100 protein-coding genes and 1 tRNA gene are annotated in these 115,343 nt (G+C 66.6%); 43 read left to right on the top strand and 58 right to left on the bottom strand.

Annotation, left to right across the window (positions count from 1 at the left end; all coding sequences use genetic code 11):
• Positions 1-15: 15 nt before the first annotated feature.
• The 4 genes from IEX33_RS00505 to IEX33_RS00490 form a co-directional block, all read right to left on the bottom strand.
• The gene (locus IEX33_RS00505; RefSeq protein WP_229675228.1) at positions 16-1,467 is read right to left on the bottom strand and encodes a rhamnulokinase; all 1,452 of its coding nucleotides are present in this window, start codon (positions 1,465-1,467) and stop codon (positions 16-18) included.
• A 59-nt stretch (positions 1,468-1,526) separates the two neighbouring features.
• The gene (locus tag IEX33_RS00500) at positions 1,527-3,578 is read right to left on the bottom strand and encodes a bifunctional aldolase/short-chain dehydrogenase (RefSeq protein WP_377090591.1); all 2,052 of its coding nucleotides are present in this window, start codon (positions 3,576-3,578) and stop codon (positions 1,527-1,529) included.
• A gap of 2 nt (positions 3,579-3,580) precedes the next feature.
• Positions 3,581-4,747, bottom strand: coding sequence for an L-rhamnose isomerase (gene rhaI / locus IEX33_RS00495; protein WP_188726866.1), 1,167 nt, complete (start codon positions 4,745-4,747; stop codon positions 3,581-3,583).
• Positions 4,748-4,815: 68 nt separating this feature from the next.
• Complete coding sequence (locus IEX33_RS00490; protein ID WP_188726863.1) at positions 4,816-5,163, bottom strand: L-rhamnose mutarotase; 348 nt, start codon at positions 5,161-5,163, stop codon at positions 4,816-4,818.
• A gap of 149 nt (positions 5,164-5,312) precedes the next feature.
• Here IEX33_RS00490 and IEX33_RS00485 point away from each other — a divergent pair, with 149 nt between their 5' ends.
• Entirely contained in the window at positions 5,313-6,326 is a 1,014-nt protein-coding gene (locus IEX33_RS00485; RefSeq protein ID WP_188726861.1) for a LacI family DNA-binding transcriptional regulator, read from the top strand.
• Here IEX33_RS00485 and IEX33_RS00480 read toward each other — a convergent pair.
• Complete coding sequence (locus tag IEX33_RS00480; RefSeq protein WP_104184673.1) at positions 6,323-6,697, bottom strand: DUF7793 family protein; 375 nt, start codon at positions 6,695-6,697, stop codon at positions 6,323-6,325. The genes IEX33_RS00485 and IEX33_RS00480 overlap by 4 nt on opposite strands.
• A 174-nt stretch (positions 6,698-6,871) precedes the next feature.
• On the opposite strand from IEX33_RS00480, the gene IEX33_RS00475 reads away from it, so the two are divergent.
• The 5 genes from IEX33_RS00475 (at position 6,872) to IEX33_RS00455 (ending at position 11,108) form a co-directional block, all read left to right on the top strand.
• The gene (locus tag IEX33_RS00475) at positions 6,872-7,081 is read left to right on the top strand and encodes a hypothetical protein (RefSeq protein ID WP_188726859.1); all 210 of its coding nucleotides are present in this window, start codon (positions 6,872-6,874) and stop codon (positions 7,079-7,081) included.
• A 3-nt stretch (positions 7,082-7,084) separates the two neighbouring features.
• Complete coding sequence (locus tag IEX33_RS00470; RefSeq protein WP_188726857.1) at positions 7,085-7,921, top strand: aminoglycoside phosphotransferase family protein; 837 nt, start codon at positions 7,085-7,087, stop codon at positions 7,919-7,921.
• A gap of 22 nt (positions 7,922-7,943) precedes the next feature.
• On the top strand, positions 7,944-9,008 hold the full coding sequence (locus IEX33_RS00465; protein WP_188726856.1) for a spore photoproduct lyase family protein: 1,065 nt from the start codon (positions 7,944-7,946) through the stop codon (positions 9,006-9,008).
• A 53-nt stretch (positions 9,009-9,061) separates the two neighbouring features.
• On the top strand, positions 9,062-9,922 hold the full coding sequence (locus tag IEX33_RS00460) for a hypothetical protein (protein ID WP_188726854.1): 861 nt from the start codon (positions 9,062-9,064) through the stop codon (positions 9,920-9,922).
• Positions 9,923-10,085: 163 nt separating this feature from the next.
• Positions 10,086-11,108, top strand: coding sequence for a DUF808 domain-containing protein (locus IEX33_RS00455; RefSeq protein WP_188726852.1), 1,023 nt, complete (start codon positions 10,086-10,088; stop codon positions 11,106-11,108).
• A 4-nt stretch (positions 11,109-11,112) separates the two neighbouring features.
• On the opposite strand, the gene IEX33_RS00450 is transcribed toward IEX33_RS00455, so the two are convergent.
• The 6 genes from IEX33_RS00450 to IEX33_RS00425 form a co-directional block, all read right to left on the bottom strand.
• Positions 11,113-11,790: a DUF1961 family protein gene (locus IEX33_RS00450; RefSeq protein WP_188726850.1), complete on the bottom strand. Its 678-nt coding sequence runs from the start codon at positions 11,788-11,790 to the stop codon at positions 11,113-11,115.
• Positions 11,791-12,483, bottom strand: a complete 693-nt coding sequence (locus IEX33_RS00445) for a rhamnogalacturonan acetylesterase (RefSeq protein ID WP_188726848.1) — start codon at positions 12,481-12,483, stop codon at positions 11,791-11,793.
• A gap of 26 nt (positions 12,484-12,509) precedes the next feature.
• A complete protein-coding gene (locus IEX33_RS00440) occupies positions 12,510-13,382 on the bottom strand; it encodes a carbohydrate ABC transporter permease (RefSeq protein WP_066278800.1) in 873 nt (290 codons plus the stop codon).
• Positions 13,382-14,392 carry an ABC transporter permease gene (locus tag IEX33_RS00435; protein ID WP_229675157.1) on the bottom strand — a complete coding sequence of 337 codons (1,011 nt, stop codon included), beginning with the start codon at positions 14,390-14,392 and terminating at the stop codon, positions 13,382-13,384. Before IEX33_RS00435 ends, IEX33_RS00440 begins: the two co-directional genes overlap by 1 nt.
• An 89-nt stretch (positions 14,393-14,481) precedes the next feature.
• A complete protein-coding gene (locus tag IEX33_RS00430) occupies positions 14,482-16,011 on the bottom strand; it encodes an extracellular solute-binding protein (protein ID WP_188726846.1) in 1,530 nt (509 codons plus the stop codon).
• A 141-nt stretch (positions 16,012-16,152) separates the two neighbouring features.
• Positions 16,153-16,836 carry a YesL family protein gene (locus IEX33_RS00425; RefSeq protein WP_188726844.1) on the bottom strand — a complete coding sequence of 228 codons (684 nt, stop codon included), beginning with the start codon at positions 16,834-16,836 and terminating at the stop codon, positions 16,153-16,155.
• 242 nt (positions 16,837-17,078) lie between these two features.
• On the opposite strand from IEX33_RS00425, the gene IEX33_RS00420 reads away from it, so the two are divergent.
• Together IEX33_RS00420 and IEX33_RS00415 are read left to right on the top strand one after the other, a co-directional pair.
• A complete protein-coding gene (locus tag IEX33_RS00420) occupies positions 17,079-18,329 on the top strand; it encodes a Gfo/Idh/MocA family protein (RefSeq protein WP_188726842.1) in 1,251 nt (416 codons plus the stop codon).
• Entirely contained in the window at positions 18,302-21,703 is a 3,402-nt protein-coding gene (locus tag IEX33_RS00415; RefSeq protein ID WP_229675156.1) for a family 78 glycoside hydrolase catalytic domain, read from the top strand. Before IEX33_RS00420 ends, IEX33_RS00415 begins: the two co-directional genes overlap by 28 nt.
• A 10-nt stretch (positions 21,704-21,713) precedes the next feature.
• Here the strand turns inward: IEX33_RS00415 and IEX33_RS00410 are convergent, their stop codons facing one another.
• From IEX33_RS00410 to IEX33_RS00385, 6 genes are all read right to left on the bottom strand, one after another.
• Positions 21,714-23,003 carry an ABC transporter substrate-binding protein gene (locus tag IEX33_RS00410; RefSeq protein ID WP_188726840.1) on the bottom strand — a complete coding sequence of 430 codons (1,290 nt, stop codon included), beginning with the start codon at positions 23,001-23,003 and terminating at the stop codon, positions 21,714-21,716.
• A gap of 137 nt (positions 23,004-23,140) precedes the next feature.
• Positions 23,141-24,409 (bottom strand): MFS transporter, encoded by a 1,269-nt coding sequence (locus IEX33_RS00405; RefSeq protein WP_188726838.1) that lies wholly within the window; start codon positions 24,407-24,409, stop codon positions 23,141-23,143.
• 5 nt (positions 24,410-24,414) lie between these two features.
• Positions 24,415-25,044, bottom strand: coding sequence for a Poxvirus protein I5 (locus IEX33_RS00400; RefSeq protein WP_188726836.1), 630 nt, complete (start codon positions 25,042-25,044; stop codon positions 24,415-24,417).
• A 19-nt stretch (positions 25,045-25,063) separates the two neighbouring features.
• Positions 25,064-25,981 (bottom strand): carbohydrate ABC transporter permease, encoded by a 918-nt coding sequence (locus IEX33_RS00395; RefSeq protein ID WP_104184688.1) that lies wholly within the window; start codon positions 25,979-25,981, stop codon positions 25,064-25,066.
• Entirely contained in the window at positions 25,978-26,931 is a 954-nt protein-coding gene (locus IEX33_RS00390) for a carbohydrate ABC transporter permease (RefSeq protein ID WP_188726834.1), read from the bottom strand. The genes IEX33_RS00395 and IEX33_RS00390 overlap by 4 nt, the downstream gene beginning before the upstream one ends.
• Positions 26,932-26,978: 47 nt before the next feature.
• Positions 26,979-28,271, bottom strand: a complete 1,293-nt coding sequence (locus tag IEX33_RS00385) for an ABC transporter substrate-binding protein (protein WP_188726832.1) — start codon at positions 28,269-28,271, stop codon at positions 26,979-26,981.
• A gap of 175 nt (positions 28,272-28,446) precedes the next feature.
• Between IEX33_RS00385 and IEX33_RS00380 the strand changes: the two genes are divergently transcribed.
• Together IEX33_RS00380 and IEX33_RS00375 are read left to right on the top strand one after the other, a co-directional pair.
• On the top strand, positions 28,447-30,462 hold the full coding sequence (locus tag IEX33_RS00380; protein ID WP_188726830.1) for a beta-galactosidase: 2,016 nt from the start codon (positions 28,447-28,449) through the stop codon (positions 30,460-30,462).
• Positions 30,463-30,729: 267 nt separating this feature from the next.
• Positions 30,730-32,514, top strand: a complete 1,785-nt coding sequence (locus IEX33_RS00375; protein ID WP_377090602.1) for an HNH endonuclease — start codon at positions 30,730-30,732, stop codon at positions 32,512-32,514.
• Positions 32,515-32,672: 158 nt separating this feature from the next.
• On the opposite strand, the gene IEX33_RS00370 is transcribed toward IEX33_RS00375, so the two are convergent.
• The 3 genes from IEX33_RS00370 to IEX33_RS00360 form a co-directional block, all read right to left on the bottom strand.
• Positions 32,673-34,031 (bottom strand): ABC transporter substrate-binding protein, encoded by a 1,359-nt coding sequence (locus IEX33_RS00370; RefSeq protein ID WP_188726828.1) that lies wholly within the window; start codon positions 34,029-34,031, stop codon positions 32,673-32,675.
• A gap of 313 nt (positions 34,032-34,344) precedes the next feature.
• The gene (locus IEX33_RS00365; RefSeq protein ID WP_102975962.1) at positions 34,345-35,286 is read right to left on the bottom strand and encodes a carbohydrate ABC transporter permease; all 942 of its coding nucleotides are present in this window, start codon (positions 35,284-35,286) and stop codon (positions 34,345-34,347) included.
• Positions 35,276-36,220 (bottom strand): carbohydrate ABC transporter permease, encoded by a 945-nt coding sequence (locus IEX33_RS00360; RefSeq protein ID WP_188726826.1) that lies wholly within the window; start codon positions 36,218-36,220, stop codon positions 35,276-35,278. Before IEX33_RS00360 ends, IEX33_RS00365 begins: the two co-directional genes overlap by 11 nt.
• A 369-nt stretch (positions 36,221-36,589) precedes the next feature.
• On the opposite strand from IEX33_RS00360, the gene IEX33_RS00355 reads away from it, so the two are divergent.
• From IEX33_RS00355 to IEX33_RS00340, 4 genes are read left to right on the top strand one after another with little or no spacing between them, the layout of a single operon-like run.
• Positions 36,590-37,858: an ABC transporter substrate-binding protein gene (locus IEX33_RS00355; RefSeq protein WP_188726824.1), complete on the top strand. Its 1,269-nt coding sequence runs from the start codon at positions 36,590-36,592 to the stop codon at positions 37,856-37,858.
• 51 nt (positions 37,859-37,909) lie between these two features.
• Positions 37,910-39,079: an acetylxylan esterase gene (locus tag IEX33_RS00350; protein ID WP_188726822.1), complete on the top strand. Its 1,170-nt coding sequence runs from the start codon at positions 37,910-37,912 to the stop codon at positions 39,077-39,079.
• Positions 39,079-41,139: a DUF6807 family protein gene (locus IEX33_RS00345; RefSeq protein WP_188726820.1), complete on the top strand. Its 2,061-nt coding sequence runs from the start codon at positions 39,079-39,081 to the stop codon at positions 41,137-41,139. Before IEX33_RS00350 ends, IEX33_RS00345 begins: the two co-directional genes overlap by 1 nt.
• On the top strand, positions 41,136-42,254 hold the full coding sequence (locus tag IEX33_RS00340; RefSeq protein WP_188726818.1) for a M24 family metallopeptidase: 1,119 nt from the start codon (positions 41,136-41,138) through the stop codon (positions 42,252-42,254). Before IEX33_RS00345 ends, IEX33_RS00340 begins: the two co-directional genes overlap by 4 nt.
• A gap of 175 nt (positions 42,255-42,429) precedes the next feature.
• Here the strand turns inward: IEX33_RS00340 and IEX33_RS00335 are convergent, their stop codons facing one another.
• The 6 genes from IEX33_RS00335 to IEX33_RS00310 form a co-directional block, all read right to left on the bottom strand.
• The gene (locus IEX33_RS00335) at positions 42,430-42,756 is read right to left on the bottom strand and encodes a helix-turn-helix domain-containing protein (RefSeq protein ID WP_188726816.1); all 327 of its coding nucleotides are present in this window, start codon (positions 42,754-42,756) and stop codon (positions 42,430-42,432) included.
• Between the two features lie 302 nt (positions 42,757-43,058).
• On the bottom strand, positions 43,059-44,510 hold the full coding sequence (locus IEX33_RS00330) for an aldehyde dehydrogenase (NADP(+)) (RefSeq protein ID WP_188726815.1): 1,452 nt from the start codon (positions 44,508-44,510) through the stop codon (positions 43,059-43,061).
• Between the two features lie 67 nt (positions 44,511-44,577).
• Positions 44,578-45,681, bottom strand: a complete 1,104-nt coding sequence (locus IEX33_RS00325; RefSeq protein WP_188726813.1) for a mandelate racemase/muconate lactonizing enzyme family protein — start codon at positions 45,679-45,681, stop codon at positions 44,578-44,580.
• Positions 45,681-46,586, bottom strand: coding sequence for a 5-dehydro-4-deoxyglucarate dehydratase (locus IEX33_RS00320; RefSeq protein ID WP_188726812.1), 906 nt, complete (start codon positions 46,584-46,586; stop codon positions 45,681-45,683). Before IEX33_RS00320 ends, IEX33_RS00325 begins: the two co-directional genes overlap by 1 nt.
• Positions 46,583-47,548 (bottom strand): NAD-dependent epimerase/dehydratase family protein, encoded by a 966-nt coding sequence (locus tag IEX33_RS00315; protein WP_188726810.1) that lies wholly within the window; start codon positions 47,546-47,548, stop codon positions 46,583-46,585. Before IEX33_RS00315 ends, IEX33_RS00320 begins: the two co-directional genes overlap by 4 nt.
• A 32-nt stretch (positions 47,549-47,580) precedes the next feature.
• Complete coding sequence (locus IEX33_RS00310) at positions 47,581-49,038, bottom strand: Gfo/Idh/MocA family oxidoreductase (RefSeq protein WP_188726809.1); 1,458 nt, start codon at positions 49,036-49,038, stop codon at positions 47,581-47,583.
• A gap of 380 nt (positions 49,039-49,418) precedes the next feature.
• Between IEX33_RS00310 and IEX33_RS00305 the strand changes: the two genes are divergently transcribed.
• A complete protein-coding gene (locus IEX33_RS00305; protein ID WP_188726807.1) occupies positions 49,419-50,453 on the top strand; it encodes a LacI family DNA-binding transcriptional regulator in 1,035 nt (344 codons plus the stop codon).
• Between the two features lie 13 nt (positions 50,454-50,466).
• On the opposite strand, the gene IEX33_RS00300 is transcribed toward IEX33_RS00305, so the two are convergent.
• The gene (locus tag IEX33_RS00300; RefSeq protein WP_188726804.1) at positions 50,467-51,165 is read right to left on the bottom strand and encodes a FadR/GntR family transcriptional regulator; all 699 of its coding nucleotides are present in this window, start codon (positions 51,163-51,165) and stop codon (positions 50,467-50,469) included.
• A gap of 99 nt (positions 51,166-51,264) precedes the next feature.
• Here IEX33_RS00300 and IEX33_RS00295 point away from each other — a divergent pair, with 99 nt between their 5' ends.
• On the top strand, positions 51,265-52,605 hold the full coding sequence (locus IEX33_RS00295; protein WP_308421936.1) for an alpha-hydroxy acid oxidase: 1,341 nt from the start codon (positions 51,265-51,267) through the stop codon (positions 52,603-52,605).
• A gap of 60 nt (positions 52,606-52,665) precedes the next feature.
• Here the strand turns inward: IEX33_RS00295 and IEX33_RS00290 are convergent, their stop codons facing one another.
• Positions 52,666-53,268, bottom strand: a complete 603-nt coding sequence (locus IEX33_RS00290) for an ArsR/SmtB family transcription factor (RefSeq protein WP_188726802.1) — start codon at positions 53,266-53,268, stop codon at positions 52,666-52,668.
• Between the two features lie 153 nt (positions 53,269-53,421).
• On the opposite strand from IEX33_RS00290, the gene IEX33_RS00285 reads away from it, so the two are divergent.
• The gene (locus IEX33_RS00285) at positions 53,422-53,925 is read left to right on the top strand and encodes a hypothetical protein (protein ID WP_188726801.1); all 504 of its coding nucleotides are present in this window, start codon (positions 53,422-53,424) and stop codon (positions 53,923-53,925) included.
• 10 nt (positions 53,926-53,935) lie between these two features.
• Here the strand turns inward: IEX33_RS00285 and IEX33_RS00280 are convergent, their stop codons facing one another.
• Entirely contained in the window at positions 53,936-55,147 is a 1,212-nt protein-coding gene (locus tag IEX33_RS00280; protein ID WP_188726799.1) for an acetoin utilization protein AcuC, read from the bottom strand.
• Positions 55,148-55,251: 104 nt separating this feature from the next.
• Between IEX33_RS00280 and IEX33_RS00275 the strand changes: the two genes are divergently transcribed.
• Both IEX33_RS00275 and IEX33_RS00270 read left to right on the top strand, forming a co-directional pair.
• A complete protein-coding gene (locus IEX33_RS00275; RefSeq protein ID WP_188726797.1) occupies positions 55,252-56,685 on the top strand; it encodes a TrkH family potassium uptake protein in 1,434 nt (477 codons plus the stop codon).
• Entirely contained in the window at positions 56,678-57,364 is a 687-nt protein-coding gene (locus tag IEX33_RS00270; RefSeq protein WP_104184709.1) for a potassium channel family protein, read from the top strand. Before IEX33_RS00275 ends, IEX33_RS00270 begins: the two co-directional genes overlap by 8 nt.
• Positions 57,365-57,371: 7 nt before the next feature.
• Here IEX33_RS00270 and proC read toward each other — a convergent pair whose 3' ends face one another.
• The 5 genes from proC to IEX33_RS00245 all read right to left on the bottom strand — a co-directional run bounded on the left by proC (position 57,372) and on the right by IEX33_RS00245 (position 64,555).
• A complete protein-coding gene (proC, locus tag IEX33_RS00265) occupies positions 57,372-58,205 on the bottom strand; it encodes a pyrroline-5-carboxylate reductase (protein WP_188726795.1) in 834 nt (277 codons plus the stop codon).
• A gap of 273 nt (positions 58,206-58,478) precedes the next feature.
• Positions 58,479-59,468: a Ppx/GppA phosphatase family protein gene (locus tag IEX33_RS00260; protein ID WP_188726793.1), complete on the bottom strand. Its 990-nt coding sequence runs from the start codon at positions 59,466-59,468 to the stop codon at positions 58,479-58,481.
• Between the two features lie 7 nt (positions 59,469-59,475).
• Positions 59,476-59,895 (bottom strand): SseB family protein, encoded by a 420-nt coding sequence (locus IEX33_RS00255; protein ID WP_174177147.1) that lies wholly within the window; start codon positions 59,893-59,895, stop codon positions 59,476-59,478.
• Positions 59,896-60,030: 135 nt separating this feature from the next.
• Positions 60,031-62,757, bottom strand: a complete 2,727-nt coding sequence (gene topA / locus IEX33_RS00250; protein WP_188726791.1) for a type I DNA topoisomerase — start codon at positions 62,755-62,757, stop codon at positions 60,031-60,033.
• 136 nt (positions 62,758-62,893) lie between these two features.
• Positions 62,894-64,555 (bottom strand): DUF7059 domain-containing protein, encoded by a 1,662-nt coding sequence (locus IEX33_RS00245; RefSeq protein ID WP_188726789.1) that lies wholly within the window; start codon positions 64,553-64,555, stop codon positions 62,894-62,896.
• 63 nt (positions 64,556-64,618) lie between these two features.
• On the opposite strand from IEX33_RS00245, the gene IEX33_RS00240 reads away from it, so the two are divergent.
• Together IEX33_RS00240 and IEX33_RS00235 are read left to right on the top strand one after the other, a co-directional pair.
• Positions 64,619-65,095, top strand: a complete 477-nt coding sequence (locus IEX33_RS00240) for a hypothetical protein (RefSeq protein ID WP_188726788.1) — start codon at positions 64,619-64,621, stop codon at positions 65,093-65,095.
• A 50-nt stretch (positions 65,096-65,145) separates the two neighbouring features.
• Positions 65,146-65,730: a hypothetical protein gene (locus IEX33_RS00235; RefSeq protein WP_229675155.1), complete on the top strand. Its 585-nt coding sequence runs from the start codon at positions 65,146-65,148 to the stop codon at positions 65,728-65,730.
• Positions 65,731-65,745: 15 nt separating this feature from the next.
• Here the strand turns inward: IEX33_RS00235 and trhO are convergent, their stop codons facing one another.
• Positions 65,746-66,639: an oxygen-dependent tRNA uridine(34) hydroxylase TrhO gene (gene trhO, locus IEX33_RS00230; protein ID WP_188726785.1), complete on the bottom strand. Its 894-nt coding sequence runs from the start codon at positions 66,637-66,639 to the stop codon at positions 65,746-65,748.
• A gap of 166 nt (positions 66,640-66,805) precedes the next feature.
• Between trhO and IEX33_RS00225 the strand changes: the two genes are divergently transcribed.
• A complete protein-coding gene (locus tag IEX33_RS00225) occupies positions 66,806-67,498 on the top strand; it encodes a GNAT family N-acetyltransferase (protein ID WP_104184718.1) in 693 nt (230 codons plus the stop codon).
• Between the two features lie 65 nt (positions 67,499-67,563).
• Positions 67,564-69,939 carry a DEAD/DEAH box helicase gene (locus tag IEX33_RS00220; RefSeq protein ID WP_188726783.1) on the top strand — a complete coding sequence of 792 codons (2,376 nt, stop codon included), beginning with the start codon at positions 67,564-67,566 and terminating at the stop codon, positions 69,937-69,939.
• A gap of 10 nt (positions 69,940-69,949) precedes the next feature.
• Here the strand turns inward: IEX33_RS00220 and IEX33_RS00215 are convergent, their stop codons facing one another.
• The 7 genes from IEX33_RS00215 to ssd form a co-directional block, all read right to left on the bottom strand.
• Positions 69,950-70,384, bottom strand: a complete 435-nt coding sequence (locus IEX33_RS00215; RefSeq protein WP_188726782.1) for an Rv3654c family TadE-like protein — start codon at positions 70,382-70,384, stop codon at positions 69,950-69,952.
• On the bottom strand, positions 70,381-70,704 hold the full coding sequence (locus IEX33_RS19250) for a TadE family type IV pilus minor pilin (RefSeq protein WP_229675154.1): 324 nt from the start codon (positions 70,702-70,704) through the stop codon (positions 70,381-70,383). The genes IEX33_RS00215 and IEX33_RS19250 overlap by 4 nt, the downstream gene beginning before the upstream one ends.
• 179 nt (positions 70,705-70,883) lie before the next feature.
• On the bottom strand, positions 70,884-71,222 hold the full coding sequence (locus IEX33_RS00205) for a DUF4244 domain-containing protein (protein ID WP_188726779.1): 339 nt from the start codon (positions 71,220-71,222) through the stop codon (positions 70,884-70,886).
• A gap of 140 nt (positions 71,223-71,362) precedes the next feature.
• Positions 71,363-71,980, bottom strand: coding sequence for a type II secretion system F family protein (locus tag IEX33_RS00200; RefSeq protein ID WP_188726777.1), 618 nt, complete (start codon positions 71,978-71,980; stop codon positions 71,363-71,365).
• On the bottom strand, positions 71,977-72,750 hold the full coding sequence (locus tag IEX33_RS00195; RefSeq protein WP_188726775.1) for a hypothetical protein: 774 nt from the start codon (positions 72,748-72,750) through the stop codon (positions 71,977-71,979). Before IEX33_RS00195 ends, IEX33_RS00200 begins: the two co-directional genes overlap by 4 nt.
• A complete protein-coding gene (locus IEX33_RS00190) occupies positions 72,747-74,105 on the bottom strand; it encodes a TadA family conjugal transfer-associated ATPase (protein WP_188726773.1) in 1,359 nt (452 codons plus the stop codon). Before IEX33_RS00190 ends, IEX33_RS00195 begins: the two co-directional genes overlap by 4 nt.
• Positions 74,102-75,166 (bottom strand): septum site-determining protein Ssd, encoded by a 1,065-nt coding sequence (gene ssd / locus IEX33_RS00185; protein ID WP_229675226.1) that lies wholly within the window; start codon positions 75,164-75,166, stop codon positions 74,102-74,104. Before ssd ends, IEX33_RS00190 begins: the two co-directional genes overlap by 4 nt.
• Positions 75,167-75,444: 278 nt before the next feature.
• Between ssd and IEX33_RS00180 the strand changes: the two genes are divergently transcribed.
• Both IEX33_RS00180 and IEX33_RS00175 read left to right on the top strand, forming a co-directional pair.
• Positions 75,445-77,163 (top strand): bifunctional 3'-5' exonuclease/DNA polymerase, encoded by a 1,719-nt coding sequence (locus tag IEX33_RS00180; protein WP_188726771.1) that lies wholly within the window; start codon positions 75,445-75,447, stop codon positions 77,161-77,163.
• Positions 77,164-77,322: 159 nt separating this feature from the next.
• Positions 77,323-77,514, top strand: coding sequence for a YegP family protein (locus tag IEX33_RS00175; protein WP_188728075.1), 192 nt, complete (start codon positions 77,323-77,325; stop codon positions 77,512-77,514).
• 3 nt (positions 77,515-77,517) lie between these two features.
• Here IEX33_RS00175 and IEX33_RS00170 read toward each other — a convergent pair whose 3' ends face one another.
• The 3 genes from IEX33_RS00170 to IEX33_RS00160 form a co-directional block, all read right to left on the bottom strand.
• Complete coding sequence (locus tag IEX33_RS00170) at positions 77,518-78,195, bottom strand: NUDIX hydrolase (RefSeq protein WP_188726769.1); 678 nt, start codon at positions 78,193-78,195, stop codon at positions 77,518-77,520.
• The gene (gene nth, locus IEX33_RS00165) at positions 78,192-78,986 is read right to left on the bottom strand and encodes an endonuclease III (RefSeq protein ID WP_188728073.1); all 795 of its coding nucleotides are present in this window, start codon (positions 78,984-78,986) and stop codon (positions 78,192-78,194) included. The genes IEX33_RS00170 and nth overlap by 4 nt, the downstream gene beginning before the upstream one ends.
• Before the next feature lie 68 nt (positions 78,987-79,054).
• Positions 79,055-80,470: a hypothetical protein gene (locus tag IEX33_RS00160; protein ID WP_188726767.1), complete on the bottom strand. Its 1,416-nt coding sequence runs from the start codon at positions 80,468-80,470 to the stop codon at positions 79,055-79,057.
• A 408-nt stretch (positions 80,471-80,878) separates the two neighbouring features.
• Between IEX33_RS00160 and acs the strand changes: the two genes are divergently transcribed.
• Together acs and IEX33_RS00150 are read left to right on the top strand one after the other, a co-directional pair.
• Entirely contained in the window at positions 80,879-82,915 is a 2,037-nt protein-coding gene (gene acs, locus IEX33_RS00155) for an acetate--CoA ligase (RefSeq protein ID WP_188726766.1), read from the top strand.
• 252 nt (positions 82,916-83,167) lie between these two features.
• The gene (locus IEX33_RS00150; RefSeq protein WP_188726764.1) at positions 83,168-83,956 is read left to right on the top strand and encodes a DeoR/GlpR family DNA-binding transcription regulator; all 789 of its coding nucleotides are present in this window, start codon (positions 83,168-83,170) and stop codon (positions 83,954-83,956) included.
• 8 nt (positions 83,957-83,964) lie between these two features.
• Here the strand turns inward: IEX33_RS00150 and IEX33_RS00145 are convergent, their stop codons facing one another.
• Together IEX33_RS00145 and IEX33_RS00140 are read right to left on the bottom strand one after the other, a co-directional pair.
• Positions 83,965-84,984, bottom strand: a complete 1,020-nt coding sequence (locus IEX33_RS00145) for a LacI family DNA-binding transcriptional regulator (protein WP_188726761.1) — start codon at positions 84,982-84,984, stop codon at positions 83,965-83,967.
• A gap of 10 nt (positions 84,985-84,994) precedes the next feature.
• A complete protein-coding gene (locus IEX33_RS00140; RefSeq protein WP_188726759.1) occupies positions 84,995-86,200 on the bottom strand; it encodes a Gfo/Idh/MocA family protein in 1,206 nt (401 codons plus the stop codon).
• Positions 86,201-86,415: 215 nt separating this feature from the next.
• Between IEX33_RS00140 and IEX33_RS00135 the strand changes: the two genes are divergently transcribed.
• The 5 genes from IEX33_RS00135 (at position 86,416) to aroQ (ending at position 92,619) form a co-directional block, all read left to right on the top strand.
• The gene (locus IEX33_RS00135; protein ID WP_188726757.1) at positions 86,416-87,357 is read left to right on the top strand and encodes a carbohydrate ABC transporter permease; all 942 of its coding nucleotides are present in this window, start codon (positions 86,416-86,418) and stop codon (positions 87,355-87,357) included.
• Between the two features lie 10 nt (positions 87,358-87,367).
• Positions 87,368-88,294 carry a carbohydrate ABC transporter permease gene (locus tag IEX33_RS00130; protein WP_104184734.1) on the top strand — a complete coding sequence of 309 codons (927 nt, stop codon included), beginning with the start codon at positions 87,368-87,370 and terminating at the stop codon, positions 88,292-88,294.
• Positions 88,295-88,349: 55 nt separating this feature from the next.
• Positions 88,350-89,690, top strand: a complete 1,341-nt coding sequence (locus IEX33_RS00125) for an ABC transporter substrate-binding protein (protein ID WP_188726756.1) — start codon at positions 88,350-88,352, stop codon at positions 89,688-89,690.
• A gap of 176 nt (positions 89,691-89,866) precedes the next feature.
• Complete coding sequence (locus tag IEX33_RS00120; RefSeq protein ID WP_188726754.1) at positions 89,867-92,059, top strand: alpha-galactosidase; 2,193 nt, start codon at positions 89,867-89,869, stop codon at positions 92,057-92,059.
• A 98-nt stretch (positions 92,060-92,157) separates the two neighbouring features.
• Positions 92,158-92,619, top strand: a complete 462-nt coding sequence (gene aroQ / locus IEX33_RS00115; protein ID WP_188726752.1) for a type II 3-dehydroquinate dehydratase — start codon at positions 92,158-92,160, stop codon at positions 92,617-92,619.
• 3 nt (positions 92,620-92,622) lie between these two features.
• On the opposite strand, the gene IEX33_RS00110 is transcribed toward aroQ, so the two are convergent.
• The gene (locus IEX33_RS00110; protein ID WP_188726751.1) at positions 92,623-93,807 is read right to left on the bottom strand and encodes a MarP family serine protease; all 1,185 of its coding nucleotides are present in this window, start codon (positions 93,805-93,807) and stop codon (positions 92,623-92,625) included.
• Between the two features lie 263 nt (positions 93,808-94,070).
• Here IEX33_RS00110 and IEX33_RS00105 point away from each other — a divergent pair, with 263 nt between their 5' ends.
• Together IEX33_RS00105 and IEX33_RS00100 are read left to right on the top strand one after the other, a co-directional pair.
• Positions 94,071-94,748: a Crp/Fnr family transcriptional regulator gene (locus tag IEX33_RS00105; RefSeq protein ID WP_009359192.1), complete on the top strand. Its 678-nt coding sequence runs from the start codon at positions 94,071-94,073 to the stop codon at positions 94,746-94,748.
• 266 nt (positions 94,749-95,014) lie between these two features.
• On the top strand, positions 95,015-95,203 hold the full coding sequence (locus IEX33_RS00100) for a hypothetical protein (protein WP_188726741.1): 189 nt from the start codon (positions 95,015-95,017) through the stop codon (positions 95,201-95,203).
• Here the strand turns inward: IEX33_RS00100 and IEX33_RS00095 are convergent.
• Genes IEX33_RS00095 through IEX33_RS00085 form a run of 3 tightly spaced genes read right to left on the bottom strand, consistent with a single transcriptional unit; the run spans position 95,200 to position 96,817 of the window.
• The gene (locus tag IEX33_RS00095) at positions 95,200-96,111 is read right to left on the bottom strand and encodes an NUDIX hydrolase (RefSeq protein ID WP_188726739.1); all 912 of its coding nucleotides are present in this window, start codon (positions 96,109-96,111) and stop codon (positions 95,200-95,202) included. The genes IEX33_RS00100 and IEX33_RS00095 overlap by 4 nt on opposite strands.
• A 15-nt stretch (positions 96,112-96,126) precedes the next feature.
• The gene (locus IEX33_RS00090; protein WP_066278949.1) at positions 96,127-96,660 is read right to left on the bottom strand and encodes a RidA family protein; all 534 of its coding nucleotides are present in this window, start codon (positions 96,658-96,660) and stop codon (positions 96,127-96,129) included.
• Between the two features lies 1 nt (position 96,661).
• Positions 96,662-96,817 (bottom strand): DUF4177 domain-containing protein, encoded by a 156-nt coding sequence (locus IEX33_RS00085; protein ID WP_003797879.1) that lies wholly within the window; start codon positions 96,815-96,817, stop codon positions 96,662-96,664.
• A gap of 37 nt (positions 96,818-96,854) precedes the next feature.
• Between IEX33_RS00085 and IEX33_RS00080 the strand changes: the two genes are divergently transcribed.
• The 5 genes from IEX33_RS00080 (at position 96,855) to IEX33_RS00060 (ending at position 104,090) form a co-directional block, all read left to right on the top strand.
• Positions 96,855-99,194 carry a transglycosylase domain-containing protein gene (locus IEX33_RS00080; protein ID WP_188726737.1) on the top strand — a complete coding sequence of 780 codons (2,340 nt, stop codon included), beginning with the start codon at positions 96,855-96,857 and terminating at the stop codon, positions 99,192-99,194.
• Between the two features lie 6 nt (positions 99,195-99,200).
• Positions 99,201-100,148 (top strand): metallophosphoesterase, encoded by a 948-nt coding sequence (locus IEX33_RS00075; RefSeq protein WP_188726735.1) that lies wholly within the window; start codon positions 99,201-99,203, stop codon positions 100,146-100,148.
• 153 nt (positions 100,149-100,301) lie between these two features.
• Positions 100,302-102,122: an ABC transporter ATP-binding protein gene (locus tag IEX33_RS00070; RefSeq protein ID WP_188726733.1), complete on the top strand. Its 1,821-nt coding sequence runs from the start codon at positions 100,302-100,304 to the stop codon at positions 102,120-102,122.
• Complete coding sequence (locus IEX33_RS00065) at positions 102,119-103,945, top strand: ABC transporter ATP-binding protein (protein ID WP_188726731.1); 1,827 nt, start codon at positions 102,119-102,121, stop codon at positions 103,943-103,945. Before IEX33_RS00070 ends, IEX33_RS00065 begins: the two co-directional genes overlap by 4 nt.
• Before the next feature lie 68 nt (positions 103,946-104,013).
• Positions 104,014-104,090: transfer RNA gene (locus tag IEX33_RS00060), tRNA-Pro, on the top strand.
• A 104-nt stretch (positions 104,091-104,194) separates the two neighbouring features.
• Here IEX33_RS00060 and IEX33_RS00055 read toward each other — a convergent pair.
• Complete coding sequence (locus tag IEX33_RS00055; protein ID WP_104184746.1) at positions 104,195-104,410, bottom strand: hypothetical protein; 216 nt, start codon at positions 104,408-104,410, stop codon at positions 104,195-104,197.
• Positions 104,411-104,543: 133 nt separating this feature from the next.
• Between IEX33_RS00055 and IEX33_RS00050 the strand changes: the two genes are divergently transcribed.
• Entirely contained in the window at positions 104,544-105,809 is a 1,266-nt protein-coding gene (locus IEX33_RS00050) for a helix-turn-helix domain-containing protein (RefSeq protein WP_104184747.1), read from the top strand.
• Between the two features lie 36 nt (positions 105,810-105,845).
• On the opposite strand, the gene IEX33_RS00045 is transcribed toward IEX33_RS00050, so the two are convergent.
• Positions 105,846-106,784 (bottom strand): phosphoribosylaminoimidazolesuccinocarboxamide synthase, encoded by a 939-nt coding sequence (locus IEX33_RS00045; protein WP_188726729.1) that lies wholly within the window; start codon positions 106,782-106,784, stop codon positions 105,846-105,848.
• Position 106,785: 1 nt separating this feature from the next.
• Positions 106,786-108,102 carry a phosphoribosylamine--glycine ligase gene (gene purD, locus IEX33_RS00040; protein WP_188726726.1) on the bottom strand — a complete coding sequence of 439 codons (1,317 nt, stop codon included), beginning with the start codon at positions 108,100-108,102 and terminating at the stop codon, positions 106,786-106,788.
• A 111-nt stretch (positions 108,103-108,213) separates the two neighbouring features.
• On the opposite strand from purD, the gene IEX33_RS00035 reads away from it, so the two are divergent.
• Complete coding sequence (locus IEX33_RS00035) at positions 108,214-109,821, top strand: molybdopterin-dependent oxidoreductase (protein WP_188726725.1); 1,608 nt, start codon at positions 108,214-108,216, stop codon at positions 109,819-109,821.
• Positions 109,822-109,857: 36 nt separating this feature from the next.
• A complete protein-coding gene (locus tag IEX33_RS00030; RefSeq protein ID WP_104184751.1) occupies positions 109,858-110,874 on the top strand; it encodes an asparaginase in 1,017 nt (338 codons plus the stop codon).
• Between the two features lie 79 nt (positions 110,875-110,953).
• On the opposite strand, the gene IEX33_RS00025 is transcribed toward IEX33_RS00030, so the two are convergent.
• On the bottom strand, positions 110,954-111,325 hold the full coding sequence (locus IEX33_RS00025) for a VOC family protein (protein WP_188726722.1): 372 nt from the start codon (positions 111,323-111,325) through the stop codon (positions 110,954-110,956).
• A gap of 125 nt (positions 111,326-111,450) precedes the next feature.
• Between IEX33_RS00025 and IEX33_RS00020 the strand changes: the two genes are divergently transcribed.
• Complete coding sequence (locus IEX33_RS00020; RefSeq protein WP_188726721.1) at positions 111,451-111,828, top strand: sterol carrier family protein; 378 nt, start codon at positions 111,451-111,453, stop codon at positions 111,826-111,828.
• Positions 111,829-111,857: 29 nt separating this feature from the next.
• Here IEX33_RS00020 and IEX33_RS00015 read toward each other — a convergent pair whose 3' ends face one another.
• From IEX33_RS00015 to IEX33_RS00005, 3 genes are read right to left on the bottom strand one after another with little or no spacing between them, the layout of a single operon-like run.
• Positions 111,858-112,619, bottom strand: a complete 762-nt coding sequence (locus IEX33_RS00015; RefSeq protein WP_188726719.1) for an SDR family oxidoreductase — start codon at positions 112,617-112,619, stop codon at positions 111,858-111,860.
• Positions 112,620-112,642: 23 nt separating this feature from the next.
• The gene (locus IEX33_RS00010; protein WP_188726717.1) at positions 112,643-113,386 is read right to left on the bottom strand and encodes an aspartate/glutamate racemase family protein; all 744 of its coding nucleotides are present in this window, start codon (positions 113,384-113,386) and stop codon (positions 112,643-112,645) included.
• Between the two features lie 10 nt (positions 113,387-113,396).
• Positions 113,397-114,965, bottom strand: a complete 1,569-nt coding sequence (locus IEX33_RS00005; RefSeq protein WP_188726715.1) for an NCS1 family nucleobase:cation symporter-1 — start codon at positions 114,963-114,965, stop codon at positions 113,397-113,399.
• Positions 114,966-115,343: the final 378 nt, after the last annotated feature.

The raw sequence follows: 115,343 nt of genomic DNA, 5'->3' as shown, positions 1-115,343 counted from the left end.
CACACTGAACAGCAGCTACAGCCGCGAGAGTTCCGGGACGAACACCTGAAGGTTGTGGCTGCGCACCACCAGGGCACGGAGGTCGGCCAGCTCCCCGGAGACTGCCCCTGCGGCGCGCGCCTGGATCAGGATGTTGCCCAGCGCCGTCGCTTCGACGGGCCCGGCCACCACTTTCTTCCCGGTGACGTCCGCCGTGAGTTGGCAGAGCAGCCTGTTCTGGGAGCCGCCGCCAACTATGTGCACCACGTCCACGGTCCGGTCAGCCAGGCGTTCGACGTCCCGGAGGGTTCGGGCGTAGCCGGCGGCCAGGCTGTCCATGATGCAGCGGGTGATGGCGGCGGGGTGGTCCGGCAGCACCTCTCCGGTGCGCCGGACGGCGGCCCGGATGCGCCCGGGCATGTTGTCCGGGGCAATGAAGTAGGGATCGTCCGGATTAATCTGCGGCCCTCCCGGCGGCAGCGCGGCCGCCGCGGTGAGCAGCGCCGTCAGTTCCGGCCGGAACCCCTCCTGCGCCCAGGTCCGCTGGCATTCGCTGAGGAGCCAGAGCCCGCCCATGTTCCGCAGGTAGCGGATGGTGCCGTCCACGCCGCGTTCGTTGGTGAAGTTTGCTTCGCGGCTGGCTTCGGTGAGGACAGGATGCTTCAGTTCCAGTCCTACCAGCGACCAGGTGCCGGAGGAGATGTACGCGAAGTGTTCCCCGCCGTTGTCCGCTTTCGCCGGGACGGCCGCGACCGCCGAGGCGGTGTCGTGTGAGCCGACGGCCACCACCCGGGTGTCCTCCGGCAGGCCCACCTGCGCGGCGATCTCCGGCAGGAGGGTGCCCACGGCCTCGCCGGGCTGGATCAGCGGCGGGAACAGGTCCTTCCGCAGGCCCAGCGCGGTGAGGAACTCGGTGGCCCACTCCCCCGCCACGGCGTCGAACAGGCCCGTGGTGGAAGCGTTCGTGGCCTCGGTCCGGCGCTGCCCGGTGAGGAGGAACGCGATCAGGTCCGGGATCAGGAGTGCCTGCACCCCGTCCAGGTTCTTCTCGCTGGCAAGCTGGTAGATGGTGTTGAACTGCAGGAACTGCAGCCCCGTGGTCCCGTAAAGGCGCGCGGGGTCCAGTTTCCGGTGCACGGGTTCAACGGCGGTGCGGCTGCGGTCGTCGCGATAGCTGAAGGGCTGGGTAACCAGCTCCCCGGCTGTGTTGACCAGGCCGTAGTCCACGGCCCAGGTGTCGATGCCGATACTGGCCACCTGTTCCCCCTGCGCGGCGGCGACGGTGGCCGCTGCCGCCAGGCCCGTGAGCACCTCGGCGAAGAGGGCGTCGAAGTCCCAGCGGAGGCCGCCGTCGATCTCCACCACCCCGTTGGGGAAGCGGTGGACCACCTCCAGCTCCACGTTCCCGCCCGAGCTGACGCGGCCCAGGATCACGCGGCCGGAGGAGGCGCCAATGTCGACCGCGGCGAAAACGCTGCCGGCGAACATCTTGTGCCCGGGTACTGCCCCGGCGTGTGCCGGGGCAGTACCGTGCGCTGCTTCCGTGCTCATCGGAGGAAGGCTGCGGCCACTCCGGCGTCCACGGGGATGTGCAGGCCGGTGGTGTGGGACAGTTCGTTGCCGGTGAGCACGGCGGCGGCGTTGGCCACGTGCTCGGGCAGGACTTCGCGCTTGAGCAGGGTGCGCTGGGCGTAGTACTCACCCAGTTTTTCCTCGTCCACGCCGTACACGGCGGCGCGCTTGGCGCCCCAGCCGCCGGCGAAGATGCCGGAGCCGCGGACCACGCCGTCAGGGTTAATGCCGTTGACGCGGATGCCGTGCTCACCGAGTTCGGCGGCGAGCAGGCGGACCTGGTGTGCCTGGTCCGCCTTGGTGGCGGAGTAGGCGATGTTGTTGGGGCCGGCGAACACGGAGTTCTTGGAGGAGATGTAGATGATGTCCCCGCCCAGGCCCTGCGCAATCATCACCTTGGCCGCGGCCTTGGCCACCAGGAACGAGCCCTTGGCCATCACGTTGTGCTGCAGGTCCCAGTCCTTTTCGGTGGTTTCCAGCAGCGGCTTGGAGATGGACAGGCCGGCGTTGTTGACCACCAGGTCCACGCCGCCAAAGGCCAGCACAGCGGCGTCGATCGCGGCCGCCACCTGGGCCTCGTCCGTGACGTCCGCCTGCACGCCGACGGCAACGTCCGGTCCGCCGAGTTCCTCGGCGACCTTTTCGGCGTTCTCCAGGTTCAGGTCCGCGATGACCACGCAGGCGCCTTCCGCGGCGAGGCGGGTGGCAATGGCCTTGCCGATGCCCGAGGCCGCACCGGTCACCAGCGCGATGCGGGTGGCGTGGGACTTTGGCTTGGGCATCCGGGCCAGCTTGGCTTCCTCCAGCGCCCAGTACTCGATCCGGAACTTCTCGGACTCCTCGATGGGGGCGTAGGTGGAGACCGCCTCGGCGCCACGCATCACGTTGATGGCGTTTATGTAGAACTCACCGGCCACCCGGGCGGTCTGCTTGGTGGCTCCAAAGGAGAACATGCCCACGCCGGGCACCAGCACAATGGCCGGGTCCGCGCCGCGCAGCGCCGGGCTGTCCGCATCCGCATGGCGGCTGTAGTAGGCCTGGTAGTCCTCGCGGTAGTCCGCGTGCAGCTCGTGCAGCCGTGCAATCGAGTCCTCCACCGAGGCGTCGGCAGGCAGGTCCAGGATCAGCGGCTTGACCTTGGTGCGCAGGAAATGGTCCGGGCAGGAGGTGCCCAGCGCGCCCAGGCGCGGGTGCTCGGCGGCTTCCAGGAAGTCAAGGACGACGGCGTCATCGCTGAAGTGCCCCAGCTGCGGCTTGTCCGTGGAGGCCAGGCCGCGGATCACCGGTGCCAGGGCAGCGGCCTTGGCACGGCGCTCAGCTTCCGGCAGGGCGCCGTAGCCGGGCAGCTTCGGTCCGAACGGCTCGGCCTTGCCGTTGTCCCGGATGTACTTCTCGGCCTGGTCGATGATCCACAGTGAGTTCTGCTCGGCCTCTTCGGACGTGGCGCCCCAGGCGGTGATGCCGTGCCCGCCCAGGATGGTGCCGATGGCCTGCGGGTTGGCGTCCTTGATCGCGGCGATGTCCAGTCCCAGCTGGAAGCCGGGGCGGCGCCAGGGCACCCACACCACCTTGCTGCCGAAGATCTTTGTGGTCAGCGCCTCGCCGTCCACCGCCGTCGCAACGGCGATGCCCGAGTCCGGATGCAGGTGGTCCACGTGCGCCGCATCCACCAGGCCGTGCATGGCGGTGTCAATCGAGGGGGCAGCGCCGCCCTTGCCGTGCAGGCAGTAATCGAACGCAGCCACCATCTCGTCTTCACGCTCAACGCCGGGGTAGACATTCTTCAACGCGTTCAGCCGGTCCAGGCGCAGCACCGCGAGGTTCTGGGCCTTCAGCGTGCCCAGGTCCCCGCCGGAGCCCTTGACCCACAGCAGCTGGACGTCCTCGCCCGTCACCGGGTCCTTCTCGGTGCCCTTGGCAGAGGTGTTGCCGCCGGCAAAGTTGGTGTTCCGCTTGTCCGCACCCAGGCGGTTGGAACGGGAAATCAGGTCTTCAACAGTCTTATTGGCTGTGTTCTGCATCGTCATGCTTAGGCGCCCCATCCGGCTTGCTGGCCGCCCACGCGGTCCTCGTTGATCTTCTTCTGGTAGCCGCTGGCCTTGAATGCGGCCAGCGGGTCCGCGGGCAGGCCGCGGGATTCACGCCATTCGGCCAGGACCGGCCGGACGTCGGTGTAGAACGCATCGTTGAAAATGCCGTTCGCGGCCAGCACGTCACCGGCGCGCTGGGCCTCGGCCAGGGCAGCGGTGTCCACCAGCAGGGCCCGGGCCGTCATTTCCTGGACGTTCAGCACGGAGCGGATCTGGCCCGGGATCTTCTCCTCCAGGTTGTGGCACTGGTCAAGCATGAGCGCCACCCCCGAATCCTTGCCGAAGCCGCCGCCGCGGATCACCTCATGCATGATGCGGAACAACTGGAACGGGTCCGCCGCGCCCACAATCAGGTCATCGTCGGCATAAAAGCGGGAGTTGAAATCGAACGAGCCGAGCTTGCCCAGGCGCAGCAGCTGCATCACGATGAACTCGATGTTGGTGCCCGGCGCGTGGTGGCCGGTGTCCAGGCAAACAAACGCCTTCTCACCCAACGCGAGGGTTTGGGCGTAGGACGTGCCCCAGTCCGGAACATCGGTGTGGTAGAAAGCCGGCTCGAAGAACTTGTACTCAAGCACCAGCCGCTGCTCGTCCCCCAGCGCCGCGTAGATCTCCTGCAGGGACTCGGCCAGGCGGTCCTGGCGGCCCCTGATGTCATCCTGGCCCGGGTAGTTGGTTCCGTCAGCCAGCCAGATCTTCAGGTCCTTGGACCCCGTGGCGTGCATGATCTCAATGCACTCCAGGTGGTGGTCGATCGCCCGGCGCCGCACCGCCCCGTTGGACGAGGTCAGGGAGCCGAACTTGTACTCGTCATCCTGGAAGGTGTTGGAGTTGATCGTACCCAGGCCCACACCCAGGCCGGCCGCGTACTCCTTCAGGGCGGCGTAATCATCCACCTTGTCCCACGGGATGTGCAGCGCAACGGTAGGAGCCAGGCCAGTCAGTTCGTGGACCTTCGCCGCATCGGCAAGCTTCTCCTGCACGGTGCGCGGAGTGCCGGGCGTGCCGAACACCTTGAACCGCGTCCCCGAATTTCCATAGGCCCACGAAGGGACCTCGATGGCAAGCTCCTCGAGCCTGCCCAGCGCCGTTGCTACGTCATTCATGATGGTTCTTTCCGGTGTCGTGATGCTGTGGTCGGTGGTGTGGGCCCCGCTGCTGGAGCCGGTGTGCGTCAGTTTGCGGTGGACTCGGCCGCCGCCAGCTGGCTGTCAAGGTTGAAGACTTCGTCAAGGACCTGGAACCCTTCATCGGGAGCCTGCCCGGAGTCTTCAAAAAGCGTGGCCATTTCCGCCTGCCAGCGGGCGTTGACGTCCGTCAGTGCCATGCGTGCCCGGACGGCGTCAAAGTCGTCGCATTCCAGGTAGCCCACAAGGAGCCCGTCCCCGGAGAGGAACAAGGAGTAGTTGTTCCAGCCCGCGTCCTTGAGGGCGCGGAGCATGTCCGGCCACACGGCGGCATGCCGCCGGCGGTATTCGTCGAGCATGGCCGGCTGGACCGAGGAGCGGAAACACACCCTCATGTTTGGTTCTCCTGAAATCGCGGATCTTTGAATCGTTTCATTGTTACGATTCAAAGTACTCTTGAATCTGAGCAGGTGTCAAGCATTCCTGCCCGCGGTCCACAACCCGGGCTCAATGCGTGCCACAAAGAGCAGCAGCACGGAGAATCATGAATCGTTCAGCCAGTATCAAGGACGTCGCCAACCATGCCAGCGTGGCGGTGGGCACGGTGTCCAACGTGCTGAATTACCCGGACAGGGTTTCGCAGCGGACCAAGGACCGCGTGCTGAAGGCCATTGACGAGCTTGGCTTTGTCCGCAACGACGCCGCCCGCCAACTGCGCGCGGGCCACAGCCGCACCATCGGGCTCATCGTCCTGGACGTGGGTAACCCGTTCTTCACCGCCGTCGTGCGTGCGGCCGAGGACGCCGCCGCACTCCACGGCAGTGCTGTCCTGCTGGGAGACAGCGGCCACGACGCCGCCCGCGAGGCCAATTACATCGACCTCTTCCAGGAACAGCGTGTCCAGGGCCTGCTGATCTCGCCCGTGGGCGATGTGACCGAGCGGCTGGACCTCCTCCGCGAGCGCGGCGTGCCCACCGTCCTGGTGGACCGGCTGGCGGACGAGGCAAAGTTCAGTTCGGTGGCGGTGGACGACGACGCCGGCGGGTACCTGGCAGCGCGGCACCTGCTGGACACCGGCCGCCGTCGGCTCGCCTTTGTGGGCGGCCCCACCTCCATCCGGCAGGTTGCCGACCGCCTCCAGGGCGCCCGGCGTGCAGTCAAGGAGGAATCGGACGCCACGCTGGAGGTGCTGGAGTCCGAGGGGCAGACGGTCCTGGCCGGACGCAGCGTGGGCAACTCGCTGGTGGAGCGGGGCCGTGAAGGGCTGCCGGACGGCATCTTCTGCGCCAACGACCTCCTGGCTTTGGGCGTGATGCAGTCCCTGACCATGACCCACACGTTCCGCATCCCGGAGGACGTCGCGCTGATCGGCTACGACGACATCGACTTCGCTGTCTCAGCCGTGGTTCCGCTGTCCTCCATCCGGCAGCCCACGGAGGCATTGGGACGTACCGCCATCCAGCTGCTCGCCGAAGAGGTCGAATCCCGGAAGCCGACACACCGTTCGGTGGTGTTCACGCCGGAACTGGTGGTACGGCAGAGCACACAAGCCAACTAATTGCCGGCCTGAAGCCACTTCATCGACTCGGTCCGGGAGGTGAAGAAGCGCGTGGGACATGGCGGGATATGCACGCCAAGGAAGAAATTGGCGATGATCCGGTCCACCGGACTGGCACCCAGCAGCGCAATGCGGTCGGCGGCGCAGGGGATGGAAAACACGGAGCGGGCCGCCCGGGTGACGTCCTCGGTGGTGGCCATGTCCACCAGCATGGGATAGGTCTGGTCACCCGCTATCTCGTTGACAGCCGCCATGGCAGCCTGCGCGTCCTCGATCTCTATCCGGACCTTGGGTTCCCAGATCAGGTGGATGACGCCGTCGGAACGCAACTCCACCGTCCCCTTGCCGCCGTCGACAGTTAAAGGCTCCAAACCAGCTTCCCCTCCCTTGAACAAACCCGATGACCTGGGCAGACCCGCATGACCCTCCTATCATGCCGTAGCTTTTCCGCCCCCCTCCCGCAGACCCTCCGCAGGGCGTGGTCCCTGCGGCAACAGCTGGCACCGGCCCTTGTGGGCGGACGGCAGCAGAAGCAAGGATTGGCTATGGATGACCCGCGGCGCACCGCAAGAGACCTGCTGCAGCGGAAGGACCGCGGCCTGGTGGACCTCTGGATCCTGTACTGGAACCATGGCGGTCGCTGCCACCCCTTCGACTTTGATGCCTTTGTCCACGACGTGCTGCCGGTTGAGTGGTTCGACCTGGACGCCCTGGCGGTTGCTGTTGAGGAACTGGCGCTGGAAAGCATAGCCTGATGGATGCCCGCTTCAGTTACAGATGAGCAGAACCGAATTCTGAGGTCCTGGCTTGGCCCGTTCAGGGTGGTCAAGGACTACTCCTGGCCCCTGCAGGACACCTCCGTGCTCCATGTGTCCACGCCCGACGGCGGGAGCTTCATCGTCAAGGCCAGCACTACCAGCCACCACATCCGGCGGGAAATCGCCGCCCTCGCCCCGGGCTTGCCCGGCCTTCACGGCACAACGCCCGTGCTCAGGCAGGCTTCAGCAGAGGCGGGAATCCTTGTGACGGAATTCCTGCCCGGAACGCCGGTGGAGGGATCCGCTGACGAGTACCGCCCCGAGACGTACCGCCAGGCCGGAGCGGTCCTGGCACAGCTGCATCGCCCAGCCGGGACCTCGGCCGACTACACGAAGAAGATCGCCTACCAGACACAGCTGCTCATCAGCTCGGCTGAAGGACTGCTGGCCGCCGGCCTGCGCGCCCGGGCCGCTGGCGAACTGGCCGGCATCACACCGGCCCCCGTGGAGCTGGTGACCACCCACGGTGACTACCAGCCCAGGAACTGGCTGGTGGACGGGGGCAAAATCAAAGTCATCGACTTCGGGCGGGCCGACGCCCGACCCTGGGTCCATGACCTGGTCCGCCTCACCCACCAGCAGTTCCTGGGGCGCCCCGCCCTGGCGGAGGCCTTCTACAGCGGGTTGGGGAAGCACCCCAACAGCGCCGCAGCCGACGTGTGGCAGCTGGAAAACCTGAACCAGGCCCTGGGAACCGTGGTCTGGGCCCACAAAATCGGCGACGCCGCCTTTGAGCAGTCCGGCGTGGAGCGGCTGGAGCGGATACTGGCAGGCTAGGACCTCCTGCGAGGATGGAGCCATGGAATTCAACCGGCTGCTGCAGATCCGGCGCATCTACGCGCAACCCGCTGCCCTGGAACTGCCCCGGGGCAAGGACATCGTCGAACGCTGGCCGGACGCCGACGTCGTGCTTGTTGACAGCCACTGGAACATCCCCGAGCTGCACGGTGAAGAAACGAACGTGCCGCGCTGGTCCCGGATCAAGACGGAGGCACTGGTCCTGGGCGTCAAGAAGGCGCTGTCCGTCAAGCCGAACGGCCGGTCCGCGGACTTCATTGCACCTTCAACCGCGAACGGCTGCGCCATGGCATGCGCCTACTGCTACGTGCCCCGCCACAAGGGGTACAGCAATCCCGTGACCGTGTTCGCCAACATCCACCAGATCTCCGGGGCACTGGAGCGGCACGTGACGCGCCAGGGCATCAAGCTGGAACCAAACCAGTGCGACCCGGAACTCTGGGTCTACGACATCGGCGAGAACAGCGACTGCTCGGTCGATGCCCTGATCAGCGACAACGTGGAGGACCTCGTCACGCTCTTCCGCGACCTGCCCACCGCCAAGCTGTCCTTTGCCACCAAGTTCGTCAACCCGGCGATGCTCGGCTGGGACCACGGCGGACACACCCGGATCCGGTTCTCCCTCATGCCAGCGGCCCTGGCGAAGTCCATCGACGTCAGGACCTCCCCCGTGGCCGACCGGATGACCGCCATCAATGACTTCGTTGATGCCGGCTACGAGGTGCACGTGAACTTCTCCCCCGTCATCATCACGGACACGTGGCTCAGCGATTGGGAGGAACTGCTGCGCCAGCTGGACCGCACCCTCAGCTCGGCCGCAAAAGCCCAGCTCGCGGCGGAAGTCATCTTCCTGACCCACAACGAGCGGCTGCACGAGGTCAACCTCGGTTGGCATCCGCAGGCCGAGGACGTGCTGTGGCGCCCGGACCTCCAGGAGTCCAAGATCTCCTCCAACGGCTTCACCAACGTCCGCTACCGCGCGGGGACCAAGGCACGCTACGTGAACCAGCTGACGGCGCTGATTGAAAAAATCGCGCCGTACTGCCGCGTCCGCTACGCGTTCTGAGGCTAAGCGGCCCACCGGACAGCGGGAGGGGCCCGCGCTAGACTGATCCCATCATGACCGGCACCCGTCCCCGTCTCCTTGCCTGGCTCGTCGCCCTGGCGACCTGCCTCGGGGCCTGCGCGCCCGCCGTCGGCATCAACGAAGCGCCCGCCGGGCAAACGGTCCCGGCCTCCCCCGCACAGCCGGCCCCTACCTCCCCTGCACAGCCCCCCGCAAGCGGCATTGCACTCGCCCCCCAAGGGACCACCGCTCCGGTTCCCACCGCCACACCCCCACCCCCGCCGCCGGCTCCCGCACCACCCCCGGTCCCCCAGCCCTACGCGCTCAACCTCTACCAGGAGGGTGACTTCGTGCCGCAGTACACCTTTGACTGGTGCGTTGCGGCGAGCATCCAGATGGCGCACAACCTCATTGACGACACCGGTGGCGGCACCTGGGCCGATTCCGCCCAGCAGGGCGAACTGTGGGAGATGGCCCGGGCACGGTCCTCCAATTCCTTCAACGGCGCCAACCCCCTCGGCTGGGCGCAGGTGCTGACGGAAGTGGGCATGGGGCCGTACACAGTGGTCAGCATCGCCGATTACGGGTCTGCCCTCCAGACGGCGGCACGCGCCATCGCTGACACGGGCAGGCCAGTGGGGCTGGTCATGTGGAGCGGCCGCCATGCGTGGGTGATGAGCGGTTTCGAATCAATCGGCGACCCCGCCCAGTTCCCGGAGTTCTCGGTCACCGGCGTCCGCGTCCAGGATCCGCTCTACCCGCACGGCAGCGGACAGTGGGGCCCGTCGCCCGCGCCCAACAGCCTTCTTACCCCCGAACAGCTGGCCACGCAGTTCGTGGTCCGCGAGCCGCGGCGCTGGAGCAGCGAACTGCCGGCGGGGTACCTGCTGGTGCTCCCGGTCGCCGGGGCCTGACCGTCCGCGGGCGGGGACGACGCTCGACGGAACACTGGCCGCGCGCGGCGGAGCAGGGCGGGTACGGCTGCCCGCCACCGTATAATCGCAGCATGCCGATCACGCGCCTGCATTCAGGCAGCCACGCCCAGCCGTCCGAACGCGAACACCGCGGGAGCGGTCTGTGAGCGGCGGCCTCGTCGCCCTGCTGGACGACGTCGCAGCCCTGGCCCGCATCGCGGCCGCCTCGGTGGACGACGTCGCTGCCGGAGCGGCAAAGGCCGGGGCCAAGGCCGCCGGTGTTGTCATCGACGACGCCGCTGTCACCCCGCAGTACGTGTCCGGGGCGGACCCGTCCCGCGAGCTGCCGATGATCAAGCGGATTTTCTGGGGCTCGCTCCGGAACAAGCTGCTGATCATCCTGCCGGCCCTGCTGCTCGTCAGCGCCTTCCTCCCGTGGGCCATCCCGTTCATCCTCATGCTGGGCGGCACGTACCTGTGCTTCGAAGGTGCCGAAAAGGTCTGGCACAAGATCCGCCGGGACCACTCGGACGAAAAAGCGCCGGCGGTCGAGCGGGGACCTGAGGCGGAAGCCAAGGTGGTCAAGGGCGCCATCACCACCGACTTCATCCTGTCCTGCGAGATCATGGTCATCTCGATGAACGAGGTTGCCACGGAATCCATTTGGGCCCGGGCCGCCATCCTGGTGGTTGTAGCCCTCGCCATCACGGTGCTTGTGTACGGCGCCGTGGCTCTGATCGTGAAGATGGACGACATTGGCCTGCACCTGGCCGCCAAGGAGTCTGCGGGCTCGCAGCGCTTCGGCGAGCTGCTGGTCAAGGGGATGCCTGCCGTGCTGGCCGGAATCACCCTGATCGGGACAGTCGCCATGCTGTGGGTTGGCGGCCACATCATGCTCCAGGGGGCCTACGACCTCGGCTGGCACCTGCCGTATGACCTGGTCCACGCCCTCGAGGCGCCGGTCGCCGGAATCGCGGGTATTGGCGGCCTCCTGGCCTGGTTGGTGAACACCATCTGCTCAGCCGTCCTGGGACTCGCCTGGGGCCTCGCCGTGATGGCTGTCCTGCACCCGCTGCTGAAGGCCCTGCCGTTCGGCAAGGAGAAGGGCCAGCACGAGGAAGGTGACGTCCGCGCCGAACTCGCCGGCTACCGGCCGACGAAGCACACGTCGGATCCCGCTCCCTAGCGGACTAGAGCTCCTCCACCACCAGGTTCCGGTACGCCGCCCGGAGCGGGGCCATCTGCCGGAAGCCCAGGTATCCGCCGCCCAGCACGGCCGCGTCAGGGGACGGATCGTGCCACTCAAAAAGCGGCAGCCCGTTGATGGCGAAAGCCACCCGCGGCCCATCCTTCACCACCTCCATCCGGTAGAAGTCAACCGCGTCCCCGGCCGGCGGCAGCGGATCGGCACCCTGCGCCACCAGGTCGAACCCGGCGCTCTTCCGAAGGTTGCAGGTCCGGAAAGCCCGCTCCGACTCGTATTTGTGCCGGAAGTAGGAGACGTGCAGGGCATCCATGTCCCCGGAATGGTACTGCGGGTAGTACCCCGTCCGCGGCGCGAGTCCACTGGAAAAGAGGTCCCGGCCGCCGTGCCCCCGGGCAGCGAAGAAGAGCATGGCCAGGCCTGGCTCCTCGAGCGGCAGGAACTCCCAGCTGATCCGGATGCCGTCCGGGAACTGCACCGGGCACCAGAACGTCCAGTGCGCATGGTCCCCGAATTCCGCGTCGTCCAGCGAACCTGACAGTTCCAGGGCGCCTTGGTGGGCGCCCAGGCTCAGCGGCCCTTCCGCCACCCAGTCCGGCACGTCCGCCGGGGACGCGAGGGCGTTGCGGTACAGCACCTTCGCCTCTGGGCCGGGCGTGCCCACCTAGCCGCGTCCCGCCGTCGTACGCACCAGGCCGCCGGGCACCAGGCCCAGCTCCCGGAGCCGGGCGGCAACGTGCCCCGCCACCACTGCTGCTCCCTGCTGGGAGAAGTGGGTGTTGTCCGCCAGGCCGTCCGGCCAGTAGGCATGCGACCCCGGCTCGAAGTGGCAGAAGAGCGACGCCGATTCCTCCCGCCCCAGCTGCAGATACAGCCCGCGCGTCCACGCGTTCAGGTCAAGCACCGGAAGTCCCAGTTCCAGGGCGATCTCCCGCACCACCTCCGGATAGTCCTCCAGGCTCTGTTCCAGGACAGCAGCTTCCGACGACGGGCCGTCCAGGAAGTGCCGGCGCTCCACCGGGGTGCACAGTACGGGCAGCGCCCCCAGATTCTGCACCTCCCCCGCCATGGTGCGCAGGTTGGCGGCGTAGCCGGTCCGGGCCGCGAGGTGCTGCTTCTTCTGGTCGTTGTGGCCGAACTGGATCAGGACCAGGTCCCCCTCCCCGGCCTCCGCCAGCAGGCGGCCCCACAGCCCTTCCTCGCGGAAGGACTCCGTGCTGGCCCCGCCCTTGGCGAAGTTGAGCACGGCCGCCCAGGTATAGGAATGCGGGGCAAGCTGCGCTCCCCAGCCGCTCATGGGGTACTCGTGCGTGGGGCAGTTGGCCACCGTGGAATCTCCGGCGAGCAGGATTTTCATGCTGTGCTTTCTCTCGTGGTGCAGGCTCAGCCCTTGACGGAGCCGATGAGCATGCCTTTGGCGAAGTGCTTCTGCAGGAACGGGTAGAAGATGAGGATGGGCAGGGTGGCCACCACAATGACCGCGAACTTGATGCCCTGTTCGGGCGGGATGTAGTTCGGATCCACGTTGCCTGTGCCGAGCAGGTCCGATGACGCCGTGACCTGGCGCAGGTACATCTGGAGGGTCCACTTGGAGTTGTCGGAGAGGTAGAGCAGGGGCGACATGAAATCGTTCCAGATGCCCACGGCGTAGAACAGGGCGAAGGTGGCCAGCACGGGCTTGGACAGGGGCAGCAGGATCCGCCACAGGATACCGATCTCGGTGGCGCCGTCCATCTTGGCCGATTCCTCCAGCTCCTGCGGGAGTTCCTGGAAGAAGTTCTTGATGATGATCAGGCTGAACGGGTTGATGGCCGCCGGCAGGATCAGCGCCCAGTAGGAGTTCAGCAGGCCCAGGTCCTTGACCAGCAGGAAGGTGGGAATCATGCCCCCGGAAAACACCATGGCAAAGACCACCAGGGACAGGATGACCTGCCGTCCGCGGAGGGTCTTTTTGGCCAGCGGGTAGGCCATGGTCACGGTGAACGCGAGCTGGACCAGGGTGCCGACGGCGGTGACAAGGATGGTGGTCACCAGCGCCCTGGTGAACGCAGGGGTGGAGAAGATGTACTCGTAGGAGCCCAGCGTGAACTGTTCGGGCCAGACGAAGAACGCGCGCCGGGTGATTTCGGCCTCGTTGGCGAAGGACCCTGCGATCACGTAGATGAACGGCAGCAGCGTGATGATGCCGATCAGGGACAGGAACACGTAGTTCGCGGCGTCGAAGATCCGCCCGCCGGTGGTGTTGTGAATCTTCATTAGAACAGTCCGCTCTGGTTGAAGCGCTTGGCCAGGGCGTTGGTGCCGAAGATCAGCACGATGCCCACCAGGGATTTGAAGAGCCCCACCGCGGTGGAGTAGCTGTAGGCGCCCTGGGTGATGCCTACGAAGTACACGTAGGTGTCAAACACGTCAGCCACTGACCGGTTCAGGGCGTTGGTCATCAGGTAGATCTGTTCGAACCCGGTGTTGAGCATCTGCCCGATGGCCAGGATCAGCATCACGATGATGGTGGAACGGATGCCGGGCAGGGTGATGTGCCAGACCCTGCGGAACCGGCCGGCGCCGTCGATGATGGCGGCCTCGTACTGGTCCTGGTCCACGGTGGCCAGCGCGGCGAGGAAGATGATGGTGCCCCAGCCGGTGTTCTTCCAGATCTCCTGCAGCACGATCAGCGGCCGGAACCAGGCGGGGTCGGACAGGAAATCGATGTTGGTGCCCATCACGTTGTTCAGGAACAGGAACAACGGGCCGAAGTCCAGGGCGAACAGCAGGAAGCTCAGCGACGCCACGATGGTCCAGGACAGGAAGTGCGGAATGTAGACGAGCGTCTGGACCGTGCGCTTGAGGATGGAAAGCCGGACCTCGTTCAGCAGCAGCGCCAGGACAATGGTCAGTGGAAAGGCGATGCCCAGGTTCAGGAACGCGAGGATCAGGGTGTTGCCGAGCAGCCGCGGGAAGTCCGGGTTGGAGAAGAAGTCCTGGAAGTGCTGGGTTCCCACCCACGGGCTGCCGTTCACGCCCAGGAACGGGACGTAGTCCTTGAACGCGATGGACACCCCGTACATCGGGGCATAGCGGAACACCGCGAAGTACACCACCCCCGGCACCAGCAGCAGGTAGAGCCACTTGTAGTGCGCAAAATGGACGGAGAATTTTCCCCGCGGGACTTTTGGCGGCTTGCGCGGCTTGGAGCTCTTGCCCGCATCCGTCCCGGGGCCCTGGCCATGGCCGATGTTCGAGGCCAGTGCGTCTGTCAGCTGTGACATTCAGGGCCTCCTTTCTGGAAGTGGTGGTGGGTCCTGAACCGGCGGGCTCCACAGCAAACGTGCGGAGCCCGCTGGTGCGGGCGGGACTGTTACTTGTTGTCCTGCCAGAGCTGGTTGATCTCTTCCGTGACCTTGTCGCCGCCGCTGGTGTTCCACAGCTTGATGGCGTCCTTCAGCCCCTGCTCGTCAATCTGGCCGGCAAGGTACTTGATCCTGGCGTCCGCCACGATGTTGTCCAGCTGGGCACCCTTGGAGACGTAGGTCGCGGACACGTACGGGGCGGCCGGGTTGTAGACGGCGCTCTTGAGGTCCTCTGCCATCACTGCCGTGCGCTTGTCGAAGACCTGCTGCTCGTATTCCGTGGGCTGCTTGACCGGGTAGAAAGTGTTGCCGCCAACGTTCATTCCAAGTTGGGCGTAGCTCTTGATGTCCGTGGAGACGGCCTTTGACTCCTCAGTCTCGGGCTTGATGCTGGCGGCCTTGCCGTCCTCCACGGTGAAGTTCACGCCCTCGATCCCGTTGTTGAGCAGGATGGCCACGTCCTTGCCGTTCATGGTGTTCAGGACTTCCAGCACCTTGGCCAGCTCGGCCTCGGTGCGGACGCTGGCCTTCGGCACGGCGAGGAAGCCGGAGTAGCCGTCGGTGGGGTGGGCGTGCAGTTCGCCGTCGGGGCCTTCGAGGTTGCCCACGAAGCCCACCTTGTTCTCGTAGTTGTTGGGATCTGCCTGCTTGAACAGGTTGACCAGGACGCTGACGCGGGAGTCGACGTCCACGATGATGCCGCCCTTGCCGTTGAAGAACGGCTCGTTCCACTTAGTGCCGTCAAAGGTGGCGAAGTCCGGGTTGATGAGCTTTTCGTCCACCATCTTTTTGACGAACCGGTTGGCCTCGAGGAACTCTTCCGTTTCGAAGCTGGGGATCAGTTTCCCGTCCTTCTCGGTCCAGCGGTTTCCGGCGCCGTACCATTCCTCGATGAGGTCGTAGGGGCTGTTGCTGCCCAGCGCGCCCCACTTGGGGATGGTGATGCCCCAGGTGTCGTCCTGACCGTTGCCGTCGGGGTCCTGCTCGGTGAAGGCCTTGGCCACCGTGTACAGGTCCTCGGTGGTTTTGGGCGCCTCGAGGCCCAGCTTGTCCAGCCAGTCCTGGCGGAACATCACGGCGGCGCGCATAGGGGCGCGGCCGCGGAACACGCCGTACACCTTGCCGTTGATGCTGGCGTTCTGCTGGATGTCCGGGAAGGTGGTCTTCAGGTTCGGGTAGTCATCGAGTTTGTCCGTCAGGTCCCAGAACGCTCCGGCCTCCGCGTTCTTGACGAAGCCTGGGGTCTTGCCCTGGATCACCATGATGTGCGGGATCTCGGAGGAGGCAAGCGTGATGTTGGTCTTGTCCTCGTAGGACGCGTTGGGGGTCCACGTAATGTTGATGTCCTTGCCGGTGAGCTCTTCCAGCTTCTTCTGGACGGCGCCGTCCGCGCTGGGCGGCTGGGCCTCGAGGAACGGCGCCATGATGGACACCGTGCTGAGGTCCGCTGCCGGGGCTTCGCCGCCGCTGCAGGCAGTAAGGGAGATGGCCGTGGCCGTTACGACGGCCGCCGCCAGGGAGAGTTTTCTGCGCATCATGGTTTTCCTTTTCCACTTCTTCGGGGTTTTGTTTGGTCAAAATTGTTGATGGGGTCTCGTTGATACGTTTCAAGCAGAGATAGCAAGCAAAGAGGGCCGACGGCGCCTCCCGGGCAAGGGTGCCGCGCAGCCTTCCGGGCGTCAGGCCACGGAGGCCGACGGGAGGGAGCCCTTCCCCGCGGGTATGTCCGCTCCGGCCGCCGGATTCCCGGCCACGGATTCATCATTGGCGGTAAAGAACCGGTCGCACAGCCAGCCGGTCACATACAGCCAGGCCCCGATACTGAAGAACGGGATCAGGCCCGGGACGCTGGTGCTGGCATAGAACGCGGCAGCGGAAATGAACAGCAGGATGACCGTTCCGGCGAGGTGCCGGAACGCGAAGCGGGAAGACGTCAGCAGGTACTGCCCCACGGGAAGCTCGTACCTCGCATACAGGGGGAAGAGGTAACAGGTCGCCCCGGCCAGGAAGATGGCCGCCACAAAAATGCCCGCCGCCATCAGCTGCGAAAACAGGTCCCCCGACGCTGAAAAGTAGTTCCAGTTCATGGACAGCGCAACTGCCGCCGCCATCACCGGCAGGGCGAGCACGTTGGCCCGGCCGAAGTTCCGTAAGTAATTCGCGCCGAAGCTGCGGAGCAGCGGTGCCGCGTCACCCCGTGCGCGCTTCCGCACGGCGATCTGGGCGGCCGCAGTGGCAGGGCCTGCGCCGAGGACGCCCAGGCCAAGCAGCGTAAAGAGGATCCACAGCAGGTTCAGGCAGGCGATCCACAGGAGGGTGTCAAAGAACGAGTAGGCCCGGGCACTGAACGATCCAGACAGCATGGCGCAGCTCCCTTCATTTCTCCATCGTTGCAGAGGCGAAGGCGAAAGTGTTCCGCGTCACGCCGGTAATCGGTTTCTCGAAAATCTAGACGCACGCAGGCAGCAAGGTCAAGCGAAATTTTGAATCGTTACATAGCTGGACTCCGGCGACGCTCATGACGCACACTGAGGGGTGGAAAGCGCTTGCTGGAGTTCGCGTGCGCCCACACAACGGTGCCCTGTTGGGGCGGAAATGGAGAATCATGGCAACGCCCACCGGCACCCAGAGCCCAGACGCGCCCGCCTGGGCAGCGGCAGCAACGGCTGGCCGCGGTGCTGCCTCCGGAACCTCAGGCCGGAAGGCCGCCCGCGTGGCTTTGGTCGGCGTGCACGGCTTCGGCACCCACCACCTCCGCAACCTTGAACACCTTCAGGCGGCAGGCGCCGTCGAGCTCGTTGCCGTGGCTGATCCGCAGCCGCCGGCAGACGGCTCCGTTCCGGCCTCGGCCCGGGTATACCCGGGACTCGACGAACTGCTGTCCGCAACCACCGCCCTGGACCTGGTCATCGTGGCAACCCCCATCCAGACCCACGCCCCGCTGGCGCTCACTGCTTTGCGCACCGATGCGGACCTGTACCTGGAGAAGCCCCCGGTGGCGTCCCTGGCCGATTTCAACCGGCTCTGCGATGCCGCGGCGGCGTCCGGCAGGAGCGTGCAGATAGGTTTCCAGAGCCTCGGCTCCCACGCCCTGCAGGAAATCGAAAACCTGGTGGCAGCCGGCACCCTCGGCACGCTCCAGGGCATTTCCGCCACGGGCCGCTGGGTCCGGGACCGGGCCTACTACAAGCGCTCCCGGTGGGCTGGAAAGCGCAGCATCAACGGCGTGGACGTGGTGGATGGCGTGGCCACCAATCCCCTGGCCCATGCAGTGGCAACAGCACTGAGGATTGCGGGGGCACGGACCACGGCCGACGTTGCATCGGTGGAGACCGAACTGTACCGCGCCAACGACATCGAGTCGGATGACACCTCGGTGATCCGCATCCGGACAGCCTCGGGCCTGCCCATCATTTGTGCACTGACCATCTGCGCTTCCGAATCCGTGGAACCCTACGTCACGCTGCAGGGCTCCGCCGGGACTGCCGTGTTCCACTACACGGAGGACCGCCTCACCGTCACCACGGCGTCGGGCACCACCGAGGAGACGTACGGACGCGAGGACCTCACCGAGAACCTGCTGTCCCACCGCAATTCCGGATCCCCGCTGATCAGCCCCCTCCCGGACAGCGGTGCCTTCATGCTGGTCCTGGAAGCGGTCCGGGCCGCTCCGCTGCCCGCGCTCATCGGCGATGCCCACGTCAGGTGGGAGGGCGACGGGGACGCAGCGCACGCCGTCGTGATTGATATTGAGGCGGCCCTGGAACGCGCTGGCCGCGAGCACGCCACGTTCAGTGAGCTGGGCCTGCCGTGGGCAACATCGGCCCCTTGCGCCTTCAGCGTGCCGGCTTCCTGATGCGCCCGCAGCCTGCAACAACCCCGGCACCTTCCACGACGCAGGCCTCGGTGCGGGGGCAGCTGCACGCCGTGAACCTGCTGACGGAGGGCATCGCCGAGTGCCTTACCGCATCACCCCGGCCCACGTTCAGCTGGCAGCTGGCCCAGCCGGACGGCTCCGATCCGGCGCGGGCCCTGCAGACCGGCTACGAGGTCACGGTGGAGGACTCGCAGGGGCTCAAGTTCTGGAGCTCCGGTCCGGTCCCCTCCCCCGCGCAGCGCGGGGTCCACTATGACGGGCCTGCGCTCGACGACGACTCGGACTACGCGTGGCGGGTTCGGGTCCGCGACGCCGCAGGAATGCCCGGGGAATGGTCTACTCCGAAGATGTTCAGCACAGGCCTCCCGGACGCGTCCTGGCAGGCCGACTGGATCCGGCGCGCCCCCGGCGGCCGCGCGCCCCTGGAAATCCTCAACAACGCCCTCCGCGTGGCGGGCTCACCCCACCTGCCGGTTCCCTGCCCGCCTGCCCGCAGCATCCGCATCGAAGCCCGCGTCCGCCCGGTCATGGGGTGGGCCGGACTTATCCTTCGCAGCAGCGGCCCCGGCACCGGCCTGCTGCTGGAACTCAACACGGCCGGGGACGTGGTCCTCCGCCACGCCCCCGTGTGGGAGATTCCCGCCCCGGCCGTCCCCGAAACCGAGGAGCTGGCCAGGGCCCGGGCGGACCGGAACGTGGAGGTCTACCAGGCGCGGCTGCCCGGCAAGGACCTGGTGTCCGGCTCCTGGCAGGACCTCGTGGTCACCGACGATGGCCACACCATCACCGTTGCGCTGGACGGCGTGGACCTGCTGGAGGTGCAGGAGCCCGCCGCTCACGGGTTCACAGGGAAGCCGGCCCTGCACCAGGGCCCCCGGAGCCAGGCCGAGTATGCGTCGCTGCGCATCACCAGCGCCGGCCAGGATAGTGCCGGCGGCGTGCTGCTGGACCACCGCTTCGACGCCAGCGGGGATCACGCCCGCGCCTGCCTGGCGCAGTGGGCCGCTACCACGGCGCACCGCCAGCCGGACGAATGGACCGTGTTCCGGACAACCCTGCAGCTCACCGGCACCGTGCGCCGGGCGCGGCTGTTCATGGCGGCCCACCACCACGCGCAGATCTCCCTGGCCGGTGTCCCCTGCCTGGCAACAACCTCTTTCGGCTATCCGGGCGAAGGCTATTACGACGCCGCGGACGTCACCGGACTGCTCGCGGCCCAGCCACCGGGCGCAGCCGTTCCCCTAACGGCAGTACTGCACTGGTACGGCCCGGGCCAGGGGCGTGCCGCCGGGCTCCCCGGCCTGTTGGTGCGCATCAGCGTGCAGTACACGGACGGCCGCCGGGAAGCCTTCTGTTCCGGGCCGGAGTGGTCAGCCGGCGAGGCGCCGTACCGGCAGTCCGGCTACCGCAATGACGAGGGCGACCCCGTGGAACATCTGGACGGGCAGGCCGCACGGGCCCTGGCAGCCGCACCGTCCTCCCCGTCCCCTTCTTCCCCGGACCTGCCGCCGGCCATCAGCTGCGGCCGCCACCCTTCAACGGTGTCCCCCGGGCTGCACCCGCGCCGGACCTTCCTGGCCGGCGGGTTTGTTGCTCCCGCGGCTTTCCTGACGGCCGACGACGGCACCATGGTGGCGGACTTCGGCCAGGTTCTTCCCGGGCGCCCGGAGGTGGACTTCCTGGACGGAGTTCCCGGCCGCACCGTGATGATCCGGGCCGGCTACGCCCTCCGGCCCGACGGACGGGTGGACGCGGGAAAGACCGCAAGCCAGAACACGGACATGTCCTTCCCCTATACCCAGGCGGCCGGGCCCCAGCAGTTCAGCGCCACGGTGCACCTGGGTTTCCGCTACCTTGAGCTTCCCGGCGTGGAGGCCGCCGAGGTATCCCGCGTCGGGGCCGTGCTGGTCCACGGGCACCACCCGGCTGAGGGAAGTTTCAGCAGCTCGGATCCCATGCCGGACCGCGTTTTTACGCTGCTGCGCGACTCGGCCCTGTACGGCGTCCAAGAACAGTTCGTGGATACACCCACCCGAGAGAAGGGCCAGTTCCTGGCGGACGCGGTGAACATTTCGTATGCCACCATGGCCCTCTTCGGGGAGCATGCCTATACGGCGCAGGCGCTGCGGGAGTTCGCCTGGTCCGCCGCCCGCTATTGGTCCGAGGGGCAGGACCGCGGCCGCTACAACGCCGTGTACCCCAACGGCGACGGCAAGCGCGACATTCCTGATTTTTCCCTCATGATCCCTGAGTGGGCCGAGGAGTACCACCTGCGCACGGGGGACCTTGGCCTGGTCCGGGAACTGCTGCCGCACCTGCGCAACACCGCCGACTACGCGTTGCGGTACGTTCCGGCGGAAGGGCCGACGGCGGGACTGGTCACCCGGCTGGGCGGCGGCTCCGGCCCCTACCTTCACGGCATCGTGGACTGGCCCGAACCCGGGCGGTTCGGTTACGACATGGAGTGCGCCGCTAAGACCACCGTCAACGCCCAGGCCTACTCTGCGCTGGTGTCCACGGCCCGGCTCTGCAGCGTGGCAGGCGAGCATGATGCCGCTGTCCGTTACGCCTCCTCCGCCCGCCGGCTGGCTGACGCATTCCGCACCCGCCTGCGGGTGGACGGGGTGATGGTGGACGGCCTGCACGCCGATGGCACACCCAGCGCGCACGCCTCCCAGCATGCCGCGTCCTTCCCGCTCTCCCTGGGCATCACCGCTCCGGAGTTCGCCTCCGCCGATGCGCTGCGGATCGCCTCGATGGGGATGAAGCAGGGGCCGCTGACAGTCCACCGGCTGGTCCGCGGGCTGCTCTCCCAGGGCATGACGGACGCGGTGCTGGATCTCCTGACGGACAGGGACCAGCCCGGCTGGGCCAACCTGCTGGAGCGCGGCGCCACCTTCACCTGGGAAGCCTGGGACCTGGTGGAAGGAACGGACTACAGCCAGTCCCACGCCTGGTCCGCGTCAGTGGTCAAGGAGATCCTGGACCACCTGCTCGGCGTCCGGTTCAGCTCCCCCGGAGGCTCCGAGCTGCTGATCGAGCCTCCGCTGTGCCGGCTAAATCACGCCAGCGGCACGGTGCCCGTGAACAACGGCTATGTGGAAGCGGGCTGGACCCGGGACGGCGGACAGATGCGGCTGGAATGCAAGGTCCCTGCCGGGACGGTGGCCGTTGTCCGGCTGCCAGCCGGCAAGTACACAGTCGCTTCCGGGGGTACGCACCCGACGGCGGATGCCGCCGTCGTGCCTTTCGCTGCGGACGGCGGGGCCGCCGCCGGGACAGGACCGGCCGCACACGCCACGCGGGATTTCAGGGTGCACGCCGGGACGTGGAGCTTCACGCCCCGGGCGTAGCCACCACTGGTCAGAGAAGGGCGCTCTTTGCCTCTTCCATGGCCTTCTTTGCCGCGTCCTGCGGCGACAGGCGGCTGAAGTGGACCTCCAGCGAGTAGCGGCCCAGGACCTCCACCACGGCGGCGGACCCGGCGGGCGGCACCGGCACGGCCTCTCCGAGTTCGTCCGAGATTTCATCGATGAACTCTGCCGTCTTGGCGTCAGCAGGGCTCAGCTTGGCGGCTATGGCCTCCCGGATGTCCGAGTTGGCCGGGATGCCGCGGTCCGCCAGGCCGATCTCGCCGGCCACGGGGTTGTTGGTGACGAAGTCGATGAACTTTTGCGCTTCCACCGGGTGCTTTGTCCGGGAGCTGGCGGACCAGAACATGGACGACTTGTAGAACTGCCGGGCTTCGGACGCCTTGCCCTCCAGGCTCGGCGGGCGCCGGATCTCGAGGTCCTGCCCGGAGGCTTTGCTCAGGGCGCCCAGCTGGTTGGACCAGTACATGTTCATGGCAAACCTGTTGGTGGACAAGCCCTGCTGGTCAATGGAAGCGCTGGCGTCCTCGGTGATCACCGACGCCGGGGGCACTGCCTTGGAGTCGCGCATCTTCGCCTGGTACCCGTACCACTCGGCCAGGGCCGCCTCATCGAATCCCAGCTCCCCGTCCGGGGTGAACAGCGACTTGCCGTGCTGCCGGAACCACAGGTTGGCCGCGGCATCGCTGTTTACCTGGCCCGTCCCGTAGACGCCGTCCGGGCTGGCTGCCGTGATGGCCGCTGCGGTGTCGTTGAGGTCCTCCCAGGTCCAGGCCTCATCGTCAGGGAGGGCCACTCCGCTGGCCGAAACCAGCGAGGGGTTGGCCAGGACAACCATCGCGTTCACGCCACTGGTCACGGCGTACTGCTTGCCGTCCACCTTGCCGGAGTCCGCCACGGGCTGGTCGAACTTTGACAGGTCCACGTCCTTGAGCTCGAGCAGGGCGCCGCGCTCGGAATACTCACCCAGGTAGGCCGCGTCCATCTGGATGATGTCCGGGGCATCCTGCGAGGCCACCTGGGTGGCCAGCTTGTCCCAGTAGCCGGACCAGTCGCCGTACTCCCCTTCGACGTTGATGTTGGGATTCTCGGCTTCGAAGGCTTCAATCAGCTGTTCCGTCATCTTGTGCCGGGTATCCGAGCCCCACCAGCTGAACCGCAGGGTCACCGGCCCGTCCTGCTCGGCTTCCGGCGAGCTGCCACAGCCGGTGAGGACGAGCGAGAGGGCCGCCGCCGCGGCGGCGGCTTTGGGCAGCAGGGATTTCTGGGCGCGAAACATCATTGTTTGTCCTTTGGCGCGGGTTGCTGGGACCTGAAAGAAACCGGTTTCCCACAGCCTAGGTGTGAGCTGGCGCACGCGTCAAGGCTTCGGAGCACCCCCTTGCCGGGAAGCAGATATGCCCTTGGGATGGCCAGCTGTCAGGACTGGATGGCAACCGCCCTGCGCCCTTGCCGCCACAGCAACAGCCCAATAACAAGGGCGGAAAGCATGCCCAGCCCGCCGGTGGCCACCAGTCCGGTACGCACTCCGAACTGCTCCGTGAGCCAGCCCGCCAGGAGGCCTCCCAGTGCGTGCCCGCCCAGCAGGAGGGGAAGGTAGAGGGCCATCACGCGGCCGCGGATCTCCGGGCCGGCTTCGAGCTGGACGGCGGTGGCCGCGTTGGTGAGGAAGAGGAGGGTCATGAGCCCCACCACCACCAGCATCACCATGAACAGGGTAAGGGTGGGCATCAGGGCCGCCACCAGCTGGGACAGGCCGAAGAGCCCTGCAGTGGCCACAATGCCTTTCCGGCCCAGACTCCGCAGCCTGGCGGCCAGCAGTGCACCGGCCAGGGCCCCGATGGCGCTGACTGTGTTGAACAGGCCGAAGCCTTCGACGCCGTTGTGCCACACCCGTTCGGCGAAGGCGGCCAGCACCACAGGGCCGTTCATGCCGAACATTCCCAGGAGCCCGGCCAAGGCGATAATCAACAGCAGGGACGGCCGTTCCCGGACGTACCGGAACCCGGCCAGGAGCTGCCCGCGCCCCCGCGCCGCCCGGGTGCTGGAATGCAGCTCGGCAGGGCGGATGGCGGCGATGAGGCAGAGGACCAGCAGGCACAGCACGGAGTTCGCCGCGAACGCAGCAGCCGATCCTGCCTGGGCGATGACCACACCGCCCACGGCGGGACCCGCCATGGCTCCCAGCTGGCCGATGGCGTTGTTGAGGCCGATGGCCGGCCGGAGGTTGGCGTCGCCCACCACCTCGTTGACGAAGACCTGGCTGGCTGGCTGGTTGATGGCCGACGTGACGCCCAGCGCCACACAGCTGGCGTATACGGCCCAGACGGTAATGGTCCCGCTCGCCGCCCACGCCGCGAGGCCAAGGGCCAGGAGGGCGATAACGGCCTGGCACCACAGCATGATCCGGCGCTTGGGAAACATGTCCACCAGCAGCCCGCTCAGGGGTCCCACCACCAGCATCGGGAGGAACTGCAGGGCAACGGCCACCCCCACCGCGGCGGGGCTGCCGGTCAGCTGCAGCACGAGCCAGTCCTGCGCGAGCCGCTGCATCCACACGCCCACGCTGCCGGTGAACACCAGTGCCAGGAAGAGGCGGTAGTTGCGCTGCGTCAGGGGCTGGTACCAGGCCGGCTGGTTTGTACCGGCGCGGAGGGACTGCTTGGAACGCTGGCGGTTGAAGAGCACGTGCGTCAGGCGCGGGTGGAACGCAGTTTGACGGCCGCAGCCGCCAGGATCAGGGTGCCGGGAACCACGACGAAGAGGGCGGCCAGCATCCAGACGAACACCACGGTTCCAAAGAGCGCGGCAGCGAGCAGGAGGGACCCGCTCCAGTCCTTGAGGGACAGCGCCTGGCCGGCCTCGAGCGCTGAGCGCCAGGCGGCGCGGGCATCCGCGTGGGCGTCGGCGGCATCGGACCACGCTGCGGTGGTGCGCAGGAGCAGGATTGCCCCGGCGGCCGCGAGGATCAGGGTGGCCGGCAGGACCACTTCCCGGCCCGGGAGCTGCCCCACCCAAGCGAGCAAAAGGTTAAGGACAATCACGACGGCGGCTGCCGCCGTCGTGATTCCAAGCTTCCAGCTGCCTGGCAAGGCAGCCTTGAAGGTGCCCCAGAGGCCGCGGACGGAATCGTCCCTGCCCGAGAGGTGGCGCTCCAGATGGGCGATCCCCGCCGCATATGCGGCGGGGATCGTCACCAGCGGAAGGGACAGCACCAGCACCAGCACCCCTGCCAGCAGGGTCTCGGAGAACAGCGCGAAGCGGTTGACCGGGACGGGTTCGTGGTGGTTGGGGGCGGGTGTGGTGCTGTCCATGACGCTCATTTTCTGTCTCGTTTTTCCGTTAGCCCTTGAGGCCCTGGGTGGAGACGCCTTCAACGATGTACCGCTGGAACACCAGGAAGAAGATCAGCACCGGCAGCAGGGCCAGGACGGACATGGCGATCATGGCGCCGTAGTCCGAGGACTGGGTCTGGTCCACGAAGAGCCGCAGGGCCAGCGGCAAAGGGTACTTGTCCGGGGTGTTCAGGTAGAGCAGCGGGCCCAGGAAGTCGTTCCAGCTCCAGATGAAGGAGAAGATCGACGTCGAAATCAGGGCCGGCTTCATCAGCGGCAGCATGATGGAGGTGAAGATCCGGACGTGGCCGGCGCCGTCGATGCGTGCTGCTTCGTCCAGTTCGGCCGGGAGGTTGCGCATGAACTGGACCATGAGGAACACGAAGAACGCGTCGGCGGCGAGGAACTTGCCGATCAGCAGCGGCACGTAGGTGTCCACCAGGCCCAGCTGCTGGAACACGATGTACTGCGGAATGATCACCACATGGAAGGGCAGGAGCAGGGTTGCGATCATCATGCCGAAGAAGATGCTGCGGCCCGGGAACTTGATCCTGGCGAACGCGTACGCTGACACGGACGCCGAGAGGATGGTTCCCACCACGGCGCCGATGGCCAGGATGAGTGAGTTGGTGAAGAACTGCAGGGTGGACACCCCGCCGATGCCGTCCATGGCCGTGACAAAGTTGTCAAAGCTGAAGTTGTTGGACCAGAGCGAGGTGTTGGAGCCGCCAATTTCGGAGTTGGGTTTGAAGGCCGAGGCGATCATCCACAGGCCCGGGTACAGGACCACCGCCGTGAGGGCGAGGGCCACCAGGTGGAAGACGGTGCTCTTGGCGCGCTTGGTCCCGGCCGACTCAGACTTGGGGTTGTAGTGCGCCAGTTCTGCGTCCGGGAGGGACTGGGTGGGGGTTGCCGTGCTTGTCATTTTGCATCACCGCTGTAGTGGACCCAGGACTTGGACGTGCGGAAGAAGATCAGGGTGATGATGCCCACGACGATCACCAGGAGCCAGGCCATGGCCGAGGCGTAGCCCATCCGGAAGTCGCTGAAGCCCCGCAGGTACAGGTAAAGGGTGTAGAAAAGGGTGGATCCGGCAGGGCCGCCTTCACCGTTGGAGATGATGTACGCCGAGGCGAAGATCTGGAACGCGTGGATCGTTTCCATCAGCAGGTTGAAGAAGATCACCGGGGAGAGCATGGGCCAGGTGATGTTGAAGAACTTCCGGATCGGGCCGGCGCCGTCCATGGACGCCGCTTCGTACAGGTCCGCCGGGATTTGCTTCAGGCCGGCGAGGAAGATCACCATCGGGGCGCCGAACTGCCACACGGTCAGCAGGATGAACATGGGCATGGTCATGGCCGGGTTGCCCACCCAGCCGCCCAGGTTGATCCCAAAGAAGGACAGGCCCTGGTCCACCGGGCCGGCATCGCCGAACATGGCTTTCCAGACGATCGCGATGGAGACTGACGCGCCGATCAGGGACGGGGCGTAGAACGCGGAGCGGTAGAAGCCCTGGCCTCGGCGCTTGCTGTTCAGCAGCATGGCCACTGCCAGTGCGGCCGCGAGCTTGAGTGGTGTACCGAAGACCACGTAGGAGACCGTTACGCCCACCGACTGCAGGAAGCGTTCGTCCTGGAAGAGGGTGGTGTAGTTGTCCAGGCCGATCCACTTGGGCGGCTCGAACAGGTTGTAGTTGGTGAAGGAGAGGTAGAGCGAGGAAATCATGGGCCCAACAGTGAGGGCGATGAATCCCAGCAGCCAGGGCAGCAGGAAGGTGTAGCCGGCGCGGGCATCCGCCCCCCGCTGCCGCGACTTGCGCGGCAGCGAGGGGGCGGACGACGACGAGCGCCTGCTCAGTGTTGGGCTTTGAGTCACGAGTTCATTCCGTCAGTCATGAACGCTTTAGCAGGCAAGGAGCCTGATCAGGCGTTCTGCTTGATGAGGTCTTCGGCTTCCTTGAACCATGCGTCGGCGGCGCCGTCGACAGTCAGCTTGCCGTAGTTGAGGTCCGAGGCAACACGCTTGAAGGACGCCTCGAGCGTGCCGAAGCCCACAATGGGCGGCTCCGGGGCGTCCTTGAGGTACTGCTCGATGGACTTCTCGTAATCGACCACGAGCTTGTCCGTACCTTCGAAGGTGGTCCCGTCGCGCTGGGTCTTGGACGCCGGAACACCGCGGGAGGTCTTGAAGATCTGGCCTACCTCGGGGTCGTTGACCATGAAGTCGATGAACCGGGCGGCAGCGTCTTTGTACTTGGTCTTGGCGCTGGCCACCATCAGCATGGAGGGCTTCAGGAACAGGCCCAGGTTGTCCGGGTCATCCGAGGGGACCGGCGCAAGCTTGAGTTCCGTGGCGCCGCTGTCCGCAAGGTAGCCGGCCATGAAGTTGTCCCAGGTGACCTCGGTGGCGGTGACGTTGGAGCCGAACGGGGACTTGGGGGCGAGCTGGGTGACGCGCTCTTCGGAAACGATGGCCGGGGTGCCGCGCAGTGCAGCAGTCTGGTTCCACCACTTCTTCATATCGTCCTTGGTGAAGCCGAGCTTGCCGTCCTCGGTGAAGGCCTCGATATTGTTCTGCCGCAGCCAGATGTTGAACATCCACCAGACACCGGTGTAATCCGTGCCGCCAAAGATTTCACCGTTGCTCTTGGCGCCCACCTCGGCCAGGAAGTCGTTGAATTCCTTGTAGGTCCACGTTCCGTCAGGCTCCGCGATGCCCAGGGACGCCAGCTTGGCGGGGTCGTAGTACACGGCGAAGGCGTTGGTGCTGGTGGGGATGCCGTAGGTCTTGCCACGGATCTGGCCCGAGGGCAGGAGGGACTTCTCGAACGCGTCCGTGTTGATGTTCACGGTGCCCAGGTCCAGGAGCTGGTTACGCTGGCCGTAATCGCGCAGGTAGGACAGGTCCCACTGCATCACGTCCGGCAGCCCGCCGCCGGCGGCCTCGGTGGCGCGCTTCTGCCAGTAGCCGGCGAAGTCGGTGAAGTTGCCGTTGACCTTGATGTCCGGGTTCTTCTCCTCGAACAGCGCGATCGCCTTGCGGGTGCGCTCGGCGCGGTCGTCGTTACCCCACCAGGTGTAGTTGATGGTAACCGGGTTCTCCGCGGAGCCCGTCTCTCCAGCGCTGGTGCTGGATCCCGTTCCACACGCAGCCAAAGCTGCGGCAGATGCGGTGCCGACGGCCACGGTGGTGAGGAAATGCCTTCTGTTGATCATGGGAGCCTCCTTGCTCAGTGTGTGCAATCCCCGATCTCACCTACAACGAAAGTAGTGAGCTGGCTTACACGGCTTCTGAAACGATACAATATCCTCAATCCAGAAAATGGGCAAGCGTTTTCCAAGCGGCTGGTTTTCACCGCGCATCCATCCACCCCGCAGACAAAGGAGTCCCATGACCAACCAGGCAACCCCAGGTACGGCCAGCGTTTGGAACAACATCGAGGGCATCGGTTTCGGTGGCGACTACAACCCGGAGCAGTGGCCGGTCAGCGTGAGGATGGAGGACCTGGAGCTGATGCAGGAAGCCGGCGTAAACTTCCTCAGCGTCGGTATCTTCTCGTGGGCACTGCTGGAGCCTGCTGAGGGCCAGTACGATTTCGGCTGGCTCGACGACGTCATGGACAACCTGCACGGCATCGGCGTCAAGGTGGCACTGGCCACCGCCACCGCCGCTCCCCCGGCGTGGCTGGTGCGGAAGCATCCGGAAATCTTGCCGGTCACGGCTGACGGAACCACGCTGGGACCGGGGTCACGGCGGCACTACACCCCGTCGTCGGCCGTTTACCGGAAGTACGCCGCCGGCATCACACGGGTGCTCGCGGAACGGTACAGGGACCACCCCGCCCTGGCGCTGTGGCACGTGGACAACGAACTGGGCTGCCACGTTTCGGAGTTCTACGGCGAGGAAGACGCCGCCGCGTTCCGCCTGTGGCTCGAGCGGCGGTACGGAACCATCGATGCGCTCAACGCCGCCTGGGGCACAGCCTTCTGGTCGCAGCACTACGGCTCCTTTGAGGAGATCGTTCCTCCCGGCGTCGCACCCTCCACGCTGAACCCCGGCCAGCAGCTGGACTTCCAGCGCTTCAACTCCTGGGCGCTGATGGACTACTACCGCAGCCTGGTTGCCGTCCTCCGGGAAGTCACCCCCGCAGTCCCCTGCACCACCAACCTGATGGCTTCCAGCGCCACCAAGTCCATGGACTACTTCAGCTGGGCCAAGGACCTGGACGTCATTGCCAACGACCACTACCTGGTGGCCGCAGATCCTGAACGGCATATCGAACTCGCGTTCAGCGCGGACCTCACCCGGGGCATCGCGGGAGGTGACCCGTGGATCCTGATGGAGCATTCGACGTCGGCCGTTAACTGGCAGCCGCGCAACCAGCCCAAGATGCCCGGCGAAATGCTGCGGAACTCGCTGGCGCATGTGGCACGCGGAGCGGACGCGGTGATGTTCTTCCAGTGGCGGCAGAGCTTTGCGGGCTCGGAGAAGTTCCACTCGGCCATGGTTCCGCACGGCGGCCGGGACACTCGCGTATGGCGCGAGGTGGTGGACCTGGGAGCTGCACTCCAGCTGCTGGCACCGGTCCGCGGTTCGCGGGTCGAGTCGCGCGCGGCCATCGTGTTCGACTACGAGGCCTGGTGGGCCAGCGAAATCGATTCCAAACCGAGCATCGACGTGCGGTACCTGGACCTGCTGCGGGCCTTCCACCGGTCACTGTTCCTGCGGGGCGTCTCCGTGGACATGGTGCATCCGTCGGCGTCGCTGGACGGCTACGATCTTGTCCTCGTGTGCACGCTGTACTCCGTGACTGATGAGGCTGCCGCCAACATTGCCGCTGCCGCTTCCGGCGGGGCCACCGTCCTTGTCAGCTACTTCAGCGGGATTACTGATGAGAAGGACCACGTGCGGCTGGGCGGCTACCCGGGGGCATTCCGCGAACTCCTGGGCGTAAGCGTTGAGGAATTCCACCCGCTGCTGGCCGGATCGCAGCTGAAGCTGAGCGACGGCACGGTGTCCTCCATCTGGAGCGAGCACGTGCACCTTGCCGGCGCGGAGGCACTCCAGACGTTCACCGGGTACCCGCTGGAGGGCGTTCCCTCCCTGACCCGGCGGGCAGTGGGAACCGGCGCCGCGTGGTACCTGGGCACGTTCCCCGACCGTGACGGCATCGAGTCCCTGGTGGACCGGCTGCTGGCGGAATCAGAGGTCTCCCCCGTTGCCGGGGCCGACGCGGGAGTGGAACTGACCCGCCGGCGCTCGGCCGACGGCGGCAGCTTCCTGTTTGCCATCAACCACACCCGGGCCGCGGCAGCAGTGCGGGCATCCGGCACGGATGTGCTCTCCGGCGAACGGTTCACCGGCACCGTGGAGGCCGGCGGCGTTGCGGTGATCGCGGAGGACTGAGTCTCCGGTTCGGGGGCGACGCACGATGGTGCGACGCCCCCACGCCCCCGACCACCCCGCCCGGGATGCACCCGGGATGCGCCCTTTACCACGCGGGTCTAGACGACGGCGGTACCTCCCTCGGCCTCCGACTCGCCCCTTTTCCTTGCCTAGCGGCGAGGGCAAAGGCGCGCCGTTCCCGACTTTCCTGAGCCGCCAGGCTGAGCCTTTTCCACATACAGTTCTTGGCAGCCGGCTGATGTCAGACCCTGCTGGAAGACTTTGTTTATGGAAGCGGTTCAGGGGCTGGGAGGGGCACTGCCACCAGCGCAGGTTGCGGGAATCCCCGCTGCGCCTGCGGCCGCCACGCGCCTTGTCTCCGCGGTGCCGCCGTTTCCTGGTGTCCTGTCCGTGGCTGACGTCTCGCGCTCCCTGTCTTCGGTTCCGGTTGCGGCTGACGGCCCCGGGATGATTGACCAGCTGCGGGAGCTTGAGGACCTGAAATCGCTGGCGGCTGCGAAACAGGCCCGGATCGCTGTGGCTTTTGATCTCTCCCAGCGGCGGGAGCAGGCCGCCGCCGGTGTCCCGGCCAGGGAGCAGGGCGCCGGTGTTGCCGCGCAGGTCGCGTTGGCACGCCGGGAGTCCCCGGCCCGCGGCGGCCGGCTCCTGGGCCTGGCCAAAGCCCTCACCACCGAGATGCCCCACACCCTGGCCGCCCTGGAGTCCGGGGAGCTGAACGAATGGCGCGCCACCCTCATCGTGAAGGAAACAGCGTGCCTGTCCGCCGAAGACCGGTGCGCGGTGGACGAGGAACTCGCCGCCGACACCGGCACCCTGGCCGGGGCCGGTTCCCTGGCAGGGGCCGGGGACCGGGCCATCATTGCCGCGGTCCGGGCTGCCGCGTACCGGCGCGACCCGCACTCGGTGGCCAAACGCGCCAGTCATGCGGTGAACGACCGGACCGTGACGCTTCGCCCGGCGCCGGACACCATGGCCCGCCTGACCGCCCTGCTGCAGGTCGCGCAGGGCGTCGCCGTGTACGCCGCCCTCACCCGCCACGCCGACACCGCCCGGGCAAACGGTGATGAACGCTCCAGGGGCGCGGCCATGGCCGATGAACTGGTGCAGCTCATCACTGGCGCCCGGGCCGGGATCAGCAGCATCGAAGTCCAGCTGGTCATGACCGACCGCACCCTCTTCCAAGGCGACAGCGAACCCGCACGGCTCGCAGGCTACGGCATCGTCCCCGCCCACTGGGCACGGCAAACAATCCTCGGGCAGCCAGAACGCCCGGGCGCGGGACCAGCGGACAGCGCCATGACAGCAGCGGCGAGAGGGACAGCAGCGGCCGGGAAGACGGCGGCAGGCCTAGCCGGTGGTGCGGTGGCTGAGGGAGCAAGAGCGGACAGCGCCGGTGCTCCTGAGACGGACGTCAGGGCTGGCAGCGACATTGATGTTTGGCTCCGCCGGGTCTTCACAGCCCCCGGCACCGGCGAACTCCTCGCGATTGATTCGAAAGCCCGGCTCTTCCCTTCCGGGCTCCGCCGGTTCCTCCAGGTCCGCGACGACACCTGCCGCACCCCCTACTGCGACGCGCCCATCCGCCACCACGACCACATCATCCCCTGGCACCAGGACGGGCCCACCGCCAGCACCAACGGCCAAGGCCTCTGCGAAGCCTGCAACCACACCAAGGAAACACCCGGATTCTCAGCCACACCGGTCCCTGGACCACGACACACGGTGGAACTGAAAACCCCCACCGGCCACACCTACCACTCCACCGCGCCTCCGCTACCCGGCACACCGCTGACGAGCCAGGGGCTGGCCGGGATGCACCCTTCGGGCCCACCAGCCGGTACTGCAAGTACCTCCGCCACGGGCACAGCACTCAACATGGCTCTGCTGACCAGCGCGGGCCCGTCCCGCGGCGACCCCGAACCCACCACGCGAGGAACGGCAGGGTGTCCCAGCCCAAAGAAGCACGGCGTCCAGATCCTCGGCCGCGTTGTTCCGTACCGACCCCTGGCTGTACAGCGCCGGCCCAAGGCCGTACCGGCTGCACCGCCGTAGTCATGCCGCCGCAGATTTAACCCCCACAGCCTTAAACAGCTCCGTCCCGGAAGGAACCCGAGGTTCCTTCCGGGACGGAGCTGCCACCCGCCGTCGGACGCTGGGAGTGGAGGAGGCGTCCACCCAAGCTGTCCGGAGCCGTGTTGGCGGTGTGAGGACTAACCGCTGATTGCCGACTTCATCTCGTCGTGGGCCTTCTTGCCTGCTTCGTCCGTGGAGAGCCGCTCGAAGAGAACCTCGGAGGTGTACCGCTTGATGATTTCCTGGATTGCGCCGGCGCCCTTCGGCGGCGGAGCGGGTGCCTCGCCGAGTTCATCCTTGATCTGGTCGATGAACTTGACCACCTTGACGTCGGCCGGGGTCAGCTTGGACTCGATGGCCGCGCGGACCTCTGAGTTCGGGTAGACACCGCGGTCTGCCAGGAGGGCCTCGCCTGCCTTGACGTTGTTGGCCAGGAAGTCGATGAACTTGGCGGTCTCCTCGGGGTGCTTTGTGCGTGAGGAGGCGGACCAGAACTGCGAAGCCTTGTACCAAAGCCCTGCATCAGCGGAGGACCCGGTCTTCGTTGGGAACCGCAGGATCTCGAGATCGCTGCCGGAAGCCTTTTCCAAAGCCGGTGCCTGGTTGGACCACCAGAAGGCCATCGCATTCTTGCCGGTGGCGAGTCCGCTCTGGTCCAGGGGGGCAGCCTCGGCTTCAATCACCTCGGAGGCCGTGGGAACTGCCTTGTTCTCGCTGAGCTGCTTCAGGAACGCCCACCATTCGGAAATGTCACTGGGCTCGAAACCCAGCTTGCCGTCGGAGGTGTACAGCGACTTGCCGTTCTGGCGGAGCCAGACACCCAGGGATGCCTCGTCCGTGCCGTAGGCGGCGGCACCATAAGTGCCCTGCGGGGACTTGGCCGTGATCTCGGAAGCGATCTTCTCGAAGTCCTCCCAGGTCCACGTGGAGTCGTCCGGCATCGCAACACCTGCGGCCTCGAACACCGCGGGGTTGGCCAGGATGGTGGCCGCGTTAATACCGGCCGCGATGCCGGTCAGGCCGTCCTCGCCCTTGCCCGCGTTCAGCGCCGCCTCATCAAGCTTGGAGGTGTCGATCTCGTACTTGGACAGGTCAAGCAGGGCGCCGCGGCTGGAATATTCGGTAATGTACTTTTCGTCCATCTGGATGATGTCCGGGGCGTCGTTGGCGGCAACCTGGGTGGCCAGCTTGTCCCAGTAGCCGCTCCAGTCGCCGAACTCCGGCTTGATCTTGATGTCCGGGTTTTCAGCCTCGAACTGCTTGATGGCTTCCTGGGTCAGCTGGGCACGCTTGTCGCCGCCCCACCAGGAGAACCGCAGCTCAACGGGGCCATCGGCGTTCTGCGGGGAGGATCCTCCGCCGCAGGCACTGAGGGCCATCACGACGGCGGCGGCCGCCGCGACCACGCCCGTCTTGCGGATGCGGCGTGCTGCGCCGGGGGAACGCGACTCTGCCGGTTGCCGGGCAGCAGACGCAGGGCGGGAAAAAAGCTGCACTGGTAACTCCGATCTTCTTTGATCTAGGTGCTGGGGACTAACGCACTGTGGAACAGGGACGAAACGCGAAAGCGCTTTCTAGGTGTAATAGTACAAGTAGGTGACTTGTACTACAAGATGTTTGACCAATAGTTCTGGCGGGCAAATTCCTGCGGAAAACATTACAGCCCGGCGCGGTCATGGACGGCACGTTCCGGCGCGGCACAGTCTTCAAGCAGCAGGCCTCTGGACGGCCGAACGGCCCGCCACAAGGACGGGCCGTTCGGTTGGTGCAGGCCTGCTGGCCGGCAGCGCATGAGTGCAGGAGCTGGATCTACTTGATGCCGGTGGTCGCGATTCCCTTGATGAGGAAGCGCTGGCCGAAGAGGAACACCAGGAAGACCGGCAGGAGCGAGACGATGGACATCGCGAACAGCGATCCCCAGCTCGTGGCTGACTGCGAGTCGACGAAGGCCCTCAGCGCCACCGGAACGGTGAACATGTCCGGGTCCGTCAGGTAGATCAGGGCGCCGAAGAAGTCGTTCCAGGTCCAGATGAACGTGAAGATGGTGGTGGTGGCCAGTGCCGGCACCATCAGCGGCAGGATGACCCGCAGGAAGATGCGCGGGTGGCCTGCACCATCGATCCTCGCAGCCTCATCGAGCTCCCGCGGAATACCGCGGATGAACTGCACCATCAGGAAGACGAAGAACGCTTCGGTGGCCAGCAGCTTGGGCACGATCAGCGGCCAGAAGGTGTTAACCCAGCCGATCTGCGAGAACAGGATGTACTGCGGAACGATCACCACGTGGAACGGCAGCATGATGGTCAGCAGCATGATGCCGAACAGCAGCTTCTTGGCAGTGAACTGCAGCCGCGCAAAGGCGTAGGCCGCCATGGAGCAGGAGATCAGGTTGCCCAGGATGGAGCCGATGACCACAATCGCCGAGTTGATCATGTAATGGCCGAAGGGGTGGGTCAGGGCGGACCAGCCGGAGGTGTAGTTGCTCATCTCCAGGCTGTTGAGCCAGAGCCCCGGTTCGCGGAAGATCAGCTCGTTGGGGCGAAGCGATGAAACAACCATCCAGAGCAGCGGGTAGATCATCAGTCCGCCGGCAAGGATGAGGATGCCGTGCTTCATCAGGGATTTTCCGCGCTGGGCCCGGCTGAACGCCAGGGTGCCGCGGGACTCGCGGGGCTTGCGGTGGTTCGTAGGCTTGCCGGCGCCTCCGGACTTCTTGTCCGGGGTGGGCAGCGTCTCCAGCTTAGTCGTCATAGAAAACCCAATACTTAGAAGCGATGAAGTTGATGGCGGTGAATACGCCGATGATCACCAGCAGGACCCATGCCATGGCTGACGCGTAGCCCATGTCGAACTGACCGAAGCCCTTTTGGTAGAGGTACAGCGTGAAGAACATCGTGGAGTCCGAGGGGCCGCCGTTGCCGCCCGAGACGATGAACGCCTGGGTGAACGACTGGAAGGATCCGATGATCTGCAGGACCAGGTTGAAGAAGATGATCGGGCTCAGCATCGGCAGGGTGATCCGCCAGAACTGCTGGAGGGTGGTGGCCCCGTCAACCCGCGCTGCCTCGTAATACATGTGCGGGATCTGCCGGAGGCCGGCCAGGAAGATGATCATGGGGGCGCCGAAGGTCCAGACGTGGAGCAGGATGATGGAGCCGAGCGCCGTGCTGGGGTCTGAAATCCATCCCGGACCCTGGATGCCGAACATCGCCAGGACCTGGTTCACCAGGCCCGTGGCGCCGAAGATCTGCTTCCAGAGGATGGCGACTGCCACCGATCCGCCCAGGAGGGACGGCAGGTAGAACACCGAGCGGTAGAACGGCAGGCCGCGCAGGCCCTTGTCCAGGACCAGGGCGATCAGGAGCGCTACGGCAAGCTGGAGCGGCACACCGACGAACACGTAGGTAAAGGTCACGCCGAGCGAGTTGTGCAGGCGTGCATCATCGAGCATCCGGGTAAAGTTCTCCAGCCCTACCCATTCCGGCGGCTGGAGCAGGTTGTAGTCCGTGAAGGACAGGTACAGGGACATGATCATGGGGCCGAAGGTGATGGCGACGAGGCCCACCAGCCACGGCAGCAGGAAGATATACGCTGCCTTGTTGTCCCGGCCGTTGGCCTTCTTCTCTGCGGCGGTGGCTTTGCCCTTCCGCCGGGTGATGGAGCTGAGTTCGCTGATGGCGCTCACTGTTGCCGTCCCGTTCGTGTCATCAGGCCCGCTGCTGCCGGCATTCCAGCCGGGCGCAGCGCCCTGGGTATGTGCTTAGCGGCCATGTGGTCTCCTTTGGTCATCGTGGCCTCCACGTTTTTGGTATCGCCTGGGCGATAGGTGCGCTCCCGGGGCCGAGGGGGTGGCCGCCGGAGTCCCGGCGGGTTCCCACCGTTGCGGGAGGTGCGGATTGAAAAAGCGGCTCCGTACCAAAGTAAACGGTTTCTTGACTCCTGTATAGCCCTTTGTTAGTTTTTGAGAAAACGCTTTCTGTTATACAGGTCACTACGAATAGAACCACAACATATAAGGGGCAGGACAATGCGGTTACGTCTCAGGAAATCAGTCATGGGGGTTGCGGGTGCAACAGCTGCCCTCGCCATGGTACTAACGGGTTGCGGCAGCAACGCAGAGGCCGGGAAAGTCGGGACGGTCGAGGATCCCGTCACCATCCGTTTCGCCTGGTGGGGCAACGATTCCCGTGCCAAAACCACCCTAGAGGTCATCAAGGACTTCGAGGCCGCGAACCCCACCATCAAGGTGCAGGGCGAGAACACCGAGTTCAGCTCCTACTGGGACAAGATGGCCACCCAGATCGCCGGCGGGACCACCCCGGACGTCTTCGCCATGAGCGGCGCCTACCCCAGCGAATACGCCAGCCGGGGCGTGCTGCTGGACCTGGACGAGGTCAAGGACCAGATCGACACCTCCAAGTTCGCCGAAGGCACGGTGGACCTGGGCAAGATTGATGGCAAGCAGTACACCCTCACCGCAGGCGTGAACTCCATGTCCATGGTGATCGACCCCAAGGTCTTCGAGGCAGCGGGCGTTGAGCTGCCGGACGACGAAACCTGGACCTGGGACGATTACGCGCAGATCGCCGCTGACATCACCAAGAACTCCCCGGCGGGAACCTTCGGCACCACCCCCATGTCCAACGACTCCTTCCTGGCGGTATGGGCACGCCAGAGCGGCGAGGAGCTCTACACCGACGACGGCAAGAAGCTGGGCATCAGCGAGGACACTGCCACCGAGTGGTTCGAGCTCAACAAGAAGCTCATGGACACCGGCGGCGCCCCGTCCGCTTCGCAGACCGTGGAGGACGGCTCTGCCCAGCCCGAAATGACGCTCATGGGCCAGGGCAAGCAGGGCATGAAGATCTCCTGGAGCAACCAGATGAACTCCTACTCCGGCTCACCGCTGGTCATGATGAAGATGCCGGGCGAAAGCAAGACGCCCGGCGCGTGGCTGCGCTCCTCCATGGAGTACGCCCTCTCCTCCAAGTCCGCGCACCCCAAGGAAGCCGCCCTCTTCATCGATTACCTGGTAAACAACGTGGACGCTGCCACCAAGATCAAGAGTGACCGCGGCATGCCGGCCAACACCGAGCTCAAGGCGGCCATCACTCCACTCCTGAAGGAATCCCAGCAGAAGGAAGCGGAGTACCTGGACCGCATCGCGGAGATGGACATCGAGCCGCCGCTGCCGTTCCCCGCAGGTTCCTCGGCCACCATGGAGGTCCTGAACAGGTTCAATACGGATGTCCTGTTCGGCAAGATCTCACCACGGGATGCGGCCAAGGGCTTCATCCAGGAAGTTAACTCGAACCTGGGCTGACCGCCGGCTGGTTCAGCCATCACAACAACATCCCGAACAGGAGGCAGGCCAGTGACTGAAAGCACCGTGCCCGTCAGGCCCAGCGCCATCGCCGGCTACGAGGACTGGCCTGCCTACGTCAAGCATCACCCACGCCACCAGGCAGCCACGCCGGCTGCGCAGGAACTCGCGGACGCGCTCGGCGTTCCGGAAGTCCCTGCGCAGCCTGACGTGTCGCTCCAATGGGAGGAAACGCACGACGGCGTCACCACCTCCCAGCTCAGCTGGCAGCTGGGCTTCGGCCCCCGGACTACCGGCTGGCTGGTCCGCCCGGCCGGCCGTTCCGGGCCCCTGCCCGGCGTCCTTGCGCTGCACTGCCACGGCGGCAACAAATTCGGCGGGGCGGACCGGCTGGTGGAACTCCCGGAGCAGCACCCGTCGGCGGAGGCCGCCCAGGCCGGCCACTACGACGGCCGCGCCCTTGCCACGGACGTGGCACGGAGGGGTTTCGCAGTCCTCGCCCACGACGCCTTCGCCTGGGGCAGCCGCCGCTTCGATCTTTCCGTCCCGCCCTGGCGGACGGCCTCGGCGCTGGAGGCGAGGCAGGCACAGTGGCGGGAGGACGGCGTCGTGCCTTCCGATGCCGACGTCTACAACGCCGCCGCAGGTTTCCACGAAGAGACCGTGGCCAAGACGGCCGGCCTGCTGGGCACCAGCCTGGCAGGCATGGTGGCCCACGACGACCTGGCCGCCTTGGAGGTCCTCGCGCGGCTGCCGGAGGTGGACCAGGACCGGCTGGGCTGCATCGGGTTCTCCGGCGGCGGCGGCCGTTCCCTGGCCCTCGCGGCGCTGAGTCCCCGCATCAAAACCTACGTCGTGACCTGCATGATGACCACGTTCCAGTCACTGCTGCCCTCCTACCTGGACGCCCACTCGTGGCTGCTGCAGACCCCCGGCCTCTGGAAGCTGGATGACTGGCCGAAGCTCACGGCCAGGGCGGAAGCCGAAAGGCTGCTGGTGCAGTACGCCCTGGCGGACCAGCTCTTCCCCGAAGACGGCATGCGTGACGCCCACCGGATACTGAAGTCGCTGCACCGGCCCGGGGCCTACACCGGAACCTTCTGGCCGGGCGGTCACGTGTTTACCGCCGGCATGCAACAGGAAGCGCTCGGCTTCCTGTCCGCCGCGCTCGGTGCCAATGAACCCCAAACCCTTCCCCTCAGCTACCAAGGACCCTCCTGATGATTGATCAATCCGCCACCGCGGAACGCGTAAGCCACTCCGGGGGAAGCGCCGTCCCGGCAGCCGTTCCGCGCATCGCCCTGGTGGGCGTGCACGGCTTCGGTGAACGGCACCTTGCCAACCTCGCCAGGCTCGAAGCAGCCGGCACCCTGGAACTGGTCGCCGTCGCGGATCCCAATCCCCCGGCTCCGGGACGCCTGGCGGAATCCGTAGCCGTCTTCGGCGACCTTGCCCAGCTGCTGGCAGCGGACCCGGGCGTCGACGTCGTCATCCTCGCCACGCCCATCCAAACGCACGCTCCGCTGGCCCTCGCGGCGCTGGCAGCGGGCAAGGACGTGTACGTGGAAAAACCGCCGGTGGCCTCGCTCGGCCAGTTCCGGGATGTACTCGCCGCTGCCGACGCCGCAGGACGGCTGGTCCAGGTGGGATTCCAAAGCCTGGGGTCGCACGCGCTGCCGGCTATCCGCACCCTCGTGGGATCCGGCGGCATCGGCGACGTCCTGGGCCTGAGCGCCACGGGGCAGTGGGTGCGGAACAGGGCCTACTTCAAACGCTCCCGCTGGGCCGGAAAGCGCAGCCTGGACGGTATCGACGTTGTGGACGGCGTGGCAACCAACGCCCTTGCCCATGCGGTAGCCACGGGCCTCCACCTGGCCGGCGCCCACACAATGGCCGACGTCGAATCAGTGGAGACGGACCTGTACCGGGCGCATGACACTGAAAGTGACGACACCTCCATCATCCGCGTCCGCACCACAAGCGGCTCCACGCTGCTGTGCGGACTGACGCTGTGCGCGCCGGAACAGCAGCGGCCTTCCGTGACGGTGCACGGCACCCGCGGTGAGATCACGCTCTTCTACACCGAGGACGAGGTGGTCCTCAGCACCCCCGACGGCGAGCAACGCGAGACATTCGGCCGGACCGACCTGCTGGAGAACCTGCTGGATGCCCGCTCCAACGGGGCGCCGTTGCTGTGCGCCCTGCCGGACACCGGCGCCTTCACCACGGTGCTGGAAGCCATCCGGACAGCGCCCGCGCCGCACCCCATCAACCCCGGGCACATCGGGTGGGAGGGCGAAGGCGACGACGCCCATCCGGTGGTCCAGGACATCGCCGCCGTGATCGAAAGGGCAGTCAAAGCCCAGGCCACCTTCGCGGAACTCGGAGTGCCGTGGGCCCGGAAACTGCCGCCGGTCCGCGCCCTCCTCCTGGACGGCAAGGCCGTTGCGGAGTACCAGGACGGCAGCCGGATCCGGGCAGTGTCCTCGCCGCGGCCCTACCTGCACCCCATCCGGACCCTCGCGGGCACCGTGGTGACGGACCACCAGCCGCTGGACCATGTGTGGCACCTCGGAGCCGGCGTGGCGCTCCAGGACGTGGACGGCACCAACTTCTGGGGCGGGCGCACCTACACGCGCGACGCCGGGCAGTACGTCTGGCGCCCGGATCACGGCAGCATCGCTGCCACGGACACCCAGGTCGAAGACACGGCTGCGCAGACGGGCGGCGCGGCCGGCCGGCTGCGGGAGACCCTGAGCTGGAACGGGCCGGACGGCGTCCCGGTCCTTCACGAGGACCGCACCTGGGAATGGTCCGGCGTCGGCTCCTCCGCGTGGCGCCTGTCCCTGGATTTTGCCCTCTCCCCCGCCGGCAACCGGCCGGTCAGCCTGGGCAGCCCCGGTTCCAACGGCCGGTTTGAAGGCGGCTACGGCGGGTTCTTCTGGCGCCTGCCCGCCTGCGCTGACGCCACCGTGTGGACGCCGTCCGGTGCCGGCGAACCAGAGGTGCACGGTTCAGTAACGCCGTGGCTGGCCTGGGCAGGAACGTTCGACGGCGGCAGCGCCACCCTCGTGTTCGTGGCCGCCGGAGGTTTCACCGATCCGTGGTTCGTCCGGGTGGACGGCTACCCGGGGGTGGGCCAGTCGCTGGCCTGGGACAGCCCGGTCATCGCCAAACCGGGAGCCCCCGTGCAGCGCAGCATCACCGTTTTTGTGGCCGACGGCATCCTGGGCACAACCGACATCGAAGCTCTCATCAACCAGCAGGGGAACCGTTCATGACCCAGACAACAGCCGACGCTTCCTTGCTCTCGGGCAGGGCGGCCCCCGCCTCCGCGGAGGACCGTGCCATCAAACGCCAGCGGGTGCTGGACATTCTCGACGCAAAGGGCCAGGAGTCACTGCTGCTGACCACTCACACCGCCCTGACCTGGTACCTGGACGGCAGCCGGGTGCACATCAGCCTGGCCGGCGACCCCATCGCTGCTGTGCTGGTGGACCGCGGGGGCGACCACCTGGTCACGTTCAACAACGAGGCCGGACGCATTGAGGCCGAGGAACTGCCGTCCGGCGTCACCCTGCACTCTGTGCCTTGGTACGGCAACCTGCATGAGGCCGCCTCCGCCGTCGGACTTCCCGGGACGAACGCCGTGCCGGTAGCCGAAGCGGACGTCGCCGCCGAGCTGCGCGCGGCCCGCCAGCACCTGCTTCCCAACGAGAGCACGCGGTACGCCAGCCTCAGCGCCGAGGTTGCAGCGTTGATAACGGACGTGTTGTCCACCGCCCGGCCGGAAACCACCGAGTTCGAGCTGGTCTCCGCCCTCGCTGCGCGGGTTGTTGCCGCGGGCGCGGAGCCGCTGGTCCTGCTGTGCAACGGCAGCAGCCGGAGCAGCTTCCGGCACCCGCTGGCCACCCACTCGCCGCTGGGACGCCGCGCCATGGCTGTGGTGTGCGCGCGCAGGGACGGCATGGTGGCCAACATCACCCGCTGGGTGAGGTTCGACGCCGGCACTGCGGAAGAGCGCGACGCCGAGGCACGGATCGCAGCGGTGGAGGCGGACATCTTCGACGCCACTGTCCCGGGCGCCCGGCTGGACCGGATCTTTGCCGAGATCAAGGCTGCCTACGCCCGCCATGGCTTCGGCGCGGACCAGTGGGAGCAGCACCACCAGGGCGGGCCGGCCGGCTACGCGGGCCGGGATCCCCGCGTCACCGCCTCCGCCACGGACACGGTGGTCCCGGGCCAGGCCTTCACCTGGAATCCGTCCGGGCCCGGCGTCAAGATCGAGGACACCGTCCAGCTCACCGAGTCCGGCCTGCAGGTCCTCACCGCCGACCCCCGCTGGCCCTCCGCCACGGTGAACGGCCTCCAGCGCCCGGCAACCCTTCAGCTGTAGGCCAAACGCTCTCTCAGATCCTGCAGCAAAACCAGAAACGCTCTCTCAGTTGGCGCCGCACTTCCGGCACCAACTGGGAGAGCGTTTCGGGTAGAGCAACATCAAGAACTGGTCCCCGATAGTTGGACTGGCTTAATGGGATTCTAGGGCGCGAGGGAAACGACAGCCTGGACCTTCAGCGTCGTCCCTGATCCCTCAAGGCTCGCAGTTTTCCCAAGTACGCCACCTCCGCGCGGAGCCGCTCATTCTCCCGGCGTAACCGTTCCAGTTCAGGTAACTCCGCCGGTGGAGGTGGAGCCGAGGACTTCGCAGGCCTGCCTTTGGCCTTGGGACGTAATGCTTCAGCACCGTCACGGCGATACGCCCGGACCCACTCTTGCAGCACCTGACGCGAGGACAAACCGGCCTCCGCAGCCAGGTCCGGGCCGGTCTCGCCCGCGAGGAACCGTTCCACTAACGCCAGCTTGAACTCAAACGAGTACGACTTCGCCGGTTTGCTCACCAGCACTCCTTGCCCATGAATCCTCTACCGCCCATACAGTGCCCTGACCGGCACCCAAGGCGTCTCAAGCAAACGAGCCGCAGCCCGATACCCAACGCCCTTCCCAAACCACGCTACCGCCGCCTCGCGCTGGACCTCAGACAAAGAACTAATAGCACGCATAAAACTGCTCCCCGGAAGTCGCAACTGAATTTCTCAGTCCAACTTCCGGGGAGCAGTTCACAAGTGAGAGAGCGTTTCGGTTAAAGCAACATCAACTGGGAGAGCGTTTCGGTTAGAGCAACATCAAGTGAGAGAGCGTGTCAGGGGAGGCGGAGTTCCCCGTCCACCCGGCGCGGGATGCCCAGGGGGTTGCTTTCGTGCAGGGCCGGGTGCAGGACCGTCTCTGGCGCATCCTGGTAGGCAACAGGACGCTGGAAGCGGCGGACCGCCGTCGCGCCGACCGAGGTGAACAGCGACGTGGTGGCCGGGTACGGGCCCCCGTGCTGCTGGGCCCAGTTGACGGCCACACCGGTGGGCCAGCCGTCGAAGAGGACGCGGCCGGCCAGCTCGGACAGTTGGTCCACAAGAGCGGACACGTCCTCGCCCGGCTGGGCGTGCACGGTGGCGGTGAGGCTGCCCGGCACCTTGGCCAGGACCGCGGACAGCTCCTCCTGGCCCGAGTACTCGATCAGCATGGTGGTGGGGCCAAAGCACTCTTCCAGCAGTTCCTCGGGGCGCTCCAGGACCTTTGCCGCCGAGGTGGAAAACACCACGGGTGCGGCGCCGTCGGACACAGCGTCCTGGTCCACGGTCCCGCTGACCACATCCACGCCGTCCACGGACGCGAAGCTGCGCAGGCCGTCCGGGTAGGCCTCTGCAATCCGGCTGGTGAGCATGCCCAGGGCAGGCTTGTCCTTGCTGGCCGCCGCCACTTTCGCGGCAAAGTCTGTTCCAGCGGGGATGAAGACGAGTCCGGGCTTGGTGCAGAACTGTCCGGCGCCCAGGGTGAAGGATCCCGCCAGGCCTTCCGCGAGCTGCCCGGCACGCTCTGCCAGGGCGGAGCCAGTCACCACCACCGGGTTCAGGCTGCCCAGTTCGCCGTAGAACGGGATGGGGTCCGGACGGGACGTGGCAAGGTCAAAGAGGGCACGGCCGCCGGGGATGGAGCCGGTGAAGCCCACCGCTTTGATAGCAGGATCCTGGACCAGAGCGGTTCCCACCTCGCGGCCGCTCACCAGGGCGAACAGGCCTTCCGGAGCACCGGCTGCGCGCAGTGCTTCGGTGACGATTTCCGCCGTCCGCTCAGAAAGGCGGAGGTGGCCCGAGTGGGCTTTGACGATCACGGAGCAGCCCACGGCCAGGGCCGAGGCAGTGTCGCCGCCGGCCACCGAGAAGGCGAACGGGAAGTTGGAGGCGGAGAAGACCGCAACCGGTCCGATGGGCCGCAGGATGCGCCGCAGGTCCGGCTTGGGCGGCGTGGAGGCGGGGTCCGCGTGGTCGATCACGGCTTCCAGGTAGGAGCCCTCGGTGATGACGCGCGCGAACAGGCGCAGCTGGCCGGTTGTCCGGGCCACTTCGCCGGTGAGGCGGGCTGCGCCGAGGCTGGTCTCGGAATCGGCAATCTCCACCAGTTCGGCGGCGTTCGCGTCCAGGGCGTCCGCCACGGCCGTGAGCCAGGCCGCGCGGTCAGCATCCGATGAAGCTGCAGAAATTTTGGCGGCCTGGGTGGCGGCAGCCGTGAGCTCGGACAGGGAAAGGGTTGCAGTTGTCACTTGGGGTACCTGTTCTGTGGGTCTGGATTCATCGTGTCAGGAGTCATCAGGTCTGGGTGGCCCTGCTCTAGCGCGCGTCGGCGAAGCGGAAGCCGAGTCCGGGCTGGTTGGTGAGGGTCACCCGGCTGTTGCTGAACCGTACCGGCGAAGGTCCTGCCAGGATCCCCAGCTGCTCAAAGGATGCCTCCTCCACGTCTTCCACCAGGGTGGGCTCCGCAAGCGTCAGCGCCAGCTGGCCGGACAGCTCCGGCAGCAGGTGCGGCATGACCTTGATGCTGTTGGTCCGGGCAAGTTCAACGATGCGCCTAAAGGGGGTGATGCCGCCCACCCGGATGATGTTCGGCTGGATGATGTCCACTGCTTCCGCCTCTATGAAATCGCGGAAGCGGTAGATGGTGTGCAGGTTTTCGCCGAGGGCGATCGGCACGGGCGAGTGCTTCCGGAGCCTGCGGTAGGCCCAGAGGTCGTCAGCCCGGATGGGTTCCTCAAGCCACTCCAGCCCGAAGCCGGCCAGCACGTCCAGGGCTTTGAGGGTGGTGGGGAGGTCCCAGCGCTGGTTGGCGTCGATCATCAGCTTCCGGTCCGGGCCCAGGACGGACCGGACAGCGGCCACCCGTTCGGCGTCCTCGCGGATGTCCGGCTTGCCCACCTTGATCTTGACCGCCTGGTGCCCGGCGGCAATCCAGCGCTCAGTCTGCGCCACCAGTTCTTCGAGCGAGTAGTGCAGGTTCACCCCGGAGCCGTAAACCTCCGCGGATTCCTGGCGCTGCCCCAGGAGTCCGGTCACGGAGGTGTTGGCCCGCGATGCCTGGAGGTCCCACAGGGCCAGGTCCACGCCGGCCATGGCGATGGTGGTCAGTCCCCCGCCGCCGGCCTCATGCAGCCGCTTCCACACGGCATCCCACACCGTCTCCGGGTGGGCGGGCAGCCCGGTGACGAACGGGGCGATGTCATAATCCAGCAGGGCCTTGACCGCCTGCGGACCGATGGTGGGGGTCCAGGAGAAACCGTGCCCCGCGCCGCCGTCGTCCGTATGGATTTCCGTGACGATCACGTGGTTTTCCGGTGCCTCCACGCCCCAGCTGCGGCGCAGCGGAACCGTGATGAGCCGGGTGGTGAGGCCCGTGATGCGCGGTTCCGTGCGGACGGCAACAGCCGCGGGGGCGCTCATCAGCGGCCAGCCAGCTCGTAGCCCTTGGCGAGGATGGCCTTCAGCTGGACCAGCTGCTCCTCGGTGGGATCCACCAGCGGCGGGCGCACTGAGCCGACGGGAAGTCCGCCCAGCCGCAGGCCTGCCTTGATCAGCGAAACACCGAAACCGGGCGTCTGGTCGCGGAGGCGTACCAGTGGTGCGTAGAAGCCTTCCAGCAGGGCGTTGCGGCGGTCCTCATCGCCGGCTTCGTAGGCGTCGTAGTAGGCCTTGGCGATCTCCGGGGCCATGGCGAATGCCGCGGAAGAGTACAACGGGATGCCGAGTCCGCGGTAGGCGCCCTGGGTCAGTTCGGCGGTCAGCAGGCCGTTGAAGAAGGCGAAGTCCTGGCGTCCGGTGGCACGCACCGCGGAGACAATTTCCTGGGCCAGGCCAACGTCTCCCAGCCCGTCCTTGAAGCCGACGACCTTGGGATTGGCAGCCAGCCGGGCCATCGAAGCGGCAGTGAACTTTGCGTTGCCCCGGTGGTAGACAATCACCGGCAGGCTGCTGGCGTTGGCCACGGCCTCGATGTAGGCCACGAGTCCGTCGGTGGGGCCGGTGACCAAATACGGCGGGAGCACCAGGAGGGCGTCGGCCCCCGCTTCTTCCGCGGCGCGGGCGGCGGCAATGGCGTGGCCCAGCGGTCCTCCGGCGCCGGCAACTACCGGGACCTGTCCGGCAACGACCTCGACGGCGGCCGCCACCACAGTGCGGACCTCCTCAATGCTGAGGGCATGGAATTCGCCGGTGCCGCAGGCAGGGAAAACGCCGCCGGGCCGGAACGGAAGCCGGGAGCTGATGTGTTCCTTCAGCAGCTCCACGTCAACGGTGCCTTCGGCCGTGAACGGGGTGACAGGGAAGAACAGTACGCCGTCGAATTTCATGGTTTCTCCTTGGCTCCGCTGCCGGCGCTGACCAGCGCGGAATTCTCGTCGTTGAGGGTGGTGTGGGGCTTGAGTTCGGTGCGCCAGCTGCGCGTGGGCTGCCAGCCCAGGAGTTCCTGTGCCTTGGCGATGGAGAAAGCCGGGCTGGTTCCGGTGAGTCCTGCGCTGAGGGCTTCGCTTCCGGGCAGGAATTTCGGCATCAGTTCGGCCAGCGGTGCTGTGGCAAGGGCGTCCGCGGCTCCTACAAAGAAGGTTTCCCCGTTGGGAATGGACGGCATCTTCTCCAGCAGCAGGTCCAGGAAGTCCGCCACGTCCCGGGCATCCACGTAGTTGAACAGCGCGGGCGCGGACAGTGCGGGATCGGCCAGCCGCTCAGCAAGGGTGTGGCCCTGCTGCGTCGGTGCGCCCTCCCACTCCTCCGGCGAGATCACGTAGCAGGGGCGGAACGCCGCGTAACGGATCTTCTCGCCCTGTGCTGCAGCGAAGGTCTGGACGGTCTGCTCCGCGATGAGTTTGGACAGCGCGTAGGCGTTCCACGGCCGCGGCGGCGTCCGCTCATCCAGCGGGAACGACGGCGGCAGCCAGCCCGCCGGCGAACCGTAGCCCAGCACGGTGGGGCTGCTGGCCGTGACAATCTTCTGCACGCCCACGTCGGTGGCCGCGCTGATCACGGCGAACGCGAGCCGCGTGTTCGTGGCGAAGATAACGTCCTCGGGCGCGCTGAACGGGACGGCTATGGCGGCAAGGTGGATGACGGCGTCGGGCGTGGTGTCCCGGAGCAGGCGCAGCGCCTCGCCCGGGGCCAGGAGGTCGGCCGTTTCCTGCACGACGCCGGCGGGCAGCTGGTCCGCCGGAACGGCGTCGCGGTCCACCGAGATGACGTGATGGCCCTTTGCGGCGAGCCCCGCCACAACACTGCGGCCCAGACGGCCGGCGCCGCCCGTGACAAAGATCCTGCTCATGGTTATTCCTTCGGTTGGTTCCCGGGCAGGATTCAGTTGCCGCGGCGGAGGTCGACGCCGAGGTCCAGGTCCTCGATGCGTACGGGCAGGGAGGACTCGAGGGAGCGGTTGCCGGCGATGCCGACGGAGACGGAGCGCAGTCCGTCCAGGTAGCCCGAGGGGCGTCCCAGCGGGTCCTCGCCCGGGCCGTTAAAGAGGTCCGAGAGCAGGAGCTCGTCACCGCCGCCGTGGCCGCCTTCGCCGTTGACGATCGGCACCTCGTAGGCGGCTTCCCAGTGGCGCTGGACCACCAGGCGTTCGCCGTTGCGGCGGATGGCGTCATCCTCTTCGATGGGGGTGGCGCTGGGGTCCACGACGGTCTTCTTGTCCGTGCTGGACGTGACGGCAGCGCGTTCCACCACTTCGAGCTCGGCGCGGCCTTCGGTGCCATTGACCGCTACCCGGTAGCCCTCCCAGGGGCTGTGGGCGTTCAGCGAGTAGCTGAGGCGGGGCCCGCCCTGGTATTCCACCACGAGCGCGAGGTTGTCCTCGATGGTGATGCCGCCGGTGAAGACGTCCTGGTCGCGGCGGTAACCGTCGTAGTGCTCGTTGTCCAGGAAGAGGGCCTTGAGGCGCTCGTCCTCCCGCAGGTCAAGGGTGAAGGGGTCCTTCTCCGCACCGGCGGGGGCATCGGCGCTGGGCGTACCGCGTTCGGGGCGGGGACCGAGGCCGCGCTCGGCGGCGTTTTTGTCGCCGTAGAACTTCAGGCCGCCGGAGGCGAAGACGCGCTCTGGAACGTCGTCGATCCACCAGTTGACCAGGTCGAAGTGGTGCGAGGCCTTGTGGATCAGCAGGCCCCCGGAGTTCTTCTTTTCCCGGTGCCAGCGGCGGAAGTAGTCGGCGCCGTGGACGGTGTCCAGGACCCAGCTGAAATCGATGGACGTGACCTTGCCGATCACGCCGCTCTGGATGATCTCCTTGAGGGCGCTGTTGCGCGGCGAATAGCGGTAATTGAAGGTGACCACCACGTTGCGGCCGGTCTCGTGCACGGCCTGGGTGATGCGGCGGCAGCCTTCGGCGTCGATGGTGAGGGGCTTTTCGACGACGACGTCGGCGCCTGCGCGCAGTGCCTCCACGATATAGTCCGCATGGGTGTAGTCAGGGGTGGTCACCACGACGCGGTCGATGGAGTTGGCCTGGATGAAGGCGGTGAGGTCTGCGGGGTCGAACGATGCGACCGGACCCGGCGCGCCCAGTTCCTGGATGAGCTTCTGGTAGAACTCCACGCGGCCGGGGTTCACGTCGGAGAAAGCCACCAGCTCGGCGGTGTCCGCGTGCTTGCCGAAAATGGCGCGGATGTACATCTCGGAACGCCCGCCGGTGCCGATCAGGGCAATGCGGGCCTTGCCGCCGTGGCGGGCGGGTGCACCGGCGGCGGCAGCAGTTTCGGTGCCGTCCGCGAGTTCGGACCGGGCCTCTGGGGCGGAAGTCGACTCGGCTGTGTTGACCATGAGGGGTCCCTTTCGAAGACGCAAAATCCGGCCGGATGGGCCGCTGTTCGGTGACGATGTGGTGCTTCTTTGTACCTTGCCTCAGAAAGCGTTTTCTCAGGCTGCTATATGAGTTGTATCAATCCGGGCGCTCATCCGTCAAGCGTTGGCGGGGTTGTAAGAAAGCGCTTTCTGCCCTATCTGGGTTCAAGACCGGGAAAGAACGGGAAAATTGGCGGGAAAAAGTGGGAAAAGAAGAGAAATCGCTTTCCCGTCCCGTTATATGCTGTCACTCACTACATGCTTTGACGAGTACGCCGCCACACAGTCGGTTCGGATCCTGCCCTGCAACGGAACGGCGCCACCATCTGCCGGCCGCGGCGCGAAGGAAGGGACCACGCATGGTCAGGAAATCGGCATCCGGCAGGATCGGCATCGCAGACGTTGCCGTGAGGGCAGGAGTCTCCCACGCGACGGTTTCGCGCGTCATGAATGGCAACTTCACGGTGGACCCCGAGATCGCTGCCCGCGTCCGGGCGGCCGCGGTGGAACTGAAGTACCAGCCCAACCCCGTGGGCCGAAGCCTGGCCCTGGGCAAGACAGACACCATCGGTATTGTGGTCCCGGACCTGGCCAACCCCACCTTCCAGGCCATCCTCCGTGGCTTGAGCCGGGCTGCCGCCCAGGACGGGTACCGCGTGCTCATCGCCGATTCCTTTGAGGTCTCCAGCGAGGAAACCATCCTGGCGGGTGAGGCACGCCGGCGGTGCGACGGGCTGGTCCTCTGCGCGCCCCGCATGAGCGACGCCGAACTGGAGGAGATTGCGCCGTCCCTCCGGCCACTGGTCCTCATCAACCGCACCACGGCCGCTGCAGGGGTCCCCAGCCTGGTGGTGGACTATGGCCAGGGCGTGCAGGATATCGCCGAACACCTGGTGGATTTGGGCCATACCCGCCTCGCCTTCCTGGCAGGTCCTCCGCGCAGCGCGTCCAACAACCTCCGGCTCCAGGGCCTGGAGGCCTTCAAGGCGGCCCATCCGCAGGTGGAGGTCACCATGCTGGAAGGCGGCTCGGACTTCGATACCGGGCACGGTGCGGTGGATGCGGTGCTGGAGAGCGGCGCCACGGGGATCCTTGCCTTCAACGACCTGGTGGCGATGGGCCTGATGAGCGGGCTGCATGAACGGGGCCTGGACGTCCCCGGCGACATCTCCGTCACCGGGTTCGACGACATTCCCTTCGCAAAATACACGACGCCGACGCTCACCACGGCGGCTGTTCCCATTACCGAGCTGGGCGAGCAGGCCTGGCACCAACTGCGGGCCCTCATCCGCAACGAGGAAAGCGACGCTCCCGGCAGCCGCTACCAGCCAAAGCTCGAGGTACGCGCCAGCACCGGTCCGGCAAAGGCTGCCCGTACGGCAGTCCACGGCTGAGCACCAGCCTCGTTCAGGAGCTGATGGATAGGCCCATTCCGGCTTCCCGGTAGTAGCCCTCGATATGGGCTGCCACCAGCTGTGCCGCGCGGTCGCCGTCGCCGTCCCTGATGGCGGCAAGGATCCCGCAGTGCTCTGCTTTCAGGCGCGAGGCTGTTGCTTCCCAGTCCGGAAGGTTGGACGTCAGCTGCGCGGCGTAGCGCTGGATCGATTCGCGCAGTGACCCCATCATGGCGCTGACCACGGCATTTCCCGCGGCATCGGCGAGGGCCAGGTGAAACCGGACATCCAGCGCCAGGAATTCGTCAACGTCCAACCCCTCAGCGGCCATCTCGTCCAACAGGCTGCCGGCCGCCTCCAGTTCCGGAGCCTGCCGACTCGCCTTTGACGCCGCCCAGGACTCAAGGAGCATCCTGGTTTCCACGATGTCCGCAACTGGAAGGTGCTGCGTGGCCACGTGCAGGCGCAAAGCTGAGCCAAGGGCCGCCGTCGGATCCGAAATGACCACCGTCCCGGCGTCCGGGCCCGAGCCGACCCCGGCCCGGACCACGCCCATGGCCTCAAGGATCCGGATAGCTTCCCGCACGGACGTGCGTGAAACCTTCAGCTGTTCGGCGAGCGTCCTTTCGGCCGGCAGCCGGCCACCCACGGCCAGCCGGCCCTCGGAAAGCTCGGCCTCAATCCAGGACAAGACAAGCTGGTGCGTACGCATAGGGCCATGGTACTTGATGTGGTCCAACCACATGGCCTACAGTGTGGTTAGACCACAGGAGGTCCCGGACGCGGACCTGCCGGCCCAATGGAGGACGCCATGACCCACACCATCCAGCCCAACAATCCGGAGACAACCCCTGCCCCGGACGCCACCGATGTCCCGGCAGCCACCCCCGGGCCCGCCACCCCACAGGCCGTTTCCGCGGTGCCGGCAGCGCTGAAGCGCCGGATCCCCAAATACTCGGATCTGGCCCCGCTGATGCAGTTCAAGAAGCCCGAGTTCAGCAAGGAAGCACGGCTCAAGCGGGCCAGCACTATCTGGGAGCTCCGCGACATCGCCAAGCGCCGCACCCCGCAGGCACCGTTCGACTACACCGACGGCGCTGCCGAAGGGGAAATCACCCTCCGCCGTGCCCGCGAGGCGTTCCTGGACATCGAGTTCCGGCCCGGCATCCTGCGCAACGTCTCCAAAATCGACCTGAGCACCGAAATCCTGGGCAAGTCCTCCCGGCTTCCCGTGGGCATCGCCCCTACCGGCTTCACCCGCATGATGCAGTCCGAAGGCGAGTACGCCGGTTCCCAGGCCGCGGAAGCTGCAGGAATCCCCTACACCCTCTCCACCATGGGTACCGCGTCCATCGAGGATGTGGCGGCTGCAGCCCCGAACGGCCGCAACTGGTTCCAGCTGTACCTCTGGACGGACCGCGACCGGTCGCTGGAACTGATCGAGCGGGCCGCCAAAGCCGGGAACGACACCCTCATGGTCACCGTGGACACCGCCGTGGCCGGCGCCCGCCTCCGCGATGTCCGCAACGGCATGACCATCCCGCCGGCACTGACTGTCAAGACCGTCCTTGATGCCTCCTACCGCCCCGCCTGGTGGTTCAACTTCCTCACGCACGAGCCGCTCACGTTCGCGTCGCTGTCCCGCTACACCGGAACCGTGGCCGACCTCATCAACTCCATGTTCGATCCCACGCTCACTTTCGAGGACCTGGACTGGCTGCGCGAAACCTGGAAGGGCAAGCTGGTGGTCAAGGGCATCCAGACCGTGGAAGATGCCCGCCGCGTCGTCGACCATGGCGCCGACGGCGTGGTCCTCTCCAACCATGGCGGCCGCCAGCTGGACCGGGCACCCATCCCGTTCCACCTGCTCCCCGAGGTCAAGCAGGCCTTCACCGCGGACAACAGCGAAGCCGCGATCATGCTGGACACAGGGATCATGAGCGGCGCGGACATCGTGGCCGCCCTTGCCCTCGGCGCGGACTTCACGCTGATCGGCCGCGCCTACCTGTACGGCCTGATGGCCGGTGGCCGGGCAGGCGTTGACCGCACGCTGCAGATCCTCGAGAAGGACATGGCCCGCACCATGGCCCTGCTGGGTGTCAGCAGCATCTCCGAACTGACCCCGGAGCACGTGCGCCTGCTCAACAACTAAACCCGCAACCAGGTAGCAGTAAGTGTCGTTTTGAACGCTCAGAACGACACTTGCTGCTACTTACTTTTTGCGGCCGAACTTCGGCAGGGTGGGGAGGTTCGCCAGGAGGTCGGCGGCCTTGGTGGCGGCACGCCCCACGGTCCTGCCGATCTGCTGGGGCACGCTGTCATCGCTCAGGGGCGCCGTGGTTCCGCCGGGAATGACGACGGCGGGACTCAGCTCGGCGCCGTCGCGCGCCAGGACACCGGCGGACACAGCCTCCGCCGCCACGGCGCCGGCAGTGGCGGCTTCCTGGTGCGCGGGTGCCCCCTGGGGGGTGGTGCGGGAAGCCTGTTCCTGGCTGCTTTCAGCAGCGGCGGCGTGCACGGGCACCCGGCCGGCCGCTTCCGCTGGCGCCGCCGCGCCGACGTCGAGGGTCTCAAGCCAGGTGGCGATGCCCTCCAGAGGTTTGCGGTTGAGTGCGTAGTAGCGCTTCTGGCCCTGGGCCCTCATGCTCACCAGCTGGGCTTCGCGAAGGACTTTGAGGTGCTTGGAGATGGTGGGCTGGCTCGCGGCCAGTTCCTCCACCAGTTCGCCCACGGCCTTGTCTCCGGAGCGGAGGGAAACCAAAATGTCACGCCGGGTCGATTCCGCTATGACGGCAAATACGTCGTCTGTCACCATGCCTCAACCCTAGCGACATATACGCCGAAAGGCATCAACTATTTCGGCCCGTACCCGAACGCCATTGCCCAGGTTCTTCCGCGGTGCTAGAACGGATCCAGGGTTGCCCCGGGTTTCCGGTCAGCGCCCAGCGTGACCTGAGGAGTGGGTGGCATGGATATAGTCCGCCAGCAACTGTTCAACATCATCGCGTTCGTGTTCCTGGGCCTTTTTGTCGCGGTGTGGGGCTCGGTGCTGCTGCGCGTGGGGTTCTGGGTGCCCGACGGACGGACTGCTGCGCCGCCCCTCAATGGAGCCCTGGTGACTGCGGCCGGCGTCCTGGCAACGTCCTTGAGTTCGCTGACGGCATCGGCGCTGGGTTTTACCATCTCCGAGGTCCGCCGTGACGAGTCTGAACAGGATGCCCGCCGGACATCAGGGCCCGGGGCGCCGGGCAGCTCCACTGCGGTCAACCCGTCGGACGTCACCGCCAGGCTGTCGGGGAGGATCGTCGCAGCCATCATCGTCTACCTCGCAGTGGGCCTGGCCGTCCTGCTGCTCTGGCTCGCCAAGGGAACCGCGTCCACGGACCTGATCGGGGCCTTCGCGTTATCGCTGCTGGGATGGCTCATCGGCGCGGCGGGAGTGGTGTTCCAGACGGAGAAGCGGAACACCTGAAGGCAGCGCGTCAGTCGAACCAGGGGTCGAGTCCGTGGAGCGGGAACACGGATTTCCGGGTTGCCATCACCGTCCGGTCCACGGCGTCATTGGGATCGAATCCGACCTCCCACGACCGCCACCAGAGCTCCACATCGTCACTCATCAGCTCCGGCGCGGAGGATCCGAACTTCTCCTGGACGTAGTCACGCCAGTCCTGCGGTACCGGCGTGCGCAGCGGCACGGGCCGACCGGCCGCGATCGCAATCAAGTGGCTCCAGGACCGCGGGACCACCTGGAGGACGTTGTAGCCGCCGCCCCCCGTGGCGATCCAGCGGTTGTCGCAGTGGCGGGCCGCAAGGTTCCCGACGGCGGAGGCGGCCTCCCGCTGCCCGTCAACGCTGAGGTTGAGGTGCGTGAGGGGATCCAGGCGGTGGGAGTCGCAGCCGTGCTGGCTGACAATCACCTCCGGCTGGAAGGCGGCCACCAGCTGAGGGACCACAGCGTAGAAGGCGCGCAGCCAGCCGGCGTCCCCCGTTCCCGAGGGCAGCGCGACGTTCACGGCCGTCCCTTCCGCCTGCGGACCGCCGATCTCGTTCGCGAACCCGGTGCCAGGGAACAGCGTCAGCCCGCTCTCGTGCAGCGAAACCGTGAGCACGCGGGGGTCGTCCCAGAAAATACTCTCCGTTCCGTCCCCATGGTGCGCATCGACGTCGATGTACGCCACCCTGCGGATGCCGCCGTCGAGCAGCTTCTGCACGGCAAGTGCAGCGTCGTTATAAATGCAGAACCCGCTGGCCCGCTCGCGGGAGGCGTGGTGCATGCCGCCGCCGAAATTGATGGCGCGCAGGGCTGAACCGTCCAGGATCCGGGAGGCGGACAGCAGCGAAGCTCCGGCCAGGCGGGCCGCTGCCTCGTGCATTCCGGCAAAAGCGGGGTCGTCCTCGGTGCCCAGGCCGCGGGCCTCGTCAGGCTGGCCAGGATGTGCGCTGACCTTTTTTACCGCCGCTACAAACTCGGGGGAATGCACGGACTCAAGGTCGGCGTCGTCCGCCACTCCCGGCGCCTCCACCGCAACATGCTCCAGGTCAAACAACCCAAGGGTGGCCGCCAACCGGGCTGTCAGGTCCATGCGCTCCGGCGCCATGGGGTGGCCCGGGCCGAAATTGTAGGCGGTCATGTCAGAACTCCACGCCACCACCGTTGGGGGCGCGGGCAAGGTGAGGCCCGGCAGGTATGTCATCAATCACAGGCTACCTGAGCGCGGCACCCCTCTTGCCCAGTCATGACGCATGCATTAGTGGTTTACTACTGAGGGAAGCAGTTTCTACCGAGGAAAAGCCACACATGACGCAAAGCCAGTCGAGGCCCCGTACCCCGGCCAACTGGCATCCCGCAGGGCAGGAGCGGGAAGGCCTCTGGATCCTTACGCGGCTGCGGGACTTCGTCGACGACATTGCGAACACCTCGCCGGCCCGGCTTGCCCTGACGGTGTTCGCCGCCGTCTGCCTGCTCTTCACGTTTCTCCTCTCGCTGCCGGCCTCATCAGCGGACGGTAACGTCACCCCCCTCCACCAGGCCATGTTCACAGCGGTGTCCGCCGTCTGCGTTACGGGCCTCACAGTGGTTACCACTGCCGTTCATTGGTCCTTCTTCGGCCAGCTGGTCATCCTCATCGCGATCTTCATCGGAGGCCTTGGCACCCTGACACTCGCGTCACTGCTGGCGCTCATGGTGAGCAAGCGGCTGGGCGTCCGCGGAAAGATCATTGCGGCAGAGTCCATGAACAACGCCGGGCGGCTGGGCGAAGTGGGAACTCTCCTGCGGATCGTCATCACCACATCGGTGGTGATCGAGGCCGTCCTGGCGCTTGTCCTCATCCCCCGGTTCCTGGTACTCGGTGAGACCTTCTGGGGCGCTGTCTGGCATGGCTTCTTCTACGCGATATCCTCGTTCAACAACGCAGGCTTTACCGCGCACGCGGACGGAATCGTTCCCTTCGCGAGCGACCTGTGGATTCTGATTCCCATCATGTCTGGTGTGTTCCTTGGCAGCCTGGGGTTTCCGGTTGTGATGGTCCTGCTCCAGAACGGGCTCAACTGGAAAAAGTGGAACCTCCACACCAAGCTGACGATCGAAGTGTCCCTGATCCTCTTCGCGGCGGGCAGCGTCCTTTGGGCGCTGATGGAATGGGACAACCAGCGCACCATCGGAACCATGGGCATCGGTGACAAGGTCCTGCACTCGGTCTTCGCTTCCGTCCAGATCCGTTCGGGCGGTTTTAACCTTGTGGATCAAAACCAGCTTGAGTCCACCACCATGTTGCTGACCGACGCCCTGATGTTTGCCGGCGGCGGCTCCGCGTCGACGGCCGGCGGCATCAAAGTGACAACCATCGCCATCATGTTCCTGGCAATCGTGGCGGAGGCCCGCGGTGATGCCGACGTGAAGGTCCACGGCCGCACGATCCCGCAGGGTGCCATGCGGGTGGCAATTTCGGTGATCGTCGCCGGCGCCACCCTGGTCTCGGTAGGCTCGTTCCTCCTGCTGAACATCAGCGGCGCGCCCCTTGACCGCGTGCTGTTCGAAGCGATTTCCGCTTTTGCTACCTGCGGTCTCAGTACGAACCTCAGCGCCGAGGTGCCACCGGCAGGAGCGTACGTCCTGACTGCACTGATGTTCATGGGGCGTGTTGGTACAGTAACCCTCGCCGCCGCCCTCGCCCTGCGGCAACGCAGGCAGCTGTACCACTACCCGGAAGAGAGGCCCATCATTGGCTAGTTCCCCAGATGCCCCGCGGCGCCCCGCACACAACGCGCCGGTCCTGGTCGTTGGGCTTGGCCGGTTCGGATCGGCAACGGCCGAACAACTGGTGAAGCAGGGCCGCGAAGTACTGGCCATCGAGCGCGACCGGACCCTGGTCCAAAAGTGGGCCGCTACCCTGACCCACGTGGTGGAGGCTGACGCCACCAACATCGACGCGCTCCGCCAGCTGGGCGCCCAGGAGTTCAGCTCGGCCGTCGTGGGGGTGGGCACGTCCATCGAATCCTCGGTGCTGATCACCGTCAACCTCGTGGACCTTGGCATCGAGCACCTCTGGGTCAAGGCCATTACGCCCTCCCACGGCAAAATCCTTACCCGCATCGGCGCCAACCATGTGATCTACCCGGAGGCCGACGCCGGCGTCCGGGCCGCGCACCTGGTCTCCGGCCGGATGCTGGACTTCATCGAATTCGACGACGACTTCGCCATCGTCAAGATGTACCCCCCGCGCGAAACGGTGGGATTCACGCTGGACGAATCCAAGGTCAGGTCCAAGTACGGCGTGACGATCGTCGGCGTGAAGTCACCGGGTGAGGACTTCACCTACGCCCGCCCGGAGACCAAGGTGTCCTCCCGGGACATGCTGATCGTATCCGGCCACGTGGACCTGCTGGAACGGTTCGCAGCCCGGCCCTAGTTCCGAGTCAGCCGAGCTGCCTGGTGATCTCGGCTGCCCGCTCCGCGGCGGCGCGGGCACCGGCGGCAATAATGGCGGGCAGGCCGCGCTCGTCGAACGTGGCGATGGCCCTCTCGGTGGTGCCGTTCGGGCTGGTTACGGCTTTACGCAGTGCGCCCGGATCGGCGCCGGGCTCGGCCAGCATAAAGCCGGCTCCGGCCACTGTTTCCCGGGCGAGGAGAAGCGACAGATCCGGGTCCAGGCCAAGCTCACGGCCTGCTGCGGCCATCGCCTCCGCCAGGTAAAAGGCGTAGGCCGGTCCGGAGCCGCTGATCGCCGAGAGCGCGTCCACCTGCTCCTCGGGGACCTCCACCACCGTTCCCGCGCCGTGCAGGACGTCCTTGACCCGCTGGAGCTGCTCCGGGGTGCAGTTGGTGCCCGGCGAGACCGACACCACGCCGCGGCCCAGCTTGGCCGGTGTATTGGGCATGGACCGGATGACCGGCTGCCCTGCCGGCAGTGCCGCCTCAAGCTGCGCAATGGACACCGCCGCGGCCACGCTGACCACCACCGTGGTGGGCGAGAGCGAGCTGCTGATTTCCCGTGCAAGTTCCGTAATGCCAACAGGCTTGACGCCAAGGATCACGACGCCGGATCCCTTGGTTGCCTGCTTGTTGTTGTCCGGCTCCTCTTCCCCGGCGATTGCGGTCACCCCGTGGTGCCGTTCCGCCAGCTCGGCGGCGCGCTCTGCCCTCCGGACGGTTGCGACGACGTCCGCCGGATCCGTTCCGGATTCCAGCAGGCCACTCAGAATTGCTTCATTCATGGATCCACAGCCAAGGAATGCGATTCGGTTGCTCATGGCTCCATCATTACAGTTCGGCCGGGCAGACGCAGAAAACCATGACCCGGGACGGACACGAAAATAGTGGGAACTCCCCGAAATCCATTCACAGGTGGCTCCCATGTTGGGTGCAGGTGCCTCACAACTTGGCGCCCTAACGTAGTGAGTACCTCATTGAGGGTGCGAGTGATGCGGCAGGGATGGGGATTCCTGCCAGGGTACCGGCGTTCGGCAACAGGTTTTCCCCCATTTTCCTGTTGCCGGCGCCGGTATTTCCGCTTTAAGGGGTTTCTAGACTGCGGCTTCGACAGCCTGCGGCGGCGCCAGGTGGGGCGCCAGCTCCAGCGGCCCGGAAAATACCAGCTGGTCCAGCCGGCGGAGGATCAGGCCTTCGCGCAGGGCCCACGGGCAGATCCTCAGCTTCTTGAACTTGAAGAGTTCAAGAGCGGCTTCCGCCACCAGCGCTCCGGCCAGCAGCTGGTGGGCGCGGGCTTCCGAGACGCCCGGCAGGTGCAACCGGTCCTCGACCTTCATGGCCGATATGCGCTGCGCCCACACGCCCAGGTCCGAGGCCTGCAGCTCGCGCTTGACGTAGGGGCCGGCCGCGCTGGGGGCGGCCCCGGCGATCCGCGCCAGGGAACGGAAGGTCTTTGATGTTCCCGCCACCACGTTGGCCCGGCCCAGCCCGTCGAACTCCCGGACCGCAGGCTTGAGGGTGGCCCGGATGTACCGCCGCAGCTCTTTGACGCTTTTGGCCGACGGCGGATCTTCGGACAGCCAGTCCCGCGTAAGCCGGCTGGCACCCAGCGGCACGGAGGTGGCAACTTCCGGAAGCTCGTCCTGGCCGAAGGCCATCTCAAAGGAGCCGCCGCCGATGTCCAGGTTCAGGATGGGTCCGGCGCCCCACCCATGCCAGCGCCTGACGGCGAAGAAGGTCATGGATGCTTCTTCGCTGCCGGTGAGTTCCTGCAGGGTCACGGTGGTTTCGTGCTTGACGCGGGCCAGGACCTCGGGCCCGTTGGTGGCCTCGCGGATGGCTGACGTACAGAAGGCCAGGAGGTCCTCGGCCTTGTGCCTTGCCGCAAACTCCCAGGCTTCAAGGACGAACTCGGTGAGCTCGTGCTGGCCTGCGTCGTTGATGCTGCCGTCCGGCTCCAGGTACTGGACCAGGGACAGCGGCCGTTTGTGCGAGGCAAAGGGTACCGGGCGCGCGCCGGGGTGGGCATCCACCAGGAGGAGATGGACAGTATTGGACCCGATATCGAGGACGCCTAGCCGCATGGTGCCATTATTGCTCGTCAGCGCGCTTGAAGTCGCGCTTGATGTTGGCCACGCCTTCGGGGTTGATCTCGAAACCGTAGGCTGCGCCCGGATTGATGACCATTCCAAGCTCGTCGCCGATGTTGGCGATGATGGCCGCGCCCTGGGTTCCCAGCACGTTGGGAGCAGCTTCGAGGTACTGCTGGTCCACGCGGCTGGGGTGCGAGAAGACGGCGAGGACGGGGTCGCCGTCGGCATTGCCCAGGACCAGGGGCTCCACCTGGGAGTCCTCGCCCTCGATGCCGTCCGAACTGATGATGTAGACCTCGCTGTTCAGGAAGGACAGGATGACGTCTACCGGGCTGGCGTCAGGCTGCCCGCCCTTGGCGAGCTTTTCCTCGAGGTCGTTGAGGGGCTGGAGATCAGTGTGCGCTGGCTGTTCAGTCATCCCTCTACCCGATCACGTTGCGCCCGGCACCGCAAACAGGGCCGCTGTCTTGACGCGAAATCGCCGGAATAATGCTGGTTCGCCGGTTTCTTACCAACGAGCCTGCACCGTTCCGGCGAACTCGGCGCTCACGGCCTACTTCTTGGCTGTGGCCTTCTTCTTGGCCGGAGCCTTGCGGGTGGCCGTACGCTTCACCGGACCCTTGGCACGCTTCTCCGCCAGCAGTTCTACGGCCTGTTCGCGGGTCAGCTCCTCCAGGGAGGTTGCCCGCGGAACCGTGATGTTGGTGATCCCGTCCGTGATGTAGGGGCCGAAGCGGCCCTCCTTCACCACGATGTTCTTCTCCGACACCGGGTCCGGGCCGAACTCAGCCAGTGGCGGGACGGCGGCCCGGGCACCGCGCTGCTTCGGCTGGGAGTAGATCTCCAGCGCCTGGTCCAGGGTGATGGTGAAGATCTCTTCCTCGGAGCCGATGGACCGGGAGTCGGTCCCCTTCTTGAGGTAGGGACCAAACCGGCCGTTCTGCACCGTGATGAGGTTGCCTTCGGCGTCCTCCCCCAGGGCGCGGGGCAGGCTCATGAGCTGCAGCGCCTCGTCCAGGGTGACCGACTCCACGGTCATGGACTTGAACAGCGAGCCGGTGCGGGGCTTCGCCTTGACCGGCTTCTTCGGCGGCTTGGGCTTGCCGTTCTTGTAGTACTCCACGGGCTGGGCGGCGATCTGTTCCTCGGTCATCTCCGGGATGACCTCGGTGACGTAGGCGCCGTAGCGGCCATTCTTGGCAACCACCGTGTGCCCGGTATGCGGGTCGGTGCCCAGCACCCGTTCCTCGGGGGCAGCGGTTTCCATCAGCTCAATGGCCTTGGCAGCCGTCAGCTCGTCCGGAGCCAGGTCCTCGGGCACGTTGGCGCGGGGCGACTCCACGATCTCCCCCGTCTTCGGGTCAACCGTGGCGGCCGAGCTTTCCAGGTACGGGCCGAACTTGCCCACCCGGAGCGTGATCTCATCGGTGATGGGGATGGAGTTGATTTCGCGGGCGTCGATCTCGCCCAGGTTGTTCACGATGCTCAGCAGGCCCGGGTCCGAGTCTTCACCGAAGTAGAAGTGGCGGAGCCAGGAGGCGCCCACGGCCTGGCCGTTGGCGATCTTATCCAGGTCGCCTTCCATGTCCGCGGTGAACTCGTAGTCAACGTAGTCGCTGAAGTGCTGCTCCAGCAGGCGTATCACCGAGAAGGCGATCCAGCTGGGGACCAGCGCAGAACCCTGTTTCCGGACGTATCCGCGGTCCTGGATGGTGGAAATGGTGGAGGCGTAGGTGGACGGGCGGCCGATGCCCCTCTTCTCCAGCTCAGCCGTCAGTGACGCTTCGGTGTAGCGCGGCGGCGGCGAGGTTTCGTGGCCCACTGCCAGGATCTCGGAGGCCTTGAGGGCATCACCCTTGGCCACGTTGGGCAGCCGGCGGGCGTCGTCGGAATCGTCGTCTCCGCGGGTCTCGTCCTTGCCTTCCTCGTAGGCGGCGAGGAAGCCGGGGAACGTGATCACGGTGCCGGAAGCCGAGAACTCGGCATCCCGGCCGTCCGCAGCGACGGCACCCAGCCGGATGGTCGCCGTCGAGCCCTTCGCATCGGCCATCTGGGACGCGACGGTGCGCTTCCAGATGAGTTCGTACAGGCGGAATTCGTCGCCCGAGAGCTGCTTGGCCACCTGGGCCGGGGTGCGGAACGAGTCGCCGGCCGGGCGGATGGCCTCGTGCGCTTCCTGCGCGTTGGCTGCCTTGCCGGTGTACACGCGCGGTGACTGCGGGATGTACTCCGGGCCGTAGAGCTCGGACGCCTGGCGCCGCGCGGCGGTGAGGGCTTCGTCGCTCAGCGCGGAGGAGTCCGTACGCATATAGGTGATGTAACCGTTTTCGTACAGCCGTTGGGCCACCTGCATGGTGCTCTTGGAGGAGAACCGCAGCTTGCGGCCGGCCTCCTGCTGCAGCGTTGAGGTGGTGAAGGGCGCGGCCGGGCGCCGGGTGTAGGGCTTGGTGTCCACGGACCGGACAGTGAACGAAGCGTCCTGCAGCCCTGCCGCCAGGGACGCAGCCAGTTCCTCGTTCAGGTGGGCAACGTTCTTCGACGTCAGGACGCCGTCGTCGTTGAAGTCCCGGCCGCTGGCAACCTTGGCCCCGTCCACGGCGGCGAGCTTGGCTTTGAAGGAGCCGGCGTCGGCGCCGAACTGGCCCGTGAGGTCCCAGTAGGAGGCGGCCTTGAAGGCCATCCGCTCGCGTTCGCGGTCCACCACCATGCGGGTCACTACGGACTGCACGCGGCCGGCGGACAGGCCGCGCGCCACCTTGCGCCACAGCACCGGGGAAATTTCGTAGCCGTAGAGGCGGTCCAGGACGCGGCGGGTCTCCTGAGCGTCCACCAGCGCGGTGTCCACATCGCGCAGGTTGCCCATGGCGCGCTGGATGGCTTCCTTGGTGATTTCGCCGAACGTCATCCGATAAACAGGGACCTTGGGCTTGAGCACTTCCAGCAGGTGCCACGCGATGGCCTCGCCCTCGCGGTCCCCATCGGTTGCGAGGTAAAGTTCGTCGGCGTCCTTGAGCGCAGCCTTGAGCTCAGTCACCTTTTTCTTCTTGTCCGCGGACACCACATAGTAGGGCTTGAAGTCGTGATCAATGTCGACGGCGAACTTGCCCACCGACGTTTTCTTCAGCTCGGCGGGGAGTTCGGACGGCTGCGGCAGGTCGCGGATGTGACCGATGGAGGCCTCTACGATGAAACCCTCGCCGAGGTACTTGGCGATGGTCTTGCTCTTGGCCGGAGACTCCACAATCACGAGTTTCTTGCCGGTTTTGGCCTTGCTTGGCACGGTGCTCCTACAGAAAAAGGTTGCTCGGGCAGATGCGCCCATACTGGCCTAGTTCACCATATTTTGCAGAAATGTGCGCATCCATGTGGAAAAGAAGGGGGTTCTGCCGGGCGCCGTCGGCGCCCTGCTCCGTGCCTTATCCGGCGGCGGGGATCAGGAAGCCGTCCCGCACCAGATTGGCCACATCGGTGATCAGACCGCCCCGGAAAGAACCGGCGTCGAACCCGTCCTCGTCCACCATCCCGCCGCCGAGCAGCGCCTCCAAAGCACCGGCAATCTGCCCGGCGGAAAGGTCACCGTCGCAGGCCGACACGAAGCCTGCCAGCTCGGTGCTCAGCAGGTTTGTCCGGCGCAGGCCCGCGCCCTGCCGCAGCAGGATCACGCCAGGGTGCTCCGCCCCCGGGCGCTGGTGCCGCTCCTCCGTGACGTCCTCCGCCACCAGCAGGTGCGCGTCCTCCAGGCTGTGCGCGGCGAGCCAGTCAACGCGTTCGACGGCGGCGCCCAAGTGGGGGCCGATGGGCTGCTCAATGGGGTAGGTGATCTCCTCGAACCGGCTGAACGTGCCCTGCCCGGGTGCCGACGGCCGGCGGAGCCAGACCATGCCGAAGCCTATGCCCTCCACGTTCCTCGATTCGAAGTCCGCCAGGTAGGCCGCGTAAGCGTCCCGGTAGTGCTGCCGGTCCCGGCCCTCGGAGGCGTCCTGCAGCCAGGTTTCCGCGTACTGCTCCGGCCCCACCTGCTCGCGCTGGATGAACCAGGCATCCGTGTCCGGCCGGACCCACATCCGCGGGCGCTCCTGCCACCCGGTTCCGGCCACCACTTCCCAGTTCCCCAGCATCTGCGCGGTGCCGCCGGGCGCAAGGACCCCTGGCAAGGCGGCAACCAGCGAGGCCACAATCTCATCGCCCGGAAGGCCGCCGTCGCGGTAGGTGAACTGCTCCGCGGCGGCCTCCCCTGCGCTCCGCGGCGTGATCACGAACGGAGGATTGGACACCACCAGCCCGAACTCCTCGCCTGCCACGGGGTCCAGGAGTGAGCCCAGGCGCAGGCTCACCCTGTCCTCCAGCCGGGACGGGTCAATGGACAGGGCGGCGGCGTTGAGCAGGATGTTGAAGCGCGTGAAAGCAAGCGCCCGTTCGGAGATGTCCGTCGCCGTGACGTGCTCGCAGTGGTGGAGCAGGTGGAAGGTCTGGATGCCGCACCCGGTGCCGAGGTCCAGGGCGCGTTCCGTATGGCGGCGGACGGTGGTCTGCACCAGGGTGGTGGACGCCTGGCCGATGCCGAGCACATGGTCGTGCCGCAGCACCCCCGCCTGCTGGTGCGCGGCCAGATCGCTGGCCACCCAGAGCTCCGCACCCCCGCTGCCGCTGTCGCTGTGACCTTCGTTCCCCTCCCACCCGTACGGCCGCAGATCAGCTTTGGCAGCCAGCAGCCCCGCGACGGGAACGGGCTCAACAAGCCCCAGCGTGAGGAGGCCGCCGGCACCGATGCCCGGAAGGGCGGCGTCGAGCGTGTCCTTCGGCTGCGGCTCGGCAAGGAGCCACAGGCGGACGACTGCGGCGAGCGCCGCGTTCCCTCCGTCCTGCCGCACAGCCCGGTCCACTGCCAGCAGGGCCGGAATGATCTGGTCCCGGTTCAGGGCAGCGGAGGCGGCGGCGCCCAGAAGCCGGGCGACGCCGTCGGGCGTGTAGTCCACGCCCCGCAGGTCGGCGGCGAGGGCCGTGAGCAGTTCCGGGAGGTCGCTGCGGGGTGCGTCCGGGGTGTTGCCGGCGGTGAACTCGTATGGGGATTTAGGCACTGCCCAAGTTTAGTCCGGCGGGCGCGGGAGGCCGGGGCGGCCGGCACCGGGTAGCGTTGAGGCATGCCTTCGCGTTCTTCCGTCCTTCCGCGCGCCCGGCTCCGGGCCGCGAGGCGCGCCCGCCTGATGCCGTGGACCGTCGTATCCGCGGCTGCGGCGGCTCTTCTCCTGGCCGGGTGCTCCCCCGTTGTTTCCATCGAAAACGCGGACGTCCCGCAGTGGCAGGCCACCGCGCTGCCCCCGGCTCCGGGAGCGGTCCTTGAGGACGCCGGCAAAATCCTCAACCGGGACCGCATCATCAGGGAAGCCGCCGATGTCCCGGCGGGGCGCTACACCCTCACCGCCACGTGCGAGGGTGGCGGGAAGGCCTTCTTCGCCGTATCGCTGGACGGGAAGAAGCTGGCGGACGCCGGAGCGGCCTGCAACGGAAGCCGGGAAATTACAAAAATCACCCTGCCGGACGCCGGCGCGCTGGACATCAGCACGTACAGCGTGGACGCACCCCTCATTTACGCCTACCGGCTGACGCCCGCGGAATAACCGCCCCCCGTGCTCTGGCCCGCCGTCGCCGGCGGGCATACAGTCGGACTATGCCCAGTGTGCGGATAGCCTCCGCGCCATCCACCGTCCCCACGGCTCCCGGTGGGGGCGCACGGGTGCGGCCGGCGCGGAAGCCGGCCGCCGCCGTCGTTATTGCTGCCATGGCCGCCGGGATGGTGCTGGGCGGGTGTGAATATACGTACGACGACGGGCGGAACCTGCCCGGGCCCGTCGAGGCGGAAGGGACGCGTCTTCCCGGGCCGGTGTTCACCCGCGACCCCCTGCAGAACGACCCCGTCAGCGAGCAGGACGTTGGCGCGTGGGCGGCCCGCACGCTGCCCGACACCGGGCAGCCCGTGGCCTCCGCGGGGGCGGGCCTTGTGGCCGCGGGCAACGTCCGGACGGAGTCGACGCCGGTCCTGGGGACTGGCACCTACGCACTGGCCCTGGCATGCCGCAGCCAGCGGCGCGTGACCTTCACGGTCCGCAGCGACTCGCTGACCCTGGTGGACCTGGGACTCCGGTGCGGGATCAACCGGGAGAACGTTATATATCTCTCCTCGGAGACAGCGCTCACCATCAGGGTGGAGGCCAGGACAGGCGCGAACTACGCCTACCGGCTGCGGCTCCTCTGAGGGGGTTGCCTGCGCTCAGGCGGCGCAGCCCTCCGGGCAGCGGAGGGTCTCGGGGCTGGAGGCGCACTCCGCGCAGTACAGGGTAAGGGTGCGGCAGCTGGGGTTGGAGCAGTTCTCGAACTTGCTGGTGGGCGCTGCGCAGCGGGTGCACTGCCCGATGGTCTTCGCGTCGTCGCTGAACTCAAGGTGCATGCGCTTGTCGAAGACGTACAGCGAGCCCTCCCACAGGCCCTGGTCCTTGAAGGTTTCGCCGTAGCGGACAATGCCGCCGTCCAGCTGGTACACCTCCTTGAAGCCCCGGTTCACCATCAGGCTGGACAGCACCTCGCAGCGGATCCCGCCGGTGCAGTAGGTGACCACGGGCTTGTCCTTGAGCCCGTCATACTTGCCGGACTCCAGCTCCTGGATGAAGTCGTGGGTGGTGGCAACGTCCGGGACGATTGCGTCCTTGAACCGGCCGATCTGCGCTTCGAAGGCATTCCGCCCGTCAAAAAAGACCAGGTCCTCCCCGCTTTGCTTCTTGGCGTCAACGAGCTGGTGCAGTTCCTCGGGCTTGAGGTGGGTTCCGCCGCCCACCACCCCGTGGGCATCGACCTTCAGCTCGCCGGGGGCGCCGAAGGAGACAATCTCATCGCGCACCTTGACGCTGAGGCGCGGGAAGTCCTCCGCACCGCCGTCGGACCATTTCACGTCGATGTCCCTGAAGCCCTGGTACTCGCGGGTTGTCTTCACGTATTGCTTCACGGCACCGATCTCACCGCCCACAGTGGCGTTGATGCCGTCCTTGGAGATCAGGATGCGGCCCGTCAGCCCGAGCTTCTCGCAGAGGGCACGCTGCCAGAGCCGCACCGCCTCCGGGTCAGGAAGGGGGGTAAAGCCGTAAAAAAGCACAATTCGGTTTAAAGCCACGTATTTAAGGGTACCGGCACGGTTAGGCGGGCGGTGCGGGCAACCTGCGGCTGCCGGAGCGGCGGCCATGACTGCCGGCCCGTCCCGGTGCTTCCGCCGCATCACAATTGCATAAGCTCTTGGCAGGCCCCTGTTGCTGGCGACCGGGCTGGAATAGTCTCATGCCATGAGTCCGGAAACCATGGTTGAAGACATCACTGGCCTTCTTGAGGTGTGGGTGGCCGGCTGGGCCGGCTGTCGCGGTTACAGGACATCCACCGAGGGCCGTTTCCCTGCTGCGCTTCGCGCCGACACCAGCGGCGACTGGGAGTTCTTCGCTTCCGAGCCCGCGGACGATGAGTTCGCAGCCCTGGCCGCAAAGACGGCCGAAGCACCCGCGAGGGTCCTCACCATCCTCACCAATGACATCCCCCGGTACTCCGCCCTGGCGGAACGGCACGGCCTGAACGTGACCTCCAGCTCGCAGGCAATGATGATCGTGGACATGGAAACCCAGGACGCCGAGGATCCCTGGCTCTCCGACGACGACCTCACGCATTCGACGTGGGAGCAGGACGGCGTGCACTACGCAGAGGTCCGCTCCGGCGACACCCTGGCGGCCAGCGGACGCGTTTTTGTGGTGGGGGAAACCGCGGTGTTTGACAAGATCATCACCGAACCGGCTTTCCAGCGCCGCGGCCTGGGCAGTTTCATCATGCGTGCCCTGGCCGCCCAGGCCTTCGAGCACGACGTGCAGGAGGGCCTTCTCCTGGCCTCCGCCGACGGCCGGAAACTGTATTCCCACCTCGGCTGGACCACCGTTTCCCGTGTGCTGATGCTCTCCGCATCCCATGACGGTTCCGACCTCTCCCTGAGCTGACCCTTCCTGTTACCCCCATGGCGAACCAGGGCCGGCAAGGCCCCGCCGGGTGAAACAATGTGGGGGTGAACCCCCATGACTCCCTGATTCCCTTGCTGGGCCGCGGCCCGGACCCGGAACAGCTCCGTCATGTGCGCACCATCCCGGCCCGCGCGGCCGAACACGAACCATGGCCCGCGTGGGTGCACCCCGACCTGGTTGCGGCGTACGGATCGCTGGGCATCCAGGAGCCCTACCGGCACCAGGTGGAGGCAGCCGGCATAGCCCACAGCGGCGAACACGTTGTGGTGGCCACCGGAACCGCGTCAGGGAAGTCGCTGGCGTATCAGCTGCCGGCCCTCGACGCCATCCACCGCTCCGAACTGCGGGTCCTGGCTGACCCGGGGAAAATCCACGACGACGGCGCCGTCACCCTGTACCTCTCCCCCACCAAAGCTCTGGCGGCCGACCAGCTCAACGCCATCCGCGCCCTGAAACTGCCCACCGTGCGCGCGGAAACCTACGACGGCGACACCGACCCCGCGTCCCGCCGCTGGATCAGGGACCACGCCAACTTCATCCTGGCCAACCCGGACATGCTCCACTTCGGGATCCTTCCCAACCATGCCTGGTGGGCCGGGTTCTTCCGCCGCCTGCGCTACGTGATCATTGACGAGGCCCACAGCTACCGCGGAGTGTTCGGCTCCCACGTGGCCAACCTGATGCGACGGCTGCGCCGGATCTGCGCCTACTACGGGGCAGGCACGGCCCACCCGGGCCCGGTATTCATCGCGGCCTCCGCCACAGCCTCGGAGCCTGACGTCTCCTTCGCCCGGCTCATCGGCGCCCCCGTCAAGGCCGTGTCCCGTGACGGCTCCCCGCACGGTTCAACCACCGTGGCTTTCTGGGAACCTGCCCTGACCGAGGTCCGGGGTGAGAACGGCGCCAGGGAACGGCGTACGGCGGTGGCAGAAACCGCCGACCTGCTGGCGAACCTGGTGTCCGCGCGGACCCGCACCATAGCGTTCATCAAGTCCCGGCGCGGGGCGGAAACCATCTCCTCGATCGCGAAACGCCTCCTGGACGAGGTGGATCCCAGCCTGCCGCAGCGGGTGGCCGCCTACCGTTCCGGATACCTGCCCGAAGAACGACGTGCCGTTGAACGGGCGCTGCGCTCCGGCGAGCTCCTGGGCGTTTCGAGTACCTCAGCGCTGGAACTGGGCATCGATATCTCCGGCCTCGACGCCGTCCTGGTGGCAGGATGGCCAGGCACCCGGGCTTCCCTGTTCCAGCAGATCGGGCGGGCCGGACGGGCGGGCCAGGATGCCATTGCGGCCTTCGTGGCCAGCGACGATCCCCTGGACACCTTCCTGGTGAACCATCCCGAGGCGATCTTCGACGTGTCAGTGGAGGCGACGGTCTTCGATCCCTCCAACCCCTACGTCCTGGGGCCGCACCTGTGCGCAGCGGCGGCCGAGCTTCCCCTGGGACCCGCCGAAGTGGGCCTGTTCGGCGCCACCGCGGAGTCCCTCCTGGACAGGCTGGTGGCACAGGGCTACCTCCGGCGGCGGCCCGCGGGCTGGTTCTGGACACATTCCCAGAGCGCGGCGGCCATGGTGAACCTGCGGGCCGACGGCGGCGGGCCGGTGAGCATCGTGGATGCCGAGACCGGGTCCCTCCTTGGCACGATGGATTCCCCGCAGACGCACTACCAGGCCCACACCGGCGCCGTCTACATCCACCAGGGTGACAGCTACGTGGTGGAGGACCTCAACGAGGACGATCACTGCGTGATGGTGCGCCGCGCCAATCCCGACTACTACACCACAGCCCGGGACGTGACCCAGATCGAGGTGCTGGAAACCCAGCGGACGGCGCAATGGGGTGACATCTCTGTTCATTTCGGCGACGTCAAAGTCACTACCCAGGTTGTCTCCTTCCAGCGCAAGGCACTCATCTCCAACGAAATCCTTGGGGAGGAGCCGCTGGAACTGGGTGCCCGCGAACTCTTTACCAAGGCCGTCTGGTTCGTGGTGGACAACCGCTCCCTGACCGGGGCGGGCCTGATCGAAGCCCAGTTTCCCGGCGCGCTCCACGCAGCGGAACATGCAGCCATCGGCCTGCTGCCCCTGGTGGCGTCCAGCGACCGGTGGGACATCGGCGGGGTGTCCACGGCACTGCACGCCGACACCGGGGTGCCCACCATCTTTGTGTATGACGGGCACCCCGGCGGCGCGGGTTTTGCCGAGCGCGGTTTCGACAAGGCGAAGGTCTGGCTGACAGCCACCCGTGACGCCATCAAGGCCTGCGAGTGTGATTCCGGGTGCCCTTCCTGCGTCCAGTCACCCAAATGCGGGAACAAAAACAACCCGCTGGACAAGGCGGCCGCCGTCACCCTCCTCGACGTCCTGCTCAAGAACTCCACCGAAGCCGCCTCCCCGGGCCTGGAAGTGCGGCACTGACCTGGACCGGCTAGGGCGGAGGCCCCGCACGGGAGCGCCCGTGGGCAGCGCCGAACACCGTCCGTTCCACCAGTTCGGTCCTCACCTCGACAGTCTGGCCCGTACCCTCGGTGCAGCTCACGACTGCGGCCCCGTGCCGGGCAGCCACCTCCGCCGCCACGGTGCAGGGCTCCCCGGAGGCGAGGCCGCGCAGGGCGTCGGCCGCTGCCAGTGCCGCAAGGTCGGCAGCGGATGCCGCCCTGCTGGCCAGGACGGCTGACTGCGCCAGCAACAGCATCAGCGCCATGGCCGTCATCACCACCAGGGCAAGGCCGGCCGCCAGCACCGTCCCCGAACCGCGTTCCCGGTTGGTGCCAACTGCACTCCCGTTCCGGCCTGAACCGCGACGCCTGGTCAGGTTCGCCCGGAGCCCGCGCCCCGTTCCAGGTACATGGGAGCGTGTCATCCCGCCGTCTCGCTCCGGGTGGAGGCCCGCGCAGTCAGGTGCCACGGGATGGATGCGCCGAGGGGACCGCCCACGCGGTCTGTAACAGTGACATGCAGCCACTCGCCGTCGGCCGATACCGCCGCGGACGCCGACCCGCCGGCCAGCGTCCGGACGATCCTTTCCACAGCGGCGGAGTCGTCACCACGGGCAAGTGCGCGGGCGCCGGCACGCGCTCCCTCCTCCAGCCGCAGCTGGGTGACCCCGGCGGAGGCCCCTGCCAGCAGCATGGCCAGCAGCAGCAGGACCGCGGGCAGGGTGACGGCAAACTCCGCCGTCACCGCGCCGCGCGACCCCTGAGCCGTGGGGCCTCCGAGGGGACTGCAGGCCCGTCGATCCCACCCTCCGGTACGCCCGGTGGCGGACTGCGTGGCCACAGACGGACCCGTGACCGACTGACCTGTGGCGGTCGGAGCTGTACCGGCCGAACCCGTGGCCGGGAGCACGGCCGGTGCCCGTGTCATGGCAAGGCCAGCGCGGTGCGGATCAGGGTGAGCAGGAAACCACGGACCTCCTCGCTGCGGAGGATGAAGACCAGGAGCCCCGCAAAGCCCACGGCGGCGAGGGTGGCTATGGCGTATTCGGCGGTTGCCATCCCTGTCTCTGATCCGAGGAGCCTGACCCGGCCCTTGCTGGTCCGCGGCGCGCCTGCACCCGGATACAGTTCCACGGCGTTCGCAGGCAGCGGGCTGCTTCCCCCGGCGTGGAGGCCGGTGCTGCGGTGTTTCCGAGAGGCGGCACGGGCAGCGGCGGGCGCCGTGGCTCCGCCAGCGTAGCGGCGGCGGTAATGAGTGGACATGTGGTGTTTCCTTCCTTTGGGCCGGTGGTGTTGCCGGCTTTCTTGACTCTTCCGGGCCTTGCCTGGCGCGGTAAGCCCCGCGGGTTCGTAAGTGGAAAAGCTCAACACTTTCCCCCGTGTGGAGGAGAAGACACGGACGCCTAGGACCCGGAAGGCACCAGGGCAAGCAGCACAGGAACCACGCCCAGGCAGATAAAGGCCGGAAGGGAGCAGAGGCCCAGCGGAACCACCAGCTTCACGCCCAGTGATGCCGCGCGCTTCTCCGCTGCACGGAACCTCTCCCGGCGGAGCCGTGCCGCCTGCGCGTAGAGAATCGCTGACGACGGAGCACCTGTCAGCGCCGCGAACCCCAGGGCGTCGCGTAGTTCCAGGACCTCGGGGAGTCGGACCGCGCTGCTGCGCCATGCTGTTTCCCAATCGGCCCCTATTGCCAGTGCCGCCACAACCGGCCGAAGTGCGCCGTTGTACCGGTCAGAAGCCGAGGCGGCCACCAGTTCGAGTGAACGGCCGATGCCCGATCCGGCGTCCAGCATGGCGGCCACCAGTTCGAGCATCATGGCGGTGTCCCTCAGCCCTTCGGGCGCAGGTCCGGACATATTCCCTCCGTCACCGGCGGAGGCCTTCGTGCCGCGGCACGTGGCACCGGAGGACAGGCTGAGCAGCCGCTTGCGGGGCCTGCCCCGCCCGCTTCCGGCCAGGGCTGCCGCCGCGGCCAGGGTTAGGAAGAGCGCGAGGACTGCGGCGGAAGGCGGGCTCACGGCGCTCCAGCCCCTGCTGCCGCGGCCACCAGCCGGGCAGACCACCAGCGCCCGGCCACTGTCAGGCCGGCTCCGGCTGCCAGTGCTGCGAGTCCCCAGGGTGTTCCGAGCAGGATGGCGAGCGGGTCCACGCCCAGGGCCATTCCCAGGCCCAGCCCCATCAGCGGCAGCCATGTCAGGAGGCTGACGGTGGCCTTTGGTCCGGCCAGGGCCGTCTGGCGGGCCGCGTCGGCGTCGTCCTCCACTTCAAGCTGCGCGGCGAACCTGGTCAGCACGTCTGCGAGCGGACAGCCGCTTGCTTCCGCGATATCGAAGCAGGCCGCGAGCTCCGACCAGATGCGGGACTCCCTGTCCCGCCGGGGAAAAGCGGACGGCGACGCCCGGCGGATGGCTTCCGAAACGGGAATGCCGCGGCCGGCCGCAGCACGCGCGGCGGCCACCATGGCACCGGATCCCGCGGACAGGCCGTACGCATGGGAGCCGGAAGCACCATAGACGTCCCAGATCTCCTCCCAGAGCCGCGCCGGCGTGCGGCCGCCTTTGAGCAGTGCGGCGAGTTGCTGTACCACCAGGGTCATGGGGGCCGCAGGGCGTTCCGCTCCCCTCCCGGCGCCACGCAGCTTTCCCGCAAAGCCGCCCCGTGAGGGCTCTTTTGGCCCCGGAACCGGGCCGGACGCGCCCGTGCGGCCCAACCTGGCGGGGGCACCCAGCGGCGGCCTGACAAGCAGCACCGCAGCCAGTACCAGGGAAACGACAAGAAGGAGGATCATGCGGGCGGTCCCGGGTCAAGCCCCAACCGTGCCGCCAGCGCCGTCCATCCGGGGCCGGCGACCACCCTACCTTCAACACTTTCCAGGGCAGGCTGGACGATGAGTCCGCCGGGGCCGTCCCCGATCAGGCCCACGCACGCCACTGCCCGGCCCCGGTGAGTCCTGTCAACGTGGATGACCACGTCCAACGCGCTCGCTGCCTGAAGCCTCACACCGTCAGGATTCATTCCGGCGAGCGCACCGAGCGCAGTGAGCCGGGCGGGAACAGCAGCGGCAGTATTCGCATGGATAGTCCCGCCCCCGCCGCTGTGTCCGGTGTTCATGGCAGTGAGCAGCTCCCGGACTTCCGCGCCGCGGCATTCACCCACCACCAGCCTGTCCGGCCGCATGCGCAGCGCCTGCCGGACGAGATCGCCAAGATCCACCTCGCCGCCGCCCTCCAGGTTTCCGTGGCGTGACTCCAGGGACACGACATGCGGATGGACAGGATTCAGTTCCGAGGCATCCTCGATGAGGACCAACCGCTCTGCCGGACTGCACAGTCCAAGGAGCGTGGAGAGCAGGGTGGTCTTGCCGGACCCGGTGGCCCCGCTGATAAGGAAGCTCAGCCTGCGCTCCACCACCCGTTCCAGGACACGCTGCAGTCCGGAGCTGAACATGCCGCTGTCCCGCAGCTCATCCATCGTGAAAACACGTTCGCGCCGGATCCGGATGCTGAGCAGCGTCCCGGCCGTAGAGACGGGCGGGAGCACGGCATGGACACGGTAGCCTCCGGCCAGCCGCACGTCCACGCAGGGTGAGCCGTCGTCAAGCCGCCTGCCGCCTGCGGCCACGAGACGGCAGGCCAACGCCCGGAGCTGGGCCTCGTTGTCGAAGGCCACGGTCACCCGCTCGATGCCGCAGCCCCTGTCCACCCATACGGACCCGGGAGCATTCGCAAAGATGTCCGTCACGGCCGGGTCCCGGGTGAGAGCCTGCAGCGGCCCCAGGCCGTTCAGCTCGGCACTGATCCGCTCCACGGCGGCAAGTGAACCCGCCGTGCCCAAAAGCTTCCCCGTGGCCTGCACCGCGGCAGCCACCCGCGAGGGCGTCACCGCGGCCGCGTCCGACATCATGGACTCCCGCACGGACTCGAGGAGTCCCAGGTCAACAGCCTGCCGCGCACCTGTGCGGCGTTCACGCCGGCGCCCTTCGCCGGGCCCGGGTTCACCCGGGAATCCGCCCTCCTGGCGGGGACTGTCCAGGCGCGGCCTGTCCTGCCGGGGTCTGTCCTGGCCCGTGTCCAGGATCCGCGCCCGCCGGCGGACTCCCGTCTCTGGGCCCGGCGCCCCAGCGCCGGGCCCAGAGTAACTCATTCGGGTCCTCCCGGAGCCAGCCCGTCCCCGAGGAGATCCAGCACGGAAGCCGCGAAATGCCGGACCGCCCGCCGCTTTCCCAGCTCAAGGAGGCGGCCTGATTCCATGGCTCCAGCAACTCCGCGCAGCTCAGGCACCCGTCCCTGGACCGGAAGTCCGATGGCCTCGGCGATCAGGGGACCATCCAGCGCTGCGCCGGACTTGCCACGGATCAGGAGGGCAGCCTCAACCGGAGGAAACTCCTGGAGCAGCCGCACGGCGGCGACAGCAGCCTTAAGCTGCGCCGGAACCACCATGGCGATGCGGTCGCAGTCCCAGGCGAACGTATGAATGGGGTCGGCTCCCCGGCCGATGTCCACCACCACCAGCTCATACCCGCGGCGGGCAGCATCAAGGATGCCTGCGGTGGCGGCAGCGGCGACGGGTACCGGCTGCTCCCGGCTGGCAGGCCACGACAGGAACGAGAACCCGCCCGCAACAGGCAGCGAGTCCGCAAGCTGGATGGGATCGATGCTGCCCCTGGCCTCGGAAAGGTCGGGCCAGCGCAGGCCGGGGTTCTCTTCGGCGGCCAGGGCCAGTTCCAGCCCGCCGCCCCAGGGATCTCCATCCACCAGCAGCACCCGGGCTCCGAGCCCGGCCGCCGCCTGGGCGATCCAAATCGCAGCCGTGGTGGCACCGGCACCCCCGCAGCCGCCGGTCACGCCCAGGATCACCCCGCCTGGACCGGGTGAACGGGACCGGCTGAGATGGTCGGCGAGCCAAGCCGCAGCATCCGGCAGGACAGCAACCCGTTCCGCGCCGAGGACAGCCGCGAGATGCCACAGGCTGTCACCTTCGCCGTCGAGTCCCACCAGGACAGCCGGGGCCCGCCGTCGCGGGGGCAGCTCCCGGATGTCGCTTCCCACCAGCACGGCTGCCGCCCCGTCCCAATGCCTGCCTCCCTCTGCTGCAGTGGCTGCAACGCGCAGCTGCGCCCCTGCAGCCGCCACGATCCGCTCCACCTCCGCACGAAGGACAGTGGAGGACGTCACCAGCAGGATGTCATCTCCACCGTCCGGCAGCCACGCGTCCCCGTCTACCCCGGCAGCCCCCACCGGCCCGGGGACGCCAGGCCGTGAGAGTCCCGGCGGACCCTCCCCGAGCGGGCCGCTGACGGCACCGGAGTGGGAAGGGTCAGGGTGGGAAGGGATCAGCTGGTGCCTGCTCATAAAGCCACTCTCCGCCCCTAAAACACAGCGGGTAAGGGGTCCAGCCCCGTATGTGGAAAACCATCTCCGGCAAGCCAGCAACCCCGCGCCGCCGGGCATGGGCAGCCCTGGAAACAAGGCAGAATGGGACCATGTACCTGCTGCTCGCCGCCCACCCCCACGGCGCGGCCCTGCAGGAACTCACTCAGGCTGGACAGCCCCTGCCGGCCACGCCCGAACCCCGGCTGGTCAGCTTCGGCGATCTTCCCGCCGTCGTTCGTCACTTCGAAAGCCGCCGGCCGGGCGGGCAGCCGCCCCGTTGGATCTGGCACCGCACCCAGGACTGGTACCCGGCACTGCTGGCAGCCGGCGTCGAGCTGGAGCGGTGCTACGACCTCAGCCTCTGCGGCAACATCCTGGCGTTCTCCCGGTTCACCGGGCACACGGACTACGCCAGGAACGCGGAACGCGTGATGGTTGAGGATCCGCTCCAGCCGCCCCGGACGCTGCAGCCGCCGCCTCCCCCGGCAGACCAGGGCGCCCTGTTCGATGCTCCCGCGATCCGGCCGGAAAAACCCCGCAGCCCGGAAGACCTTCGTGCTGAATACGCTGCCCAGCAAGTGGCGCTGGCCGCGGTTAGCCCGGAGGAGAACCGGCGGAACCGGCTGCAGCTGCTGCTGGCGGCCGAGTCCGCAGGGGCCATGATCGCCGCCGAGATGCAGCACGCCGGCGTCCCCTGGCGCGAAGACCTCCACGGGCAGATCCTCGCCGACCACCTCGGCCCCCGGCCTCCCCTGGGACAGCGCCCGGCCAGGCTTGAGGCGCTGAACCAGGAGCTGCGCGGACTCCTGAACGCACCCACGCTGAATCCTGACTCCCCGCAGGACCTGATGCGTGCCCTGCACCGCAACGGGATAGAGGTCAAAAGCACCAGGAAGTGGGAGCTGCGGGAATCCACCCACCCCGCCATCGAGCCGTTGCTGGCCTATAAGCAGCTCTCCCGCCTGCATGCAGCGAACGGCTGGGCCTGGCTGGACGCCTGGGTGGACGGCGGCCGGTTCCGGCCCGAGTACGTGGTGGGCGGCGTGGTGTCCGGCCGCTGGGCGTCGCGCGGCGGCGGCGCCCTTCAAATTCCGCGCCAGATTCGCGGCGCAGTCCATGCCGATCCGGGCTATAAGCTCATCGTCGCGGACGCCTCCCAGCTGGAACCGCGCGTCCTGGTGGCCCTCGCCCGCGACCCTTCCATGGCAGAGGCCGCCCGTAACCAGGACCTCTACGCGGGCATTGCTGCCAAGGGATTCGGCGGGGACCGGGCGAAAGCGAAGATGGCTTTGCTGGGGGCCATGTACGGCGCCACCTCCGGCGAGGCCGGCCGCCTCATGCCGCAGCTCGCAAGAACTTTTCCCCGGGCAGTGGACTTTGTTGAGCAGGCGGCCCGCACAGGCGAGGCCGGCGGAACGGTCACCACCCGGCTGGGACGGAGCAGCCCGCCGCCGTCGGAGCGGTGGTTCCAGAGCCAGAGGTCCGCCTCCGCCGAGGAGCAGCGGCGGGCTGAATCGATCGCCCGTTCGCGGGGTCGCTTCACCCGCAACTTTGTTGTCCAGGGTTCGGCTGCCGACTGGGCGGCGTGCTGGCTGGCGGAATTACGACGCCGGCTGCGCACCCTCCGGACCGACGGTCACGTCAACGCCGAACTCGTCTTCTTCCTGCATGACGAGGTGATGGTTCATGCGCCGGCGGAAGCGGTGGACGCCTGCATCGCGGCCATCGAAGAGGCGGCCAGCGCCGCCAAGGAACTGCTGTTCGGGCCAATCCCGGTGGAGTTTCCCGTCAGTGTGGCCGTTGTTGATTCCTACGACAATGCGAAATAGGTCCGCCACTCCGGCGCTGCAGGGACGTCGCGACCCCCTAAGTAACCTACCCGGGAGTAGCTCGCCAGAGGCTTGTGACGCGGGCTATGGTCGGAGTGGCGACTGAGGTAGATCGGTCAAAAGCTGATGCAACGACGCATTCCAGGGGAGGTCCGGCATATGGCGGGCAGGTTCGAAATTCATCGAGTAGGCGACGAGTCCTACCGGCTGCGGCTCACTGACGCAGAGGGCAACACGGTTGCCGTCTCACCCAAGTTCAAGTCCCTCAACACAGTGCTTGAGGGCGTCAAGGCAGTACGGGAGAACGCCGCCACAGGAATTGTGGTGGATCTCCGCCAGCAGCAGGCCTGAGGGCTAGACGCCCATCCGGTGGAGCCGGCTCCGGTCCCACGGAACGGCCCAGCCCAGCTGCTCGAACAACCCGTTCAGGACAATTCCGGTAAAACCCCACACCACTACACCGTTCACCGTGAAGGCAGGGCTGTCGAAGCTGCGCCCGGCACGGTGGACGGTTGCCATTACGCGGTTGTCCGGGTCCAGCAGGTCACGGACGGGGACCCGGAACACCTGGGCCGACTCGGCATAGTCCACCACACGGACGGGTGACGGCAAGCGCCACCAGCCCAGCACCGGGGTGACCAGGAAGTTGCTGTGGGCGAGCCCCAGTTCCTGCAGGGTGCCAAGTACCTCAACGCCGCCCGCATCAAGGCCGGTTTCCTCTTCGGCCTCGCGCAAAGCTGCCTGAACCGGCGTTTCCCGGGCGTCAATGGCGCCGCCCGGGAACGCCACCTGCCCCGGGTGCGAACCCAGGGTGTGGGCGCGTTCCAGCAGGAGGACGTCAAGATCGGCCGGTGCCAGGGGCTTGCCCGAGACAGCCGGGACGTCATCAAGGGTGCCAAAGAGCATCAGCACCGCCGCCCTCCTGGCCTGTTCGGCATCAACCGTCAGGGCTGCCCAGAGGGGATCGGGCGCGGCAGCGGTTCCGGATTCCGCCCGGTGTGCCAGTTGCAGCAGGTCCTCGCGCGCGCTCACGGTGTCCTCTGCTGGGATGCCATCCGGATTTCGGCGGCCCTGTGGGTCTCGGCCAGCAACTGATCCAGCAGCGCCTCGCTGCCGGGCGCGAGCTCGTACTTCAGGAGCTTGGCTGCCTTCGCGGGGTCTGTTTCGCCCAGCCCGAAACTGGGGCACCAGGTGGCCACGGGGCAGGCTCCGCACGCGGGCTTGCGCGCGTGGCATACCCGCCGTCCGTGGAAGATCACCCGGTGGGACAGCATGGTCCAGTCCTTGCGGTCGAACAGCTCGGCCACGTCATGCTCGATCTGGACGGGGTCATCAGACTGCGTCCAGCCGAAGCGGTTGGCCAGCCGGGCGAAGTGGGTGTCCACCGAGATGCCGGGGATGCCGAAGCCGTTGCCGAGCACCACGTTGGCCGTTTTGCGTCCCACGCCGGGCAGCGTGACCAGGTCCTCCAGCCGGCCCGGGACCACCCCGTTGTATTCGTCCACCAGGCGGGTGCACAGGGCAATGACGTTCCTGGACTTGGCCCGGAAGAACCCGGTGGGCTTGAGGATCGTCTCAAGGTCCGCGGGATCCGCCTCGGCCAGGGCCCGCGCGTCCGGGTAGCGGGCGAACAACACCCTGGTGACCTGGTTGACCGTGACGTCCGTGGTCTGGGCCGAAAGGACCGTGGCCACGAGCAGTTCGAACGGGTTGCGGAAATCAAGCTCCGCATGGGCGTACGGGTATTTCTCCGCCAGGGCCCTGTTGATCCGCCGGGCCCGCCTTTTCAGTGCCAGCACGGATTCGGAGGACACCACGGGCATGCCGGCCACCTGGCCGGCGGATGCCTTGTTTCCGCCGGCCTTGGGAGCCCTGGCCTCGCCCATGGAGGTCAGCCGCGCTCGATGTTGCTGAGGTCCCGCAGGACGCCCAGCCGGCCGTCAGTGTGCTGGACCAGGAACTCGTGGCCACGGTCCTCGAGCGCCAGGACCCAGCCGCCGGGTTCGATAACGAACGCCGGAGCCCCTGTGCGCGGGTCATAGGCGGTGCGGTGCTGCGCGACGGCAAACCAGAAAGCCTCGTGGATGGGCTGTTCTTCCGATTCATCCGGACGGGTTGAGGGATCCACCGTGGCGCCGATGGGCTCCTCGGTCCGGACCTGCTGGTGCACTGCGGTGGCAGGCGTCGGCTCCCAGCCGCTCCGCGCGCCCTGTGCGGAGGAGGTGCCCTGGCCGGACGGGGCAGCCGGGTGCGTACCGCCGTCGTGGTTTGCCGCGGCGTCGTGATCCGCTGCGGCAGCGGCTGAACCGGCGCCGGCGGCTGCCGGAACATCCCCCCGCCGGGTTTCCTCAGCGGCGGGCGTTGAAGAGGGGCGTACGACGTCGGCCGCCTGGGTTGCGGGGCCCGGGTCGCCTGCGGGAGTCCAGTCGGATACCTCGGGGGCGGTGGAGACAGGCGCAGCAGCTGTGGGGACGGCTGCCGTGGCAGGGGCATGGGCCGCCGCGGTTTGTCCGCCAGGACGCGGGGACGCCTGCTGCGCCGCCGGACCCTGGTGCCCCGCTGGTGCCGGCTCGTCAGCTGATCCGGGCTTCACCGCCGAGGATCCTGCGCCGACGCCGCCGAACAGCCCCCCGCCGGAGAGGATCTTCGAGCCGGGCCTGGAGTCTTTGGACCCCGGGTCGGTTTCTGCCTTCGGCTTCTTGGGGGCGCGGGGTTTCTGGGTGGGAACAGCGGCCTCACGGGCCACCACGTGGGCGGGTACCTCGTCGCGGTCCTGGAAATCACTGGACAGATATGGCAGGAAACGGCCCAGCACTGTCGCCGCGAAGAGGACCAGGGAGCCGATCAGGCCCACCAGGAGGCTGGGTACGTAGGCTCCTGCCACAGAGACAAAGAAGAAGGCCACCGCGAAGGACGCAACCACTGATGCGAACTGGTCGATGGACAGGGAGCCGATCCGGATCTTCGTGGCCGGGGACAGCCTGCGGGCTGCAAAGAGCGCGCTGACGATCAGGGGCAGGACGATGCCCAGCCCCAGGAAGAACAGGTTGTTAAGGTTCCAGAGGTTGTACCGGGCGCCGAAGATCGGCAGCAGGGAGGCAACAAAAAGGATCAGCGTGCCGCCGAAGACGGTCAGGTCCCGGATGGTGAACGGACCCAGCACTGCCTCGTTGGCGTTGGAGGCCTTGCCTGCGGCGGGGGCCTTGCCCGCGGCGGCCTGGGAGCCTGGCCCTTCAGCGGTTCCGGCACCGTGGCCGGAACCTGCCGTGTCGGGGCCGGTCTTCTGGCCGAAGCTTTGCTGGTTCATTCTGCTCTCCTTAGCGTGGCGGCACCGGGCCCTGTGTGGTCCCGACATCGTGCCGTCTTGACGGCGGTTCCGGCGTGGCCAGGCCTTTGTGGTGCCTGGCCAACACGGTCCGCAGTGAAGTCACAATTCCATCCCAGCCTAGTCAAGGGCCAGGCCGATCACTAGCTGGCCACGCACCGCGGGGGCGGCAGCCAGCTGCCCTGGAAAACCATTCACCGCTTAATAAATGCCGTTCACGGGCTGCCGTGTGACACCGCACACATCACCGCCAGCCAAAGCATTAGTCTTGATTCCGGAACAGCTCTTTGCGGAATGTCCGTGACCAGCCGGGGCCCGACGTCGTGCAGGCGGCGGAGCCCGGCCAGCGGACATCCCGCCCAGCAAAGATCGATGAATGATGAGGTTCACATGTCCCAGGACACTACAAGCGCCGTCGTAGACGCTTCCGCAAGCACAGGGCAGCCCGGGTCAGCCAGGGGAGCTGGGCAGGGCGATGCCTTTGAAAACCTGCTTCATGAGACCCGCAAGTTTGCGCCTTCACCCGAGTTCGCTGCTGACGCCGTCGTCACCGCCGCGGAGTATGAGGACGCCAATGCAGACCGTCCCGCGTTCTGGGCGAAGAAGGCCCGTGAGCTGCTGACGTGGGACAAGGACTTTGACCAGGCCCTGGACTGGTCCAACCCGCCCTTTGCCAAATGGTTCGTCGGCGGGGAGGTCAACGCCGCGTACAACGCACTGGACCGCCACGTGGAGAACGGCCTTGGAGACAGGGTAGCCATCCACTTCGAGGGCGAACCCGGAGACACCAGCACCTACACCTATGCCCAGCTGACCGAGGAAGTAAAGAAGGCCGCCAACGCCTTCGAGTCCCTCGGAGTTGCCAAGGGCGACCGCGTTGCCGTGTACCTGCCGATGATCCCCGAGGCCGTCATCACCCTCCTGGCCTGCGCCCGGATCGGTGCCGTGCACTCCGTGGTGTTCGGCGGTTTCTCCTCCGAGGCCCTGCGCTCACGGATCGACGACGCCGAAGCCAAGCTCGTGGTCACCGCGGACGGCACGTACCGGCGCGGCAAGCCCAGCGCCCTGAAGCCCGCCGTCGATGAAGCGCTGGCCCACAAGGGAGATGGAGACGGCCACACGGTGCAGAACGTGGTGGTGGTCAAGCGCAACGGCCAGGATGTGGACTGGCACGAGGGCCGGGACCACTGGTGGGCCGATACCGTGGGCGCCGCATCCGCGGAGCACACCGCCGTGGGCCACGATTCCGAGCACCCGCTGTTCATCCTGTACACCTCCGGTACCACCGGCAAGCCCAAGGGCATCCTGCACACCACCGGCGGCTACCTCACCCAGACCGCCTACACCCACAAGGCAGTGTTCGACCTGCACCCCGAGACGGACGTGTACTGGTGCACGGCCGACGTCGGTTGGGTCACCGGCCACTCCTACGTCGCTTACGCGCCCCTCGTCAACGGCGCCACCCAGGTGATGTACGAGGGCACCCCGGACTCCCCGCACCAGGGCCGCTGGTGGGAGATCATCGAGAAGTACAAGGTGTCCATCCTCTACACCGCCCCCACCGCGATCCGGACGTTCATGAAGTGGGGCCGGGAGATCCCGGACAAGTACGATCTGTCCTCCCTCCGGGTCCTTGGCTCCGTGGGCGAATCCATCAACCCTGAGGCCTGGATGTGGTACCGGAAGGTCATCGGCGGGGACAAGACCCCCATCGTGGACACCTGGTGGCAGACCGAGACCGGCGCCCAGATGATCGCCCCGCTCCCCGGGGTTACCGCCACCAAGCCCGGCTCCGCCCAGGTCCCGCTGCCCGGCATTGCGGTGGACGTCGTGGACGAGATGGGCGAATCCGTGCCCAACGGCCACGGCGGCTTCCTGGTGATCCGGGAGCCATGGCCGGCCATGCTCCGCGGCATCTGGGGCGATCCCGAACGCTTTAAGGACACCTACTGGTCCCGGTTCGAGACCATGTATTTCGCCGGAGACGGCGCCAAGAAGGACGAGGACGGCGACATCTGGCTCCTGGGCCGGGTGGATGACGTCATGAACATCTCCGGGCACCGGCTCTCCACCACCGAAATCGAATCCGCACTGGTGTCCCACCCCGCCGTGGCCGAGGCCGCCGTGGTGGGCGCGGCGGACGAAACCACCGGCCAGGCCGTCGTCGCGTTCGTCATCCTCCGCGGTGACGCCGTGGATTCCGGGGACGCCATCGTCCAGGAACTCCGGAACCACGTGGGCAAGGAGATCGGGCCCATCGCCAAGCCAAAGGCCATCCTGGTGGTCCCGGAACTGCCCAAGACCCGCTCCGGCAAGATCATGCGGCGCCTCCTCAAGGACGTCGCCGAAGGCCGCGACCCAGGCGACGCCACCACCCTCTCGGACCCAACCATCATGCAGCAGATCGCAGCGTCCCTCAGGAAATAAGGGAACATCGGGCGACCGCCGGCAGTACGGGTGTCGCTCTTGGACGGGACCAAAGCACAAGCTAATGCGTGGGGGTTATCCGGAAAGCGTCCTCAGAGGGCCCACACCGTCAGGGTTCCCTGGCCGAGCTTGCGAGGCTAGGGAGACGGTGGGGACGGAACGAGCAGCACGCGGAGGATGACTCCCGCGCATTAGCGTGGCAGGCACCTAGACTGGGAGCAGACCCGCCCCCTGCCCTGAAGGATCGCCCTGATGCTCGCCGTCGCCCGCCACCAGGCCATTTTGGATGCTCTCCAGCGGGAGCGGGTTGTCCGGGTGTCCGACCTGGCCCAGCAGCTGGGTGTGTCCCTGATGACGGTCCGCCGTGACATCGAGGTGCTGGAGGAGGGCGGCCGCCTGGAGCGCATCCATGGCGGCGCGAAAATCCCGGGAGACACCAGCACCCACGAGCCCGGATTCGACCTCAAATCAACGCAGCTGACGGCGGAGAAACGCGCCATCGCGGTGGAGGCGGCCTCGCTGGTGCAGGAGGGCATGGCTGTGGGGCTCAGCGCCGGAACCACCACCTGGGCACTGGCCAAGGAACTGGTGAGCGGCCCGCAGATCACGGTGGTCACCAACTCGGTCCGTATCGCAGACCTCTTCCACCACGCGGCGTCGGCCGGTTCTGCCCGGTACGCCTCCACGGTGATCCTCATTGGCGGAGAGCGCACGCCCTCTGACGCCCTGGTGGGCCCCATCGCCACCGGCGCCCTCAAGCAGCTGCACCTGGACGTGCTGTTCCTTGGCGTCCACGGGATGGATGCCGACGCCGGCTTCACCACCCCAAACCTGCTCGAAGCGGAAACGGACCGGGCCTTCGTGGCCGCGGCGCGCAAGACTGTGGTCCTCGCCGACCATACGAAGTGGGGCTTACTGGGCATCAGTTCCATCGCCTCGCTGGACGAGGCGGATGAGGTCATCAGCGATTCCGGACTGGGGGCCGAAGCCCAGCGCATCCTCCAGGAACAGGTGGGCAGGCTGCGGCTCGCAGCTGTCTAGAGGCGTTCCTAGGGGCAGCCGCAGGACTGGCGGACGCGCAGCGTGGTGGGAAAGATCCGGTGCCGGGGCTTCTCGCCGCGGCTGGCACCCACCAGCGCCGCTACCGCCGCTTCCGCCATGGCGGCCACGGGCTGCTCTACCGTGGTCAGCGGCGGCCAGGAGTATTCGGACTCGGCAGAACCGTCAAAGGACGCCACGGCCATCTGGCCCGGGACGGACAGCCCGGCTTCATGGACCGCGCGGAGCAGCCCGATGGCCTGCATGTCCGAGGTGGCAAAGATGGCCGTGGGCCGGTTGACGGAGGCCAGGAGGCGCTGCCCGGCCGTGTAGCCGCCGGGACGGGTGAAGGCGCTGTACACAATCGGCCCCTCGGGCAGGCCCGCCTCCTGCAGGGCCTGCCGCCAGCCCACTTCACGGCCGTCAGTGGCGCCGGAAACGTTGGTACCCATGGCGAGGCCGATGTTGGTGTGGCCGTGGCCGATCAGGTGTTCCACGGCGATCCGGGCACCGGCTGCGAGGTCCACGCCGATGCTGTTGAAACCGGGGGCGTCCCGTTCCTGGTTGAGCAGCACCGAGGGGATCTCGGCCGTTTCCAGGACTTCCAGGTCGGGTTCGAAAAGGACACTGGCCAGCAGCACGCCATCCACCTGCCTGGCGGCGAGGTTGCGGATATTGCGCCGTTCCTTGGCAAGGTTTCCGTCAGAGTTGCCCAGCACCAGTGCGTATCCCAGGGCGGCGGCGGCGTCCTCGACGGCGTGGGAGAACAGGGCGAAGAACGGGTTGGAGATATCCGGGACCACCAGGCCCAGCGTCTCGCTGGAGCCCAGTTTGAGCGCCCGCGCCGCAGCATTGGGGCGGTAGCCGAGGACTCGGATGGCGTCCTGCACCTTGGCTTCGGTGGCGGGCGCCACCTTCTTTGGCCCGCCGTTGACAACGTAACTGACGACGGCGGTGCTGACGCCGGCGTATCTCGCAACGTCCTTGCGTGTCACCGGGCCCCGCGAAGCCTGCACTGCCGGAGTAGTCATGCTGTCCATGTTATGTACTGGTACCCGGCGCATCACCAAAGTCACGGATGGGAAGGCGTTCGCCGTTTTGCAGGGCCGACTGGTGTGCCACGATTCCCGGGAGCGTGAAGCGGGCGGCCAGCCAAGCGTTCACGGGCGGAAGCGTGCCGTTGTTGACTGCTGTCACAAAGTCGTCCACCAGGAAATGATGGCTGCCCTCGTGGCCGTTGGGTGCTCCCCGGAACTCCTCCGGCAGCCGCCCGGGATCGTGGACCGGGGCCAGGCCGGAGACGAAGGCGTCCCGCAGGTCAGGTGCTACGTTCGCAAGGGACGGGTCATCGAGGGGGATGCTGGGCCGGGTTTCCATCTGCTCGGAGACGTCATGGACGTTGTGCTTGTCCTGCCAGACGGAGACCTTGGCGAGCTGCTCGAAGCTGGCCTCCGTTCCGAAGAACCGGAACCGGGACTCGCGGATGTGTGAGGGGTAGCCCACCCGGCGCATCTCGTTAGTGCGCATCACGCCGCCGTCGTTCAGTTCAAAGAGGGCGGTGGCGTTGGAGAAGTCGTTCCCGAACATGCTGACGTCCTTGTCAAAGACGCCGTCGTTGCGGTCATCCTTAACCCCCACGCAGCTGACGCTCACAGCATGGGCGGGGACGGCACCCAGCACACCACCCACGGCGTGGGTGGGGTACAGCATGGGCGGGTAGCTGGCGGTTTCCTTCCACCGCTCCCCTCCGCTGTACTGGTAGGCCTCGTAGAAGCCCAGGTCCATGTCATGGACGTAGTCGCCTTCGGCGTAGAAGATGCGGCCGAAGTTCCCGTCAGCGAGCTGCTTGCGGGCATAAACAGTGGCCGGGTTGTAGTAGCTGGTCTCCCCCATCATGTACACCAGTCCGGTGTCACGGACGGCCTGGATGATTGCTGCGATCTCTTCTTCCGAGACCGCCATGGGGACGGCCGAGTAGACGTGCTTGCCGGCACGCAGGGCTCGCTCCACCATGGGACCATGCGTCCAGCGCTGCGTGAAGATGGCTACGGCGTCCACGTCGGAGGCGAGGAGCGCGTCGAAGCTGTCCTTCACGCCCGCCAGGCCGTACCGGGCCACGGCCTCTGCTGCCCGCTCCGGAAGCTCGTCGGCCACATACACTGCGCTGACGCCGGGGTGGAGGTTGAACAGGTGGGCGAACTGGCTGCCGAACTGGCCTACTCCTACTACGCCGAGTGAAAACGTCATTGTTTGCCTTCCGTTGGGGGCTGATTGGGAGACGCCGGGCAAGCGCTGTCCTCCAGGAACTCCAGTGTTCCATCCCCATCTACTCGAGTCAACAGGCCAGCGAATGGACAAATTGCCCGGATTACGGGCCCAAAGTAACCTCTTGCCCTTCTGAATCTACTCGTGTAGATTACAGCGCAGTTGTTACCCCCATCACAGTCAGGAAAGGGTCGAAGATGACCACCCTTGCCAAACACTCCAGGTCCGCCCCTGCGGCGTCGGCCTCCCCGAAGCCGCAGGGAAGCCACCGCCGCCTTGGGGACCTCAAGATCGCCCTGCTGTTCATCGCACCGGCGATGATCGGATTCGTTGTTTTCTACGTCCTGCCCACCATCCGGGGCATCTACCTCAGCTTCACGGAATACAACATCCTCGGCGACCCGGAATGGGTCGGCATGGACAACTACGTTGCCATCGCTGCGGACCCGCTGTTCTGGAACTCGCTGGCCGTCACCGGGCAGTACGTGTTCCTCAACATCCTCCTCCAGACGGCACTGGCCCTGGGCCTGGCCCTCCTGATGCACAATGTGGCCAAGTCCACCATCATCAGGGGCACCCTGCTCCTGCCGTACCTGATGTCCAACGTCATCGCGGCACTGCTGTGGTTCTGGATGCTGGACTACCAGATCGGCGTGGTGAACCAGTTCATCGAATGGAGCGGGCTCCCCCGCGTCGCGTTCTTCGGCAGCGAGGCGTGGGCCATTCCCACCCAGGCACTGATCAACACCTGGCGCCACATGGGCTACACGGCCCTGCTGATCTTCGCCGGCCTCCAGGCCATCCCCAGCCACGTCTACGAAGTGGCCAAACTGGACGGCGCATCAGCGTTCCAGACCTTCCGGAAAATCACCATTCCCCTGCTGCGCCCGGTCCTTGTCCTGGTCCTCGTGGTGACCGTCATCGGCTCCTTCCAGGTCTTCGACACCGTGGCCGTGACCACGGCGGGCGGCCCGGTCAACGCCACCCGGGTCATCCAGTACTACATCTACCAACGGGCTTTCACCGAGTCGGACTTCGGCTACGGATCCGCCATCGCCGTCATTCTCTTCCTCATCCTCGCCCTGGTGGCCTTCATCCAGATGAAGTTCCTCAAGGGCAACGAGTCGGACCTGGACTAAGGAGTCCCGCATGAGCACCACCGCACGCCGCGCACCGCTGCCGGCCGCAACCCGCCGCCGTCGTCCTTTCAACGCCCGCCGCGCCGGCGCCTGGGCACTCCTCATCCTGGCCATCGCAGTCTCCGTCCTTCCCTTCCTGTGGGTCCTGCGCACCGCGCTGTCCACCAACAACGCGCTGGCCTCGAACGCCACCAGCCTGCTGCCGGCGGAGTTCACCCTCGGCGCCTTCAAACGGGTTTTCGGACTGCAGTCCCCGGCGGAGGCCGTCGCCGAAGGCGGATCCGGTGCCGCCATCGACTTCTGGCTCTACCTGCGCAACTCGATCATCTTCTCCTCGATCACCACCGCCGGCGCCGTCTTCTTCAGCGCCATGGCCGCCTACGCCTTTTCCCGGCTGCGGTGGAAGGGCCGCAACGCCGTCTTCAGCCTGTTCCTCGGCACCATGCTGGTCCCGCCGATCTTCACGGCCCTGCCGAACTTCCTGCTCATCAAGAACCTGGACCTGCTCAACACCATGCTCGGCCTGGTCCTGCCGTACGTGTTCATGACCCCCTTCGCCATCTTCTTCCTCCGGCAGTTCTTCCTGAACATGTCACGCGAAGTGGAGGAGGCGGCCATGCTCGACGGCGCCAAGCACCTGAGGATCTTCTTCCAGATCGTGCTGCCCAACGCCGCAGCCCCCATCGCCACGCTGGCGCTGCTCACCTTCATCGGCCAGTGGAACGAATACTTCTGGCCCCTGCTCGTGGCGTCGCAGGACGATGTCCGCGTCCTGCAGGTGGGCCTCGGCGTCTTCAAGTCCCAGTCCCCACAGGGGGCACCGGACTGGTCCGGGCTGATGGCCGCAACCCTCATTTCGGCCCTCCCGGTGCTGATCCTCTTCGCCGCCTTCGGCAAGAAGATCGTCAACTCCATTGGCTTCTCCGGCATCAAATAAGCAATCCCCACCCATCGCATTCCAGCCAACTCAACCCCGAACGGAAAGTAGAACCATGAAGAAATCCCTCGGCGCCGTTGCCGTCGCCGCAGCTATGGCACTCTCCCTCTCTGCCTGCAGCGGATCCTCCTCCTCCGAAGAAAGCGCCACTGGCGAGATCAGCTACTGGCTGTGGGACGCCAACCAGCTGCCCGCCTACCAGCAGTGCGCCGACGACTTCACCAAGGCCAACCCGGACATCACGGTCAAGATCACCCAGCGCGGCTGGGACGACTACTGGAGCACCCTCACCAACGGCTTTGTTGGCGGCACCGCACCGGACGTCTTCACCAACCACCTGGGACGCTACGGCGAGCTGGCCGACAACAAGCAGCTCCTGGCCATCGACGAGGCCGTCGAAAAGGACAACATCGATCTCTCCGCCTACAACGAGGGCCTCGCGGACCTGTGGGTGGGCCAGGACGGCAAGCGCTACGGCCTGCCCAAGGACTGGGACACCATCGGCCTGTTCTACAACAAGGCAATGCTCAGCAGCGCCGGCATCCCGGAAGACCAGATGAAGGACCTCACCTGGAACCCTGAGGACGGCGGCAGCTACGAGAAGGTCATCGCCCACCTGACCGTGGACAAGAACGGCAAGCGCGGCGACGAGCCCGGCTTCGACAAGAACAACGTGGACGTCTACGGCCTGGGCCTGAACGGCGGCGGCGACTCCTCCGGCCAGACCGAGTGGAGCTACCTCACCAACACCACCGGCTGGTCCCACACGGACAAGAACCCTTGGGGCACCAAGTACAACTACGACGATCCCACGTTCCAGGAAAGCATGGAATGGTTCGCCGGGCTGGCGGACAAGGGCTACATGCCCAAGCTCGAAACCACCGTTGGCGCGAGCATGGCTGACACCTTCGCTGCCGGCAAGTCCGCCATCAACGCCCACGGCTCCTGGATGATCGGCCAGTACACCGGCTACAAGGGCATCGAGGTGGGCATCGCCCCCACCCCGGTGGGCCCCGAGGGTGAGCGTGCCTCCATGTTCAACGGCCTGGCGGATTCCATCTGGGCCGGAACCGAGAAGAAGGACGCCGCCATCAAGTGGGTTGAGTACCTCGCCTCGGCCGACTGCCAGGACGTCGTAGCCTCCAAGGCCGTGGTGTTCCCCGCACTCAAGGCATCCTCGGACAAGGCAGCCGAAGCCTTCCAGGCCAAGGGTGTTGACGTCACCGCATTCACCGAGCACGTCAAGAACAACACCACCTTCCTGTACCCCATCACGGACAACACCGCCAAGGTCAAGGGCATCATGGAACCGGCCATGGACGCCGTCGTCTCCGGCAAGGCACCCGCCAGCTCGCTGACGCAGGCCAACGAACAGGTCAACGCCCTCTTCAAGTAGGCCCCGGCCCCCAAGCCGTGGCTGCGTTTGTGGTCGCAGCCACTGGGCTGGATGCCGCCGTCCCCTCCTCGCGGCGGCGGCATCCAGCCCCCTTACCTCCCCCTCTTTGGCGTGAGGCGCATACGACACTCCAGCTCCTCCAGACATACAGCACAACGACGAAAGAGATTTCCCCTATGGACCCCCTCCACCTCCGTTCCGCCGGGACCAGCCTGGTGATCAGCTTCGACAGCGGAGAGGCCGAGGTGGTCCATTGGGGCGCAGACCTGGGCGCGGACCTGCCTGACCTGGCCATCCTCACGTCCCCGGTCCCGCACTCCGCCATCGACGCACGCGTCCCCGCAGCGCTCCTCCCCCAGGCGTCGTCCTCCTGGCGTGGCCGGGCCGCCCTGCGCGGCTCCCGGACGGCCGACGGCGTCTCCGGGCTTGATTTCTCGGCCCGCCTCCGCGTTGTGACAGCAGGCGCCGACGGCGGCTCCGCGGTCATTGTCCAGTCGGACCCGGACGCCGGGATCACGGTCGAATCCACCCTCACCCTTCACGACGCCGGGCTGCTGGAGATGCGGCACACCGTCACCAACGACGGCACCACGCCGTACCAGCTCGACGAACTGGCGACCGTCCTCCCCGTGGCGCCGGACGCCGTCGAACTCCTTGACCTCACCGGCCGCTGGTGCCGGGAACGGCACCCGCAGCGCCGCGCCATCCAGCAGGGCACCTGGGTCCGGACCGGCCGGCACGGGCGCACCGGACACGACTCCTCCCTCCTCTTTGCCGCCGGCACCACCGGTTTTGGCAACCGCCACGGCAAGGTCTGGGCCACCCACCTGGCCTGGAGCGGCAACCACGAACAGTTCGCGGACACCATTGGCGACGGCCGGACCATGATCGGCGGCTCCGAACTCCTGGGCCCCGCCGAGGTCATCCTCGAACCCGGCGGCAGCTACACCACCCCGGCACTGTTCGCCGCCTACTCCGACCATGGGCTGGACGGGATCACCGAGGCCTTCTACAGCTGGTTCCGGTCCCGCGCGCACCACGTCCTCCCTGCCGCCTCCACCGGACTGCCCGCCGGGAAACCTCGCCCCGTTGTGCTCAACACCTGGGAGGCCGTGTACTTCGACCACAACCTGGACACGCTGATCGAGCTGGCTGAATCCGCTGCCGACCTTGGCGTTGAGCGCTTCGTGCTCGACGACGGCTGGTTCCGCGGCCGCCGCGACGACCACGCCGGCCTCGGCGACTGGTACGTCGACGAGACCCTGTGGCCCAAGGGGCTGACCCCGCTGATCGAGGCCGTGACCTCCCGCGGCATGGAGTTCGGGCTTTGGGTGGAGCCGGAAATGGTCAACCTGGATTCCGATATCGCACGGGCGCACCCGGACTGGATCGTTGGCCCGTCAGCGGTGCAGCACAAGGACGGCGGCCGCCTGCCCCTGGAATGGCGGAACCAGCACATCATCGACCTGGTCAACCCGGAGGCGTGGCAGTACATCTACAGCCGGATCGACGCGCTCCTGAGCGAGAACAACATCAGCTACCTCAAATGGGACCAGAACCGGGACCTGCTGGAGCACGGCCACGCCGGCCGATCTTCCGTCCACGAGCAGACCCTCGCCGCGTACAGGCTGTTCGACGAGCTCCGCAAGGCCCATCCCGGCGTCGAAATTGAATCCTGCTCATCCGGCGGCGCGCGCGTGGACCTGGGGATCCTGGAACGCACCGACCGGATCTGGGGGTCGGATTGCAACGATGCGCTGGAGCGGCAGACCATCCAGCGCTGGACCGGCGCCGTGGTCCCGCCGGAACTGGTGGGCAGCCACATCGGGCCCACCACCTCGCACACCACCGCCCGCACCCACGACCTCTCTTTCCGTGCCATCACCGCGCTGTTCGGCCACTTCGGCATGGAGTGGGACATCCGCGGCGTCCAGGGCAAGGACCGGGAGGAGCTCAAGCGCTTCATCGCCCTGTTCAAGGAACACCGCGGCCTCCTCCACAGCGGACGCCGCGTCCACGCGGACGTGGCCGGTGACGCCCTGCTGCTGCACGGCGTCATCACCGATGCACCGGCCGGTGCTGGCACGACTGCGGGCCTGTTCGCCCTGGTCAGCACCCGCACCTCCGCAGCGGAGGAGCCTGGCCGGATCGGGATTCCCGGGCTGGAGGCCGGGCGCACGTACCGGGTGGAGGCAGTCTTCCCCACTCCCGAAGACGCCGACTACGGCCACACCTACACCCAGGTGCAGCCACCGGCCTGGCTGGCTGACGGGGCAGTGGCCAACGGACGCTTCCTCGCCGAGGTGGGCCTGCCCATGCCCAACCTCAACCCCGAGCACGCGCTGCTGCTGAAGCTCACGGCCCTCTGAGCCGCCCGGCCGGTGGGGACCAATCGATAGGGGTGCCGCGCGTTCTGGGAATGTGTAAGAATGCGCGGCGCCCACCGCCAGCCGATAGATTGTCATCCATGACTGACGCCTCCACAGACTCTGCCGCCGGCCGCACCATCCTCGTGATCAACGGGCCAAACCTGAACCTGCTGGGAACCCGCGAGCCGGAAAAATACGGCACCTCGACGTTGGCCGACGTGGAGCAGCTGGCCGCGGCCGCCGCTGAGGCCCACGGCTTCACGGCAGAATGCGTCCAGTCCAACCACGAAGGCGTCCTGCTCGACGTCATCCACGCCGCCCGGAACAACGCCGCGGGGATCGTCATCAATGCAGGCGCCTTCACCCACACCTCGGTGGCCCTCCGGGACGCCCTTGCCGCCGTGCAGCTTCCCGCCGTCGAGGTCCACATCACCAATGTGCACCAGCGCGAAGAATTCCGGCACCACTCGTACCTCTCCCCCGTCTGCTCTGCGGTCATTGTGGGCGCAGGCGTTGTGGGGTACCGGCTGGCCATTGACTACCTCGCAGAGGTCCTCTAGCCGCTACTTCTGGATGCACTGCCCGGAGGACACCGGCGCGGAGAGGGACGCCGCCTGCGATGCCACAGGAGTGAGGTCATCCATGGTGATGGCGAATCCCATCGCCGTATCCGCTGTCGCTTTCGCGAAAATTACGCCTGCCACCTGGCCGTCCATGGTCAGGAGCGGCCCGCCCGAGTTCCCCGGCTGCACGTCCCCGGCAAGCCGGTAGATCTCCTCGGGCGACGCGTTGTTGCCGTAGATGTCCGGCACCAGGACAGTGGTGATGTCCTGCACCGTGGCGGGCTTGGACTGGAACGGGCCGCCGTGGGGATACCCAGCGAAGGCTGCCGGACTGCCGCCGGGCAGGTCCCGGCCCAGCGCCAGCGGGGTTGCCTGCAGGCCGTCCACAGCCAGCACCGCAAGGTCGTGTTTGGTGTCGAAGTAGACAACCCGCCCTGGCATCGCTCCGCCGTCGGGCATTTCCACTACCGGCTGCGACACGCCCGCCACAACATGTGCGTTGGTGACCACCCGGTCCTCTGACACCACAAACCCCGTGCCCGTCTGGTTCTGGCCGCACTGGTACGCGGTCCCGGCGATCCGGAGCACCGATTCCGCGGCCCGGTTCAGCGAGGGAGTGTCAGTACTCGCGTTCGGCACCGGCACTGCCGGCCCCTGTTCAAGGCCCTCCAGCAACGTGGGGATGCCGTTGCCGATCACGGTGGAGCGCAGCTGCGCCATGGTGGCCTTGACGGGGACGGGCGTCAATCCGTCGATGAAGCGGATGACCCTGGACTCGGCCAGCTGCTGCGACACGAACGGAACACCCAGGGAGCTGACGCTGAAGGCCAGCATGGACATCACCAGCGCGGACACCACCACGTTCACGGCTCCGCCCACCAGGCGGTCCACCGCCCGGAGGGGCCGGATCCGCACGGCGCCGCGGATTTGCCGGCCTGCCATCGTCCCCAGGCCGTGCCCCAGGACCACCAGCACGACGGCGGCCGCCACGATGGCGGTCAGTCTCCATCCGGAGTCCTCAACGAAGCCGCTCACCAGGGGGACCGCGAAGAAGGCAGCCACGGCTCCGGCCGCGAACCCTGCGATACCGCCCGCCGTCACGAGGAAACCGTTCCGCAGGCCATAAACCAGGTAGGACAGCAGTGCCAGGATCAGGATCAGGTCCAGGACAGTCAAGCCGACCACTAAGGCTCCTTATAAACAGTTGAACACCCATTCTAGTGGTGGTCACTGACAGTTCTCTGGACAGCCCATCCCTGCTGGCAGGCCTCCCAAGGGCGCCTCCCCAATCGCCTCCAAGCCGCCCCTGCGACGTCCCGTGACGCCTCCGGTGGTGGCGCTGCGGCCCCGTATCAGGGCGTTTCGCCTGCCAAGTTCGTCACAGAACCTTGAAAATTCTGAAACAATGGCACAAGCGCCACAGCCGACACTTTTATTCAGGAGATTTCATGGACATCGAGGTACTGCGCCGAGCACCCCTTTTCGCCACGCTCGACGACGACGCATTCCGTCTGCTGACGGACGAGCTCACCGAGGTGGACCTGTCCCGCGGCGCTTCGGTGTTCCGCGAGGGCGACCAGGGTGACCAGCTCTACTTCATCGTCTCCGGCAAGGTGAAGCTCGGCCGGACGTCTCCTGACGGCCGCGAATCCCTCCTGGCAATCCTGGGACCGGGTGAACTCTTCGGCGAAATGGCCCTCTTCGACCCCAGCCCCCGCACCGCAACGGCTACCGCAGTGTCCGAGACCCGGCTGGCCGGCCTTAAGAACGAGAGCCTGAACAACCTGCTCCGCACCCGCCCCGAGGTCTCTGCGCAGCTCCTGCAGGCCCTGGCCCGCCGGCTCCGCCGCACCAACGATTCGCTGTCCGACCTCGTCTTCTCCGACGTTCCGGGCCGCGTAGCCAAGGCACTCCTGGACCTCGCCGACCGCTTCGGCCGCCCCGCAACGGACGGCGTCCTGGTTGCCCACGAGCTCACCCAGGAAGAGCTGGCCCAGCTGGTGGGCGCCTCCCGCGAAACCGTCAACAAGGCCCTCGCCGAGTTCGTCCAGCGCGGCTGGCTGCGGCTGGAAGCCCGCGCCGTCGTCATCCTGGACATGCAGCGCCTCCGCCAGCGCTCCCGCTAGCCCCAAGCAGAAGGCCGCCCCCGTGAACTGTTCACGGGGGCGGCCTTCTGCGTTAACCCGGCCACACCCTCTCTCACCTCCTGCAGCCTTTTCCCACACCCTCTCTCACCTCCTGCAGCCTTTTCCCACACCCTCTCTCACCGCGGCAGTCCGAATGAGAGAGCGTCACGCCAAAACCCGCGTTAAGTGAGAGAGCGTCACGCCAAAACCCGCGTCAAGTGAGAGAGCGTCCGGTGGGGCGGCGGTAAAATTAAGGCACGAGGTGCATGGCGATGTCAGTGGCTATGGGTGTCCTTTTGATCCTGCTGGGACTGGCGGCCTTGGCCGCCGCAGCCGGCACGGTGGTCCTGGTAATCCGCGACGGCCTTGGCCGGATTCCGCTGGAACCACCCGCCCAGGACTGGACCGCAGGGACCCTTCCCAGCCGCCCGTACTCCACGCTCAGGCGAATCTAGCGTTCGCGTTGGGGGTCGTCGGCAGTTGTTTTGGCGGCCTCCACCTCAAGCATCAGCTTGCCGTCCTCTTCAACCAGGACCGGCTGGTACACATGGGCCTTGCGCTTATAGCTGAGGTAGGCGATGCAGCCATTGGCCGCGGCCATCTTTTCGAGCATGATCTCGGAGCCGGGGACCAGCAGCTCCCCCAAGGTGCGGCCAACAGTATTTTCTTGGCCCACTTCGTCGCCCAGGGCCGTAGTGTGGCGGTCGGCGATGACGTCCGCGGCATTGACCCACCGGCCCCACATACCTTTGCCCTCCAACAGGGTGGGCTGCTGGTTCAGGGGGACGGTGGCCGCAAAGTAGCGGGTGTCGAACCGGCGGTGGGCGAAATCGGGACTGCGCCAGTTGACCAGGGACTTGAGCAGGTCCGTCCGGACCGACAGCCCCCGCTTTGCCAGGACTTCCGGGAAGGTCTTTTCCTGCTCGGCAACCGCAACGCGGGCGCGCATCCATTCCGGGGTTGACGTCGCTTCAATGGTGCCGGCCATGTCAGTCCCGGCCAGCAGCAGGCCGGTTTCCTCGAAGAGCTCGCGGATGGCGCCCAGCACATGGCGGCGCGCCAGCCCGACGTCGTCCGTCCCCATCTGCTCAGCCCAATGCTGTGGCGACGGGCCCAGCCAGGGGACGGGATCGTCGTCGGCCGCGTCCAGCGAGCCGCCGGGAAACGCCAGGACGCCCAGCGGCGAGGAGCCCGGCCGGTACGCCAGCCAGGTCTCCAGGCCGGTTGGGGAATCCCGCAGCAGCACTACCGAGGATGCAAGGCGTGCTGCCCGCGGGGTCCGTTCGCCATGTTCGAGCCAGCTCTGAGCCGCCCCTTCAAGGTCCTGGGGAAGGGCGAAGAGCCGCCGGGCGAGGTGAGGCAAGGGAAACGACCGGTCCTAGCTAAATTCGGCGATCAGTTCGACCTCGACGGGAGAGTCGAGGGGTAGCACGGAGACGCCGACGGCGGAACGTGCGTGCTGGCCTGCGTCACCGAGTACGCGTCCCAGCAGTTCCGAGGCTCCGTTGATGACACCGGGCTGGCCGGTGAAGGAAGGATCGGACGAGACGAATCCCACAACCTTGACGATCCGGGTGATCCGGTCAAGGTCGCCGATGACGCTCTTGACGGCCGCCAGGGCGTTGACGGCGCAAATGGCTGCGAACCGCTGGGCGTCCTCGGGTGAAACGGTGGGCTCGTCGGCGTAACCTTCGGTCCCTGCCGAGACTTTGCCTGTTGCCGGGAGTTTGCCGTTAATAAAGGGAAGCTGTCCGGACGTGTACACGTGGCTGCCGGAGACCACCGCCGGGACGTAAGCGGCCACGGGCGCAGCCACTTCCGGAAGGGTAAGCCCGAGGTCTGCGAGCCGCTGCTCAACAGCGGAAACCGGGGCGTCAGCCGCGCCGGGCTGGGCCTGTGCGGAGGTGCTCATGCTACTGCTTCTCCCTCTTGAGGTAGGCAACCAGGCCGTTTCCGTCAGGTCCGGGGACAACCTGGACCAGCTCCCAGCCGTCGTCTCCCCACTGGTCAAGAATCTGCTTTGTGGCGTGAATAATGAGCGGAATCGTCGCGTACTCCCATTTGGTCATGAGAGAAAGACTAGTCCTTGCCGGTAAAGTGGAAAACATGGCGACTCGTACGAACCCATTATTCGACACTGCCACCACCCTCGGAAAAATCCTCGTTTTCCTTGGCGTGAGTGCGATCTGTGGTGTCCTGGTAGCAGGCCTGCTGGTTCCCGCGGCGGCTGTTTCAGGCAGCGCAGCCAGCGGTTCGATCGAGTTCTTCGACACTCTTCCGGATGAGCTGAAGGTCGATCCGCCCAACCAGACCACCAGGATCCTGGCTGCGGACGGCAGCGAGATCGCGAGCGTCTACAAGGAGAACCGCACCAAGGTTGCCCTGGACCAGATCTCGCCGTTCATGAAGGAAGCCGTCATCGCCGTCGAGGACAGCCGGTTCTACGAGCATGGCGGTGTGGACACCACGGGTATCCTGCGTGCGCTGGTCAGCACCGCGCGCGGAAACCGGCAGGGCGCGTCCACCATCACCCAGCAGTACGTCAACAACGTCCTCAACTCAAACCTCGCCGCCGAGGGCAGGGACGAGGACATCAAGCTCAATGGCGTGAACAAGGGCGTGGGCGACAAGCTCCGGGAGATGAAGCTCGCCATTGCCCTGGAGAAGGAGTTCAGCAAGGAGCAGATCCTTGAGGGCTACCTGAACATCGTGTTCTTCAACCGCGACGCCTACGGTATCGAAGCCGCGTCCAGGTTCTTCTTCAGCACCACCGCCAAGGACCTCACCCTTCCGCAGGCTGCGCTGCTGGCCGGCCTGGTCAACAGCCCGTCCGCGTTCGACCCCATAGCCAACCCGGAGAACGCCAAGCAGCGCCGTGACCTGGTGCTGAGCCTGATGCTGGACCAGGGCAAGGTTACGCAGGCAGACTACGACGCCGCCGTCGCCACCCCCGTGGAAACCAACGTCACGCCCGCCCGGCAAGGCTGCGCCTACGCGTCCACCGCCCCGTACTTCTGCGACTACGTGCTGCACCTGCTGGAAAACAACCCGGCATATGGTGCAGACCGTGAAGAACGCCTTCGCCTCATCTACGGCGGCGGCCTCACCATCACCACAACGCTCGACCCGAACGCACAGGCAGCTGCCCAGGAGCAGGTCAATGCCTCCGCCGGCGCCAACCCGGACAAGTGGGGAGCTGCCATGGTGTCCGTGCAGCCCAACTCCGGCAAGATCGTCTCGATGGCCCAGAACACTTCCTTCCTGCCTGCCGAAGGCGCCTTCGACTCGCAGGTGAACTTCAACGTGGACAAGCTGGACAAGGACGGCAACGACCTCAACGGCCTGGGCGGCGCGCAGCCCGGCTCCACCATGAAGCCGTTCACGTTCGCCCAGTGGCTTGAGGAGGGCAAGTCCATGAATACCGTGGTCAATGCCGCCCAGCGCCGCTACCCGCTCAACTTCAAGTGGCGCAACTCCTGTGGCCAGGTCACGGGCGCCTACAACACTGCGGAAAAGTCACTCGGCGCCGCTGACGACCTGCAGAACGCGGAACCCCAGTGGTACCGGCCGCTGTCCGTCCTCGAAGGGCTGTACAACTCCATCAACACCGTCACCTTTGCATCGGCGGCACAGCTCGACTTCTGCGGAATCCAAAAAATTGTTGACGCAACCGGCCTCCATGGCGGACTCCCGGCTGACGGCGAGCCCAACCCGAAGATCAACATGTCCACGCTGGGCAACCTGCTGGGGTCCACCCAGACGGCTCCGCTGACCATGGCCAGCGCCTTCGCCACCTTCGCCAATGACGGCAAGTACTGCGAGCCTATCGCCATCACCGCCGTCACTGACCAGACCGGGGGCACCCTCCCGGCACAGTCCAGCAGCTGCCGGGATGCGGTCAAGCCCGAGGTTGCCCGCGGCGTGAACTACGCCCTCCAGGAAGTACTGAACCGCGGCTCCGGCTCCCTGATCCAGCCCCGCATCTCCACCCGGACCAGCTTCCCCATCGGTGCCAAGACCGGTACCTCGAACAACAACGGCTCAACCTGGGTTGTCGGCCACACCACCGGCCTTGCCACGGCCGCCTGGTTTGGTGACGCACTTGGTGCCCAGGACCGTTCAGGCCAGAACATCACCGTGAACGGAAAGTTCTACCCGGGCATTGACGGTTACATGATTGCCGGGCCAATGTTCTCGAACTTCATGTCCCGGATTGCGCCCGCCTACGGCACCGAGCCGTTCCCTGCCCCGCCCAGCTCCATGATCAACGGTGGCGGCAACACACGCACGCCGGCCACCACGGCGCCGCGCACAACTCAGGCGCCCCAGGCTCCGGCAACCCAGCCGCCCGCCCCCTCAGCCCCAGCCGCACCGGCCGCCCCCGAGCCTGCTCCGCAGCCGACCAACAGCGGCAACGGGAATGGCAACGGAAACGGAAACGGCTAGCCGCCGATGACATCGACCAACACGTTGGCCGGCCGCGCCCGCACCCTCGGACGCGGCCTTGCCGTCACCGCCGGAGCCGGCGTTGCCGCCGGGGCAGCCGCCTTCGGGTATGGCCTGTGGGAGAAGGACCAGTTCGTCCTCCGCGAGGAAACCCTGGCGATCCTGCCGCCGGGACACAACCCGTTCCGCATCCTCCACCTGAGCGATATCCACTTCATTACCGGCCAGAAAAAGAAGGCGGCCTGGCTTCAGTCGCTGGCCGACCTCAAGCCGGACCTGGTGGCCAACACCGGCGACAACCTCAGCCACCCCAAAGCCGTGGACCCCCTCCTGGCCGCCCTGCGCCCGCTGATGGACTTCCCCGGGGTTTTCGTTCCAGGCTCCAACGACTACTTCGCGCCGAGCCCTAAGAATCCTGCCCTGTACCTGCTGGGGCCCTCCAAGGTGAAGCCCAAACCCAAGATGCTGGACTGGCCCCGGCTGCGCTCAGGTTTCGGCATGGCCGGCTGGGTTGACCTGACCAACCGCCACCAGTCCTTGGTGCTGAACGGCATGCGCTTTGACTTCTCCGGTGTTGACGATCCCCACCTGAAGCGCGAAAAGTACGCCGGCTGGCCCCGTGGAACCGTAAACCAGGACGCCGCAGACCACCTCAAAGTGGCCGTCATCCACGCACCCTACCAGCGGGTGCTGGACCACTTCACCGAAAACGGGGCGGACCTCCTGCTGGCCGGCCACACGCACGGGGGCCAGATATGCATCCCGGGCTACGGCGCGCTGGTGGCCAACTGCGACCTTCCCACGTGGCGTGCAAAAGGGCTTAATGACTGGCAGAGCAACGGAAGTACGACGCCGGTCAACGTGTCCGGCGGCATCGGCACCTCCCGCTTCGCCCCGGTAAGGATCGCCTGCAAGCCCGAGGCAGTACTGCTGACCCTCACCTCTCCCAGCTGATCCTGCTGCGCGTGCAGGATCATGCTGCATTGCGGAACGCAATAACTGGGCAAGCTCTTTATCACGCCGAAATTCCTGTGAACCGCCTCACGTCCATGGCATAAGGTAGTTGCTAAGGGAAACTACATTCGTTTTAGAGCTTGAGAAGCGGGCATGGCCAAGCAATCTTCATTTTTTCGATCGATCAGTCGTCTCTATCCCCATGTCCGGCCCATCATTCCACGGCTGCTGCTGGGACTCGTGTGCGCGCTGCTGGCCAGTATCGTTGCGCTGGCGATCCCCCAGGTGCTGCGGGTGCTGGTCAACGAGTCGCTGAAGCCGGGCGGCGCCAGCGAAGCCATCTGGGTTTCGGCCGGCATCATCCTGGTCCTGGGCATAGCCGAGGCGGGACTGGTGGCACTCCGCCGCCAGTTCGTGATCAATCCCGCCACCACAGTGGAAACCCGGATGCGTGTGTCCCTCTACGACCACCTGCAGGAGCTCACGGTCTCCTTCCACGACCGCTGGGGCTCAGGCCAGCTCCTGTCCCGCGCCATGACGGACCTCAACTTCCTGCGCCGCTGGATGGCGTTTGGCGCCATCATGCTGGTGGTCACCACGCTCACCGTTCTTATCGGTATTGCCGTTATGTTCGCCATGAGCTGGCAGCTGGCCCTCATTTTCCTGGCCGCGGCCGTGCCCATCATGGCGTACAGCTTCCGGTTCCGCACCCGCTTCAGCAAGGTGGCCCGCCGCAGCCAGGACCAGGCAGGCGACCTGGCCACCACGGTGGAGGAATCGGTACACGGCATCCGTGTGCTCAAGGCCTTTGGACGCAGCCGGGAAGCACTCGAAGTCTTCGAGGAACAAGCCGAAGAGCTGCGCCAAACAGAGATCGACAAAGCGCGCCACCAGGCCATGTTCACCATGGTGGTCACCCTCTTGCCGGAACTTGCCCTCGGCGCGGGCCTGGTGGTGGGCATCATGCTCTGTGCCAGCGGGCAACTGAGCATCGGCGCATTGGTGGCCTTTTTTGCCACGGCGGCCGTCATTGCCTCACCCGTGGAATTCTCCGGCATGCTGCTGGCCATGGCACTCACTGCCAAGACCGCCGTCGACCGCCACTACGAAGTCATGGATTCCGCCAACACCATCACCAGTCCCCCGGAACCGCGCCTGCCGCGCCAGCTCGCGGGCGCCCTCGAATTCCACAACGCCACCTTTGCTTACGAGGATGCCCCGGACAAACCCATCCTGGAGAACGTCAGCCTGGACGTCCGGCCGGGTGAAACCATGGCCCTGGTGGGAATCACGGGCAGCGGCAAGAGCGCGATGCTCCAGCTGGTGCCCCGGCTGTATGACGTCACCGACGGATCCATCAGCATCGACGGCGTGGACCTGCGGGACTTCGACGTGGAGGAGCTGCGCCGCATCGTGGCGGTGGCCTTCGAGGACACCACCCTGTTCTCCAACTCCGTCCGGGACAATGTGCTGCTCGGTGCCCCCGTCCGCAGCGACGCCGTCCTGGAGGAAGCCCTGGATGTTGCCCAGGCACACTTCGCGTACTCCCTGCCGGAGGGCCTGGACACCTTGATCGGCGAGGAAGGCCTGAGCCTGTCCGGCGGGCAGCGCCAGCGGATCGCCCTGGCCCGTGCCATCGCGGCCCGCCCCCGCGTGCTGGTGCTGGATGACCCGCTCTCCGCCCTCGACGTCCACACGGAGGAACTGGTGGAAACCCGGCTCCGTGCCGTACTGAAGGACACCACCACCCTGATCGTCGCGCACAGGCCGTCCACCGTGGCCCTTGCGGACCGGGTGGCGCTGCTTGAGGAAGGCCGGATCACCGCCGTCGGAACCCACACGGAACTGCTGGCGGGCAACGACCATTACCGCTACGTCATTGCGAGCCTGGACCAGGAACCCCGGGACCTGGACACGGAACTCTCGGACCTCAAGGAAGAAGCAGCCATCCAGGAAGCGGAGGTCACCCGATGAGCACCGCCTCCTTCGGCACTGCCAATGAAGACAACGCGCACCTCAGCAAGAGTGACAGCAGGGCCGTCCGACGGCGGTCACTGGCGCTCCTGCGGTCACTGATCCGGCCGGTGCGGCTCCGGTTCTGGCTGACCATCGCCATGGTGGTCCTCTCCCAGGCAGCAAGGGTGGCCGGTCCGGCGCTGATCGCCTTTGGCATCGACCGTGCCCTGCCTGCCCTGCAGGCCGGGGACAACGCACCCCTGGTGTTCACCGGCGCCGCCTACCTCCTTGCTGCCATTGCGACGGCGGGGCTCACGGCTTTGTACGTCACCTCCACCGCGAAGCTCAGCCAGGCCATGCTGCTGGACCTGCGCCTCCGGGTCTTCCGCCAGACCCAGGGGCTGAGCCTCGAGTTCCACGAAAAGTACACGTCGGGCCGGATCATCGCCCGGCAGACCTCGGACCTGGAAGCCCTCCGCGAACTCCTGGACTCCGGCGTCAGCTCGCTGGCGTCAGGCATGCTGTTCATGGTCTTCACCGCCATCACCGTGTTTGCCCTTGACTGGCGGAGCGGCCTGCTGGTGCTGGCCGCCGGCGTGCCCATGTTCTTCCTGGCCCGCTGGTACCAGAAGCACTCCCAGATAGCCTTCCGCGAATCCCGTGTGGTGTCCGCCCGGCTCATTGTTCACTTCGTGGAAACCATGACCGGAATCCGCGCCGTCAAGGCTTTCCGCAAGGAGCAGGAAAACTCCGGCCGGTACGGCCAGCTTGCCGAGGACTACCGGCGGGTCACCGTGCGCTCCATCAACCTCAACGGCATCTTCCAGCCGGGGCTGGTCCTGATCGGCAACGTCTGCGTGGCCGTGGTCCTGCTCTTCGGCGGCTTCCGCGTCCTCGGCGGTGACCTGGAGGTAGGGGTGCTGCTGGCGCTCATCCTCTCCACCAAACGGTTCTTCCAGCCGGTGGACCAGATGGCCATGTTCTACAACTCCTTCCAGAGTGCGCAGGCCGCGCTTGAGAAGGTGTCGGGGCTCCTGGAAGAGGTGCCGACGGTCCGCCCGCCCAGGAACCCGGTTGCCCTGAAGCAGGCCAAGGGAGCCATCGACTTCAACGGCGTGGAGTTCCGCTACGGCGAGGGCCCGCTGATTGTCCCCACTTTGGACCTCCACATTCCCGCGGGACAGACAGTTGCCCTGGTAGGACAGACGGGTGCCGGTAAGTCCACGCTGGCGAAGCTGATAGCACGCTTCTACGACGTCTCCGCTGGTTCCCTCACGCTCGACGGCGTCGACGTCCGCCACCTGGGCACCACGGACCTGCGCCGCAACATTGTGATGGTCACCCAGGAGGCATTCCTGTTCAGCGGCTCGGTGGCGGACAACATTGCCCTGGGCCGCCCGGAGGCTTCCCGGACGGAGATCGAGGACGCGGCCAAAGCCGTAGGCGCCCACGACTTCATCATGGAACTGCCTGAAGGCTACGACACCGACGTCAATAAACGCGGCGGTCGCGTCTCGTCCGGACAGCGGCAGCTCATCAGTTTTGCCCGGGCGTTCCTGGCCCGTCCGGCCGTGCTGATCCTGGACGAGGCAACGTCCTCCCTGGACATCCCGTCCGAGAGGCTGGTGCAGCAGGGCCTGGCTCGGCTCCTGGCGGGCACGGAAGCGGCCCGCAGGACGGCGCTCATCATTGCCCACCGCCTGTCCACGGTGGAAACCGCTGACAGGGTACTGGTGGTGCATGACGGCCGGATCGTGGAGGACGGCAGCCCGGCTGAACTCATTGGCGGCGGCGGCCGCTTTGCGGACCTCCACGGCGCCTGGAAGGATTCGTTGGTCTGATTTTCGTCCGGGATTTCGCATCGGGACCCGGCATCGGCTATCCTTGTAAAGTTGCTTTTGCAGCGGATCGGGATGTAGCGCAGCTTGGTAGCGCGCTTCGTTCGGGACGAAGAGGTCGCAGGTTCAAATCCTGTCATCCCGACCAAAAAGTAAGAGGGTCTCCTTGCGGAGGCCCTCTTTTCTCCTTAAAAGGAACGGCCCCGAAGCTTGCGCTCCGGGGCCGTCCTCGCCTCCTGTGTGAGGAAGCTATTACATCGGGTCGGGCCAGTTGCCTACGTACGTGGTGTACGAGGTATCTGCACCCTTGTCCTTGGTCTTCTTGGACATCGGGTCAGGCCAGTTTCCAACTTTTGCCGAAATACTGGTGGAGTCCGCGATGGAACCGGCAGACAGGACAGCTGGAGCCGCAGCAGAAAAAGCAAGGGCGCCTGCCAGTACGGCCGCGGTTGCGATCTTCTTCAACATAAATGGGTTCCTCAATACGAGTCGGATTCGTTACAAAGCCAGCACTGTCCTTGTTGACATACATTGTAAAATGTTTTCCACAGGGACTGTCAAGCATTTTGTACGAAGACCGTCCGGAAAAGGAGGAAATCCCGTGGGCAACGGATTCGGGGAGAAGCTCCGTGCGGAGCGTCTCGAACGGGGGCTGACACAGGCGGAACTGGGAAAGGACCTGTATTCCCCCAGCTATATTTCACTACTTGAGACCGGCCGCAGGGAACCTACGGCGGAGGTCATCGAGGAACTTGCACGCAGGCTGGAACTGGCACCCAAGGCACTCGAAGCCTGGAGCCAGCCCATCTCGGTGAGTGATGCCGAATACGTCCTCGCCGGGTTGTACGCCCGGCAGGCGTGGGACCTGAGGGACTACCAGCTTGCGGCAAGCCACGCCGCCACAGCTGCCAAAATAGCCCTCGAAGGCAGGAACACGAGCGCCTGGTGGAACATGACGTACATGCAGGCGGAGTGCCTCATCAAGCAGGGCAACTGGCAGGAATGCCAGCGCATCATGCAGCACCTGCTGGAGCACCCCATGGCCACGGAATCAGCAGGCCTCGCTGTACGGGCCCGCCAGATGCTCGCCGGCATCGCCCAGGGCCAGGGCCAGCTGAGCGCAGCCGTGGACCACGCCATGGAGGCCGTGCGGCTGTGTTCGCAGCTGCCGAAGGGTTCCACGCTCATCATCGGCGCCCACCGGGCACTGATCGGCGCACTGGCCGAAAGCGGCCGGCTGGACGAAGCCTGGAAATACTGCCAGGCGATGATCGACCACGTGGATGAGCACTCCATGTCCCAGCTCGCCGGCGAAGTGGCCTGGGTGATCGGCAACGTGGCCTTCATGCGGCACGACTACCAGGAAGGCATCAAGCACCACGAACGGGCAGCCCGGCTGCTCTCCCCCGCCAACGACATCGAACTGTGGGCACGGTTCAACAAAGCCTCTGCGGCCGTTCGCCTGTCCTCCGGGATCGTTGAGCCCGAGACACTGTCATCGATCGAACGGGCCGAACTGGCCCTGTCCATCGTGGGTGGCAACAAGTCCGACCAGCTGGAGGTCGCCTTCATCCGCGCCCGCTGGCTGTACCTGACCGGGGACATTGTTGCCGCCGTCGAGAAGCTCCGCGAAATCCATGCGGAGCGCGCCAGCCTGGCAAAGCACACCGCCGGTGAAGTCTCGCTGCTGCTGGGCAAGTCCCTCAAGGCCGCAGGCGAATCCGAGGAAGCCCTGGTGCACCTCGAGGAAGCCCAGAAGGCCTTCAGTGCGGCAGGAGCGGCTGACCGCGTCCAGCAGGCAATGGACGCGGTCCTGGAAATAAAGCTGGCACAGCAGCGCGCCGCGGCCGCTGCCAAAGCCAGCTAGGTAAAGCACCATCCGCCGGGAGCAGCTGGGGCTCCGTCAGGCGAAGGTTTTCCCCGTCAGTTTCTCGTAGGCCTCGACGTAGCGGCCGCGTGTACGGTCAACAACCTCGTTGGGCAGCGCCGGTGGCGGCGTATCCGAGGACCTGTCCCAGCCTGATTCAGCAGACGTCAGCCAATCGCGCACATACTGTTTGTCGTAGGACGGCTGTGCCTGGCCCGGCTGGTAAGTGGCGGCATCCCAGAAGCGCGAGGAATCCGGCGTCAGCACCTCATCCCCCAGGGTGATAAGCCCAGTGACGGGGTCATAGCCAAATTCGACCTTTGTATCGGCCAGGATGATGCCACGCTCACGGGTAATTTTCTCGGCGGTGTTGTAGATCTTGAGCGTGAGCTCGCTCAGGCGTCCGGCGATGTCGTCGCCCACCATGGCCACCACGGCGTCGTACGTGATGTTCTCGTCATGCTCGCCCACCTCGGCCTTGGCCGACGGCGTGAAGATGGCGTGGTCCAGCCGCGACCCGTCAACCAGGCCCTCCGGCAGCGGAATGCTGCACACGGTCCCCGAGGCCTTGTACTCCTGCAGGCCGGAGCCTGTGAGGTAGCCGCGGGCGATGCACTCCACCGGGAACATGTCCAGCTTCTTGCAGATCATGGCCCGGCCTTCCACCTCGGCCGGGACGCCGTCTTGCACCGTGGAGCCCAGGACGTGATGGTCCACGTCCAGCTGGTCGAACCACCACAGGCTGAGCTGGGTGAGGATGCGTCCCTTGTCCGGAATCAGGGAGGACAGGACGTGGTCGAAGGCGCTGATCCGGTCGCTGGCCACCACCAGCACGCAGTCCTGGCCCACACGCTGCAGGATCGCCTCGTCTGCCGGCTCGTAGAGGTCCCTGACCTTGCCGGAGTAGACGTGGGTCCATCCGGGAAGGTCGAGGGTCTTGGTGTTGAAACCGCGGGGTGCTGGATCGTTGCTCATGTCAGGCCTTCGTCTTGGTCCCGTGGAGGGATGCGCTGGCGGTGGAGGGGACCTTTATTTCCCCGCGGGCGGCTTTTCCGCCAATATCGGTGCGGAACTGCGAGCCTTCAAGCTGGACCAGCTCCACGCCGTCGTATGCTTTTTCCCGCGCGTCCACGAGGTCGCTGCCGAGGGCGACGACGGCGAGCACGCGCCCGCCCGCGGACACCACTTTGCCGTCCTCGTCAAAGGCCGTACCGGCATGGATGACGTGGACGCCGTCGAGTTCCTCCACCTTCTTGAGCCCGCGGATGCGGTCCCCCGTGCGGGGAGTGTCAGGATAGTTTTCGGACGCGACGACGACGGCGACGGCAGTTTCCCTGGCCCACCGCAGCTCTTCTGCCTTGTCCAGTTCGCCCTTGGCGGCTGCCAGCAGCAGGGCGCCGAGCGGGGTCTTCAGCCGTGCCAGCACGGCCTGTGTTTCCGGGTCGCCAAAGCGGACATTGAACTCGATGACGCGGGTGCCGCGCGAGGTGAGGGCCAAACCCACGAACAGCACGCCGACGAACGGGGTGCCGCGGCGGGCCATCTCGTTGACGGTGGGCTGGGCCACGCGCTCAATGACTTCCTGGACAAGGCCTTCCGGTGCCCACTCGAGCGGAGTGTAGGCACCCATGCCGCCGGTGTTGGGGCCCTCGTCGTTATCGAAAATCCGTTTGAAGTCCTGGGCGGGCGAAAGCGCCACGGTGTTGTGGCCGTCGCAGAGGACGAACAGCGAAACCTCGGGACCGTCCAGGAACTCCTCGATCACCACGGAGCCGCCGGCATCGAAGCAGGACTGCGCATGGGCCAAAGCCTCCCCGCGGTCCTTGGTGACCACCACGCCCTTGCCTGCGGCGAGCCCGTCATCCTTCACCACGTAGGGTGCACCGAAGGTATCCAGGGCCGATTCGGCCTCCTCGGCGTTCGTGGCCACCATCGCCATGGCCGTGGGCACTCCCGCTTCGGCCATGATTTCCTTCGCGAACGCTTTGGACGCTTCCAGCTGGGCTGCGGCCTTGCTCGGACCGAACACGGGGATGCCCGCCTCGCGGACGGCGTCGGACACACCCGCGGCCAGCGGCGCTTCGGGGCCAACCACCACCAGGTCCACGGTCAGCCTGCTGGCGAGTGCGGCGACGGCGTCAGGATCGTTGCCGTCGATCTTGTGGGTGGGGACCAGTTTGCTGATGCCGGCGTTGCCGGGTGCTGCATGGACCTCGGACACGTTGGGGTCGGCGAGCAGGGAGCGGACAATGGCGTGTTCGCGGCCTCCGGGGCCAATGACGAGTACCTTCACAGTCTCCAAGGGTACTTTGTGCACCCTGTGAGCTCCTAAGCTGTGTCACCGCCAATGCCTCACCGGCGTCCCGGCGACAATCCCGGACCCTGTCCGCTCCGAATACCCGTCATGGAGAAACTGAAGAACTGGTTCCGGGGACCCACTGCCATGGCGGCGCTGGCAGGGGTGGTGGCGGCCGCCGTCGTCCTTGCCGTGGCCGAACTGCTCGGGGCCTTCTTCACCGCCCGCGCCACGCCGCTCATAGCCCTGGGATCAACTTTCATCGATTTCACGCCGTCGTGGCTGAAGGACTTCGCCATCGCCACGTTCGGCACCAATGACAAAGTTGCCCTCTTCGCGGGCATGGGCGTGACCATAACTTCGCTGGCGTGCGTGCTGGGCGTGGTGGCCCACCGCAGATGGGCGCTGGGTGTCCTCGGCGTCCTGTTCATGGGTGCCGTCATCGTGGCCAGCGTGGTGACCCGCGCCGGCGTCGGGCCCTTCGAAGCGCTGCCGTCAGTGGCCGGAACCCTGGCCGGCCTCCTGGTGCTGCGGTTCCTGATCACAAAGCTGCCGGCAACCAAGGCGTGGCCGGAAGCGCCGGCCGGCAGCGCCGTCGCTGACTACCCTGACGTGGTGGCCGGGCCGGGAAAGACGCCCCGCGCCGCAACCAGCCGCCGCCGCTTTTTCGCGGCGGCTGGAATCACCGCAGCCGCTGCCGGACTGGCCGCCACAGGTGGCCGGATGCTGGGTGCCGCCCGCAGCAATATCCTCCAGGCGCGGGATTCCCTGCAACTGCCCTCGCCCGCCAAAGCGGCGCCGCCCGTTCCAGCCGGCGTGCAGTCTCCGGTGCCCGGGGTGGCGCCCTGGGTGACGCCAAACGGCGAGTTCTACCGCATCGACACCGCACTCAGCGTGCCGGAAATCGACGTGGCGAACTGGGAGCTCCGGGTCCACGGCATGGTTGAGGAGGAAGTCCGGCTCACGTTCCAGGACCTGCTCGACGCCGACCTGATCGAGTCCCATGTGACACTCACCTGCGTGTCCAACCCCGTGGGCGGAAACCTTGCCGGCAACGCCAAATGGCTGGGGTTCCCCCTCCGCGAAGTACTCAAGCGTGCCCGGCCCAAGGACGGAGCAGACATGGTGCTCTCCACGTCCATCGACGGCTTCAGCGCCTCAACGCCCCTGGAGGTGCTCCAGGACGACCGGGACGCAATGCTGGCCATCGGCATGAACGGTGAGCCGCTCCCGCTGGAGCACGGCTACCCGGTGCGGATGGTGGTCCCCGGCCTGTACGGGTTTGTCTCCGCCACCAAGTGGGTGGTGGACCTGGAGGTCACCCGGTTCGCCGACAGCAAAGCGTACTGGACGGAAAGGGGCTGGTCCGAACGCGGCCCCATCAAGACCATGGCGCGGGTGGACGTTCCCAAGTCCTTCGCCAAGGTACCTGCCGGGAAGGTTGCCGTGGGCGGCACTGCCTGGGCACAGACACGGGGCATCACCAAGGTGGAAATCCAGGTGGACGACGGCGACTGGATGGAAGCCGAGCTGTCCACGGAGGCGTCGCTGGTCACCTGGCGGCAATGGTCCTACCAGTGGGACGCCACTCCCGGGCAGCACTACATCAAGGTCCGGGCCACCGACGGCTCCGGGGAGGTGCAGACGGACCAGCGCGCCGACCCTGTTCCCGACGGCGCGTCCGGGTGGCAGTCCGTGATGGTCACCGTGGAATAGCGCAGCATTCCGGGGGGCGACCCATAGACTGGCACCATGCCCCACAACCCCCATGCCACCTTTACCGTGGACTCCGCCGTGGAACTGGCCGTCGTCGAACGCAGCGGTTTTGTGGAATCCCGGCATATCGGGTCCGCCGTCCTCCTGGCAGCGGACGGATCCGTGGTCACTGAGCTGGGCGACATCAACACGCCCATCCTGGCCAGGTCCACGCTCAAGCCTTTCCAGGCCTTGGCGTCCATGCAGTCCGGCGTCCCGCTGCGGGGCGCCCAGGTAGCTGTTGCATGCGGGAGCCACACCGGTTCCCTGGACCATATGGACGTGGTGGCGGGAATGCTCAAGGCCGCCGGAGTCCGTGAGGACCAGCTGCAGTGCCCGGAGGCGTGGCCGCAGGATGAGACGGCCCGGAACTGGCTGGTGCGCTCCGAAAAGGGGAAGTCGCGCCTGGCGTTCAACTGCTCCGGCAAGCACGCAGCTTTCCTGTGGGCCTGCACGGAGAACGGGTGGGACACGCACAGCTATCTGGAGCCCAACCATCCGCTGCAGCAGCGGGTCCGCACCGTGGTGGAGGAATACACGGGTGAGAAGATTGCCCACCTGGGTATCGACGGCTGCGGCGCACCCGTGGCAGCGGTGTCCCTCAAGGGACTTGCCCGGGGGTACTCGCAGCTGGCAAAAGCACCGGGCGATCAGAGCTTCAGCGCCCGCGCCGCCACCATCGCCACGTCCATGCTGGACTACCCCTGGGCCGTCCAGGGCATTGGCGAGGCCAACACGCTGGTCATGGATGAGCTGGAGATTATTGCCAAAATCGGCGCGGAAGGCGTGCTGGCCATGGCCACAGCGCAAGGTGTTTCCGTGGCCGTGAAGATCCTGGACGGGAACGTGCGTGCCACCTCACTGGTGGCCCTGACCCTCCTGGCCGCGGCCGGCGCGGTGGACATCCCCGCTGTTGCCGGCGTCCTGGAGAGGGTGGTTGATCCCGTCATGGGCGGCGGCCGGCCGGTGGGCAAGATCCGGCTTGGCCCGGCGGTCTCTGCGCTTCTGGACTAGGTGCTTCTGGACCAGGCGCTTCCGGACCAGGCGCTTCCGGACCAGGCGCTTCTGGACTGGGCATGCACGGGTTGACGCCTCACACGTGCTGGTCCACGATGACCGGGTTGCCGTCCGGGTCAACAACAATGAAGCTCGCGGGCCCGGTTGTTCCTTCCTCCGCTTCGCTGGCGAAACTGACACCGTTGCCCTGCAGCTCCCGCTGGAGGTCACGGATATCAGTGAAGGACTCCAGCGGCTGGGCGTCCTGGTCCCAGCCGGGGTTGAAAGTCAGGGCGTTCCTCTCCAACATCCCCTGGAAAAGCCCCACCACCGCCTGGCCGTTTTTCAGGATCAGCCAGTTCTGCGCGATGTCACCGGCAAAACGCGTGAACCCAAGTTTTTCGTAGAAAGCCGTTGAAGCGGCGATGTCCTTGACGTTGAGGCTTACTGAGAAAGCGCCGAGCTGCACGGGCCGTTCCCTTCCGTTGTGACGAGTGCTACCGATCGTACTCCCCCGCCCGATTCCTTACTGTTAAGCATCCGCGGTACTCTGGTTGCCTTTGCCGCTGCATCCCCACGAAAGGGGCCCGAAACATGGCTGTAGCCCGTCGCCGGATCGACCCGAAGGAAGGCGCCGCAGCGGTGGAGGCCTGGCGCGAAGCCGCCGGACCGTCGTCGGATGGTCCTGTCCCGCGGACCATCCTGGCAACGGCGGTGCGCTACACGCTCGAGGAAGTCACTGCGCGGGCGCCGGGAAATTCGGTGGAGGTGCGGGTGCCGCCGTTCGGCGTCACCCAGTGCGTGGAAGGCCCGCGGCACACGCGCGGCACGCCGCCCAATGTCATTGAGTGCGACGCCGCCACCTGGCTTGCGATGGTGACCGGCCAGTTGGGCTGGGCGGACGCGGTGGCCGCGCACAAGGTTGCCGCCTCCGGCCTCCGCGCGGACCTCTCCGCGCTGCTCCCGCTCTGACCCCCGAGTTGTTGGGTCAGCCCGGGGGGTCAGCCGCGGCCGATGAACGGCATCCCCGCGGCGGTGATGACCACAGATCCGACGCTGGCCGACGGCGGCATGCCGGCCATCATCAGGACCGCACGGGCGGCGTCCTCAACCGGGAAGGTCGGTTCCACCCGGCGGCTGCCGTCCGCCTGCAGCGCCCCCGCGCCCACGCCGATGGTGTCCATGATGTCCGTGGCCGTGTTGCCGATATCGATCTGCCCGCACGTGATCCCGAAGCCCCGCCCGTCCAGCTCAATGCTTTTGGTCAGGCCGGTCATGGCGTGCTTGGTAACGGCATAGGCCACCGTCCGGGGCCGGGGCGAGTGCGCGGAGATGGAGCCGTTGTTAATGATCCGCCCGCCCTGCGGGTCCTGCGCCTTCATGGCCCGGACCGCGGCGGCGGCGCACAGCATGGAACCCGTCAGGTTGACTGCGAGGGTGGCGTTCCAGTCCTCCAGCGAAATCTCATCCACGCTGGCTGCCGGACCGAACACTCCGGCGTTATTGAACAGCAGGTCCACCCGGCCCCACCTCCGGCGGACGGCGTCGAAAAGATGCTCGACGTCGTCCTGCCGGGTGACGTCGCACGGCGCCACCAGCGCTTCGGGGTGATCGTCCGCCGTCTCCTTTAGCTGCGATTCCCGGCGGCCCGCCAGCGCTACCCGGTATCCGGCGGCCAGCATCTGCCGGGCCACCTCCCGCCCGATGCCGGAACCTGCCCCGGTAACGACGGCAACGCGCGCGGCGGGAGGGGTAGTGTTCACGCTGTTCTCCTTGGGATCTGCTGCTAAAGGGCGGCGGGCACGCCAGTGCTGTTCAGCGGCCAGCCTATGACGGTCTTGGGCCGCGGCGCAGCGTAGGTCCGCACCTTGGAGGTGGACAGGCGCATGCGGACCAGCGATTCGGCGATGGCCACGGCGGAGGCCACGCCGTCCACCACGGGCACTCCGGCCCGCAGCCTGATCTGCTCGTCCAGTCCTGCCATTCCGCCGCAACCGAGCACAATCACCTCGGCCTTGTCCTGGCTAACGGCCAGCATCGCCTGGTTGATAATGGCCTCCACGGCGCGCTCCGGTTCCTCCTCAAGTTCAAGGACGGCCATGCCGCTGGCCCGGACGGAGGCGCAGCGGGCGTCGAGTCCCGCGAGTTTGAGCCGGTCCTCGATGAGCGGAACGGTCCGGTCCAGGGTGGTGACCACCGAGTACTTGTGGCCCAGGAACATGGCGGTGCTGGCGGCGGCTTCCGTGATGTCCACCACCGGGACGTCCAGGAGCTCCTGCAGCCCTTCCCGTCCGTGCTCGCCATAGCCGGCCTGCACCACGGCGTCGAACGGCTCCTGGTAGGAGGTGACGGCGTCCATCACGGCGATGGCGGCCAGGTAGCTTTCGAAGTTCCCTTCGCAGGAGTCGGCCCCGAACCGGGGTGTAATCCCCACGATCTCCGTGCCGGGTGCCGCGATGCTGCGTGCCGAAGCGGCGATGGAATCCGTCATGGACTGGGTGGTGTTGACGTTCGCAACGAGTATGCGCATCAGGGGATCCTTAGTGTTTGCTGGCAACGGCGATGGCCTCGCCGTCGCGGTCTTCGAGCCGCTGCGAGCGGTCCGCGATGAAGAAGTACACAACGGCTGCGATGCCGGCGGCGAAGAACCAGGCAAACGGTGCTGCCGCCGCCAGCGCCGGGACGAAGGCGATGAGGAGTGCCAGGACGGCGGCCGGCACCATGGCGATGATGGCCCTGGGGTTGACGCCGTTCTTGTAGTAGTACGCGCCTTCCGGCGATGCGGTGTACAGCTCGGGGACGTTGACCTTGCCACGGCGGATCAGCCAGTAATCAGCCATGACGACGCCGAACAGGGGGCCGAGCAGGGCGCCGAGGCCGCCCAGGAAGTACACGATCACCAGCGGGTTGTTGTAGAGATTCCACGGCAGGATCACCAGGCCGATGACGGCGCTGACGAAGGCAGCCTTGCGGAAGTCCAGGTGTTTGGGGAACAGGTTGGTGAGGGCATAGACCGGAGCCACGAAGTTGGCCATGAGGTTGACCGCGATGGTCAGGATCAGCAGTGCCAGGCACGCCAGGACAAGGAAGAGCGTGTTGGGGATGGTCTGGACGATGTCCGAGGGGCTCTCGATGATGGTGCCGTTGATCTTGAACTGCCCGCCGGCCATCACCACGACGATGGCGCCGAACACGAGCATGTTGATGGGGATGCCCCAGAAGTTTCCGCGGACCACGGCCTTCTTGGAGACGGCGGAGCGGGTGAAGTCGCAGAAATTCAGGACGAACGTGCCGTAGATGGAGACCCAGAGGGCGCCGCCGGCGAAGATGGTTAGCCACATTTCCGGCCCTTCGAGGGCGTTGTCCGAGGACCAGGCGATGGCGCCGCCGGCTTCCATGAAGATCCAGACGGCGATGGCGGCCATGGTGACCAGGATGATGGGGCCGGCAAAGGCCTCGTACTTGCGGATCATCTCCATGCCAAAGCTCACGATGACCAGCTGGACAACCCAGAGGATGACGAAGGCGATCCACCCCAGGGTGGACAGCCCCAGGATGGAGTCCTTGTCCAGTTCTCCAAGGCCCGGGAACATTGCCACGAGCATCACGCGGAAGACGACGGACGCGAGGTAGGTCTGGATGCCGAACCATGCGACGGCGACCGCGCCGCGGAGGAGGCTGGCTATCTGGGCCCCGCGGATGCCGAAGCTGATCCTGCTCATCACCGGGAAGGGGACGCCGGTCTTAACACCCATGAATCCGGAGAGATTCAGGAGGCCGAAGAGCAGGGCAGCTCCGATGCCGAGTGCCAGCAGGATTTGCCAGCCGCCCAGTCCCAGGGCGAACAGTCCGATGGCGAAGGCGTAGTTGCCGAGGCTGTGGACATCGTTGGCCCAGAGGGTGAAGATGCTGTAGCCGGACCAGCTCCGGCCGGCGCGTTTGGTGGGGGCAAGATCGACGTTGTAGAGGGTGGGGCTGATGGCCTGGCCTGAAGCTGCGCTGGCTGATTCACAAAGAGCTTCGACGCCTGCGGCGGAGTGGGCTGAGGAGTCTGACGGCGTTGTCAGGTCAGGAGCCTTTTCGACGCCGACCGGTGGAGGGGTCTGCATGGGGATCTCCGGTTCTTGAAGGATTCGCAGTGGTGAGCGCTGGTCGGGGGACCGGTTCTGTTATTCCACATTGCGAAAAGTAGATATTGCTAAGTGGAATAAGAGTATGACCTGGGTCACCCTATGGTCAAGGAGTTGCAGAGGCGCCGGCGGTCACAATCGGTTGGCAGGCGACAGTTCGCCGCAGGGGAAGAACCGCCGCCGATCGCGCTTGACCCACCTTCTAGCGGATGGCTAATCTCGTATGGCAATAATGTTTTCTCACAATACGAAAACACTGGCCCAGCATTCAAAGACGAAAAGAGGCTGCCGTGGCTGCAGGAGAAGATACCTCCCATATCCTCAGCGGGTTGACTAACCAGCTGCCTGATCGTGATC

The sequence above is a fragment of the Pseudarthrobacter scleromae genome (assembly GCF_014644515.1).
Taxonomy (GTDB): domain Bacteria; phylum Actinomycetota; class Actinomycetes; order Actinomycetales; family Micrococcaceae; genus Arthrobacter; species Arthrobacter scleromae.
The sequence above is the reverse complement of the archived record's forward strand: the minus strand, read 5'-3'. Positions and strand labels throughout refer to the sequence as shown.

Coding starts and splice junctions, on each gene's coding strand:
- IEX33_RS00505 (WP_229675228.1), bottom strand. CDS start 1,467: ATGTTCGCCGGCAGCGTTTTCGCCGCGGTCGACATTGGCGCCTCCTCC.
- IEX33_RS00175 (WP_188728075.1), top strand. CDS start 77,323: ATGGCGGGCAGGTTCGAAATTCATCGAGTAGGCGACGAGTCCTACCGG.
- IEX33_RS00410 (WP_188726840.1), bottom strand. CDS start 23,003: ATGATGTTTCGCGCCCAGAAATCCCTGCTGCCCAAAGCCGCCGCCGCG.
- IEX33_RS00010 (WP_188726717.1), bottom strand. CDS start 113,386: ATGCGCATACTCGTTGCGAACGTCAACACCACCCAGTCCATGACGGAT.
- IEX33_RS00315 (WP_188726810.1), bottom strand. CDS start 47,548: ATGAGCAGGATCTTTGTCACGGGCGGCGCCGGCCGTCTGGGCCGCAGT.
- IEX33_RS00145 (WP_188726761.1), bottom strand. CDS start 84,984: ATGACTACTCCGGCAGTGCAGGCTTCGCGGGGCCCGGTGACACGCAAG.
- IEX33_RS00235 (WP_229675155.1), top strand. CDS start 65,146: ATGCCCAGTGTGCGGATAGCCTCCGCGCCATCCACCGTCCCCACGGCT.
- IEX33_RS00500 (WP_377090591.1), bottom strand. CDS start 3,578: ATGACGATGCAGAACACAGCCAATAAGACTGTTGAAGACCTGATTTCC.
- IEX33_RS00105 (WP_009359192.1), top strand. CDS start 94,071: ATGGACATCGAGGTACTGCGCCGAGCACCCCTTTTCGCCACGCTCGAC.
- IEX33_RS00085 (WP_003797879.1), bottom strand. CDS start 96,817: ATGACCAAATGGGAGTACGCGACGATTCCGCTCATTATTCACGCCACA.
- IEX33_RS00215 (WP_188726782.1), bottom strand. CDS start 70,384: ATGACACGCTCCCATGTACCTGGAACGGGGCGCGGGCTCCGGGCGAAC.
- IEX33_RS00295 (WP_308421936.1), top strand. CDS start 51,265: ATGACCCACACCATCCAGCCCAACAATCCGGAGACAACCCCTGCCCCG.
- IEX33_RS00225 (WP_104184718.1), top strand. CDS start 66,806: ATGAGTCCGGAAACCATGGTTGAAGACATCACTGGCCTTCTTGAGGTG.
- IEX33_RS00490 (WP_188726863.1), bottom strand. CDS start 5,163: ATGAGGGTGTGTTTCCGCTCCTCGGTCCAGCCGGCCATGCTCGACGAA.
- IEX33_RS00325 (WP_188726813.1), bottom strand. CDS start 45,681: ATGAGCGCCCCCGCGGCTGTTGCCGTCCGCACGGAACCGCGCATCACG.
- IEX33_RS00340 (WP_188726818.1), top strand. CDS start 41,136: ATGACCCAGACAACAGCCGACGCTTCCTTGCTCTCGGGCAGGGCGGCC.
- IEX33_RS00045 (WP_188726729.1), bottom strand. CDS start 106,784: ATGAGCAACGATCCAGCACCCCGCGGTTTCAACACCAAGACCCTCGAC.
- proC (WP_188726795.1), bottom strand. CDS start 58,205: ATGAGCAACCGAATCGCATTCCTTGGCTGTGGATCCATGAATGAAGCA.
- IEX33_RS00075 (WP_188726735.1), top strand. CDS start 99,201: ATGACATCGACCAACACGTTGGCCGGCCGCGCCCGCACCCTCGGACGC.
- IEX33_RS00255 (WP_174177147.1), bottom strand. CDS start 59,895: ATGACTGAACAGCCAGCGCACACTGATCTCCAGCCCCTCAACGACCTC.
- IEX33_RS00320 (WP_188726812.1), bottom strand. CDS start 46,586: ATGAAATTCGACGGCGTACTGTTCTTCCCTGTCACCCCGTTCACGGCC.
- IEX33_RS00310 (WP_188726809.1), bottom strand. CDS start 49,038: ATGGTCAACACAGCCGAGTCGACTTCCGCCCCAGAGGCCCGGTCCGAA.
- nth (WP_188728073.1), bottom strand. CDS start 78,986: ATGCCCGTGGTGTCCTCCGAATCCGTGCTGGCACTGAAAAGGCGGGCC.
- IEX33_RS00420 (WP_188726842.1), top strand. CDS start 17,079: ATGGCAACGCCCACCGGCACCCAGAGCCCAGACGCGCCCGCCTGGGCA.
- IEX33_RS00190 (WP_188726773.1), bottom strand. CDS start 74,105: ATGAGTTACTCTGGGCCCGGCGCTGGGGCGCCGGGCCCAGAGACGGGA.
- IEX33_RS00205 (WP_188726779.1), bottom strand. CDS start 71,222: ATGTCCACTCATTACCGCCGCCGCTACGCTGGCGGAGCCACGGCGCCC.
- IEX33_RS00055 (WP_104184746.1), bottom strand. CDS start 104,410: ATGTTGAAGAAGATCGCAACCGCGGCCGTACTGGCAGGCGCCCTTGCT.
- IEX33_RS00435 (WP_229675157.1), bottom strand. CDS start 14,392: ATGTCACAGCTGACAGACGCACTGGCCTCGAACATCGGCCATGGCCAG.
- IEX33_RS00485 (WP_188726861.1), top strand. CDS start 5,313: ATGAATCGTTCAGCCAGTATCAAGGACGTCGCCAACCATGCCAGCGTG.
- IEX33_RS00150 (WP_188726764.1), top strand. CDS start 83,168: ATGCTCGCCGTCGCCCGCCACCAGGCCATTTTGGATGCTCTCCAGCGG.
- IEX33_RS00380 (WP_188726830.1), top strand. CDS start 28,447: ATGACCAACCAGGCAACCCCAGGTACGGCCAGCGTTTGGAACAACATC.
- IEX33_RS00440 (WP_066278800.1), bottom strand. CDS start 13,382: ATGAAGATTCACAACACCACCGGCGGGCGGATCTTCGACGCCGCGAAC.
- IEX33_RS00260 (WP_188726793.1), bottom strand. CDS start 59,468: ATGCGGCTAGGCGTCCTCGATATCGGGTCCAATACTGTCCATCTCCTC.
- IEX33_RS00305 (WP_188726807.1), top strand. CDS start 49,419: ATGGTCAGGAAATCGGCATCCGGCAGGATCGGCATCGCAGACGTTGCC.
- IEX33_RS00090 (WP_066278949.1), bottom strand. CDS start 96,660: ATGAGCACCTCCGCACAGGCCCAGCCCGGCGCGGCTGACGCCCCGGTT.
- IEX33_RS00345 (WP_188726820.1), top strand. CDS start 39,079: ATGATTGATCAATCCGCCACCGCGGAACGCGTAAGCCACTCCGGGGGA.
- IEX33_RS00425 (WP_188726844.1), bottom strand. CDS start 16,836: ATGCTGTCTGGATCGTTCAGTGCCCGGGCCTACTCGTTCTTTGACACC.
- IEX33_RS00400 (WP_188726836.1), bottom strand. CDS start 25,044: ATGAGCGTCATGGACAGCACCACACCCGCCCCCAACCACCACGAACCC.
- IEX33_RS00035 (WP_188726725.1), top strand. CDS start 108,214: ATGGAGAAACTGAAGAACTGGTTCCGGGGACCCACTGCCATGGCGGCG.
- IEX33_RS00275 (WP_188726797.1), top strand. CDS start 55,252: ATGACGCAAAGCCAGTCGAGGCCCCGTACCCCGGCCAACTGGCATCCC.
- IEX33_RS00475 (WP_188726859.1), top strand. CDS start 6,872: ATGGATGACCCGCGGCGCACCGCAAGAGACCTGCTGCAGCGGAAGGAC.
- IEX33_RS00430 (WP_188726846.1), bottom strand. CDS start 16,011: ATGATGCGCAGAAAACTCTCCCTGGCGGCGGCCGTCGTAACGGCCACG.
- IEX33_RS00285 (WP_188726801.1), top strand. CDS start 53,422: ATGGATATAGTCCGCCAGCAACTGTTCAACATCATCGCGTTCGTGTTC.
- IEX33_RS00300 (WP_188726804.1), bottom strand. CDS start 51,165: ATGCGTACGCACCAGCTTGTCTTGTCCTGGATTGAGGCCGAGCTTTCC.
- IEX33_RS00465 (WP_188726856.1), top strand. CDS start 7,944: ATGGAATTCAACCGGCTGCTGCAGATCCGGCGCATCTACGCGCAACCC.
- IEX33_RS00445 (WP_188726848.1), bottom strand. CDS start 12,483: ATGAAAATCCTGCTCGCCGGAGATTCCACGGTGGCCAACTGCCCCACG.
- IEX33_RS00005 (WP_188726715.1), bottom strand. CDS start 114,965: ATGCAGACCCCTCCACCGGTCGGCGTCGAAAAGGCTCCTGACCTGACA.
- IEX33_RS00125 (WP_188726756.1), top strand. CDS start 88,350: ATGAAGAAATCCCTCGGCGCCGTTGCCGTCGCCGCAGCTATGGCACTC.
- IEX33_RS00020 (WP_188726721.1), top strand. CDS start 111,451: ATGGCTGTAGCCCGTCGCCGGATCGACCCGAAGGAAGGCGCCGCAGCG.
- IEX33_RS00100 (WP_188726741.1), top strand. CDS start 95,015: ATGGCGATGTCAGTGGCTATGGGTGTCCTTTTGATCCTGCTGGGACTG.
- IEX33_RS00195 (WP_188726775.1), bottom strand. CDS start 72,750: ATGATCCTCCTTCTTGTCGTTTCCCTGGTACTGGCTGCGGTGCTGCTT.
- IEX33_RS00120 (WP_188726754.1), top strand. CDS start 89,867: ATGGACCCCCTCCACCTCCGTTCCGCCGGGACCAGCCTGGTGATCAGC.
- IEX33_RS00180 (WP_188726771.1), top strand. CDS start 75,445: ATGTACCTGCTGCTCGCCGCCCACCCCCACGGCGCGGCCCTGCAGGAA.
- IEX33_RS00385 (WP_188726832.1), bottom strand. CDS start 28,271: ATGATCAACAGAAGGCATTTCCTCACCACCGTGGCCGTCGGCACCGCA.
- IEX33_RS00080 (WP_188726737.1), top strand. CDS start 96,855: ATGGCGACTCGTACGAACCCATTATTCGACACTGCCACCACCCTCGGA.
- IEX33_RS00070 (WP_188726733.1), top strand. CDS start 100,302: ATGGCCAAGCAATCTTCATTTTTTCGATCGATCAGTCGTCTCTATCCC.
- IEX33_RS00470 (WP_188726857.1), top strand. CDS start 7,085: ATGCCCGCTTCAGTTACAGATGAGCAGAACCGAATTCTGAGGTCCTGG.
- IEX33_RS00375 (WP_377090602.1), top strand. CDS start 30,730: ATGGAAGCGGTTCAGGGGCTGGGAGGGGCACTGCCACCAGCGCAGGTT.
- IEX33_RS00065 (WP_188726731.1), top strand. CDS start 102,119: ATGAGCACCGCCTCCTTCGGCACTGCCAATGAAGACAACGCGCACCTC.
- IEX33_RS00135 (WP_188726757.1), top strand. CDS start 86,416: ATGACCACCCTTGCCAAACACTCCAGGTCCGCCCCTGCGGCGTCGGCC.
- IEX33_RS00240 (WP_188726788.1), top strand. CDS start 64,619: ATGCCTTCGCGTTCTTCCGTCCTTCCGCGCGCCCGGCTCCGGGCCGCG.
- IEX33_RS00290 (WP_188726802.1), bottom strand. CDS start 53,268: ATGGTGACAGACGACGTATTTGCCGTCATAGCGGAATCGACCCGGCGT.
- IEX33_RS00365 (WP_102975962.1), bottom strand. CDS start 35,286: ATGACGACTAAGCTGGAGACGCTGCCCACCCCGGACAAGAAGTCCGGA.
- IEX33_RS00355 (WP_188726824.1), top strand. CDS start 36,590: ATGGGGGTTGCGGGTGCAACAGCTGCCCTCGCCATGGTACTAACGGGT.
- IEX33_RS00280 (WP_188726799.1), bottom strand. CDS start 55,147: ATGACATACCTGCCGGGCCTCACCTTGCCCGCGCCCCCAACGGTGGTG.
- IEX33_RS00130 (WP_104184734.1), top strand. CDS start 87,368: ATGAGCACCACCGCACGCCGCGCACCGCTGCCGGCCGCAACCCGCCGC.
- IEX33_RS00030 (WP_104184751.1), top strand. CDS start 109,858: ATGCCCCACAACCCCCATGCCACCTTTACCGTGGACTCCGCCGTGGAA.
- IEX33_RS00395 (WP_104184688.1), bottom strand. CDS start 25,981: ATGACAAGCACGGCAACCCCCACCCAGTCCCTCCCGGACGCAGAACTG.
- acs (WP_188726766.1), top strand. CDS start 80,879: ATGTCCCAGGACACTACAAGCGCCGTCGTAGACGCTTCCGCAAGCACA.
- IEX33_RS00460 (WP_188726854.1), top strand. CDS start 9,062: ATGACCGGCACCCGTCCCCGTCTCCTTGCCTGGCTCGTCGCCCTGGCG.
- IEX33_RS00140 (WP_188726759.1), bottom strand. CDS start 86,200: ATGACGTTTTCACTCGGCGTAGTAGGAGTAGGCCAGTTCGGCAGCCAG.
- rhaI (WP_188726866.1), bottom strand. CDS start 4,747: ATGAATGACGTAGCAACGGCGCTGGGCAGGCTCGAGGAGCTTGCCATC.
- aroQ (WP_188726752.1), top strand. CDS start 92,158: ATGACTGACGCCTCCACAGACTCTGCCGCCGGCCGCACCATCCTCGTG.
- IEX33_RS00160 (WP_188726767.1), bottom strand. CDS start 80,470: ATGAACCAGCAAAGCTTCGGCCAGAAGACCGGCCCCGACACGGCAGGT.